The 115,343-nt window shown below is 69.9% G+C and carries 83 protein-coding genes and 7 pseudogenes (2 of these 90 running past the window's edge); 48 read left to right on the top strand and 42 right to left on the bottom strand.

Annotation, left to right across the window (positions count from 1 at the left end; translation table 11 throughout):
• Positions 1-66, bottom strand: partial view of a helix-turn-helix domain-containing protein gene (locus RV986_RS16765; protein ID WP_475918183.1) — the beginning only. 816 nt of this gene lie to the left of the window's left edge; the window shows 66 of its 882 coding nt (coding positions 1-66); it begins with the start codon at positions 64-66; its stop codon lies off the left edge, out of view.
• 175 nt (positions 67-241) lie between these two features.
• On the opposite strand from RV986_RS16765, the gene RV986_RS16760 reads away from it, so the two are divergent.
• Positions 242-634, top strand: coding sequence for an ATP-binding protein (locus RV986_RS16760; protein WP_475918182.1), 393 nt, complete (start codon positions 242-244; stop codon positions 632-634).
• Between the two features lie 23 nt (positions 635-657).
• On the opposite strand, the gene RV986_RS16755 is transcribed toward RV986_RS16760, so the two are convergent.
• Positions 658-1,281, bottom strand: a complete 624-nt coding sequence (locus RV986_RS16755) for a TetR/AcrR family transcriptional regulator (RefSeq protein ID WP_475918181.1) — start codon at positions 1,279-1,281, stop codon at positions 658-660.
• Between the two features lie 290 nt (positions 1,282-1,571).
• On the opposite strand from RV986_RS16755, the gene RV986_RS16750 reads away from it, so the two are divergent.
• From RV986_RS16750 to RV986_RS16730, 5 genes are all read left to right on the top strand, one after another.
• A complete protein-coding gene (locus RV986_RS16750; protein ID WP_475918180.1) occupies positions 1,572-2,549 on the top strand; it encodes a tetratricopeptide repeat protein in 978 nt (325 codons plus the stop codon).
• A 681-nt stretch (positions 2,550-3,230) separates the two neighbouring features.
• Positions 3,231-3,863, top strand: coding sequence for a DUF6230 family protein (locus tag RV986_RS16745; RefSeq protein ID WP_475918179.1), 633 nt, complete (start codon positions 3,231-3,233; stop codon positions 3,861-3,863).
• A gap of 121 nt (positions 3,864-3,984) precedes the next feature.
• Positions 3,985-4,605, top strand: a complete 621-nt coding sequence (locus tag RV986_RS16740; RefSeq protein ID WP_475918178.1) for a DUF6114 domain-containing protein — start codon at positions 3,985-3,987, stop codon at positions 4,603-4,605.
• A complete protein-coding gene (locus tag RV986_RS16735) occupies positions 4,595-5,941 on the top strand; it encodes a hypothetical protein (protein ID WP_475918177.1) in 1,347 nt (448 codons plus the stop codon). The genes RV986_RS16740 and RV986_RS16735 overlap by 11 nt, the downstream gene beginning before the upstream one ends.
• 298 nt (positions 5,942-6,239) lie before the next feature.
• Positions 6,240-6,362 carry a hypothetical protein gene (locus RV986_RS16730; RefSeq protein ID WP_475918176.1) on the top strand — a complete coding sequence of 41 codons (123 nt, stop codon included), beginning with the start codon at positions 6,240-6,242 and terminating at the stop codon, positions 6,360-6,362.
• A 67-nt stretch (positions 6,363-6,429) separates the two neighbouring features.
• On the opposite strand, the gene pyk is transcribed toward RV986_RS16730, so the two are convergent.
• The 3 genes from pyk to pta form a co-directional block, all read right to left on the bottom strand.
• A complete protein-coding gene (pyk, locus tag RV986_RS16725; protein WP_475918175.1) occupies positions 6,430-7,863 on the bottom strand; it encodes a pyruvate kinase in 1,434 nt (477 codons plus the stop codon).
• A 120-nt stretch (positions 7,864-7,983) separates the two neighbouring features.
• Positions 7,984-9,201, bottom strand: coding sequence for an acetate kinase (locus tag RV986_RS16720; protein WP_475918174.1), 1,218 nt, complete (start codon positions 9,199-9,201; stop codon positions 7,984-7,986).
• Positions 9,202-9,245: 44 nt separating this feature from the next.
• A complete protein-coding gene (gene pta / locus RV986_RS16715) occupies positions 9,246-11,324 on the bottom strand; it encodes a phosphate acetyltransferase (protein ID WP_475918173.1) in 2,079 nt (692 codons plus the stop codon).
• Between the two features lie 219 nt (positions 11,325-11,543).
• Here pta and RV986_RS16710 point away from each other — a divergent pair, with 219 nt between their 5' ends.
• A complete protein-coding gene (locus tag RV986_RS16710) occupies positions 11,544-12,569 on the top strand; it encodes an ATP-dependent 6-phosphofructokinase (protein WP_384917079.1) in 1,026 nt (341 codons plus the stop codon).
• 72 nt (positions 12,570-12,641) lie between these two features.
• Here RV986_RS16710 and RV986_RS16705 read toward each other — a convergent pair whose 3' ends face one another.
• The 10 genes from RV986_RS16705 to RV986_RS16660 all read right to left on the bottom strand — a co-directional run bounded on the left by RV986_RS16705 (position 12,642) and on the right by RV986_RS16660 (position 21,810).
• Positions 12,642-13,271 carry a helix-turn-helix domain-containing protein gene (locus RV986_RS16705; protein WP_475924300.1) on the bottom strand — a complete coding sequence of 210 codons (630 nt, stop codon included), beginning with the start codon at positions 13,269-13,271 and terminating at the stop codon, positions 12,642-12,644.
• Positions 13,272-13,475: 204 nt separating this feature from the next.
• Positions 13,476-13,655: a DUF6480 family protein gene (locus tag RV986_RS16700; protein WP_475918172.1), complete on the bottom strand. Its 180-nt coding sequence runs from the start codon at positions 13,653-13,655 to the stop codon at positions 13,476-13,478.
• Positions 13,656-13,671: 16 nt separating this feature from the next.
• A complete protein-coding gene (locus RV986_RS16695; RefSeq protein WP_475918171.1) occupies positions 13,672-14,499 on the bottom strand; it encodes an alpha/beta fold hydrolase in 828 nt (275 codons plus the stop codon).
• 92 nt (positions 14,500-14,591) lie between these two features.
• The gene (locus RV986_RS16690) at positions 14,592-15,443 is read right to left on the bottom strand and encodes a carbohydrate ABC transporter permease (protein ID WP_475918170.1); all 852 of its coding nucleotides are present in this window, start codon (positions 15,441-15,443) and stop codon (positions 14,592-14,594) included.
• Between the two features lies 1 nt (position 15,444).
• Positions 15,445-16,344 (bottom strand): carbohydrate ABC transporter permease, encoded by a 900-nt coding sequence (locus RV986_RS16685; RefSeq protein ID WP_475918169.1) that lies wholly within the window; start codon positions 16,342-16,344, stop codon positions 15,445-15,447.
• On the bottom strand, positions 16,341-17,711 hold the full coding sequence (locus tag RV986_RS16680; RefSeq protein ID WP_475924299.1) for an extracellular solute-binding protein: 1,371 nt from the start codon (positions 17,709-17,711) through the stop codon (positions 16,341-16,343). The genes RV986_RS16685 and RV986_RS16680 overlap by 4 nt, the downstream gene beginning before the upstream one ends.
• 74 nt (positions 17,712-17,785) lie before the next feature.
• Complete coding sequence (locus tag RV986_RS16675) at positions 17,786-17,908, bottom strand: hypothetical protein (RefSeq protein WP_475918168.1); 123 nt, start codon at positions 17,906-17,908, stop codon at positions 17,786-17,788.
• A 16-nt stretch (positions 17,909-17,924) separates the two neighbouring features.
• A complete protein-coding gene (locus tag RV986_RS16670) occupies positions 17,925-18,605 on the bottom strand; it encodes a response regulator (protein WP_475918167.1) in 681 nt (226 codons plus the stop codon).
• A complete protein-coding gene (locus RV986_RS16665) occupies positions 18,602-20,467 on the bottom strand; it encodes an ATP-binding protein (RefSeq protein WP_475918166.1) in 1,866 nt (621 codons plus the stop codon). Before RV986_RS16665 ends, RV986_RS16670 begins: the two co-directional genes overlap by 4 nt.
• A 143-nt stretch (positions 20,468-20,610) precedes the next feature.
• Positions 20,611-21,810 (bottom strand): RNA-guided endonuclease InsQ/TnpB family protein, encoded by a 1,200-nt coding sequence (locus RV986_RS16660; protein WP_475918165.1) that lies wholly within the window; start codon positions 21,808-21,810, stop codon positions 20,611-20,613.
• A 212-nt stretch (positions 21,811-22,022) separates the two neighbouring features.
• Between RV986_RS16660 and RV986_RS16655 the strand changes: the two genes are divergently transcribed.
• The gene (locus RV986_RS16655; RefSeq protein WP_475918164.1) at positions 22,023-23,444 is read left to right on the top strand and encodes a cation:dicarboxylate symporter family transporter; all 1,422 of its coding nucleotides are present in this window, start codon (positions 22,023-22,025) and stop codon (positions 23,442-23,444) included.
• A 196-nt stretch (positions 23,445-23,640) separates the two neighbouring features.
• Here RV986_RS16655 and RV986_RS16650 read toward each other — a convergent pair whose 3' ends face one another.
• Complete coding sequence (locus RV986_RS16650; protein ID WP_475918163.1) at positions 23,641-24,261, bottom strand: TetR/AcrR family transcriptional regulator; 621 nt, start codon at positions 24,259-24,261, stop codon at positions 23,641-23,643.
• Between the two features lie 216 nt (positions 24,262-24,477).
• Between RV986_RS16650 and RV986_RS16645 the strand changes: the two genes are divergently transcribed.
• The 5 genes from RV986_RS16645 (at position 24,478) to RV986_RS16625 (ending at position 30,538) form a co-directional block, all read left to right on the top strand.
• Positions 24,478-26,172, top strand: coding sequence for an MFS transporter (locus RV986_RS16645; RefSeq protein WP_475918162.1), 1,695 nt, complete (start codon positions 24,478-24,480; stop codon positions 26,170-26,172).
• A 182-nt stretch (positions 26,173-26,354) separates the two neighbouring features.
• Positions 26,355-27,125, top strand: a complete 771-nt coding sequence (locus RV986_RS16640; protein ID WP_475918161.1) for a DUF2127 domain-containing protein — start codon at positions 26,355-26,357, stop codon at positions 27,123-27,125.
• 202 nt (positions 27,126-27,327) lie between these two features.
• Positions 27,328-27,756 (top strand): MerR family transcriptional regulator, encoded by a 429-nt coding sequence (locus RV986_RS16635; RefSeq protein ID WP_475918160.1) that lies wholly within the window; start codon positions 27,328-27,330, stop codon positions 27,754-27,756.
• A gap of 14 nt (positions 27,757-27,770) precedes the next feature.
• Positions 27,771-28,085 carry a thioredoxin family protein gene (locus RV986_RS16630; RefSeq protein ID WP_475918159.1) on the top strand — a complete coding sequence of 105 codons (315 nt, stop codon included), beginning with the start codon at positions 27,771-27,773 and terminating at the stop codon, positions 28,083-28,085.
• A 218-nt stretch (positions 28,086-28,303) separates the two neighbouring features.
• Entirely contained in the window at positions 28,304-30,538 is a 2,235-nt protein-coding gene (locus tag RV986_RS16625) for a HelD family protein (protein WP_475918158.1), read from the top strand.
• A gap of 30 nt (positions 30,539-30,568) precedes the next feature.
• Here RV986_RS16625 and glgB read toward each other — a convergent pair whose 3' ends face one another.
• The 5 genes from glgB to RV986_RS16600 all read right to left on the bottom strand — a co-directional run bounded on the left by glgB (position 30,569) and on the right by RV986_RS16600 (position 39,933).
• Positions 30,569-33,025 carry a 1,4-alpha-glucan branching enzyme gene (glgB, locus tag RV986_RS16620; protein WP_475918157.1) on the bottom strand — a complete coding sequence of 819 codons (2,457 nt, stop codon included), beginning with the start codon at positions 33,023-33,025 and terminating at the stop codon, positions 30,569-30,571.
• Between the two features lie 36 nt (positions 33,026-33,061).
• Positions 33,062-34,543, bottom strand: a complete 1,482-nt coding sequence (locus RV986_RS16615) for a maltokinase N-terminal cap-like domain-containing protein (protein ID WP_475918156.1) — start codon at positions 34,541-34,543, stop codon at positions 33,062-33,064.
• Between the two features lie 150 nt (positions 34,544-34,693).
• Entirely contained in the window at positions 34,694-36,412 is a 1,719-nt protein-coding gene (treS, locus tag RV986_RS16610) for a maltose alpha-D-glucosyltransferase (RefSeq protein ID WP_475918155.1), read from the bottom strand.
• Positions 36,409-38,535 carry an alpha-1,4-glucan--maltose-1-phosphate maltosyltransferase gene (locus RV986_RS16605; protein WP_475918154.1) on the bottom strand — a complete coding sequence of 709 codons (2,127 nt, stop codon included), beginning with the start codon at positions 38,533-38,535 and terminating at the stop codon, positions 36,409-36,411. The genes treS and RV986_RS16605 overlap by 4 nt, the downstream gene beginning before the upstream one ends.
• Positions 38,536-38,730: 195 nt before the next feature.
• A complete protein-coding gene (locus RV986_RS16600) occupies positions 38,731-39,933 on the bottom strand; it encodes a S8 family peptidase (RefSeq protein ID WP_475918153.1) in 1,203 nt (400 codons plus the stop codon).
• A 490-nt stretch (positions 39,934-40,423) separates the two neighbouring features.
• On the opposite strand from RV986_RS16600, the gene glgP reads away from it, so the two are divergent.
• From glgP to RV986_RS16565, 7 genes and pseudogenes are all read left to right on the top strand, one after another.
• On the top strand, positions 40,424-43,090 hold the full coding sequence (gene glgP, locus RV986_RS16595; protein WP_475918152.1) for an alpha-glucan family phosphorylase: 2,667 nt from the start codon (positions 40,424-40,426) through the stop codon (positions 43,088-43,090).
• A gap of 520 nt (positions 43,091-43,610) precedes the next feature.
• A complete protein-coding gene (locus tag RV986_RS16590; RefSeq protein WP_475918151.1) occupies positions 43,611-47,123 on the top strand; it encodes a laminin G domain-containing protein in 3,513 nt (1,170 codons plus the stop codon).
• 99 nt (positions 47,124-47,222) lie between these two features.
• Positions 47,223-53,759, top strand: a complete 6,537-nt coding sequence (locus RV986_RS16585; protein WP_475918150.1) for an RHS repeat-associated core domain-containing protein — start codon at positions 47,223-47,225, stop codon at positions 53,757-53,759.
• A 37-nt stretch (positions 53,760-53,796) separates the two neighbouring features.
• Positions 53,797-54,003 (top strand): bacteriocin immunity protein, encoded by a 207-nt coding sequence (locus RV986_RS16580; protein ID WP_475924298.1) that lies wholly within the window; start codon positions 53,797-53,799, stop codon positions 54,001-54,003.
• A gap of 504 nt (positions 54,004-54,507) precedes the next feature.
• A pseudogene (locus RV986_RS16575) lies at positions 54,508-54,561 on the top strand (hypothetical protein); the annotation flags it as partial.
• A 579-nt stretch (positions 54,562-55,140) separates the two neighbouring features.
• Positions 55,141-55,878: pseudogene (locus tag RV986_RS16570) on the top strand (polymorphic toxin-type HINT domain-containing protein); the annotation flags it as partial.
• 7 nt (positions 55,879-55,885) lie between these two features.
• Positions 55,886-56,275: a hypothetical protein gene (locus RV986_RS16565; protein ID WP_475918149.1), complete on the top strand. Its 390-nt coding sequence runs from the start codon at positions 55,886-55,888 to the stop codon at positions 56,273-56,275.
• Positions 56,276-56,488: 213 nt separating this feature from the next.
• On the opposite strand, the pseudogene RV986_RS16560 reads toward RV986_RS16565, so the two are convergent.
• The 3 genes and pseudogenes from RV986_RS16560 to RV986_RS16550 all read right to left on the bottom strand — a co-directional run.
• Positions 56,489-57,368: pseudogene (locus RV986_RS16560) on the bottom strand (tyrosine-type recombinase/integrase); the annotation flags it as partial.
• A 258-nt stretch (positions 57,369-57,626) separates the two neighbouring features.
• Positions 57,627-57,821, bottom strand: a complete 195-nt coding sequence (locus RV986_RS16555; protein WP_475918148.1) for a DUF397 domain-containing protein — start codon at positions 57,819-57,821, stop codon at positions 57,627-57,629.
• Positions 57,822-57,832: 11 nt separating this feature from the next.
• A complete protein-coding gene (locus tag RV986_RS16550; RefSeq protein ID WP_475918147.1) occupies positions 57,833-58,684 on the bottom strand; it encodes a helix-turn-helix domain-containing protein in 852 nt (283 codons plus the stop codon).
• 226 nt (positions 58,685-58,910) lie between these two features.
• Here RV986_RS16550 and RV986_RS16545 point away from each other — a divergent pair, with 226 nt between their 5' ends.
• Positions 58,911-59,366: an ATP-binding protein gene (locus RV986_RS16545; protein ID WP_475918146.1), complete on the top strand. Its 456-nt coding sequence runs from the start codon at positions 58,911-58,913 to the stop codon at positions 59,364-59,366.
• A 618-nt stretch (positions 59,367-59,984) separates the two neighbouring features.
• On the opposite strand, the pseudogene RV986_RS16540 reads toward RV986_RS16545, so the two are convergent.
• Positions 59,985-60,197 (bottom strand): annotated as a pseudogene (locus RV986_RS16540) (site-specific integrase); the annotation flags it as partial.
• A 498-nt stretch (positions 60,198-60,695) separates the two neighbouring features.
• On the opposite strand from RV986_RS16540, the gene RV986_RS16535 reads away from it, so the two are divergent.
• Positions 60,696-60,839, top strand: coding sequence for a DUF397 domain-containing protein (locus RV986_RS16535; protein WP_475918145.1), 144 nt, complete (start codon positions 60,696-60,698; stop codon positions 60,837-60,839).
• 92 nt (positions 60,840-60,931) lie between these two features.
• On the opposite strand, the gene RV986_RS16530 is transcribed toward RV986_RS16535, so the two are convergent.
• The 7 genes from RV986_RS16530 to RV986_RS16500 form a co-directional block, all read right to left on the bottom strand.
• Positions 60,932-61,447 (bottom strand): DUF1990 family protein, encoded by a 516-nt coding sequence (locus RV986_RS16530; protein WP_475918144.1) that lies wholly within the window; start codon positions 61,445-61,447, stop codon positions 60,932-60,934.
• 87 nt (positions 61,448-61,534) lie between these two features.
• Complete coding sequence (locus RV986_RS16525; RefSeq protein WP_475918143.1) at positions 61,535-63,199, bottom strand: M4 family metallopeptidase; 1,665 nt, start codon at positions 63,197-63,199, stop codon at positions 61,535-61,537.
• Positions 63,200-63,497: 298 nt separating this feature from the next.
• Positions 63,498-65,540, bottom strand: coding sequence for a M4 family metallopeptidase (locus RV986_RS16520; protein ID WP_475918142.1), 2,043 nt, complete (start codon positions 65,538-65,540; stop codon positions 63,498-63,500).
• Positions 65,541-66,056: 516 nt separating this feature from the next.
• Positions 66,057-67,808 carry an ABC transporter ATP-binding protein gene (locus RV986_RS16515; RefSeq protein ID WP_475918141.1) on the bottom strand — a complete coding sequence of 584 codons (1,752 nt, stop codon included), beginning with the start codon at positions 67,806-67,808 and terminating at the stop codon, positions 66,057-66,059.
• On the bottom strand, positions 67,805-69,628 hold the full coding sequence (locus tag RV986_RS16510; RefSeq protein ID WP_475924297.1) for an ABC transporter transmembrane domain-containing protein: 1,824 nt from the start codon (positions 69,626-69,628) through the stop codon (positions 67,805-67,807). Before RV986_RS16510 ends, RV986_RS16515 begins: the two co-directional genes overlap by 4 nt.
• A gap of 25 nt (positions 69,629-69,653) precedes the next feature.
• Complete coding sequence (locus RV986_RS16505) at positions 69,654-71,543, bottom strand: ABC transporter ATP-binding protein (protein ID WP_475918140.1); 1,890 nt, start codon at positions 71,541-71,543, stop codon at positions 69,654-69,656.
• Entirely contained in the window at positions 71,540-73,360 is a 1,821-nt protein-coding gene (locus RV986_RS16500; RefSeq protein ID WP_475918139.1) for an ABC transporter ATP-binding protein, read from the bottom strand. The genes RV986_RS16505 and RV986_RS16500 overlap by 4 nt, the downstream gene beginning before the upstream one ends.
• A gap of 136 nt (positions 73,361-73,496) precedes the next feature.
• Between RV986_RS16500 and RV986_RS16495 the strand changes: the two are divergent.
• Together RV986_RS16495 and RV986_RS16490 are read left to right on the top strand one after the other, a co-directional pair.
• A pseudogene (locus tag RV986_RS16495) lies at positions 73,497-73,592 on the top strand (ABC transporter ATP-binding protein); the annotation flags it as partial.
• 115 nt (positions 73,593-73,707) lie between these two features.
• Positions 73,708-74,472 (top strand): YqjF family protein, encoded by a 765-nt coding sequence (locus RV986_RS16490; RefSeq protein WP_475918138.1) that lies wholly within the window; start codon positions 73,708-73,710, stop codon positions 74,470-74,472.
• Between the two features lie 25 nt (positions 74,473-74,497).
• On the opposite strand, the gene glgX is transcribed toward RV986_RS16490, so the two are convergent.
• The gene (glgX, locus tag RV986_RS16485; RefSeq protein WP_475918137.1) at positions 74,498-76,765 is read right to left on the bottom strand and encodes a glycogen debranching protein GlgX; all 2,268 of its coding nucleotides are present in this window, start codon (positions 76,763-76,765) and stop codon (positions 74,498-74,500) included.
• Positions 76,766-76,971: 206 nt separating this feature from the next.
• Here glgX and RV986_RS16480 point away from each other — a divergent pair, with 206 nt between their 5' ends.
• From RV986_RS16480 to RV986_RS16450, 7 genes are all read left to right on the top strand, one after another.
• Positions 76,972-78,189, top strand: a complete 1,218-nt coding sequence (locus RV986_RS16480) for a L,D-transpeptidase (RefSeq protein WP_475918136.1) — start codon at positions 76,972-76,974, stop codon at positions 78,187-78,189.
• A 192-nt stretch (positions 78,190-78,381) separates the two neighbouring features.
• Entirely contained in the window at positions 78,382-79,641 is a 1,260-nt protein-coding gene (locus RV986_RS16475) for a L,D-transpeptidase (protein ID WP_475918135.1), read from the top strand.
• A 114-nt stretch (positions 79,642-79,755) separates the two neighbouring features.
• A complete protein-coding gene (locus RV986_RS16470; protein WP_475918134.1) occupies positions 79,756-80,523 on the top strand; it encodes an enoyl-CoA hydratase/isomerase family protein in 768 nt (255 codons plus the stop codon).
• 346 nt (positions 80,524-80,869) lie between these two features.
• Positions 80,870-81,373, top strand: coding sequence for an ATP-binding protein (locus tag RV986_RS16465; RefSeq protein WP_475918133.1), 504 nt, complete (start codon positions 80,870-80,872; stop codon positions 81,371-81,373).
• A gap of 365 nt (positions 81,374-81,738) precedes the next feature.
• Positions 81,739-82,569, top strand: coding sequence for a polysaccharide deacetylase family protein (locus tag RV986_RS16460; protein WP_475918132.1), 831 nt, complete (start codon positions 81,739-81,741; stop codon positions 82,567-82,569).
• Complete coding sequence (locus RV986_RS16455; RefSeq protein WP_475918131.1) at positions 82,569-83,759, top strand: YncE family protein; 1,191 nt, start codon at positions 82,569-82,571, stop codon at positions 83,757-83,759. Before RV986_RS16460 ends, RV986_RS16455 begins: the two co-directional genes overlap by 1 nt.
• Before the next feature lie 120 nt (positions 83,760-83,879).
• Positions 83,880-84,485, top strand: coding sequence for an ADP-ribosyltransferase (locus tag RV986_RS16450; protein WP_475918130.1), 606 nt, complete (start codon positions 83,880-83,882; stop codon positions 84,483-84,485).
• Between the two features lie 3 nt (positions 84,486-84,488).
• Here the strand turns inward: RV986_RS16450 and RV986_RS16445 are convergent, their stop codons facing one another.
• Positions 84,489-85,124 (bottom strand): GNAT family N-acetyltransferase, encoded by a 636-nt coding sequence (locus tag RV986_RS16445; protein WP_475918129.1) that lies wholly within the window; start codon positions 85,122-85,124, stop codon positions 84,489-84,491.
• A gap of 58 nt (positions 85,125-85,182) precedes the next feature.
• Between RV986_RS16445 and RV986_RS16440 the strand changes: the two are divergent.
• The 3 genes and pseudogenes from RV986_RS16440 to RV986_RS16430 all read left to right on the top strand — a co-directional run bounded on the left by RV986_RS16440 (position 85,183) and on the right by RV986_RS16430 (position 87,184).
• A pseudogene (locus tag RV986_RS16440) lies at positions 85,183-86,033 on the top strand (MerR family transcriptional regulator).
• Between the two features lie 48 nt (positions 86,034-86,081).
• A complete protein-coding gene (locus tag RV986_RS16435) occupies positions 86,082-86,294 on the top strand; it encodes an EF-hand domain-containing protein (RefSeq protein ID WP_475918128.1) in 213 nt (70 codons plus the stop codon).
• A gap of 110 nt (positions 86,295-86,404) precedes the next feature.
• Positions 86,405-87,184 carry an NADPH-dependent F420 reductase gene (locus RV986_RS16430; RefSeq protein ID WP_475918127.1) on the top strand — a complete coding sequence of 260 codons (780 nt, stop codon included), beginning with the start codon at positions 86,405-86,407 and terminating at the stop codon, positions 87,182-87,184.
• An 11-nt stretch (positions 87,185-87,195) separates the two neighbouring features.
• On the opposite strand, the gene RV986_RS16425 is transcribed toward RV986_RS16430, so the two are convergent.
• Both RV986_RS16425 and RV986_RS16420 read right to left on the bottom strand, forming a co-directional pair.
• Complete coding sequence (locus RV986_RS16425; protein WP_475918126.1) at positions 87,196-87,735, bottom strand: MOSC domain-containing protein; 540 nt, start codon at positions 87,733-87,735, stop codon at positions 87,196-87,198.
• Between the two features lie 269 nt (positions 87,736-88,004).
• A pseudogene (locus RV986_RS16420) lies at positions 88,005-88,553 on the bottom strand (RNA-guided endonuclease TnpB family protein); the annotation flags it as partial.
• Between the two features lie 188 nt (positions 88,554-88,741).
• Here RV986_RS16420 and RV986_RS16415 point away from each other — a divergent pair.
• The 4 genes from RV986_RS16415 to RV986_RS16400 are packed head-to-tail and all read left to right on the top strand — an operon-like array spanning position 88,742 to position 93,907.
• Positions 88,742-91,003, top strand: coding sequence for a hypothetical protein (locus tag RV986_RS16415; RefSeq protein WP_475918125.1), 2,262 nt, complete (start codon positions 88,742-88,744; stop codon positions 91,001-91,003).
• The gene (locus tag RV986_RS16410) at positions 91,000-92,154 is read left to right on the top strand and encodes a hypothetical protein (RefSeq protein ID WP_475918124.1); all 1,155 of its coding nucleotides are present in this window, start codon (positions 91,000-91,002) and stop codon (positions 92,152-92,154) included. Before RV986_RS16415 ends, RV986_RS16410 begins: the two co-directional genes overlap by 4 nt.
• Positions 92,151-93,200, top strand: coding sequence for a hypothetical protein (locus RV986_RS16405; RefSeq protein WP_475918123.1), 1,050 nt, complete (start codon positions 92,151-92,153; stop codon positions 93,198-93,200). The genes RV986_RS16410 and RV986_RS16405 overlap by 4 nt, the downstream gene beginning before the upstream one ends.
• Positions 93,201-93,229: 29 nt before the next feature.
• Positions 93,230-93,907, top strand: coding sequence for a hypothetical protein (locus RV986_RS16400; RefSeq protein ID WP_475918122.1), 678 nt, complete (start codon positions 93,230-93,232; stop codon positions 93,905-93,907).
• A 20-nt stretch (positions 93,908-93,927) separates the two neighbouring features.
• Here RV986_RS16400 and RV986_RS16395 read toward each other — a convergent pair whose 3' ends face one another.
• On the bottom strand, positions 93,928-95,625 hold the full coding sequence (locus RV986_RS16395; protein ID WP_475918121.1) for a leucine-rich repeat domain-containing protein: 1,698 nt from the start codon (positions 95,623-95,625) through the stop codon (positions 93,928-93,930).
• A 903-nt stretch (positions 95,626-96,528) separates the two neighbouring features.
• Here RV986_RS16395 and RV986_RS16390 point away from each other — a divergent pair.
• The 4 genes from RV986_RS16390 to asnB all read left to right on the top strand — a co-directional run bounded on the left by RV986_RS16390 (position 96,529) and on the right by asnB (position 101,203).
• Positions 96,529-97,779: a beta-ketoacyl-[acyl-carrier-protein] synthase family protein gene (locus RV986_RS16390; RefSeq protein WP_475918120.1), complete on the top strand. Its 1,251-nt coding sequence runs from the start codon at positions 96,529-96,531 to the stop codon at positions 97,777-97,779.
• Complete coding sequence (locus RV986_RS16385) at positions 97,776-98,993, top strand: ketosynthase chain-length factor (protein WP_475918119.1); 1,218 nt, start codon at positions 97,776-97,778, stop codon at positions 98,991-98,993. The genes RV986_RS16390 and RV986_RS16385 overlap by 4 nt, the downstream gene beginning before the upstream one ends.
• Before the next feature lie 77 nt (positions 98,994-99,070).
• Positions 99,071-99,328: an acyl carrier protein gene (locus tag RV986_RS16380; protein ID WP_475918118.1), complete on the top strand. Its 258-nt coding sequence runs from the start codon at positions 99,071-99,073 to the stop codon at positions 99,326-99,328.
• A gap of 36 nt (positions 99,329-99,364) precedes the next feature.
• Positions 99,365-101,203 (top strand): asparagine synthase (glutamine-hydrolyzing), encoded by a 1,839-nt coding sequence (gene asnB / locus RV986_RS16375; protein WP_475918117.1) that lies wholly within the window; start codon positions 99,365-99,367, stop codon positions 101,201-101,203.
• Positions 101,204-101,284: 81 nt separating this feature from the next.
• Here asnB and rfbH read toward each other — a convergent pair whose 3' ends face one another.
• Positions 101,285-102,592, bottom strand: a complete 1,308-nt coding sequence (gene rfbH / locus RV986_RS16370; protein ID WP_475918116.1) for a lipopolysaccharide biosynthesis protein RfbH — start codon at positions 102,590-102,592, stop codon at positions 101,285-101,287.
• A gap of 160 nt (positions 102,593-102,752) precedes the next feature.
• Here rfbH and RV986_RS16365 point away from each other — a divergent pair, with 160 nt between their 5' ends.
• Entirely contained in the window at positions 102,753-103,787 is a 1,035-nt protein-coding gene (locus RV986_RS16365; RefSeq protein WP_475918115.1) for a ketoacyl-ACP synthase III family protein, read from the top strand.
• 24 nt (positions 103,788-103,811) lie between these two features.
• On the opposite strand, the gene RV986_RS16360 is transcribed toward RV986_RS16365, so the two are convergent.
• Positions 103,812-104,573, bottom strand: coding sequence for an SDR family NAD(P)-dependent oxidoreductase (locus RV986_RS16360; RefSeq protein ID WP_475918114.1), 762 nt, complete (start codon positions 104,571-104,573; stop codon positions 103,812-103,814).
• Between the two features lie 188 nt (positions 104,574-104,761).
• On the opposite strand from RV986_RS16360, the gene RV986_RS16355 reads away from it, so the two are divergent.
• From RV986_RS16355 to RV986_RS16345, 3 genes are all read left to right on the top strand, one after another.
• Positions 104,762-106,009 (top strand): nucleotide disphospho-sugar-binding domain-containing protein, encoded by a 1,248-nt coding sequence (locus tag RV986_RS16355; RefSeq protein WP_475918113.1) that lies wholly within the window; start codon positions 104,762-104,764, stop codon positions 106,007-106,009.
• A gap of 78 nt (positions 106,010-106,087) precedes the next feature.
• The gene (locus tag RV986_RS16350) at positions 106,088-107,227 is read left to right on the top strand and encodes an acyl-CoA dehydrogenase family protein (RefSeq protein WP_475918112.1); all 1,140 of its coding nucleotides are present in this window, start codon (positions 106,088-106,090) and stop codon (positions 107,225-107,227) included.
• Entirely contained in the window at positions 107,220-108,275 is a 1,056-nt protein-coding gene (locus tag RV986_RS16345; protein WP_475918111.1) for a methyltransferase, read from the top strand. The genes RV986_RS16350 and RV986_RS16345 overlap by 8 nt, the downstream gene beginning before the upstream one ends.
• A gap of 86 nt (positions 108,276-108,361) precedes the next feature.
• Here the strand turns inward: RV986_RS16345 and RV986_RS16340 are convergent, their stop codons facing one another.
• Together RV986_RS16340 and RV986_RS16335 are read right to left on the bottom strand one after the other, a co-directional pair.
• The gene (locus RV986_RS16340; protein ID WP_475918110.1) at positions 108,362-109,579 is read right to left on the bottom strand and encodes a nucleotide disphospho-sugar-binding domain-containing protein; all 1,218 of its coding nucleotides are present in this window, start codon (positions 109,577-109,579) and stop codon (positions 108,362-108,364) included.
• 146 nt (positions 109,580-109,725) lie between these two features.
• The gene (locus RV986_RS16335) at positions 109,726-110,706 is read right to left on the bottom strand and encodes an NAD-dependent epimerase/dehydratase family protein (protein ID WP_475918109.1); all 981 of its coding nucleotides are present in this window, start codon (positions 110,704-110,706) and stop codon (positions 109,726-109,728) included.
• 180 nt (positions 110,707-110,886) lie between these two features.
• On the opposite strand from RV986_RS16335, the gene RV986_RS16330 reads away from it, so the two are divergent.
• Both RV986_RS16330 and RV986_RS16325 read left to right on the top strand, forming a co-directional pair.
• Complete coding sequence (locus RV986_RS16330) at positions 110,887-111,165, top strand: hypothetical protein (RefSeq protein ID WP_475918108.1); 279 nt, start codon at positions 110,887-110,889, stop codon at positions 111,163-111,165.
• 75 nt (positions 111,166-111,240) lie between these two features.
• Positions 111,241-114,480 carry an AfsR/SARP family transcriptional regulator gene (locus RV986_RS16325; RefSeq protein WP_475918107.1) on the top strand — a complete coding sequence of 1,080 codons (3,240 nt, stop codon included), beginning with the start codon at positions 111,241-111,243 and terminating at the stop codon, positions 114,478-114,480.
• Positions 114,481-114,504: 24 nt separating this feature from the next.
• Here the strand turns inward: RV986_RS16325 and RV986_RS16320 are convergent, their stop codons facing one another.
• Positions 114,505-115,343 carry the 3' portion of a nucleotide disphospho-sugar-binding domain-containing protein gene (locus tag RV986_RS16320; RefSeq protein ID WP_475918106.1) on the bottom strand. It continues 358 nt past the right edge of the window, so the window shows 839 of its 1,197 coding nt (coding positions 359-1,197); the start codon falls outside the window, past its right edge — the gene reads right to left on this strand; the stop codon is at positions 114,505-114,507.

Genomic DNA, 115,343 nt, shown 5'->3' with positions numbered 1-115,343 from the left:
GCGGAGTCGCCGAAGCTCGGCCCCAAGTCGGCGTTGCCGCTCGCTGATCTGTGTTCGTAGCGCCAAGGGGACGCCTCCTTCTGAGAGTTGAGTGTCACCCGTTCGGGACATTAGGTTGCAATTCTGCCCTGTCTATCCCTACCGTCAGTATGGCAATCAACACGTAGCGTGCGCAGCCGGATTGAGGGAGCACGCCATGTGCCACGTGCCGTCGGCACCCTGTCCAGGGCGGAGGTCCCCCATGAACGAGGACGACTGGGAGTACAGCATCAACATCCCCCACAATCCCCTCGCGGTCGGTGTCGCGCGCGGTGCTGTGCGGCTGATGCTCCGGGCGCACGGGCTCGGGGAACTCCTCTGTACGGCCGGGCTGTTGGTCAGCGAACTGGTCACCAACGCGCATGTGCACGCCCCCGGTCCCGCCTGCCTCCGGGTGCGGCGGTCCGGGAAGTGGTTGCGGCTCTCGGTGTGGGACACCAGCGGTGAACCGCCTCGGATCCGCTTGTCGAGCGCGGGTGGTGAAGGCGGGCGCGGGCTGGGAATCGTGGAGGAACTGGCCGACCGGTGGGGTCACCACTCCCTGGGGCTGTCCCGCCCCGGCGGGAAGCTCGTCTGGTGTGAGCTGGGCGGTTGATCGCAGGTGGCGGGGAAGGAGGCTCAGGTGGGTGAGATCGCGGTCAGTCCGCTCAGCAGAAGCCGGGTGAAGTCGCGGGCCCAGTTCGCGTCGACGGGCATGGAGCTCACCAGGCTGCGATGCACGACCGCGCCCGCGATCACGTCGAAGATCAGGTCCGAACCGCGGGCCGCTGCCTCCGGGTCGTTCTCCACGGGCAGCTCCCCCCGGGCCTGGGCGCGAGCGCGCCCCTCCATGACGAGGTGCTTCTGGCGGTCGACGATCGACGAGCGGATACGGTCACGCAGAGCGGCGTCGTTGGTCGACTCGGCGACCACGGCCATCAGGGCGGTCTTGGTCTCCGGACGCTCCAGTAGGGCGGCGAACTGCAGGACCACACCCTCGACGTCGGCGGCGAGGCTTCCCCGGTCGGGCAGTTCCAGCTCGTCGAAGAGGACGGCCACCGCGTCCACCACGAGTTCGTTCTTGCCCGCCCAGCGGCGGTAGACGGTCGTCTTGGCGACGCCGGCGCGGGTGGCCACGTCCCCCAATGTCAGCTTCGACCAGCCCAGCTCCACCAGTGCCGCCCGTGTCGCCTCCAGGATCGCGACGTCCGCGGCGGCGCTGCGCGGGCGCCCCGTGCGGGGGGCGGAAGGGCGACTCTGCATGCCCGTGACCATATCCGGCGGTGGCGGTGGCCGAATCAGGCGAGTGTGTGAAGCCGTGAGGGAGATCACCGGGGGATGGCATACAAGGGGGGCCCGGGACAGTTACGCTACGAGTCGTAGCGAAAGCTCGTACACCGTGCCTGTACCCGCACTTGTGCCCGAGCGACCACCACAGGCGCCGGGTGGGGACCCGGCACCGACCACCAGGTAACGCGTAGGGCCGCGTCGTAAAACGGCCCGGCTTTCACCACGCTTTTCACACGTGCGCGCGGAAGGGAGAAGATGTACTCATGCAGCCACGGAACATGTCCATGAGCGGAGTCGTCGACCTCGCCGCGGTGAAGGCGGCCCAGGAGGCCAAGGCGAAGGCGGAGCAGGCGCGCGCCGAAGCCGCCAGGCAGGGCGGCGGAGGCGGGGCCGTGTCTCCCGCCAGCCTCGTCTTCGATGTCGACGAGGCGGGATTCGAGGGCGATGTCCTGCAGCGGTCCACCGAGGTACCCGTCGTCATCGACTTCTGGGCCGAGTGGTGCGAGCCCTGCAAGCAGCTGAGCCCGGTGCTCGAACGGCTGGCCGTCGAGTACAACGGGCGGTTCGTCCTTGCCAAGATCGATGTCGATGCCAATCAGATGCTGATGCAGCAGTTCGGGATCCAGGGGATCCCGGCTGTCTTCGCGGTGGTCGCCGGACAGGCGCTGCCGCTCTTCCAGGGGGCGGCCGGCGAGGCCCAGATCCGCGGGACCCTCGACCAGCTGGTGGAGGTCGCCGAGCAGCGCTTCGGCCTCACCGGCCTGACCGTCGACCCCGACGGCGAGCCCGGCGCCGCGCCGGTGGCCCCCGAGGTGCCGGCAGGCCCGCACGACGCGCTCCTGGAGGCCGCCGTACAGGCCCTGGACGCGGGCGACTTCGGCGGTGCGGTGCAGGCGTACAGGAACGTGCTGGGCGACGACCCGGGCAACACGGAGGCCAAGCTCGGCCTCGCCCAGGCCGAGTTGCTGCAGCGCGTCCAGGGCGCCGACCCGCTCCAGGTCCGCAAGGACGCCGCCGAGAAGCCCAAGGACGTACCGGCGCAGATCGCGGCGGCGGACCTCGACCTGGTGGGCGGGCATGTCGAAGACGCGTTCGGGCGGCTCATCGACACGGTGCAGCGCACGGCGGGCGACGACCGCGATGCCGCACGGGTGCGGCTGCTGGAGCTCTTCGACGTGGTCGGTGGCGACGACCCGCGTGTGGTCGCGGCGCGCCGGGCGCTGGCCAGGGCCCTGTTCTGAGCGGCGTCCCGAACGGCGCCCGGCCGTTGTCCTGAACGGGTTGTGACCGGTGTGCTGACCTGTTCCTAAACGCCGGGGCGTGTGATGCCCAGGTGAAAGATTCGCCAGGAGAGTGGCAGGTGGCCGCGCTTTACCAAAACTTGGTAAACGCGGCCGCTGTTACTGGGAGTAAGTCAGAGGTGTCGATCTGTCGGATTCTGTCCATGGATCAACTGTTTTGCCGTCGCTCTCGGCGCCACCCTGAGTTGTCGACCGATACCGGCGGGTCGTTGTTCGGTTATCCGGCCGTTACTAGCGAGTAACGAACCCCCTTGTGCGGGCGGCGAGAATGCACCACGATCGGCGACGCTCGGTCCATTGCCCCTACCCCGACAGCCAATCGGGTCAAGGGGTTTTCTGGGTCCCCACCGGGTAGGGGCGGCGGCAGTGGCGCCGGTCCTGGGACAGGGGGGTCTTCGCCGTTCGGCGGAGCCTGTCCAGCAGGTTGTGCGTGATGTGTGTCAGGCGCGACCAGTGGTTGTCGCTCGGGGGTGATCGCCGGTGATTTCGGGCGCGGTTCGCGCTCGATGGGTACGGGCGCTCTCCTTCCCGAGGACGTAGCACTTCTCCCATCCCTGCCCGGCTGAGCCGCCGACATGGGTCAGTCAGGGCCAGGAGATGTACGTCCGAGAAGGAGGAAATATGGAGTCCCAGGTGCGTGGCGGGACCAGATGGAAGCGGTTCGCGGTCGTGATGGTGCCCAGCGTGGCCGCCACGGCAGCGATAGGTGTCGCCCTCGCGCAGGGCGCTCTCGCCGCGTCGTTCAGCGTTTCCGGTCAGTCGTTCAAGGTCTCGGCCGACCGGCTCGACGGTATTGGCTTCTCGCAGTACGGGGCCATTGACTCGGGTTACACCCTCGACGGCCAGAAGACGGCTCACCCCGTCGCGGTCTCGGCGTTCAAGTCGGCGACGATCACGAACATGTGCCAGTCGGTGGTCACCCCGAACATCCCGCTGCTCGGGTCCGTCAGCCTGACGCTGAAGGCGGGCGGTGACGGTACGCCGGTCGAGGCCGACAACCTGTACATCGACGTCGAGGACCTGCAGGCCAATGCCACCTTCCGTGGCATCGACATCGGCGTTGCGGCCAAGGACGCCAGCAAGGGTCCCGGCATCAAGAGCGGTGACCAGGCGAACCCGTACGGCTTCGCGCAGCAGGCCGACTCGGCCACGCTGACCGATGTGAAGCAGACGGCGTGGGCGACCACCGCCGGCACGTTCAAGCTCAGCGGCCTGAAGATGTCGCTGTCCAAGGGCGTCAAGGAGTGCTACTAGGCACTCCAGGGGCGGGCGGGGGAGCCGGCAGCTGCCCCGCCCGCCCCGTCCCTTCCCCCAGTACGTGAACTTCTCAAGCGCGTACGTCTCACAGCAAAGCCGTTCCAGGGAGCCGTTTTCCATGAGCGCCGAGTCACCCGGGCAGAGCGAGCACTATCTCCAAGTCTTCCGGCGGAACTTCCGCTCCTGGAGGGGCGATCGCCCGTTCTGGGCGGGCCTGTACGTCCTGCTCGCGGGCTTCCCCATCGTGTACTTCCCGTACGCGCATCTCCAGATCGGCCATCTGACGATGGCCATGGGCACCCCCGGTGGCGCCGGTTCCCTGATCATCGGCGTGCTGCTCGGCGTACTGGGTGTCAGCCTCTGGTTCCAGAAGCATGTACGGACCTTCGCCGGAGTCGCGGCGATTCTGCTGGGGCTGGTGTCCATTCCGGTGGCCAACCTCGGCGGCTTCCTCGTCGGCTTCCTGCTCGCCATGATCGGCGGCGCGATGGCGGTCGCCTGGGTCCCGGGCGAGCCCGGTGAGGAGAAGGGCGCGCCGGCGCACAAGAGCGAGGGCGGTGCCCCGGGCGCCCTCGACACCCCGAACACCCCGCACGTGCCCCAGGCCCCGGATTCCACGGGCGGCCGGGACGGCGCGCACAGCGCGGGCCCCGCGGCCGCCGACGAGCCGGGCGAGCCGAAGGACCTGTCAGGAATGAGCCCCGCCCACGGGGCGAACGGGAGGCACAGTGCCGGCTGACGAGGTGATCCGCGGGACCGAGGTGGACGAGTCCCGGGTGAGAACCGGGCCGCGCCACGCGGCCCCGAGGAAGCCGCTGTTCACCAGGTTCCATGTGCCCGCCGGGAAGGCCGTCGCCATCGCGGCGATGCCCACCGCGGTCCTCATGGGGATGGGGTTCACGCCGACGCTCGCCCAGGCCGACGACCACTCCTCCTCCACGAGCCTGACGGTCGACGAGTACCAGGACTGCGTCGAGGCCGTGACCGGCAAGGACACGTCGGCCACCCCGACACCCTCCGCCTCCTCCTCGGCGAGCTCCGGCGAGTCCGCCGACCCGTCGTTGCCGACCCCTTCGGCCACCGTGTCGTCCTCGTCGACCGCGTCCCCGGACACGTCCTCTTCGTCGGATTCAGGTTCCGACGACGAGGCCGGGTCCACGCCGGCGCCGTCGGCGAGCAAGTCGGCGCAGAGCGGCAGCAGCGGCAGTGGGAGCAGCGGTGGCACGGCCACGGCGACCCCCTCGGCGTCCGCGAGCAGCGGTGGCGACCTGCTGGGTGCCATCGGCGACGCGATCACGGGCATCCTCACGGGCGGCGGTGACTCCACGGCGAGCGCCACGCCCACGCCGTCCGCCTCGGCGAGCGCGACCAAGGACACGACGGACACGAGCACGTCCGGCACGAGCACGTCCGGCAAGACCACGTCCAACACGGTCAAGGACACCACCGACAAGCTCACCGACACGGTCGAGAACACCGTGAAGGACACGACCACGACGGTGACCAAGGCGGCCGAGGACACCATGAAGGCGGTCACGGACGCGGCCGACGCGGCCACCTCGTCCCCGAGCCCTTCGGCGAGCTCCACCACGGACCCGTCGGACTGCCCGGTCGCCACGGACGAAGAGGGCGGCGTCGACAACCCGGTGACCCTGCCCGACGACCCCTGGTACCTGAACGCCAGTTCGCTGCTCCTCAAGGGCGCGGACTACCAGGGCATCGTGAAGGTGAAGACCGCCGACGGCACCGTCAAGAAGGTCCTGAAGTACGTGATCTCCGACGGCACGGAAATAGGCGACCTGCACCAGACGGTGAACGACAAGCTGACCGGCAAGACGTACCACGTGCAGGCGGCCAGCGGCTCGAAGTCCACCATCACCGACGGCAAGACGATCATGTACACGGAGAGCATCTCGGGCAACCTGCTCGGCCTGATCCCGGTCACGTTCACCCCGGACAACCCGCCGCCGCTGAACATACCGACGATCTACCTCACCAAGGTGAAGGTCGTGCAGGCCGGCCAGTTCGGTGGCACGCTGACCATACCCGGGCTGCACCAGTACACGACCGGCTGACGGCCGGTCGTACCCAGGACCCGTTCGGGAGCCGCGCACCGAGGAGTGTGGCCCGGCCCTTCGCTTCCGCGGAGGGCCGGGCCACACTGCTGAACGGACTTCGAACGGCGAGGAGCTCTCCCACCCGGTGTCGGGCGGCGGCGGTCCGGTCAGGGCTGGCCGCGGCCCAGCGGTTCGCCGCCCGCATCCAGGCGGACCCGGCACAACGAATGGCTGTTGCGCGATCTGTGGCTCAGGTCCTGGCTGCTGGAGAAGGGTGGGGCCACGGGCGGACGTCGCCTTGTTCGATCCCGGACCCGTGCTCGAACGAGCCCTGGACGCCATGCCGATGAGCCCGGAGGAGGCGGCCCGGCTCGCCCCGCGGTGGAGCGAGTTCGAGGCGTGTCAGCGGCTGGCCGGCGAGCTGCCGTGGTCGCCGTGACCACCCGACACCGAGGGCGCCCCCTGCCTGGCAGGAGGCGCCCTCAGCGGCGTACGGGAAGCGCGGGTCAGGCGGTGCGGCCGCTCTCGCCCAGGTGGTGGATCCGGACCATGTTGGTGGTGCCGGGGACGCCGGGGGGCGAGCCGGCGGTCATGACGACGATGTCGCCGTCGTCGAAGCGCCGGAGCTTCTGGAGCTCGTGGTCGACGAGGTCGACCATCTCGTCGGTGCTCTTCACGAACGGCACGACGTGCGACTCGACGCCCCAGCTCAGCGCGAGCTGGTTGCGGGTGCCCTCGTCGGTGGTGAAGGCCAGGATCGGCTGGGCCGCGCGGTAGCGGGAGAGGCGGCGGGCGGTGTCACCGGACTTGGTGAAGGCGACCAGGCCCTTGCCGCCGAGGAAGTCGGCGATCTCGCAGGCGGCGCGGGCGACCGAACCGCCCTGCGTGCGCGGCTTCTTGCCGGGGACCAGCGGCTGCAGACCCTTGGAGAGAAGCTCCTCCTCGGCCGCCACGACGATCTTCGACATCGTCTTGACCGTCTCGATCGGGTACGCGCCCACGCTCGACTCGGCGGAGAGCATGACCGCGTCGGCGCCGTCGAGGATCGCGTTGGCGACGTCGGACGCCTCGGCGCGGGTCGGACGGGAGTTGGTGATCATCGACTCCATCATCTGGGTCGCGACGATCACCGGCTTGGCGTTGCGGCGGCAGAGCTCCACGAGGCGCTTCTGGACGATCGGCACCTTCTCCAGCGGGTACTCGACGGCCAGGTCGCCGCGGGCCACCATGACGGCGTCGAACGCCGCGACGACGGCGTCCATGTTGGCGACCGCCTGCGGCTTCTCCACCTTGGCGATGACGGGGACGCGGCGGCCCTCCTCGTCCATCACCTTGTGCACGTCGTTCACGTCGCCCGCGTCACGCACGAAGGACAGGGCGACCATGTCGCAGCCCATCCGCAGCGCGAAGCGCAGGTCCTCGACGTCCTTCTCGGACAGCGCCGGCACGTTCACGGCCGTGCCGGGCAGGTTGATGCCCTTGTGGTCCGAGATCACACCGCCCTCGATGACGACCGTCTTGACCCGGGTGCCGTCGACCTCGACGACCTTCAGCTCGACGTTGCCGTCGTTGATCAGGATCGGGTCGCCCTTGGAGACGTCACCCGGCAGGCCCTTGTAGGTCGTACCGCAGATGTGCTTGTCACCGGGCACGTCCTCGACGGTGATGGTGAACTCGTCACCGCGCACCAGCTCGACGGGTCCCTCGGCGAAGGTCTCCAGACGGATCTTCGGGCCCTGCAGGTCGGCGAGGACACCGATGGCCTTGCCGGTCTCGGCGGCGGCGGCCCGGACCCGGTCGTAGCGGCCCTGGTGCTCGGCCTGCGTGCCGTGGCTGAAGTTGAAGCGGGCCACGTTCATGCCGGCTTCGATCAGCGCGACCAGCTGCTCGTGGGAGTCGACCGCGGGGCCGAGAGTACAGACGATTTTCGAACGGCGCATAGGGCGATCCTATCGGTTTGTTTCGCTACGGAATATTCCGTCTGGCGGAAGATACAAAGGGGCGCGCCGGCGCTCAGGTGAGGTGGCGCGTGCCGCCCGGACGAGGTGGCGCGGTGCCGCTCAGATGAGGTCGTGGGACGCGCCCACGAGTGCGTAGGTCTGCGTGGCGATCTCCAGTTCCTCGTCGGTCGGCACCACGGCGACCGCGACCCGCGCGCCCTCCGGGGAGACGAGCCGCGGCCCGTCCCCCCGCACGGCGTTCAGGCCGGCGTCGACCGCCAGGCCGAGTTCCTCCAGACCGGCGACCGCGGCCTCGCGCACCGGGGCGGCGTTCTCGCCCACTCCGGCGGTGAAGGCGAGCGCGTCCACCCGGCCCAGTACCGCGTAGTAGGCGCCGATGTACTTCTTCAGGCGGTGGATGTAGATGTCGAAGGCGAGCCGCGCCTGCTCGTCACCCTCGTCGACACGGCGACGGATCTCCCGCATGTCGTTGTCGCCGCACAGACCGATCAGGCCGCTCTTCTTGTTGAGCAAAGTGTCGATCTCGTCCGTGGACATCCCGCCAACGCGCATCAAATGGAAGATGACCGCGGGGTCCAGGTCGCCCGACCGGGTGCCCATGACCAGTCCCTCCAGCGGCGTGAGCCCCATGGAGGTGTCCACGCAGCGGCCGCCCCGTACGGCGGAGGCGGAGGCGCCGTTGCCGAGGTGCAGCACGATGACGTTCACGTCCTCGGGCGCCCTGCCCAGCAGCCTGGCCGTCTCCCGGGACACATACGCGTGCGAGGTGCCGTGGAACCCGTAGCGCCGGATGCGGTACTCGTCGGCGGTCCGCACGTCGATCGCGTAGCGCGCCGCCGACTCCGGCATCGTCGTGTGGAAGGCGGTGTCGAAGACGGCGACCTGGGGGAGGTCGGGGCGCAGTGCCCGTGCCGTACGGATACCGATCAGGTTTGCCGGGTTGTGCAGCGGGGCGACCGGGATCAGCCGCTCGATCTCGGTGAGGACGGTCTCGTCGACGACCGTCGGGTCGGTGAAGGACTGCCCGCCGTGCACGACCCGGTGGCCGATCGCGGCCAGCTCGGGGGAGTCCAGGCCGAGCCCGTCCTTGGCCAGCTCCTCCGCGACGGACTTGAGGGCGGCGCCGTGGTCGGCGATGGGACCGACCGTCTCGCGGGACTCGCCCGTGGTGAGCGCCGTGTGCTTCAGCCGGGAGGTGCCCTCGCCGATGCGCTCGACGAGGCCCAGCGCGAGACGGCTGCTGTCGCGCATGTCGAGCAGTTGGTACTTCACCGAGGAGGAGCCGGAGTTGAGGACGAGGACGCGGGTGGCGGTCACTGCGGGGTGCCTTCTGGGTGGAGGACGGTGGTCGTCGGTGGTGGTCATGCCTTGTCCGGAGTCTGGGCCTGGATCGCCGTGATCGCGACCGTGTTGACGATGTCCTGCACCAGCGCGCCGCGGGACAGGTCGTTGACGGGCTTGCGCAGGCCCTGCAGGACCGGGCCGACGGCGATCGCGCCGGCCGAGCGCTGAACGGCCTTGTAGGTGTTGTTGCCGGTGTTCAGGTCGGGGAAGATCAGCACGGACGCCTGGCCCGCGACCTCGGAGTCCGGCAGTTTGGTCGCCGCGACGGTCGGCTCGACCGCGGCGTCGTACTGGATCGGCCCCTCGATCTTCAGATCGTCGCGCCGCAGCCGCACCAGGTCGGTGGCCTCGCGCACCTTGTCGACGTCGGCGCCCGAACCGGACGTGCCCGTCGAGTACGACAGCATCGCGATCCGCGGCTCGACACCGAACTGTTCGGCGGTGGCGGCCGACTGGATGGCGATGTCGCAGAGCTGCTCGGCGTTCGGGTCGGGGTTCACCGCGCAGTCGCCGTAGACGAGGACCTTGTCGGCGAGGCACATGAAGAAGACGGACGAGACGATCTTCGAGTCGGGCTTGGTCTTGATGATCTCGAAGGCGGGCCGGATGGTCGCGGCGGTGGAGTGCACGGAGCCGGACACCATGCCGTCGGCGAGCCCCTCCTGCACCATCAGCGTCCCGAAGTAGTTCACGTCGGCGACGACGTCGTACGCCAGCTCGACGGTGACGCCCCGGTGGGCGCGCAGGGCGGCGTACTTCTCGGCGAAGCGCTCGCGCAGCTCGGAGGTGACCGGGTCGATCAGCTGGCAGCCGCCCAGGTCGATGCCGAGGTCGGCGGCCTTCTTGCGGATCTGGTCGAGGGGACCGAGCAGCGTCAGGTCGCACACGCCCCGGCGCAGCAGCACCTCGGCGGCGTGCAGGACGCGTGCCTCGGTGCCCTCGGGGAGGACGACGCGGCGCTTGTCGGAGCGGGCCTGTTCGAGGAGCTTGTGCTCGAACATCATCGGGGTCACGCGGTCGGTGCTCGGCGCGGAGACGCGCCGGAGCAGGTCGCCGGTGTCCACGTACCGCTCGAAGAGACCGAGGGCGGTCTCCGCCTTGCGGGGGGTATCGGCGTTCAACTTCCCCTCCAGGGAGAAGAGTTCGGCCGCGGTGGGGAAGGAGTTGCCGGGCACCGAGAGCACCGGGGTGCCGGGGGCGAGGCGGGCGGCGAGGGTGAGGACCTCGTCGCTGGGCCGCTCGTTCAGGGTGAGCAGCACGCCGGCTATCGGCGGGGTGCCCGCGCTGTGCGCGGCGAGCGAGCCGACCACCAGGTCGGCGCGGTCGCCCGGGGTGACGACGAGGCAGCCCGGGGTCAGGGCGTTCAGGAAGTTCGGCAGCATCGCGCCGCCGAAGACGAAGTCGAGCGCGTCCCTCGCGAGCCCCGCGTCGTCGCCGAGGAGCACCTTGGCGCCGAGGGCGTGGGTGATCTGCGCGACGGTGGGCGCGGAGAGCGCGGGCTCGTCGGGGAGGACGTAACAGGGCACGGGCAGCCGGTGGTCGATCCGCTCGCCGATCTCGGCGCGGTCGGCCGGGGCCACCCGGTTCACGACCATGGCGAGGACGTCGCAGCCGAGCCCGTCGTACGCGCGGTGGGCGTTGCGCGTCTCGGCGCGCACCGACTCGGCGCTCTGGCCGCGGCCGCCGACGACCGGGATCACGGAGGCGCCGAACTCGTTGGCCAGCCGGGCGTTCAGCGTCAGCTCGTCCGGGAACTGGGTGTCGGCGTAGTCGGTGCCGAGGACGAGGACGACGTCGTAGTCGCGCGCGACCAGGTGGAAGCGGTCCACGAGGGTGGAGATCAGCTCGTCCGCCCCCTGCTCGGCCTGGAGCGCGGACGCCTCGTGGTAGTCCATGCCGTAGACGGTCGCCGGGTCCTGGGTCAGCCGGTAGCGGGCGCGCAGCAGCTCGAAGAGCCGGTCAGGTCGGTCATGGACGAGCGGACGGAACACGCCCACCCGGTCGACCTGGCGAGTCAGGAGTTCCATGACCCCCAGCTCGACGACCTGGCGGCCGTCTCCGCGGTCGATCCCGGTCACGTAGACGCTGCGGGTCACGCGTACTCTCCATCTGTTGCGGCGCTGGGTGGTTTCTGGCTCGAAAAAGTGGCCCACTGGGTCGAGCGGAACCCTCTTGACAATACCCCTGAGGGTAGCTAGGGCGCCCGCCAGGACAAAGGTCCTGGTGAGGGAAGAGGGGCATCGGCGCCGCGCTCCGACCCGTGAAACAATCGGACCGGCTCACACGTACCAGCAGCGAGCAGGAGACACAGCACGATGCGTATCGGAGTTCTCACCGCAGGCGGCGACTGCCCGGGCCTGAACGCAGTGATCCGGTCGGTCGTGCACCGAGCGGTCACCAACTTCGGGGACGAGGTCATCGGCTTCGAGGACGGCTACGCGGGCCTGCTCGACGGCCGCTACCGCACCCTCGACCTGAACGCGGTCAGCGGCATCCTCGCCCGCGGCGGCACGATTCTCGGCTCCTCACGACTGCAGCGCGACCGCCTGCGCGAGGCGTGCGAGAACGCGCAGGACATGGCCCGCGAGTTCGGCATCGACGTGCTGATCCCGATCGGTGGCGAGGGCACGCTGACGGCCGCCCGGATGCTGTCCGACGCGGGGCTGCCGGTGGTCGGCGTCCCGAAGACGATCGACAACGACATCTCGTCGACGGACCGCACCTTCGGCTTCGACACGGCAGTGGGCGTGGCCACGGAGGCCATGGACCGTCTGAAGACCACGGCCGAGTCCCACCAGCGCGTGATGGTCGTCGAGGTCATGGGCCGGCACGCGGGCTGGATCGCCCTGGAGTCCGGCATGGCGGCCGGCGCCCACGGCATCTGCCTGCCCGAGCGCCCCTTCGACCCGTCCGACGTGATGGCGATGGTCGAGGAGCGCTTCGCCCGCGGCAAGAAGTTCGCGGTCATCTGCGTCGCCGAGGGCGCCCACCCGGTCGAGGGCACCATGGACTACGGCCACGGCGCCATCGACCAGTTCGGCCACGAGCGCTTCCAGGGCATCGGCACGGCGCTGGCGTACGAGCTGGAGCGGCGCCTGGGCAAGGAGGCCAAGCCGGTCATCCTCGGCCATGTGCAGCGGGGCGGCACGCCGACCGCGTACGACAGGGTGCTCGCCACCCGCTTCGGCTGGCACGCGGTGGAGGCCGCGCACCGGGGCGACTTCGGACGCATGACGGCACTGCGCGGGACGGATGTGCTGATGGTGCCGCTGGCGGAGGCGGTCACGGAGCTGAAGACGGTCCCGAAGGACCGGATGGACGAGGCGGAGTTGGTGTTCTAGGCCGTACGGGCTCGGCTCGTACGGGCTCGGCTCGTTCTGACTCGGATCCTACGGACTCGGCTCGTACGGGGCTCAGTACGTGGTTCTCTGGACCATCGACCAGAAGTGGTCGACGATCCGGTCGAGGAAGTCGCGGCCGGAGTCCTCGTCCTCGGTGGCGGTCGATCCGGTGCTCCAGCCGACCGTGCCGACCAGCTGCCCCTGGTACTCCCTGTACATCTCCTGGAGGACGTTCTCCAGGAGGCGCCGGTCCAGCGGGATCATCTTCCCGACCGGACGCACACACGCCTGCCAGCGCGTCGTCATGGCGCCGCGCAGCAGCTCGGCCAGCTTGCCGTCGCGCCCCGTGACGGTGATGAAGTCCCGCAGCGACAGTTCGAGGGCGTCGGCGAGGGCAACCGACTGACGGTCGTTGCCGCGCCACTCGTCGGCCTCCTCCATCCGCTGGTAGGCGAGGAGTTCGAGGCCGACGACACGGGCGACGTCCTCCTGGGCCAGACCGCGCGCGACACGGTGCTCCCGCAAGGTGCGCGGCGCGCCCACGAGGTCAACCGGCGAACACCACAACACGCCCGCGAGCGCGGTGAGTTCGGGCCCACTGGGGCTGGTCGTCCCTCTCTCCCAGGCGATGACGAGGTCGGGAGTGACATACGGCAGCCCGTACGAGGATCTCATCCCGTACGCGACGTGCTCGGGCCCCATGCCGAGCGCTGCCCTCAGTCTGCGGGCGGCCGAAGCGTCGAAGGGCGGAGTGGGCTGGTGGGCCTGCGGAGGGTGCACGCGCACAAAGTATGGGGTCGGGGCGATGGTGACTACGGTCCGTTCGGCCACAATTACGGATTGTAGGAACATACGGTACTGCCCCTGCGGCCCTTGTGGCGCTGTCCGCCGTGGTCCCCGACCGCTTCAGTAGCCGATGATGCGGGCCAGGAAGTACGCCGCCACGACGATCGACCCGAGGGTGATCATTCCGAGCCAGAACAGGGGGTGCTCCCAGATCCCGCCGTCCGGCCTTTCTTGATGTGTCTCAGCGATACAACCCTCGGCCGGAGGGGTTTCGCCCGGTGGTACCAATGGTTGCGACATGACTCAACTCTCCGTCTCAGGACTTCGCGAAGGCCAGGAGGTCGGCGTCGAAGACGTCCTTGAACGGGGCGACCATCGACAGGCCGTGGGGGGCGCCCTCGTACACCTTGAAGGTCGCGTCCTTGACGATCTTCGAGGACTTGTTGCCCGCGGCCACGATCGGCACGATCTGGTCGTCGTCGCCGTGCGCGATGAGGGTGGGGACGTCCAATCGCTTCAGGTCCTCGGTGAGGTCCGTCTCGGAGAACGCCTTGACGCAGTCGTAGGCGCCCTTGATCCCGACCTGCATCGACCACAGCCAGAAGGCGTCGCGGGTGCCCTGCGACACCTTGTTGCCGGGCCGGTTGGCTCCGTAGAACTGCTCGCTCAGGTCCTTGTAGAACTGCGAACGGTCGGTGGCGACCCCTTGGCGGATCCCGTCGAACACCTCCAGCGGAAGTCCTTCGGGGTTCGCCTCGGTCTTGAGCATGAGCGGCGGGATCGCCCCGAGGAGAACGGCCTTGGCGACGCGGCCGGAGCCGTGACGTCCGACGTACCGGGTCACTTCGCCCCCGCCGGTGGAGTGACCGACGAGGATGACGTCCCGCAGGTCCAGCGCCTCGATGAGTTCGGCGAGGTCGTCCGCGTAGGTGTCCAGGTCGTTCCCGTCCCACGGCTGAGCCGAACGCCCGTGTCCGCGGCGGTCGTGCACGACGGCGCGGAAGCCGTTGTCCGCCATGAGCTGGGCCTGGGGGTCCCAGGCGTCTCCGTTCAGTGGCCATCCGTGACTGAACACGACCGGCTGACCCGCACCCCAGTCCTTGTAGAAGATCGACGTGCCGTCCTTGACGGTGAAGAAAGCCATGCCGGGGACTCCTTTGGCTGCGTCGTGAAGGACCAACTCTCAAACGTATTAAAAGTACCGCAAAGGGAAATTTAGGTCACCCTCTCGCCCTCTCACCCCTTGACCGCCCCACCCAGCGCGAACCCCCCGCCCACCCGACGCGCCACCAGCACATACAGCAGAATCACCGGGGTCGAATAGATGACCGAGAAGGCGGCCAACTGGCCATAGACGACCGTCCCGCGATTCCCGAAGAAGTCGTTGATGCTCACCGACGCCGGCATCTGGTCCGGGGTGAGGAGCAACATGAACGGGACGAAGAAGTTGCCCCACATCATCACGAAGGAGAAAACGGTCACCACCGCCACCCCCGGGCCCATCAGCGGCAGCACGATCCGCAGCAGGGACTGGAGCGGCGACGCGCCGTCGGTCCAGGCCGCCTCCTCCAGTTCCTTCGGTACGCCGTCCATGAAGTTCTTCATCAGCCAGATCGCGAAGGGGAGCTGTGACGCGGCGAAGAAGAAGATCGTGCCCTGCACGGTGTCGATGAGATTCACGCGTACGAACAAGGCGTACACCGGCACCATGATCGCCGTGATCGGCAGACATGTGGCGAAGAGGATCGTCAGCAGGAACGGGCGGTTCAGGCGTGAGCGGAACCGGGAGAGCGGATAGGCCGCGAGCGTCGCGCACACCACCGTCAGCAGCGTGCCGCCCCCGCACAGGATCAGGCTGTTGAGCAGGGGAGTGAAGGTGATGTCGGGTTTCAGGACGGCGTCGAAGTTGGACAGCGTGAGGCCGTCCGGGACCTTCACCTTGAGGTCCGCGTGCGGGTCGAGTGCGGACAGGACGACCCAGGCCAGCGGGAGTACGAAGGCGGCGGCCACCGTCAGCAGCCCCGCGTCCGCGGCCAGACGTCGTCCCGTCCGGCGGGATCCGAGGCTGCCCCCGGTCAAAGGCGCCATCTCACACCTCCGTCCGCAGCAGCCGCATGTACACCACGGAGAACAGTGAGCCGACGACCAGGAGCAGCAACGCCACCGCCGTGCCGTAGCCGATCATGCTCTTCTGGAAGGCCTGCTCGTACATGAAGAGGGGGAGCGTCTGGCTCCTGTTGCCCGGGCCTCCCCTCGTCATCACCCATATCAGCCCGAACACCGACAGCGTCTGCAGCGTGTTGAGCATCAGGTTCGTGCCGATGGAGCGGCGGATCATCGGGAGGGTGATGTGCCACATCCGGCGCCAGCCACCCGCCCCGTCCATCTCCGCCGCCTCCGTGATCTCCTTCGGGATCTCGTTCAGCGCCGCCGAGTACACCAGCATGGAGAAGGCTGTTCCCCGCCAGACGTTCGCGAACGACACCGCCAGGATCGGCAGCGTGAACAGCCAGTTCTGGGTGGGGAGATGGAGCCGGTCCAGGATCGCGTTCAGCGTGCCCTCCCGCCGGAAGAACGCGTACAGCAGAAACCCCGCCACCACCTCCGGCAGCACCCACGCCGTGATCACGATCCCGCCCACCACCGTCCGTACCGGCTTCGACGCCCGTTGCATCAGCGACGCCAGTGCCAGCCCCAGCGTGTTCTGGCCGACCAGCGAGGACAGGATCGTGAACACCAGCGTCAGCCAGACCGCGTTCAGGAAGTCGTCGTCCTCGAACGCGGCGCGGAAGTTGTCGAAGCCCACGAACGACGAGTGCGCCTGGCCCGTCAGCTGGAGGTCGGTGAAGGCGATGTACGCGCAGTACGCGATCGGGCCCGCCAGGAAGAGGAGCAGGAGGACCACGGCCGGGGCGAGCGGGAGGACGCGGGTCAGCGAGCGGGCCGGGGAACGGGCCGGGACGCGGGGCGGGGAACGGTGGAGCCTCACTTCCTGGTCACCTGGTTGTCGGTGGCCGTCTTCAGCTCCTCGTCATAGCCGCTCGCCGCCTTGTCCACCGAGCTGTCGCCCGTCGTCACGCCCTCCATGGCCTCCTGGACGGCGGTCGAGACCTTGGGATAGGCCGGGTAGGCGGGCCGGTAGTGCGTGGTCGCGACCAGGTCCGTGAAGAACTTGATGCCGGGCTGCGCCTGTACGTACGCGGGGTCGGACGCCACGTCCTTGCGCACCGCGATGCCGGAGTTGGCGATGTACCACTTCTGCGCGTTCGCCTTCGTCTGCATCGTCTCGATGAACTTGAAGGCCAGATCGGGGTTGGACGCCTTGGAGGGGACCGACCAGGTCCAGCCGCCGGACATGCTGACCTTGCCGGGGGCCTGGCCGGTCTGCGTCGGCATGTAGGCGAGGCCGAGTTTCTGGGACCACTCGGGCCACTCGTGCCCCGCGCCCTTCAGCCAGTCCTGCGGGAGCCAGCTGCCGTCCAGGTTGATGCCCAGCTTGCCCTGGGGCAGGAGTTCGCCGCGGACGTTGGTGCTGATGTTCGGGTCCAGGGCGTCCGAGACGTCGGGGCCCAGCTTCTCCTTGTAGACGGTCTGCACGAAGGTGAGGGCGTCCTTGAAGGCCTGGCTGCCCGCGATCCACTTCTTCGACGCCGTGTCGTACAGGGGGTCCGACGTTCCGTCACCCGTCCCGTACAGCAGCATCTCGAAGCCCTGCATGGTGGCCGCCTCGCCCGCGGCCTTGCCCGTGTACACGTTGAGCGGGGTGACTCCCGGGACCTTCGCCTTGATGGTGCGGGCCGCCGTCAGTACGTCGTTCCACGTCTTCGGCTGCCAATCGGCCGGCAGGCCCGCCTTCTCGAAGATGCCCTTGTCGAACCAGAGGCCCCGGGTGTCCGTGCCGTCCGGGACGCCGTACGTCTTTCCGTCCTGCGCTCTCGCCGCCGACTTCGCCGTGTCGATGAACTGGTTCCAGTCGGGCCATCGGTTCAGGTAGGTGTCCAAGGGCTTCAAGTAGCCGCTGGTGATGTCCGAGTTGATGAGGAACGTGTCCTCGTAGACCAGGTCGGGGGCCGTCTTCGGCGACCTCAGCATCTGCTGGAGTTTTGTGTAGTACTCCGAGTCGGGAGCCTTGATCGGGACGAGCTCCACCTTCTTGCCGGGGTTCGCCTTCTCGAACTCCTTCTTCATCTCACCCAAGTAGGTGTCCATCACGCGGATCGAGTTGTCGGTGGACTGCTTGAAGGAGACCTTCACGGTGTCCGGATCGCTTCCGGAGCCCGAACCGCAGGCGCTGAGCGCGGTCGCGGTGAGCAGAGTGACGAGGAGAAGTGGGGCGGCGGTGGGGCGCACGGGCAGGACCTCCTGCTGGCCGACGTCGTTGGTGGCCGAGTTGTCTGCCCGGTGAACGTAAGAGGGTGGACTAGTCCAGGTCAATGACCTTGCACGACCTTGCGGTGGCCGTACCGGATGCCGTGTTCGGCCGGCTGAAGGCCCGTCGCCGCCTGGTCGAGGTCCTCGACCCCGCCCGCGCCGGTGCGGTCTTTCGTGCACACCGAGACGACCGCGCGGTCAGCTCCTGACCCACCGGTACTGCAGCTCCGGCCGTCCCACCTGCCCGTACTGCGGAGCCCGCGCCGCCCGTCCCGCCTCCACCAGGTGCTCCAGATAGCGCCGGGCCGTGATCCGGGAGATACCGACCGACTCCGCGACCCCGGCCGCCGTCAGGCCCTCGGCGCAGTCCCGCAGCGCCCGGGTGACCCGCTCCAGCGTCGGCGCGCTGAGGCCCTTGGGGAGCGCGGCCGGGCCCGGGGAGCGCAGCGTGGCCAGGGCGCGGTCCACCTCGTCCTGGCCGCTCGCCTCGCCCACCGCCGCGTGGAACTCGGCGTACCGGACGAGACGGTCGCGCAGGGTGGCGAAGGTGAAGGGCTTCAGGACGTACTGGACGACCCCGAGCGAGACCCCTTCCCGTACGACCGCGAGATCCCGCGCGGACGTCACCGCGATCACGTCCGCGTGATAGCCGGCGGCCCGGAGGGAGCGGGCGAGCTGCAGACCGTGCACATCCGGCAGGTGCAGGTCGAGCAGCAGCAGATCCACCGTCGTACGGTCCAGGGCGCGGCGCGCCTCCGCACCCGTGTGCGCCTTGCCGACCGCCGTGAAGCCCGGCACCCGTCCGACGTACATGACGTGCGCGTCGGCGGCGACCGGGTCGTCCTCGACGACGAGTACGCGGATGGGATCGGCGGTCATACGTCGCCTCCAGGCATGGCGTGCTGGGTGGACTTGGGCTCGGCGGCGGACCGTTCGGCGGCCCCTTCTGCGGTCCGTTCTGCGGTCCGTTCTGCGGTCCGTTCTGCGGTCCGTTCTGCGGTCCGTTCTGCGGTCCGTTCTGCGGTCCGTTCCGCGGTTCGTTCCGCGGTTCGTTCCGCGGTTCGTTCTGCGGTTCGTTCTGCGGTTCGTTCTGCGGGGCCCTCTGCGGTGGTGTCCGAAGCGGATCCGTCGGAGGCGGCCGAAGCCACCGTGGGCAACGGCAGCCGCACCTCGAACTCCGCCCCGCCCCCGGCCGCCTCCGCCACCGTCAGCGTGCCGTCGTGACGACTCACCGCCTGGCGTACGAGGGCCAGGCCCAGCCCGCGCCCCCCGGGCCCGGACGGTTTCGTGGACCAGCCGCGCTGGAAGACCGCCTCGGCGTGGGCCGGGTCCACCCCGGCGCCGGTGTCGGCGACCCGCAGCACCAGGCCGGAGCCGTCCGTGAAGGCCGTGACGGTCACCCGCGCCCCCACCGTCCCCTGCGCCGCGTCCATCGCGTTGTCGATCAGATTGCCCAGCACGGTCACCAGGTCACGGGCCGGAAGGCCGGTCGACAGCAGGTCGTCGTCGATGTCGCTCTCCTCCGACACCACCAGCTCCACGCCCCGCTCGTTCGCCTGGGCCGCCTTGCCCAGCAGCAGGGCGGCGAGCACCGGTTCGCTGACCGCCGAGATCACCTCGTCGGTGAGCGTCTGGGCGAGTTCCAGCTCGGCGGTGGCGAACTCGACGGCCTCCTCGGCGCGGCCCAGCTCGATCAGCGAGACCACCGTGTGCAGCCGGTTCGCGGCCTCGTGCGCTTGTGAGCGCAGTGCCTGGGTGAAGCCGCGCTCGGAGTCCAACTCGCCCGTCAGGGACTGGAGTTCGGTCACATCGCGCAGGGTGACCACCGTGCCGCGGCGCTCCCCGCCGGACACCGGGGAGGTGTTCACGACCAGGACGCGCGACGCCGTCAGATGCACCTCGTCCACCCGTGGCGCCGCCGACAGCAGCGCGCCCGTGAGCGGCGCGGGCAGCCCGAGCTCGGCCACGGAATGCCCGACGACCTCGTCCGTCACACCCAGCAGCTCCCGCCCGCCGTCGTTCATCAGCGCCACCCTGTACTGCCCGTCCAGCATCAGCAGCCCCTCGCGTACGGCGTGCAGAGCGGCCTGGTGGTAGTCGTGCATCCGGCTGAGCTCGGCCGCGTTCATGCCGTGCGTGGAGCGGCGCAGCCGGGCGTTGATGACGTACGTGCCGATGCCGCCCAGGGTCAGCGCGCCGCCGGCGACGCCGATCAGGGCCGTCACCTGGTCCTGCACACGCTTGGTGATCGCCTCGACCTTGATGCCCGCGCTGACCAGACCGACGATGTGGCCGTTGTACAGGATCGGGGTGACGGCGCGGACGGAGGCGCCCAGGCTGCCCGTGTAGGTCTCCGTGAAGGACCTGCCGTTCAGGGCGGGGCCGATGTGCCCGAGGAAGTGCTTGCCTATCAGCGACTCGTCGGGGTGGGTCCAGCGGATGCCCTGCGGGTTCATGATCGTCACGAAGTCCACGCCGGTGTCCCGCTGTACCTGGAGGGCGTACGGCTGGAGGTCCTTCGTGGGGTGCGTGGTGCGGACGGCGTCGCGGACGGAGGGCGCGTCGGCGATCGAACGGGCCACGGCCATGGCCTGGAGGCCCGCCGCGTCCTCGGCCTGGCTGCGGTCGCTGACGTACGTGAACAGCGCGTATCCGGCGACGAGCACCGCGATGAGCACGGCCTGCATGGCGAAGAGCTGGCCGGCCAGGCTGCGGGGGCGCGGGACGAGGGGAAGGCGCATGGGATCAGTGTGCCTCGCCCTTGCCTGGCACTCGGAGTCCCGTATTCCGTCGTCCGCCGCCGTCGGTGGTTCGAAGTTCGTATAAGCGTGAACTAATTGGCCTCTCCCCCCTTCAAGCAGGGGGAATCTCCGACTCTGCACCGCTAGGCGGTGCTCCTTCGGAGCATTCCTGCTTCAGCACCGACAGCCCGCCCGGAGGTTCTCCGCTGAGGTCTTACACCGGCTCCACAGGCCGACACCGCCAGCCCGGCGGCCAAAATATTCTTCGCCGCGTTCTCGTCGCGGTCGTGGACAGTCCCGCACGCGGCACAGGTCCATGCCCGGATGTTCAACGGCAGCTTCGCGACCAGATGGCCACAGGCCGAGCAGGTCTTGCTCGACGGGTACCAGCGGTCCACCGCGATGAGGTCGCGGCCGTACCACTGGGTCTTGTACTCGAGCATGGAGCGCAATTTGGTCCAGGATGCGTCGGAAATCGCACGGGCCAGTGTGCGGTTTTTCAGCATGTTCCGGACGGTGAGGTCCTCGATCACGATCGTTTGGTTCTCACGAACGAGACGTGTGGACAGTTTGTGCAGGAAGTCCCGGCGCCGGTCGGCGATCCGGGCATGGATGCCGGCGACCCGGGCACGCGCCTTATTGCGGTTGCTGGAACCCTCCGCCTTGCGGGACAGCTCTCGCTGGGCGCGGGAAAGCCTGGCCCGGTCCCTCTTCTCGAACTTCGGGTTGGTGACCTTTTCTCCGGTCGAAAGGGTCACCAGCGAGGTGACGCCGACATCGACGCCCACTGCCGCACTGACGGCCGGGAGCGCCTTCACTGAGGCGTCTTCGCAGAGCATGGAGACGAACCAGCGCCCCGCACCGTCCTGCGTCACCGTCACTGTCGAGGGCACCTGCCCCTCGGGCAGCGGCCTGGACCAGGCGATGTCCAGTGGCTCCTGCATCTTCGCCAAGGTCAGCCGGCCATCGCGGTAGGTGAAGGCCGAGCGGGTGTACTCCGCGGACTTGCGCGACTTCTTGAGGGACTTGAAGCGCGGGTAGGCGGAGCGCCTCTCGAAGAAGTTGGTGAAGGCGCCCTGCAAGTGCCGCAGCGTCTGCTGCAGCGGAACCGACGAGACTTCGGCCAGGAAGGCGTACTCCTCGGTCTTCTTCCAATCGGTCAGCAGCGCGGAGGTCTGGACGTAGTTGATCCGGCGGTGCTCGGTGAACCAGGCCGTGGTGCGGGCCTGCAGGGCCAGGTTGTAGACCTTGCGCACACAACCGAACGTCCGCGTCAGTTGAGCCGCCTGCGCGTCGTTCGGATAAAAGCGGTACTTGAACGCCCGCTTCACGGGACCCTCCATGCTCAGAAACTAGCATGCCAGTGTGTGAAGAGTGGCCGATCGCTGTTTCGATGTACTAAATGAACGGAAGGGTGACCGCCCTCACAGGGCGGGAGATAGTCACCGCATCCCCCGGGAGCACGCCTCCCGGCTCCGACCGGGAGTCAGACCCCGGGCGGATCCCCCGGAGTGAGCCGCACACCGGGTTCCGCCGGACGTGAGCCGCACGCCGGATGATGCCGATGACGTCGTCAAGGAGGGCAGCCGTGGCCAGCATCCAAACGGCACCTGCCGCACCCGCAGCCAAGCGGGACCGCACCCACTATCTCTACATCGCGGTGATCATCGCCGTTCTGCTCGGCATCGGCGTCGGGTTCGCCGCGCCGGACTTCGCCAAGGAGCTCAAGCCGATCGGTACGGGCTTCGTGAGCCTGATCAAGATGATGATCTCCCCGATCATCTTCTGCACGATCGTGCTCGGTGTCGGCTCCGTACGGAAGGCCGCCAAGGTCGGCAAGGTCGGCGGTCTCGCGCTCGGCTACTTCATCTGTATGTCCTTCGTGGCCCTGGCCATCGGCCTGGTCGTCGGCAACATCATCCACCCCGGCAGCGGGATGCACCTGACCGAGGCCGTCAAGGGCGTCGGACACACGCAGGCCGAGGCCGCCGCCGAGGGCCCCGTCGACTTCCTCCTCGGGATCATCCCGACCACCTTCGTCTCGGCCTTCACCGAGGGCCAGGTGCTCCAGACCCTGTTGATCGCCCTCCTCGTGGGCTTCGCACTGCAGGCCATGGGCCGCGCGGGGCAGCCGGTGCTGCGCGGGGTCGAGCACATCCAGAAGCTGGTCTTCCGCATCCTCGGCATGATCATGTGGGCCGCGCCCATCGGTGCCTTCGGGGCCATGGCGGCCGTCATCGGTGAGACCGGTATGGACGCGCTGAAGGCGCTGGGCACGATCATGCTCGGCTTCTACATCACCTGTGCGCTGTTCATCGTCATCGTGCTCGGCACCCTGACGAAGCTGGTGGCGAAGGTCAGTCTCTTCCAGCTGCTGAAGTACCTCGCCCGGGAGTTCCTGCTGATCGTCTCCACCTCGTCGTCCGAGTCCGCGCTGCCGCGGCTCATCGCCAAGATGGAGCACCTGGGCGTCAGCCGTCCGGTCGTCGGCATCACCGTGCCGACCGGCTACTCCTTCAACCTCGACGGCACGATGATCTACCTGACCATGGCCTCGCTGTTCATCGCCGACGCGATGGACCAGCCCATGAGCATCGGCCAGCAGATCGGGCTGCTGCTCTTCATGATGGTCGCCTCGAAGGGCGCGGCGGGTGTCTCCGGCTCCGGTATCGCCGTGCTGGCCAGCGGTCTGCAGTCGCACAAGCCGGCGCTGGTCGACGGTGTCGGTCTGATCATCGGCATCGACCGGTTCATGAGCGAGGCGCGTGCGGTCACCAACTTCGCGGGCAACGCGGTCGCCACGCTGCTCATCGGTACCTGGACGGGTGAGGTCGACAAGGAGCGGGTGAACCGGGTTCTCGCCGGTGAGCTGCCGTTCGACGAGAAGACGCTGCTGGACAACGACGAGGATGACGCCTCGGACGTCGGCGCCGAGGTGCCGGAGCAGGGTGGCGAGAAGGAGCTGGCCAAGGCGTAGGCGCTCCGCTGGAGGAGGGGCCGCGGGTCGTTCGGAGGCCGCGGGTGGATCGTGGCTGGTCGCGCCCGCGCGGCGGAGCCGCACGATGACACAGCCCCGCGCCCCTTGAGGGGCGCGTCGCCCCCCCGGGCTCATAAGTCCCCCCAAGCCGCCGGGCGGCCAGGTTCTCCCCCCGTGGACCTGGCCGCCCGGTGTATTACCGAAGTAGATGTTTGGTCACCAGTTCGGTGGCGCGAGAGGCGGGTACGCCCGCCGTGGTCAGCATGGTGATCACGGCGGAGCGGCCCGCCTCTTCCGGTGCCAGCAGGCCGTCGTTCACCGCCTCCATGAGCGCGAACAGCAACTGCTCGTGCACGTACGCCAGCGCCGGTGCCGGCAGCGGGGACTCGAACACCCCCTGGTCGAAGCCGCGCCGCAGCACCTCCGCACATGCCTCGCGCACGGGTGTGAGCCGCTCGCGGATGCCCTGGACCGTGACGCTGCGCTGGGCGAGCGCGACCAGCAGCCGGTAGCGGTCGGCGATCTTCCAGACCGCGAGTGTCGAGCGGATCAGCGATTCCGCCGGATCCTCGATGCCCTCCCGGCCCGCCGCGTGCGCCGCGGCCACCGTGTCCACCGCGTCGTCGGTCAACGTGCTGATCAGCGCCTCGCGGCTCGGGAAGTGCCCGTACACCGTGCGCCGTACGACGCCCGCGGCCCGCGCGATCTGGTCCATGGACGCGTCGGGGTCGCGCAACAGCTCGGCGAGCGCGACATCGAGGATCCGGCGGCGGTTCGCATCCGCGCGGCTGGCGTTACCCGTGGTCATGGCCCTCATTCTGCACGCCCTCGGGGCGATCCGGCGCTCCTGCGCAAGGGCTCCACCTCCTCCATTTGCACAGTGGTGTGCATCGGCCGTACATTGCACACTGTCGTGCAATTGCACGTCGCTGTGCAAGTGATGGTGTCCGTAGTGGTGCACGAGCGGTGCACGAGTGGTGCACGTGATGGTGTCCGTAGTGGTGCAAGCCGAGCGAGGAAGGTGGGCGTACACATGCGTCTCGTCATGAACGAACCGGTCGAGAGGATGGACCGGCCCTATGCCCGGCGCTGGTGGGCGCTGCTGGTGCTGTGCCTGAGTCTGCTGATCATCGTGATGGCGAACACCGCCCTCACGGTCGCGGCCCCCGACATGACCCGGGATCTGGGCCTGTCGAGCGCCGACCTGCAGTGGGTCATCGACGGGTACACCGTCCCGTACGCCGCGCTGATGCTGCTGCTCGGCGCGATCGGCGACAAGTACAGCCGCCGCGGCGCGCTCGTGCTCGGGCTCGTCGTCTTCGGCGGCGGCGCGGTCGCGGGCTCCCTCGTGGGCAGTTCCACGGGGGTCATCGCGGCCCGTGCCGTGATGGGCGTCGGCGCCGCCCTGATCATGCCCGCGACGCTCTCCCTGCTCGCCGCGACCTTCCCACGTGCCGAGCGGGCGAAGGCCATCACCCTGTGGACCGCCACCGCCGGACTCGCCATCGCGGCGGGGCCGCTGGTCGCCGGTGCGTTGCTGGAGCACCACGGCTGGTCGTCCACGTTCCTGATCAACGTGCCCATCGCCGTGCTCGCGATCGTCGGCGCCCTCGTCCTCGTACCGCCGTCCAGGGCCGCGCACCAGCACCGCATCGACCACGTGGGCGGGCTGCTCTCCGTGGTCTGGACAGGCGCACTGATCTACATGATCATCGAGGGCCCGCACTTCGGCTGGGGCGTCAAGGCCGTGACCGCCGCGGTCGTCGCGGGCGTCGGCCTCGCCGCCTTCGTGGTGTGGGAGCTGCGCCACCCGCGCCCGGTCATCGACGTGCGCCGCTTCGCGAACCGCCGGTTCGCGGGCTCGAACCTCGCCGTCGCCCTCTTCTTCCTGGCCGTCTTCGGCGCCTTCTACTACCTCACCCAGCACCTCCAGTTCGTCCTCGGCTACGACGCGCTCGACACCGGAATACGGATGCTGCCGCTGGCCGGCGCCGTCTTCGTCGGCTCCGCGCTCACCGGGTACCTCACCCCGCGCATCGGTATGAAGATCACGGTCACCGCGGGCATGGTCGGCGGCACGGCGTCGCTCGCGCTGCTCACCAGGGTGGACGCGGCATCCTCGTACGGCGATCTCGTGCTGCCCCTCACCATCCTGGGCCTCGCCATCGGGCTCGCACTGGCGCCCTGCACGGACGCCATCATGGGTGCCTTCCCCGAGGCCGAACTCGGTGTCGGCGGCGCGGTCAACGACACCTCGCTGGAACTCGGCGGCTCGCTCGGCATCGCCCTCCTCGGTTCCGTGCTGGCGGGCTCGTACTCCTCGCACCTCTCGGACGCCACCGCGGGCAGCGAGCTCCCGGCGGGCGCCCTGTCCACGGCGCAGGACTCGGTCGGCGCGGGCTACGCCGTGGCCCAGGGCATCGGCGACAAGGCCCGGCAGCTCGGCGAGCAGGCCACGCAGGCGGCGCACGCCGGGAGCACCGAGAAGGCCGGGCAGCTGAAGACGCAGGCCGACCAGCTCGCCCAGGGGGCACGGCAGATGGCCGACGCGGTCGGCTCCTCCTTCTCGGACGCGGTCGCGCACACCAGCCTGATCGGTGCGGTGATCCTGGGAGTGGGGACCGTGCTGGTCGCCGTCCTGCTGCCGCGGAGGGGCGGTGCCACCCTGGCGGAGGCCCCGGAGCCGGTCGCGGAGGCACCGGAGCTCACCGGCGCCACGACGGGCTGACCGCACCCCCGGAACCGCACCCCCGGAACCGCACCCCCGGAACCGCAGCCCCGGAACCGCAGCCCCGGAACCGCAGCCCCGGAACCGCAGCCCCTCGGGGTCCCGTCTCGTAGGACATGCACCACCGTGCCGTGCCGGACCGACCCGGCACGGTACGGCACGTTCTGCGGAGGACACCGAGAATGAAGATCGACTGGGACCGGCGGACGTGCGCGCGTCGCGGCCATGTGACCTACGCGCCCGACGAGCCGGAACTGCGTGCGCGGCTCCGCGCCGGGACGAGCCTCGGCGAGGCCTGGCGCTGTCTGCGCTGCGGCGACTTCGCACTGGGCGAACCGCACGGGTCCGGTCCCGCGGAGCAGGCACCGCTGGTACCGCGCGGCAAGGTACTGCGCGACCTGTTCATCCTGCGCTTCCTGGCGATCGAACGGGCCGTGCGCGGGGTGTTCATCGTGCTGGTCGCGGCCGCGGTGTGGAAGTTCAGCAACAGCCGGCACTCGGTGCGCCGGCTCTTCGACGAGTACCTCGATGTCCTCCGGCCCGTCTTCGAGCACTTCCACTACGACCTCGACCACTCACCGGTCGTCGGCAGCATCCAGAAGTCCTTCGGCTACAAGCACTCCACGCTGGTCCTGGTGGCCGTGCTGCTGCTGGCGTACGCGCTGATCGAACTCGTCGAGGCGGGCGGCCTCTGGTACGCGAAGCGCTGGGCGGAGTATCTGACGGTGGTCGCCACCGCGGCCTTCCTGCCCCTGGAGATCTACGAACTCACCGAACAGGTCAGCTATCTGAAGATCGCCACCCTCGTTCTCAACATCCTCGCCGTCCTCTACATCGCCCTCACCAAACGCCTCTTCGGGCTGCGCGGCGGGCGCAGGGCGTTCGAGGAGGAGCGGGAGAGCGCGTCGCTGCTGGAGGTGGAGGAGTCGGCGGGCGTGGCGGTCCACGCCTGACGGCATCGAATGTCCGTGGCCGCGGCGCCTTCGCCAGGGAATTCTCGGCATTGCGGTCCGCGACGAGAGGGAACGTTCCGGCGGCCAATAGTCGGGCAATCGGCCGTTTTCCGAAATAGCGGTTTCCGTCAATGACACCTGTCTCGGAGCTGCCTGCCCTGCTGTTTGCCTTGACGTCGGCGTCAAGGCATACCGTCGAGACATGCGAATCGGCGAGCTGGCGGCGCGGGCCGGCACCACCACGCGGACTCTGCGGTACTACGAGTCGCGGGGGCTGCTGCCCGCGCGGCGCACTCACAACGGCTACCGCACCTACGACGAGGACGACCTGAAGCTGCTGCGGCAGATCAGGACGCTGCAGGACTTCGGGTTCGACCTGGAGGAGACGCGGCCGTTCGTGGAGTGTCTGCGGGCGGGGCACCCGGAGGGGGACTCCTGTCCGGCCTCGCTCGCGGTCTACCGGCGCAAGCTGGGCGAACTCGACGCCCTGATCGGCGAGTTGAGCGCCGTACGGGCCGAGGTCGGGGCTCAGCTGGCGCGGGCCGAGCTGGCGCGCGACGAGCTGGCGGCCGAGGCGGAGGTTCCGGGCGGCCCGGAACCCGTATGCGAACTGGGAGGGCGGACACGGTGACCAAGGTGGCAGGCGTGGCTTCGGTGACGGACGCGGACTTCGAGACGGAGGTGATCGGCGCGGAGCTGCCCGTACTGGTGGAGTTCACGGCGGACTGGTGCCCGCCGTGCCGGCAGATGGGGCCGGTGCTGAGCGCCCTCGCGGCGGAGGAGGGCGAGCGGCTCAAGGTCGTCCAGCTGGACGTCGACACGAACCCGGTGACGACGAATGCCTACCGGGTGCTGTCGATGCCCACGTTCATGGTGTTCCGCGGTGGTGAGCCGGTGAAGTCGATGGTGGGCGCCCGGCCCAAGCGACGGCTGCTGGAGGAGCTGTCCGACGTGCTCTGACACGGCCCTGATGCGGTCCGGTCCTGATAGGGCGGCGCACACAAGAAATCCCCCGAGCAATTGCGCTCGGGGGATTTCTTTGCGTATATTGAATGGTTCGCGACTTCAGGAGGTTTCGGTCGCGAAGCAGTTCGTTGGCACAGTATATCCGGGCGGGAGCTGAATTGTCAAACAGGGGCTCAAACACAGAGGGCACTACAGGATTTACCGACGATGAATTGCGGCACGAGCAGGAATTCGTCGACGGTTTGTACGCACGCGTCGACGTGCTGCGCGGCGACACCGAGACCTCCGTCGACGACGCGCTCGCCCAGGGCAACACGCCGATGCAGGCCAGGCTCGAACGGGATGTGCTCGTCGCCGAGCGCTCGGGCCTGCTCGCCGCGCTGAACGCCGTCGACGGCTCGCTCTGCTTCGGCCGGATCGACCTCACCTCCGGCGTCAGCCACCACATCGGCCGCATCGGCATCCGCGCCGACGACACCGAGCACACCCCCATCCTCATCGACTGGCGGGCCCCGGTCGCCCGCCCCTTCTACCTCGCCACCGGCCACACCCCGATGGACCTGCGCCGCCGCCGGCACATCACCACCGACGGCCGCCGGGTGACCCATCTGCACGACGAGATCCTCGACCTCGGCGACCACGAGCGCACCGGCCACGAGGACCCGACCGGCGACGCCGTCCTGCTGGCCGCGCTCAACTCGGCACGCACCGGCCGTATGAGCGACATCGTGCAGACCATCCAGGCCGAGCAGGACCAGATCATCCGCGCCCCGTACCGCGGTGTGCTGGTGGTGGAGGGCGGCCCCGGCACCGGCAAGACGGCCGTGGCGCTGCACCGGGCCGCCTATCTGCTCTACGAGTACCGCGAACTGCTCGCCAGGCGCGCCGTGCTGATCGTCGGCCCGAACCCGGCCTTCCTCGGATACATCGGCGAGGTACTGCCCTCCCTCGGTGAGACGGGTGTGCTGCTCGCCACGGTCGGCGAACTCTTCCCCGGCGTGAAGGCGACCGCCGTCGACGCCCCGCCCGCCGCGGCGGTGAAGGGCCGCGCCGACATGGCCGAGGTGCTCGGGGCCGTGGTCCGCGACCGCCAGGCGCTCCCCGATCCCGTCATCGCGATCGAGCACGACCGGGACATCCTGATGCTCGACGCCGGGCTCGTGCGGGTCGCCCGCGAACGCACCCGCGAGGCGAAACTGCCGCACAACGTGGCCCGTGAGTACTTCGAGGGCCACATTCTCAACGCGCTCACCGACATGCTGGCCGAGCGCATCGGCACCGACCCCTTCGACGGCTCGAACCTGCTCGACGCGAGTGACATCACCCAGATCCGCGACGACCTGGCCGAGAACGCCGAGGTCTGGTCGGCCATCGATCAGCTGTGGCCGCGGCTGACCCCGCAGCGTCTGGTCGCCGACTTCCTCGCCGACCCGGAGGGGTACGTCGCCGACGAGGACGCGGCCGCGATCCGCCGCCCGGTCACCGGGGCCTGGACCACCGCCGACGTCCCCCTCCTCGACGAGGCCGCCGAACTGCTCGGCGAGGACGACCGCGTCGCCCGGGCCCTCGCCGACCAGGAGCGCCGCTCCCAGGTGGCGTACGCGCAGGGCGTGCTGGACGTGTCCTACGCCTCCCGTACGTACGAGTTCGAGGACAAGGACGAGGAGGACTCCGAGGTCCTGTCCGCGCACAACATCATCGACGCCGAGCGGATGGCCGAGCGGCACGAGGAGGAGGACCACCGCAGCGCCGCCGAACGAGCGGCCGACGACCGGACCTGGGCGTTCGGCCACATCATCGTCGACGAGGCACAGGAACTGTCGCCGATGGCCTGGCGACTGCTGATGCGGCGCAGCCCGACCCGATCGATGACCCTGGTCGGCGACCCCGCCCAGACGGCGGAGGCGGCGGGTGTCGGCTCGTGGAGCGAGATCCTCTCCCCCTACGTGGAGGACCGCTGGGAGCACACACGACTCGCCGTCAACTACCGCACCCCGTCCGAGATCATGGACGTCGCGGCGGGTGTGCTGCGCGGCGAGCATCCGGACTTCGAGCCGCCGCGTTCGGTGCGGTCGACGGGTGTACGGCCCTGGGCGCGCGCCGCCGGGGACGACCTGCCCGGCGCCGTCGCGAAGGCCGTCGCCGAGCTGACCCCCGCCGAGGGGCGGCTCGCGGTGATCGCGCCCCGCGAGTTGCACGCCTCGCTCGCGGCGCGGCTGGACGGGGTGACGGCGGGCGAGGAACCCGACCTGACCCGCACGGTCGTCCTCCTCGACCCCCGTCAGTCCAAGGGGCTGGAGTTCGACTCCGTCCTGGTGGTCGAGCCGGCGCGGTACGGGACGAGCGACCTGTACGTGGCGCTGACGCGCGCCACGCAGGCGCTGGGGATCGTGTACACGGAGGAGTTGCCGGAGGCGCTGCGCCCCCAGCCCCCCGCTTCGGCCTGAACGGCCTCGTCGTCCGTCCGCGGTGGTGGTTCAGGCGGGGCGGAGCCAGAGGGTGGTGAGTGGGGGGAGGGTGAGGCGGAGGCTGGTGGGGCGGCCGTGGGCGGGGTGGGGTTCGGGTTTGAGGGGGTGGGGGTTGTGGATGTTGCTGCCGCCGTAGCGGGTGTGGTCGGTGTTGAGGGTTTCGTGCCAGGCGGGGATGTCTTCGGGGATGCCGAGGCGGTAGTCGTGGCGGACGGCGGGGGAGAAGTGGCAGACGGCGAGCAGTGGTGTGCCGTCGGCGTCGTGGCGGAGGAAGGCGAGGACGTTGTCGTCGGCGGCGTCGGAGGCGATCCAGGTGAAGCCGGCGGGGTCGGTGTCGCGTTGCCAGAGGGCGGGTTCGTGGCGGTAGGCGGTGTTGAGGTCGCGGACGAGGTCGCGTATGCCGCGGTGGTCGGGTTCGGCGGGGTAGGCGGGGTCGAGGAGCCACCAGTCGGGGCCGTGGGTTTCGGACCATTCGGCGCCCTGGGCGAATTCCTGGCCCATGAAGAGGAGTTGTTTGCCGGGGTGGGCCCACATGAAGCCGAGGTAGGCGCGCAGGGTGGCGCGTTGCTGCCACCAGTCGCCGGGCATTTTGGAGACGAGTGAGCGTTTGCCGTGGACGACTTCGTCGTGGGAGATGGGCAGGACGTAGTTCTCGCTGTAGGCGTACACCATGGAGAACGTCATCTCGTGGTGGTGGTATTTGCGGTGCACCGGCTCGTGCTGCACATATCCGAGCGAGTCGTGCATCCAGCCCATGTTCCACTTCAGCCCGAACCCCAGCCCGCCGAACCCGCCGGGGCCGATGTGGTGGGTGGCGCGTGTGACGCCGTCCCAGGCGGTGGATTCCTCGGCGATGGTGACGACGCCGGGGATGCGGCGGTAGACGGTGGCGTTCATTTCCTGGAGGAAGGCGACGGCGTCGAGGTTTTCCCGGCCGCCGTGTTCGTTGGGGGTCCACTGTCCGGGTTCTCGTGAGTAGTCGAGGTAGAGCATGGAGGCGACGGCGTCGACGCGGAGTCCGTCGATGTGGAATTCCTCGCACCAGTAGACGGCGTTGGCGACGAGGAAGTTGCGTACTTCGCGTCGGCCGAAGTCGAATTCGAGGGTGCCCCAGTCGGGGTGGGCGGCGCGTTGGGGGTCGGCGTGTTCGTAGAGGGGGCGTCCGTCGAATTCGGCCAGGGCCCACTCGTCGCGGGGGAAGTGGGCGGGGACCCAGTCCATGAGGACGCCGATTTTGGCTTGGTGGAGGGCGTCGACGAGGTGTTTGAAGTCGTCGGGGGTGCCGAGTCGTGCGGTGGGGGCGTAGAAGCCGGTGACCTGGTATCCCCAGGAGCCGCCGAAGGGGTGTTCGGCGACCGGCATCAGTTCGACGTGGGTGAAGCCGAGGTCCGAGACGTAGGCGGGGAGCTGCTCGGCCAGTTGGCGGTAGGTGAGGCCGGGCCGCCAGGACGCCAGGTGCACCTCGTACACGGACATGGGTGCCTCGTGCGCCGGACGGACCCCCCTGCCCGCCATCCACTCCCCGTCCCGCCAGGTGTGGTGCGAGGCGTGCACGATGGACGACGTGCGGGGCGGGACCTCGGTGCGCCGGGCCATCGGGTCCGCCCGCAGGGTGCGGGAGCCGTCGGGCCGGGTGATGTCGAACTTGTAGAGTTCGCCCTCGCCGATCGCGGGCACGAACAGCTCCCACACCCCGGAGGAGCCGAGCGACCGCATGGGATACGCCGTGCCGTCCCAGAAGTTGAAGGTGCCGGCGACGCGGACGCCGCGCGCGTTCGGCGCCCAGACCGTGAAGCGGGTGCCGGCCACGCCCTGGTGGGTCATCGGCTCCGCGCCCAGGGCCCGCCACAGCTCCTCGTGGCGGCCCTCGCCCAGCAGATGCAGGTCGAGTTCACCGAGCGCGGGCAGGAAACGGTACGCGTCCTCGGTGTCCTGGACCGTCCCCTCGTACGCCACGAGCAGTCGGTACGAGGCCGGGACCGCGCGCAGCGGTACCAGCCCCGAGAAGAATCCGTCCCCGTCGTCGTGCAGCTCGGCCCGCAGCTCGTCCGTCACGACGGTCACCCCGAGCGCGTACGGCCTGAAGGCACGGAAGGCCACCCCGCCCGGCACCGGATGGGCGCCCAGCACTCCGTGGGGATCGTGGTGCGTGCCGGAGAGCAGCCGCTCCCGGTCCGCTGGTTCGACACCCGCGAACACGGGAGGCCTCTCCACGGCGGCGGACTCGGCGACCCCGGGCGCCGCTCCCCGCGTCTCGGCGGCCTTCGTGACCTGCACGGCCTTCGCGATCTCCACGGCCTTCCTGCCCCCGCTCCTCGCACGCTTGCGCGCCGCGGACTTCTTGGCCGCCGCTTTCTTGCCGGCGGCTTTCCTGGCCGCCGCGTCGGCCGCCGTCTTCCTGGCGGCAGCCGGCTTCTTGGCACCGTTCTTCTTCGGACTGTCGTCGGACGGGGGGCGGGGCGTCACGGGCAGGGCCTCCTCGGCGGGGTGAGATGGGGAGCGTCAGGCGGATGCGGCGAGTCGGCGTACCGCCGCCATCGGCACCGGCAGCCAGTCGGGCCGGTGCCGGGCTTCGTAGAGGACTTCGTAGACCGCCTTGTCCGTCTCGTAGGCGCGCAGGAGTACGGGATCGGTGCGCGGGTCGCGGCCCGAGACCTCCGCGTATCCGGCGCAGTACGAGGCCCGGCAGGTGTCGGCCCAGTCGGGCTCCGGCTGGAGGGGGGTTCCCCCGGCCCGGGCGGAGCCGAGAGCCCGGGGGCGCGCGCGGGCCGCGTAGTCGAAGGAGCGGAGCATCCCCGCTATGTCCCGTACGGGTGGCTGGGGCATGCGGCGCTCGGCGAGCGGTTTCGACGGCTCGCCCTCGAAGTCTATGAGCGACCACTCTCCGGAGGGCGAGCGCAGACACTGGCCGAGGTGCAGATCCCCGTGTATGCGCTGGGCGGTCCAGCTCTGTCCCTCGGCGGCGAGCTCGGCCAGCGCCTCGAAGGCGGTCCGCAGACCCGGAGCGTACGGGCGCAGGGCCGGGACCGCCTGCCCTGCCGCCTCCAGCCGGTGGACCATTCCCTCCACCAGCTGCGCCATCTGTACGCGCCCCAGTGTGACCGTGGGCAGCGCGCGGGCGAGCGCCGTGTGCACCTCGGCGGTGGCCCGGCCCAGCGCCCGCGCCTCACCGGCGAAGTCCTGGCCGCCGAGACCCTGGCCGCCGAGACCCTGGCCGTCGAGGTCCTCGCCCTTGGCCGGTTCGCGCAGCGCGAGCTCCCAGCCGTCGGTCGCGTCCCGCACGAAGGGCTGCAGCACTCCGAGGACGTACGTCTCCTCACCGAGGTCCGCGACCATCCACGCGGCGGGCGCCGGTACCCGCGGACAGCCCTCCCGGGACAGCGCCAGCGGCAGTTCCAGGTCGGGATTGATCCCGGGCACGGTGCGGCGCAACAGCTTGAGGATGAACGTATCTCCGTAGACGAGGGACGAGTTGGACTGTTCCGAGGTCACCAGCCGGGGCACCAGGTCGCCCGTGATCTCCTGGCGGCGGTCCCGCTCGAAGCGGAGTTCGCCGATGCGGGCCCGGGTGCGCAGGGCTTCCAGGAGTACGTCGCCGGAGCGCGGGTCGTGCAGTGCCTCGTACACGGTGTGTCCGGCGAGCGGCCCGGTCTCCACGTGTCCGATCAGCGCGGGCGCGAGCCGGGGCGGGAGCGCCTCGCGGACGCCGATCAGCAGCTGGTAGCAGTCGCCGGGGAGGGTGCCGGCCCCCTGGGCGGCGGTGACCGGCTGGTGGGCCCGTACCAGCAGGTGGAGCAGGCCCAGCTGCCCGGTCGACGGCAGTAGTTCGTTGGCCGTCACCAGGGAGAATCCCGTCACCGGACGCCCCTTGCCCGCGAACCAGCGCTGCCGTGGCAGCCATTCCCGCAGCAGCGGATCGAGCGACGCGAGCAGCTCGGAGCGTGCGACGGGGGCCGTTGCGGAGTGGGTTGCGGCTTCCGACATGGCGTCGAGATCCTTTCCCCAGGGACCGGGAGACCCGGGGATCGGAGATCCTGGGCCCCAGGGACCCACGGACCCGGAGACCGGGGGAGTCGGGGTGTTACTGATGCGTGCCCAGGGCGGGACGGTGGAAACCGCCCCGCCTCCCGGGTTCTAGACGGCGTCCTTGCGGAGCCGGAACCAGTAGAAGCCGTGGCCCGCGAGGGTGAGCAGGTAGGGCAGTTCGCCGATGGCGGGGAAGCGTACTCCGCCGATCAGTTCGACCGGGTGGCGGCCGTTGAAGGCCCGCAGGTCCAGTTCGGTGGGCTGGGCGAAGCGGGAGAAGTTGTGGACGCAGAGCACGAGGTCGTCTCCTTCGTCCTCGGTCGAGGGGGCCTCGCGCAGGAAGGCGATGACGGCCGGGTTGGAGGACTGCAGTTCGGTGTAGGAGCCGAGGCCGAAGGCCTTGTTCTGTTTGCGGATCTCGATCATGCGGCGGGTCCAGTGGAGCAGGGACGAGGGCGAGGACATGGAGGCCTCGACGTTCGTGACCTGGTAGCCGTAGACGGGGTCCATGATCGTGGGCAGGAACAGGCGGCCGGGGTCGGAGGAGGAGAAGCCGGCGTTGCGGTCGGGTGTCCATTGCATCGGGGTGCGGACCGCGTCCCGGTCGCCGAGCCAGATGTTGTCGCCCATGCCGATCTCGTCGCCGTAGTAGAGGATCGGCGATCCGGGCAGCGACAGGAGCAGGGCGGTGAACAGTTCGATCTGGTTGCGGTCGTTGTCGAGGAGCGGGGCCAGCCGCCTCCTGATCCCGATGTTGGCGCGCATGCGGGGGTCTTTGGCGTACTCCGCGTACATGTAGTCGCGTTCCTCGTCGGTGACCATTTCGAGGGTGAGCTCGTCGTGGTTGCGCAGGAAGATGCCCCATTGGCAGCCGGAGGGGATCGCGGGGGTCTTGGAGAGGATTTCCGAGACGGGGTAGCGGGATTCGCGTCGTACGGCCATGAAGATGCGGGGCATGACGGGGAAGTGGAAGGCCATGTGGCACTCGTCGCCGCCGGAGGGGAAGTCGCCGAAGTAGTCGACGACGTCCTCGGGCCACTGGTTCGCCTCCGCCAGCAGCACCGTGTCCGGGTAGTGCGTGTCGATCTCCTTACGCACCCGCTTCAGGAACTCATGGGTTGCCGGAAGGTTTTCGCAGTTCGTTCCCTCGACCTGGTACAGATACGGCACCGCGTCCAGCCGGAAACCGTCGATGCCCAGATCCAGCCAGAACCGCAGCGCGGAGATGATCTCCTCCTGCACGGCCGGGTTCTCGTAGTTGAGGTCCGGCTGGTGGGAGAAGAAGCGGTGCCAGAAGTACTGTTTGCGGACCGGGTCGAAGGTCCAGTTGGAGGCCTCGGTGTCGACGAAGATGATCCGGGCGTCCTCGTACTGTTTGTCGTCGTCGGCCCAGACGTAGTAGTCGCCGTAGGGTCCGTCGGGATTCGACCGGGATTCCTGGAACCACGGGTGCTGGTCGCTGGTGTGGTTCATGACGAAGTCGATGATGACGCGCATGCCGCGCTGGTGGGCGGCGTCGACGAATTCGACGAAGTCGGCGAGGTCACCGAATTCGGGCAGGACGGCGGTGTAGTCGGAGACGTCGTAGCCGCCGTCCCGCAGGGGGGATTTGAAGAACGGCGGCAGCCACAGGCAGTCGATGCCCAGCCATTGCAGGTAGTCGAGTTTCGCGGTGAGGCCCTTGAGGTCGCCGATGCCGTCGCCGTTGCTGTCCTGGAAGGAGCGGACCAGGACTTCGTAGAAGACGGCGCGTTTGAACCAGTCGGGGTCGCGGTCCCTGGCCGGGGTGTCCTCGAAAGTGTCCGGGACGGGCTCGTTGACGATCATGTGGTGGGTGACCCTCCGATCTGCGGTGAGGACGGTCGCAGGACGGTGAGTATGTGCGCGGGGCTATGCCCTGGCTCAAGACGCACATAATTGGCCCTGCCCCAGTTGTAGGTCTCGCCGGTGAGCTCGTCGCGCACCGGCACGGACTCGTGCCAGTCCAGGCCGAGTTGCGGCATGTCCAACGAGACCGTCGCCTCCTGGGTGTGGTGCGGGTCGAGGTTGACCACCACCACAACCGTGTTCGATCCGCGTGCGTCGGTGACCGACTTCGAGTAGGCGATCACCGCCTCCTTGTCCGTGTGGTGGAAGTGGAGGTTGCGCAACTGCCGCAGCGCCGGACTACGCCGCCTGATGGTGTTGAGCGCACCCAGCAATGGCGCGATGCTATGTCCGTCGCGCTCCGCCGACTCCCAATCACGCGGACGCAGTTGGTACTTCTCGGAGTTCAGGTACTCTTCGCTGCCCGCGCGCAGCGGGGTGTTCTCGCAGAGCTCGAATCCGCTGTAGACACCCCACGTCGGCGACAGCGTCGCGGCGAGCACCGCGCGCAGCTCGAAGGCGGGCCGCCCACCGTGCTGCAGGAACTCGTGCAGGATGTCCGGGGTGTTGACGAAGAAATTGGGCCGCATGGACGCGGCGGCCTCACCGGTCAGCTCGGTGAGGTAGTCGGTCAGCTCTTCCTTGGTGTTGCGCCAGGTGAAGTACGTGTACGACTGCTGGAAGCCGACCGCGCCGAGCGTACGCATCATGGCGGGCCGGGTGAACGCCTCGGCCAGGAAGATGACGTCCGGATCGGTGCGGTTGATGTCCGCGATCACCTGCTCCCAGAAGACCACCGGCTTGGTGTGCGGGTTGTCGACCCGGAAGATCCGTACGCCGTGGCTCATCCAGTACCGCAGCACCCGCAGCGTCTCCTGGACCAGTCCCGGCATGTCCTGGTCGAAGGCGATCGGGTAGATGTCCTGGTACTTCTTCGGCGGGTTCTCCGCGTACGCGATCGTCCCGTCCGTCCGGTGGTGGAACCACTCCGGATGCTTCTCCACCCACGGATGGTCCGGCGAGCACTGGAGCGCGAAGTCGAGGGCGACTTCGAGGCGCAGGTCCGCTGCCCGGCGTATGAACGCGTCGAAGTCGTCGATCGTGCCGAGGTCCGGGTGGATCGCGTCGTGGCCGCCCTCCGGGGAACCGATCGCCCACGGCACACCGACGTCGTACGGGCCCGCCGACAGACTGTTGTCGGGGCCCTTGCGGTAGGTGGTCCCGATGGGATGGATCGGCGGCAGATAGACCACGTCGAAGCCCATGTCCGCGATGGCGGGCAGACGTTCGGCGGCGCTGCGGAACGTGCCGTGCACCGGCGGATCGAGCTGCCCGCTCTCCGATCGCGGGAAGAACTCGTACCAGGAGCCGTACAGCGCCCGCTCGCGCTCCACGAGCAGGGGCAACGGCTCCGAGGAACTGACGAGTTCACGCAGGGCGTGGCGGGCGAGGATCCTGTCCACCTCGGGGGTGCGGGCGGCGGCGAGCCGGGCCGCGGCGGGGCGGCCGGCATCGCGCAGCGCTTCCGCGGCGGCGAGGACGGCATCCCTCCTGCCCTTGCTCTTCGGCACCCCGGTGGCCGCCCGCTCGTACAGCCGCGCGCCCTCCTCCAGGACCAGTTCCGTGTCGATGCCCGCCGGGATCTTGATCCCCGCGTGGTGGCGCCAGGTGGAGACCGGATCGCTCCAGGCCTCCACCGTGTACGTCCAGTGGCCGGTCGTCCCGGCGGAGACCGTGGCGCCCCAGCGGTCGGTGCCGGGGGCGAGTTCACGCATCGGGGTCCAGGGGCCGGGGCGGCCCTGCGGATCCAGCAGCACGACGTTCGCTGCGACCGCGTCGTGGCCCTCGCGGAAGACGGTGGCCGAGATCTCGAAGGCCTCGCCGACGACCGCCTTGGCCGGGCGGCGGCCTTGCAGGACGACGGGCCGTACGTCGGTGACGGGGATGCGTCCGACGGCTGTGCCGCTTCCGCCGGCCTGCGCGGAGGGTTTCTCCGGGGCGCGGGGACCGGTGTCGGCCTTGCGTATCGGGGGTGCGTCCGAAGTGGTCGTCGGGGGTGGCGACGTGTGGTGCGTGGCGGGCATGACCGCTCCTGTCCGCGTCAACGTGGGTGGGCGGATGAGGGGGTGGGGAGGTGGGGCCTGAGGGGCGTACCGGGGGAGCCTTCCCACCCTATTCGGGTGGGCAATCCGGCAGGTTGCCAACTCATGACGCGTAAGTCTGCAGGCGGAATCGGCCTCGTCCACCGGGGGCGAGGCCGATGCCTGTCCGGCTGTTCTCTAGGGATGGCCGACCTGCAGCAGTTTGTTCGGCGATCCGGCCCCCGCGCCGCCGACCTTCCCGGACACCGCCTGCCGGACGAGAGCTTCGCCCGCTTGGGCCGGGGTCGCCCCGCGGTGGTCGGCGAGATGGAGCGCCGCCGCGCCCGCGACGTGCGGGCTCGCCATCGACGTACCGGAGAAGGTCGCCTTCCCGGTGTCGCTCCGGTACGACGCCGAGGTGATCGCCACGCCGGGCGCGAACAGGTCGAGTGCGCCGCCGTAGTCGGAGAAGCCCGCCCGGGCGTCCGCCCTGTCGCTCGCGCCGACGGTGAGCGCCTCCTTGACGCGGGCGGGGGAGTGCTGCCCGGCCGGGAGCCCGGCGTTTCCCGCCGCGACCGCGTAGGTCACTCCCGAGGCGATGGAGTTGCGTACGGCCGCGTCCAACTGGGCGTTCGCGGGGCCGCCGAGGCTCAGATTGGCCACCGCGGGCTTGTGCGCGTGCCGGGTCACCCAGTCGATGCCGGCGATGACCTGGGCGGTGGTGCCGGCGCCGGCGTTGTCGAGGACGCGCACGGCGACGACCCTGGCCTTCTTCGCGACGCCGTACGTCGTCCCGGCGATGGTGCCGGCGACATGGGTGCCGTGCCCGTTGCCGTCGCTCGCGATCCTGTCGTTCCCCACGAAGTCCCAGCCGTAGGCGGCCCGCCCCCCGAAGTCCTTGTGCGTGATCCGTATCCCGGTGTCGATGACGTACGCCGTCACGCCCGCGCCCGCCGATCGCGGCGCGGTGTAGCCCTTGTCGAGGGGCAGACCGGGCTGGTCGATCCGGTCCAGCCCCCAGGGCGGCGGATTCTTCGCCAGGCGGTCGAGGGTCACCCGGGTGTCCTGGACGACGGAGGCCACGCGGGAGTCGGCCGCGAGGCGCCGAGCCTGTTTCTCGTTCACGTTCACCGAGTAACCGTTGAGCGCCGTGCCATACGTGTGGCTTATTCTCGCCCCGTACTTCTGGGCGATGCCCTTCCCCTCCGTGGAGGGGGCCTTCGTTCCCCCCTTGAGCGTCACGATGTAGCTTCCGCTGACGGAACCGGGGTCTCCGGCGCCGAGTATCTGCCCCTCCGGGGCGGCGTGTGCGGGCAGGGTGACGGCCGAAAGCACCGCGGCTGTCGTGACCGCGGTGAGGCCTCCTGCCCAGCGCAGACGCCGCTGTCTCGTCTGTGCCATGACGTGAGTTCCCCTCCTCAGGTCGGCGTACGCCGTCCGGGGTCGACCGGTGTGCGACCGGGGTCGCCCGTACGCCACTTGGCAGCCTCTCGTGTGGTGTGAAGCGCCACAAGGCCGCCCATGCGGGTGGAATCGGCCAAACCGGCCGGGTGCCACGCGAAAGCCTTTTCTCCGCCCCCGCCGCCCAGTCAGGGGCGCGGGGAACTGCGCGAGCAACCCCCACCAGCCCGCAGCCGAGCAAACCGGGGCGGGCGGGGATGCCGGGGCGGGGCCCCGGCCTGCCCGTGGTCGGTCGACCCACCCGCCCCATCCCACCCACCGTCGCCCCGGACCGGAGTTCATCGATGCGCCGTGTTGCGGAGGCACCCTCGCCGCTACCGTCGTGGGTGACGAAGGGCGCACAAGGACGTGCGTCCCTCAGCCGCGTGCCTCAGCGCGTACTTCCCCCGCATACGCCCTTCCGCATACGTCCTTCGTGAAGGTGGAACTCGTGAAGGCAATCCGCAGATTCACCGTGCGACCCGTACTGCCCGAAGCCCTTCACCCGCTCAGCGACCTCGCGCGCAACCTGCGCTGGTCCTGGCATGCAGAGACCCGCGACCTCTTCCAGTCCGTCGACCCCGAGCGCTGGACCGCGGCGGACGGCGACCCCGTCCGCCTCCTCGGCAGCGTCCCGCCGCGCCGCCTCGCGGAGCTCTCGGAGGATCGCCGCTTCCTGCGCCGCCTCGCCGCCGTCGCCGACGACCTGCGCGACTACGTGACCGGCGAGCGCTGGTATCAGACCCAGACCCGGATCCCCGAACTCCCCGCCGCCATCGCCTACTTCTCGCCCGAGTTCGGCATCACCGCGGCTCTGCCGCAGTACTCCGGCGGCCTCGGCATCCTCGCCGGCGACCACCTCAAGGCCGCCAGCGACCTGGGCGTGCCCCTCATCGGCGTAGGACTCCTCTACCGGCACGGCTACTTCCGCCAGTCCCTCTCCCGGGACGGCTGGCAGCAGGAGCACTATCCCGTCCTCGACCCCCATGAACTGCCTCTCGTACCCCTGAGCGAATCCGACGGCACCCCGGCCCAGGTCACCCTCGCCCTCCCCGGCGGCCGAGCCCTGCGCGCCCGTATCTGGCTGGCCCAGGTCGGCCGTGTCCCCCTTCTCATGCTCGACTCCGACGTCGAGGAGAACGACCTCGGCGAACGCGGTGTGACCGACCGGCTGTACGGCGGCGGCAGCGAGCACCGGTTGCTGCAGGAGATGCTGCTCGGCATCGGCGGAGTGCGCGCCGTGCGGACGTACTGCCGGCTGACCGGTCACGCCGAGCCCGAGGTGTTCCACACCAACGAGGGCCACGCGGGCTTCCTCGGTCTGGAACGGATCGCCGAACTCGCCGACGGGGGCGGTGCAGGGGACGGCGAAGGGGGCGGTGACGGCGGCGGAGGGCTGGATTTCGAGGCCGCCCTCGAAGCCGTCCGAGCCGGTACCGTCTTCACCACCCACACCCCGGTCCCGGCCGGAATCGACCGCTTCGACCGCGAACTGGTGGCCCACCACTTCGGCCCCGACGCCGAACTCCCGCGCATCGACGTCGAGCGGATTCTCGGCCTCGGCATGGAGACCTACCCGGGCGGCGACCCGAACGTCTTCAACATGGCCGTGATGGGACTCAGGCTCGGCCAGCGCGCCAACGGGGTGTCGCTGCTGCACGGGCATGTCAGCCGGGAGATGTTCTCCGGCCTGTGGCCCGGCTTCGACCCGGACGAGGTCCCGATCACCTCGGTCACCAACGGCGTGCACGCGCCGACCTGGGTGGCGCCGGAGGTCTTCCGGCTCGGCGCCCGCCAGATCGGCGCGCAGCGCACCGAGGACGCGCTGACGGTCGGCGGCTCGGAGCGCTGGGACGCGGTGGCGGACATCGCCGACCAGGAGATCTGGGACCTGCGGCGCGTACTGCGGGAGCAGTTGGTGCTGGAGGTGCGCGAACGTCTGCGCGCCTCCTGGCGCCAGCGCGGTGCCGGGACGGCCGAGCTCGGCTGGATCGACGGGGTGCTGGATCCGGACGTGCTGACGATCGGCTTCGCGCGCCGCGTCCCGTCGTACAAGCGCCTGACCCTGATGCTGCGTGACCGTGACCGTCTGATGGACCTTCTCCTGCATGCCGAGCGCCCGGTCCAGATCGTGGTCGCGGGCAAGGCGCACCCCGCGGACGACGGCGGCAAACGCCTGATCCAGGAGCTGGTCCGGTTCGCGGACGACCCGCGGGTACGCCACCGGATCGTGTTCCTCCCGGACTACGGGATGGCGATGGCGCAGAAGCTGTACCCCGGGTGCGACATCTGGCTGAACAACCCCCTGCGCCCCTTGGAGGCCTGCGGCACGTCGGGCATGAAGGCGGCGCTCAACGGCTGTCTCAATCTCTCCGTCCTGGACGGCTGGTGGGACGAGTGGTTCCAGCCCGACTTCGGCTGGGCGATCCCGACCGCGGACGGCACGGCCACGGACGACGACCGCCGCGACGACCTGGAGGCCGCGGCCCTCTACGAACTCCTCGAACAGCGGGTGGCGCCCCGTTTCTACGAGCGGGGCCGGGCCGGGCTGCCCGACCGCTGGATCGAGATGGTCCGCCAGACGCTGACCCATCTCGGCCCGAAGGTGCTGGCGGGCCGGATGGTGCGCGAATACGTCGAGCGCCTGTACGCCCCCGCGGCCCGGGCCCACCGCTCGCTCTCCTCGGAGGCGGCCCGCGAACTGGCCTCCTGGAAGTCCCGCGTCCGGGCGGCCTGGCCCCAGGTCACGGTCGACCATGTGGAGGCGTCCGCCGCCACGGCCGGCGCCGAACTCGGCAGCACCCTCTCCCTGCGCGTGCGCGTCGCACTGGCCGACCTCGCCCCGGACGACGTCGAGGTGCAGGCGGTCTCCGGGCGCGTCGACTCGCAGGACCGGATCGCGGACGCGAGCTGCGTTCCGCTGAAACCGGCGGGCGGTCCGGACCTGGAAGGACGGTGGATGTACGAGGGCCCGCTCTCCCTCGACCGCACCGGCCCCTTCGGGTACACGGTCCGCATCCTGCCCACCCACCGGCTGCTCGCGTCCGGCGCGGAGCTGGGCCTGGTGGCGGTGCCCTCGGAGGACGTGGGGGAGGGCGCCGGGGTCCTGATGCGCTGACGGGGCCTGCGGCACCGGGCTGGACGATGGACGAAGGCGACGACCTTGGCGGCCTGCTCGAAGGCGAGAGTGGGCCGCTTTCGGTTTTCGTTCGGTTACTTTTTTTATTCCCTTAGTATTGGTGTTCAGTTTTCCCTGAATTCATCTATTCTCGGGACGTACTTCCGGCCATTCTTGGATCTTGATTCGGCGAGGCGCCCGTTTTTATCACCGTTAACACCATAAGCTCACTCGGGGTGACTTTGCTCACTCTTGACGTTGTGAGTTCTTGTGCGTTTGTGTCCCACCGGGTCTATGTCGTTCCTGTGACATCGGGGTGGGGATCTTGGGTAGGAAAACGGGGATTGGGCACGCATGGGTTCGGCACAGACGTCTGAGCCGTGCTGTGTCCGCAGCAGCCGCATGGTGTGTCCTGGGTTCAGTGCCCGTGGTGCTGGCGGCGGCTGCTTCACCGGCAGAGGCGGCGCCGCCGAAAGAGGCCTTGACGGCCTCCGAGCGGGCGGCTGCTTCGGGTGAGCCTGTGGAGGACATCGCGCAACGCACCGAGTACTCACAGACGTTCGCGAACCCGGACGGGACGTTCACGCTGACCCAGTCGACGACTCCGCAGCGTGCCCGTACCGCTGACGGCGGCTGGCAGGACGTTGACGCCACTTTGACGCGGAAGGCCGACGGAAGTGTCGCACCCAAGGCCGCGGTCGTGGACCTGGAGTTCTCCAGTGGCGGAGATGGCGGCGACATGATCCGGCTCGGCCGGGACGGGCGGTCGTTCACGCTCGGCTGGCCGGGGCACCTGCCCGCTCCGACCCTGGACGGGGCGACCGCCACGTATGCGGAAGTCCTTCCGGGCGTGGACTTACAACTGACGGCGACCGCCGAGGGGTATCGCCAGGTCCTCGTGGTCAAGTCCGCCGAGGCCGCCGGCAGTGACACGCTGGAGCAGCTGCGCTTCACCGCCACTGGTCAGGGACTTGAGGTGGTGCCCGGAGCCGGCGGCGGTCTGCGCGCCGTCGACGAGGACGGCAACGCCGTGTTCAATGGCCCGGCCGGCCAGATGTGGGACTCCGCCGGAGACCAGGACAGCGGTACGCAGACGCAGTCGCTGCGTTCCGCCGGCGCTGAAGAGGGGCCACGGGCCGCAGGTCAGGAGAACCCCGCGCAGCCCGGCCAGGGGGACGCCAGCGCGGTTCTCCCCGTTCATGTCGAGAACGGTGCCGTCACGGTGAAGCCCGATCTCGGTCTGCTGAGGGGCTCGAAGACGGTCTACCCCGTCTTCATCGATCCGCCGGTCGGACTGGGACGCTCGGAGCGGACGAAGATCTCCTCGGACGGTGACCGGTTCTGGCAGTTCGACGGAAGCATGGGCGTGGGCCGGTGCGGCAGCGCGGACGGCTATTACTGCGGCGACAACTACGCAGACCGGATGCTCTTCGAGTTCGGTCCGGGAAAGCTGAGCGGCAAGTACGTCCTGGACGCCACATTCCGCGCGTACGAGACCTGGTCGTTCAACTGCGACGCCAAGTGGCTGAACCTGGTGCGGACGAACAACATCTCCGAAGCCACGCGCTGGCCCGGACCGAAGACGATCGACCACATGGGTGACCGGCTCGTCTCGGCGGGCCGCGGCGACCTGTGCAGCCCCGCGCAGCCCGATCGCTGGATCGAGTTCCACGACGATCCCGCACAACCGGAAGAGAACCTGACCTCGACCGTGCGCGCCTTCGCGGACGGCAAGTTCTCCCGCCTGACCCTCATGTTGTGGGCGAAGGACGAGGACGACCCGCGGGCGTGGAAGCGGTTCGACGACAATGCCGAACTGCAGGTCACGTACGCTCACCGGCCCGGAGTACCGACGGACGTGGGCCTGATTCCCGGTGACGGCAGCACCGCGTACTGCGAGAAGTCGTCCACCGGCCCACTGATCGTCACCCGTGTCGACCCGATGGTGCAGGCCAGGGTGCAGACCAAGGTCCAGCCGGCCGGCGGCGAGAACCAGCCCGCTCTGCAGGCCGAGTTCGTCGTGGAGAACAAGCACAGCGACGGTACGTGGGCCACGGCCTGGTCCGACTTCCGTCCACGCGATGCGGGCTGGGCGCCGGACGGCGAGCTGGAGAAGATGCGCACCAACGACCGGGGGGACGGAGGGGTGTACCGCTACCGTGCGCGCACCCAGTCCCACTGGTCCTACGACGGAAAGACCGGCGACCTTTACTCGTCGTACTCCTCCTGGTGCTACTTCAACGTGGACTCCACGGCCCCGAAGGTTCCGCAGATCGTCAGTAATGGCCCGTACAAGCCGTGCCTGACCAACGACTGCCCGGGGCTGGGCGGTCCTGGCACATCGGGTTCATTCACCTTCAAGCCCAGCACCGCCGACACCGACATCACCGGCTACCAATGGCAGCTGATCGCCGGCTCCAAGGGCACGGCGACCCGGGTCTCCGGCGCGAGCCCCACGGTGTCGGTCACGCCCCAGATGGCCGGTACGCAGGTGCTGTCGGTGAGCGCGATCGACGTGCGCAACCGTATGGGGCCCCCGGCGGAATTCATCTTCAAGGTGGCCCCGCCGCCCGGAGCGTCGGGCCGCTGGCACATCGACGACGCCATCCGTGACGAGACCCTCCGCACTGCCCAGGACACGGCGACGGTCGGTACCCGCCACCCCGCCGCACTCACCAACGCCGGCGCCGGATGGTCGATCATGGCCCGCCAGGGTGATGCCGATCAGTCCTTGTGGCTGAACGACACCACGAACCCTGCCCAGCAGACCGGATACGCCGCGACCGCGTCCCCCGCTGTGATCACGAAGGACTCCTTCACGGTGTCGGCCTGGGCGTTTCTCACGGACACCTCGGAGACACGGGTCGTGCTCTCACAGTCCTCGGCCACGCTGGGACAGGCCCTTTCGCTGTCCTACTCGCCCGGTGACCAGAGGTGGGGATTCAGCCGGTCGGCCACGGACACGAGCACCAGCCCGGTGTGGATCCGTTCGGCATCCGACCAGCCGGCCACGCCGAACGTGTGGACCCATCTGGTTGGCGTGTTCAAGACCGAGGGCGACGACGGGCTGCCGGACACGGATCCGAAGAACGACACCATCCAGCTGTTCGTCAACGGCCGCCCGCAGGGCCAGCCGATCAACCTGTACGCGAAGTCGTCCGCCTATCAGCCGTGGACGGCCAGCGGCGGGCTCAACTTCGGGCGATCACCGGGCGGTCAGTACTTCCACGGCCGTATCGACGAAGTCGCGGTCTGGCAGTACGCCCTGACCCAGGAGGACATCGTCCAGGACGCGCGCTCACTCAACGCGGACGGCCTGCCGGCGAACGAACTGGTGGCCCAGTGGGACGCCACGTCCGCGACGGGTACCGAGATCGTCGAACGAACCGCTTATCCCCGGCCGGCCATGAAGCTGTCGGGCACGGGCGCCGTCCTGAACGAGGACGACAACGGGCTCACCCTCGACGGCACGACAGGCTATGCGTTCGCGACCGGCCCGGTGATCGACGAGAGCGGATCGTTCACGGTCTCGGCAAGCGTGCAACTCGACTCCACAAAGCTTGCGGACAAGCCCGTCGGCTATCAGGCGCAGGTGGCGGGCCAGCGTGCCGGCGGCGAGTCGTCCTGGGCTCTGTGGGTGGTCAAGCCTCCGGACGGCAAATACCAGTGGAAGTTCACCCGTACCGCCGTCGGATCCGACGGAAAGATCACGCGGAGCGCCGAGGTGCCTGGCGGGGACCACGCCGAGACCGACACCTGGGTCCATCTCACCGGGGTCTTCGACGCCCAGGCGGACACGGGTTCCGGCCGGCTTCACCTCTACGTGGGTCAGGACCCGCAGTCGGACGGTGACGCGGCCGACTTCACCGGGCCCCAGCAGGGCAGTGGGGAACTCGCCATGGGACGCGGGGCCGCCAACGGTTCCACCGGCAACTACCTGCTCGGCAACCTCGGGGATCTGAGGGTGTGGACCGGCGCCATGACGTTGGACCAGGTGCGCTCTCAGGTCATGGTCGACCCCGACACCGCCTGACCTCCGCTTCCAGAACTTCGAACTCACCGACCCGTACGGGCCCTCGAAGCCTTTGCCGTAGCGCGCGGCGGTCATCGTCGCGCGCAGGGAGAGAACGTGATGAACCTGTTCAGGACCGCGAGACCCGCGCGTCGCAGTGTCATGAGCCGCTCAGGGCGGTGGGCCCACAGGGTAGCCACCGTCACGAGTCTCGCTCTGCTGTCCGGCCTCCTCACCCCGGTAGCGTTCGCGGTCGACGCCGACCCTCTGGGCGCTCCGGAACTTCCGGCACCCCAAGGGCAGAAGGTGCAGCCCTTCACGGCGAAGGCGGACAAGAAGGCCGCTGCCACGGTCGCGCGCGCGGAAGCCGCGGACCGGTCCGCGGCCGCCCGCGCCCGCACGGACCAGCAGCGCACGGTCACCTGGCCGATCGCGGGGCGGGCGACGGTGACGCTGCCTGCGACGGGCACCTCCCGGGCGACTCCCGGCTCGCTGCCCATCACGCTCTCCAAGCCCCGTAAGGGCCATGCCCCGCACGCCGTCACGGTCGAGGTCATGGACCAGAAGGCCGCAGCGGGCCTCGGTGTGCGGGGGGTCGTCCTGGAACTGAGGGCGGCCAAGGGCGGTGGGTCAGCCCAACTCTCCCTGGACTACGCGGCGTTCGCATCCGCCTACGGCGGTGACTGGGCCGGACGCCTGCAACTGCAGCGCCTCCCGTCCTGCGCGCTGACGAAACAGGCGGCAGCGAAGTGCCGTACGCGTGACACGGTCGACTTCACCAACGACCGCTCCGCACAGCGGCTTTCCGCCCCTGTCGCACTGTCCACCGACGGCACCCCGACCGTGCTGGCACTGGCAGCCGGCACCAAGTCGGGCGGCGGCGACTACAAGGCCACCCCGCTGTCCGCGTCCTCGACCTGGGAGGCGGGCGGTTCCTCGGGCACCTTCACCTGGTCGTACCCGCTGCGGGTACCGCCCGCGGCGGCAGGCCCCACGCCCGGCCTGTCGATCTCGTACGACTCCGGCAGCATCGACGGACAGACGTCCACGACGAACAACCAGGGCACCGTCATCGGCACGGGCTTCGACCTGACGTCCTCGTACATCGAGCGCAAGTACGGCTCGTGCGACGACGACGGTCAGACGGACAAGTTCGACCTGTGCTGGAAGTACGACAACGCCTCACTGGTCCTGAACGGCAAGGCCACGGAACTCGTCAAGGACGACACCAGCGGGACGTGGCGGCTCAAGGACGACGACGCGTCGACGGTCACGCACTCCACGGGTGCCGACAACGGCGATGACAACGGCGAGTACTGGACCGTCACCACCGGGGACGGCGCCAAGTACGTCTTCGGCCAGAACAAACTCGACGGCGCCGGGACCGACGACCGCACCAACTCCGTATGGACCGTACCGGTCTTCGGCGACGACTCCGGTGAGCCCGGCTACAGCGACGGCACCAGCTTCGCCGACCGTGACCAGACGCAGGCCTGGCGCTGGAACCTCGACTACGTCGAGGACACCCACACCAACGCCATGACCTACTGGTACGCGGCCGAGACCAACAACTACGACAAGCTGGGTGACGACACCACCGGTACCGGCTACACGCGGGGCGGCTACCTCAAGGAGATCCGCTACGGCCAGCGCGCCGACGCCCTGTTCTCCGCCTCTCCGGCCGCCTCCGACAAGGTGGTCTTCAGCTACGACGAGCGTTGCCTGGCCTCCGGAACCGGCTGCGACGAACTGACCGAGGACACCCGCGACAACTGGCCGGACGTCCCCTTCGACGCGGTGTGCAAGGACGGCGACAAGTGCACCGGCAACGTGGGACCGTCCTTCTTCACCCGCAAGCGGATGACCGGCATCACCACGTATGCCTGGAACGCCGCCGCCTCCACTCCCGCGTTCGATCCCGTTGACTCCTGGTCGCTCAAACAGATGTACCTCGACCCGGGTGACACGGGTGACTCGAGCGACCAGTCCCTGTGGCTGGACGAGATCAGGCACACCGGCAAGCACGGCACCGAACTCTCCCTGGACCCCGTGAAGTTCAGCCACGACTTCCGGAAGAACCGTGTCGACGGAGCGAGCGACGACATTCTTCCGCTCTACCGGCCGCGTCTGAGGTCGGTCACCTCCGAGACCGGCGCGCAGACCGTCGTCACCTACGCCGATGCCGACTGTGTCGCGGGCCAGTCCAAGCCCAAGTTGGACGAGAACACCAGGAACTGCTTCCCGGTGTACTGGTCGCCGAACGGCGGGAAGGACCCGATACTCGACTGGTTCCAGAAGTACCCGGTCACGTCCGTGTACACGTCGGATCCGCAGGGCGGCGGGGAGTCGGTGCAGGACTCCTACCAGTACTCGGGCGGGGGAGCCTGGCACTACAACGAGGACCCGCTGACGCCCGAGAAGGAACGGACCTGGTCCGTCTGGCGCGGCTTCGGCAAGGTCACCCGCATCACCGGCGCCCCCAACGGCACGCAGTCGAAGACTGTCACGGTCCATCTGCGCGGCATGGACGGCGACCGCGTCCTCGGCGCGGACGGCAAGACCCCCGACAAGGACCGGCGCAGGAGCGTCAAGGTGACCGGCGTCAAGGCCGGTGAGGTGACGGACTCGGACCAGTACGCGGGCTTCGCGCGCGAGTCCGTCACCTACAACGGTGCGGACGAGGTCTCCGGCACGGTCAGCGACCCGTGGTCGAAGAAGACGGCAACGCAGCACAAGTCCTACGCGGACACCGAGGCGTACTACGTGCGCACAGGTGCCACGCACACGCGTACCAACATCACCAGCAAGCTCACCCCTTACGACCGGGTGCGCACGGTGAAGACCACCTTCGACGACTACGGCATGGCGGAGACGGTCGAGGACCAGGGCGACGACGCGGTGAGCGGCGACGAGACCTGCACCCGCACCTGGTACGCCCGCAACGCCGACAAGGGCATCAGCTCCCTCGCCTCACGCGTACGCCTGGTTGCCAAGCCCTGCGCCACGGTCGATTCCGCGCTCGACCTCCCGGCCGACTCCACCCGCCCGGGTGACGTGATGGCGGACGCGGCCACCGTGTACGACGACACGACGGCCACCGCCTGGTCGTCCTCGCAGAAGCCGACCAGGGGCGATGCGGTGTGGACGGGCCGGGCCAAGGGCTACGGCAGCGACGACGCCCCGGCCTGGCAGAAGCTGACCACCGGCGGGTACGACAGCCTCGGCCGCCCTCGGCAGGTCTGGGACACCAACGGCCGGCTCGTCACCGACACCAGCTACGTCCCGGTTGCCGCAGGACCGCTGACCTCGACGAGTGTCAGCAATTTCCTGGGACACAAGACGACGACTCTCGTCGACTTCGCCACCGGTTCTCCGACGAAGATCACCGACCCCAACAACAAGATCACGGAGAAGACGTACGACAGTCTCGGCCGCACCACGCAGGTGTGGCTGCCCAACGCGCTGCGCGCCCTGAACGCCAAGCCCAACTACGTCTACGGCTACCACGTCACCAGCAGCGGTATGTCGTGGGTTTCCACCGCAGCGATCAAGGGCGACGGCTCCGGCTACAACACGACTTACGAGTTCTTCGACTCCCTGCTGCGCTCCCGCCAGGTCCAGACCCTGAGCCCCCGCGGCGGCCGCCTGATCTCTCTCACCCTCTACGACTCCCGCGGTCTCGCCGTCGGCAGCCGGAGCGACATCTGGGACGCGGCGTCCGCACCGTCCGGCGAGGCGGCGCAGACCGACGGCGGCCAGGCCCCGATCGAGACCAACACCACCTACGACGGAGCGGGCCGCGTCAGCAAGACGGTCACCAGCGGCCGGGACGTCTCCCTCACCGAGGCCCCTGTTGTCCGGCGACTGACGGTGGGCACCACGTACACCGGTGACACGGTGGCCGCAACGGCTCCGGCCGGCGGACAGGCGACGGCCGTGGTCACCGACGCCCTCGGCCGGACCACCGAGCGCCGCGAGTACGGCGGCGCGCAGCCGACGGGCACCAACTACACCACGACGGCGTACACCTACACCCCGGTCGGCCAGCAGAAGACGATCACCGGCCCGGACAAGGCCTTGTGGTCGTACACGTACGACCTCCTCGGCCGCCAGGTCGAAGCCACTGATCCCGACAAGGGCACGACGAAGACTCAGTACGACAGCCTGGACCGGATCGACTGGACCACCGACGCCGAGAACAGGAAGCTGCTCTACGGCTACGACGACCTCAACCGCAAGACCGGCCTGTGGCGGACCGACAAGACGGACGCCAACAAGCTGGCGGCCTGGGGCTACGACGCGGTGGCCAAGGGGCAGCAGGACACCGCGACACGTTACGACGGCAGCCTGACCAATGCGTACACCCAGAAGGTCGACACCTTCGACAACCTGTACCACGTCAAGGCCGGTCGGCTGCAACTCCCCGACAGCGAACCGCTGGTCGCAGCAGGAGTCGCCAAGTCCCTGTCCTTCAGCAGCTCCTACAACCTCGACGGCACCCTCGCGGGAGCAACCGAGCCCGCCGGCGGCGGCCTGGCGACCGAATCGGTTTCGTACGGCTACAACGCCACCGGGCAGGTCCTGAACTCGAAGGGCACCACCAACTACCTACTGGACGCCTCGATTTCGCCGCAGGGCGACCTGACCCAGCTCAGACTGGGCACGGATCCCACCAGTTCGGCGAAGAAGGCGTACGTCAACTTCACCTACGAGCCGGGCTTCCGCCGTCTGACGCGCGCCTTCGTCACGGACGACGTGCACTCGTACATGCCGCAGGACCTGAACTTCACGCAGGACGACGCGGGCAATGTCACGTCCATCTTCGACGGAGCGACCCAGGGCGGCACGACGAAGGCCGACTACCAGTGCTTCGCCTATGACGGCTACAGCCGCCTGACCGATGCCTGGACCCCGAAGACGGCGGACTGCGCGGTCTCCGGACGCACGGTGTCCAACATCGACGGCGCGGCCCCGTACTGGACGTCGTTCACGTACACCGACGGTGGCCAGCGCAAGACGGAGACGCAGCACGCGTCCTCGGGTGACAAGACCACCACGTACGCCTACGACGACACGACGGACAACAAGCCGCACACGCTGGACAAGACCACGGGAGCCCGAGCCGCGGCCTACGTCTACGACAAGACCGGCAACACGACCTCCCGCCCGGGTCCGACGGCCCAGCAGTCGCTGGTGTGGAACTCCGAGGGCGATCTGAGCAAACTCACGGAGAGCACGAAGGAGACCACGTACCTCTACGGCGCGGACGGTGACCTGCTGATCCGCAGGGCCAAGGGCGACGGTGACACGATCCTCTACCTGGGTGGTACGGAGGTCCGCCTGACGGTCAAGGGCACGACGAAGACCCTGTCCGGCACGCGGTACTACTCCGCAGACGGTCAGACGGTCGCCGTCCGAACCGCGGTGTCGGGCACGTCCGGCACGAAGCTCAGCTACCTGGCCGCCGACCACCACGGCACGTCGAGTATCGCCCTGGCGGCGGGCACGTACGCGGTCACCAAGCGCTACAGCACGCCGTTCGGCGCCACCCGTGGCACGAAGGCGACCACCTGGCCCGACGACAAGGCATTCCTGGGCAAGCCGGCCGACGAATCCACGGGCCTGACCCACGTCGGCGCCCGCGAATACGATTCGGGAACCGGCCAGTTCATCAGCGTCGACCCGGTCCTTTCGGTCAACCAGCATCAGTCGCTCAACGGCTACAGCTATGCCGGCAACACGCCGATCACCCAGTCCGACCCCACTGGTCTGTGTTTCGCTGATGCCTGCGGCGTCGGCACCCCCAAGGGCGACGGATCAGGCGAGATCATCACCGACGGGCCGATCGACCCGGGCAACACGAGCGCTGGCAGTTGTCACAAGGGATCGTGCGGTCCAATCCACTCCAACTCAAGCGGCACCTCTCACACGGGCAGTTCCGGTCACACCAGCAGTGGCGGGGACGGTAATTGCTGGCCGATATACACCTGCCAAGGTGCGCCGGAATACGAGCTCAATGTGGGGAATTCCGGTCCAGAGCTTTCGCAGGCTGAGCAGGCGGCAGCAGACGCTTCTTGTGGTGTTGTTCCTGTCGTTGGAACGGCATGCGACCTTCGAGATGCAAGGAGAGCGGCCGACGGAGGTGATTGGGCCGGAGTCGCGGCCTCAGTCGTGGCCATCCTCCCATTCATGGATTGGGTGAAGGGGCCACGCATGTTGGAGGCGGTTAAGACCGCCACCAAGCTTCGAAACTCCCCTGGAGTCGTAATTGGAGGATCGCGGCTTCCCAGCATTAGTGGTAAGTGGCTCAAGGGTAACGCTGGGAATGCAGGGAGAATTCCCGGACAGGTAGCCAATGCGCTTCAAGGAAGAGATTTCAAGAGCTTCGATGAATTCAGGGAGGCGTTTTGGAGTGAGGTTTCTAAGAATCCTTCGCTGGCAAAACAATTCAACCCTGGAAATCAAGCTTCTATGGCAAATGGCAGGGCTCCCCGTGTGGCAAATTCGCAGCGAGTTGGCGGCCAGGACAGGTATGTGCTGCATCATGTCACTCCCATCCAGCGAGGCGGGGGCGTATACGATCTTGATAACATCATCGTGGTGACGCCTCAGTATCATCGTGATGTGCTGGACCGCGGTTACCATATGGGTAATTGAGCGGAGGGCGCCCGAGAGGAGAGTGGTCCCTGTGTCGATGTCGCGCGAGGAGCTGATCCGGCTCGTGGAGAGGATCATGGCTGCCGAGGGTGCTTCGGAAGAAGAGGATGATCAGATGCTGCGCCTCTTGGAGAGGAATGTTGCGCACCCGAGGGTTAGCGACTTGATATTCTATTCCGACCCTCCGCTTTCTGCTGAACGGGTTGTGGATGCGGCTCTGGCTTATAAGCCTTTCGCTCTCTGACCTCCGGTCGGGCTCGGTGCCTTCTGCGGGAATTGTCAGGTAGGCACCGAGCTTGCGCCCCTGCCCTCGTTGGTGAGAATCAGGCTCTGGACTGACTGGCACACAGGTGCGGATCAGCAACGGGAGCGGGGGAGGCCGAGCTGTACGAGGCGTTTGCCCACACAAACGATGCACGCCGGCGCACGGATTCCGCGCTGTGGCGAGACCCTGTCGGGTACTCGGTACTACGCGGCCAACGGCCAGACCATCGCGTGCCGTACTGCGGTTCGGGCACCACGGGCACCACGGGCACGAAGCTCAGCTTTCTCGCGGCGGACCATCACGGCACGTCGAACGTCGCCTGGGGTGCGGGGTACGTACGCGATCACGAACCGCTACAGCACGCCGTTCGGCGGTTCCCGGTTACTAAGGCGACTGCCTGGCCCGCCGACAAGGCCTTCCTGGGCAAGCCGGCCGACGAGTCGACGGCCGTGACTCACGTCGGCGCGCGAGTACGACCCGTCGATCGGCCAGTTCATCAGCGTCGACCCGATCCTGTCACTCGACCAGCACCAGTCCCTCAACGGCTACAGCTACTCGGGCAACAGTCCCGTCACCCAGTCCGACCCCACGGGGCTGAATTACCCCGCTGACCAGGGAAGCAGCGGCGGCGCGAACGGCAGCGGGTGCTATTTCGTCCTCCAGAACCCGTGCGGCGGCGTCACCACCAAGCCTGGCGGTAGCGGTGGTGCGGGCGGTAGCGGTTGCTACTACGTGCTCACCGACGCGTGTGGCTCGTCCGGTGGGGGTGGTGGTGGTACGGCCCACACGAACAGCACCGGTGAGACCGGCAACGGCCGGCCCACACCTTCGCCCAGCCCCCAGGCCGCACCCACGCTCGGCCCGTACGACACGGCGGTGAATGACCCGGGGCTGACGGCGGTGAAGTTCGTCGTCTCGGTCGTCCTGCCGGACGTGGACGCGTGGAGCGGATGCGCGCACAATCCCGGGGTCAGCATGGACTGCGGGTCGGCGCTGGCCGACCTTCCGTGGCTGAAGGCGTTCAAGCTGCTGAAGCTCGGCAAGCTGAAGAAGGGCGAGGAGGCGGTCGAGGAAGCTGCTGACGCGGGGAAGAAGGCGGACGGGGTCGGGGTTCCCTGCAAGTGCTTCCTCGCCGGCACCGACGTCCTCATGGCCGACGGGACGACCAAGGACATCGAGGACGTCGAGGACGTCGGCATCGGTGACAAGGTCCAGGCCACCGACCCCGAAACCGGCGAGGCGGGCCCGCGTGAGGTCACCCGCCTCATCGTCACCAACGGCGACAAGTACTTCAACGAGCTCTCCATCGCCACGGAAGACGGCGTAGAACACCTGACGGCAACCCACGAACACCCCTTCTGGTCACCGTCCGAGAACGGATGGGTCAAAGCTGGTGCCCTCAAGCCCGGCATGACCCTGCTGACCGACGACGGCGACACCGTCGTCGTCACGGCGAACCGGGCCTACACCGAGCACGCGACCACGTACAACCTCACTGTTGACGACCTGCATACGTACTATGTGCTGGCGGGCAAGACGCCGGTCCTCGTTCACATTTCTGACGGTTGCCCGATGTTCTCGGCGCGTAACGAGAGGGCTGGCGATCTCGGTGATAAATACACCGAGGGGCAATCGACGCGGGATCCGGCATCGCAGTGGTATCACGAGGAATTGAGCAACGAGAACCTTCTGGACGGGATCAACAACGCCGCTGAAGGAGAAGGGATTCTTGTCTCGCGTGGCGGGACGATTCTTGGAGGTCACCATCGCTGGGACGAACTCCAAACAAGAATCAAAGACGGGCGTATCGACCCAGACACGCCAATCCGTATCGACGTCCTCGGCGGGGAGTAGCGCTCTGATGTCTATGATCCATTCGGCTGATCCAGACTTCCGGGTCTGTCAGATCAGTTTCAATACGCTGCTTGAGATCCAGTCGGAAGCGGAGGATCGAGGCTGGGCGACTCGATGGTCCTCGGTGGACGCGGTTCGCAGCCAGGTGAAAGAGGAAGCTGTTGTCCTCCAGTCGCTGATGCGTGAAGAACGAGGAGGCGCTCTGCGGGCATACCGATGCCTCGTACTGTTCTCGACAGTAGATGGCAGGGAGGCGGGCGGAATTGCTACGCTCGACCTTGCTCCGGAGAGATTCGAATCGCTGGCTCGGATCGATCGAGACCCGGACGTTCGGAAGGTTCTTGTCCGGATGTTCTCGCTTGCGAGCGGCGGGATTTCGATGATCTCGAAGAAATAGCGAGATCTGCCAATAATCGACAGATCGGTTGCAGATTGAGTCGGCAAACTCCCCGTCTCTCCAGATGAAACGCTGAACTCTGACACGAGGCGTGGCTGTCCAGCGGGGGAAGAATCCCGCGTCGATAGCAGTCCAGATAACCCCAGAGGCCCCACCGGAATGATGCTCCGGTGGGGCCTCTGGGGTGTTTGACGGCAGTAGTTGACGGCAACGTCAGCGGACGGGTGCGGCGCAGAGGGGCGGTTCGTCGCCTCCAGCGGGTCGATTGACAGTCTCCCCGGGGCCGCGGAGGGCGTTGCCGAGGGGGTCGATGGCGTCGCGCTGGAGGCGGAGCCGGACGTGGGCGTAGACGGTGGCGGTGACGCCGATGTGGGCGTGGCCGAGGAGCTCCTTGATTACGACGAGTTCCACCCCTTGCTCCAGGAGGAGGGTCGCCGCCGAGTGGCGGAGATCGTGGAACCGGATGCGGCGGAGCCTGGCCCGGTGAAGCAGGGCGGTGAAGTGCCGGGTGAGGGTGGCTCCATCGATCGGGGCACCGTTGGACCGGGTGAACACGTAGCCGCTGTCCTGCCAGCTTTTGCCTGCCGCTTCGCGTTCCTGGCGCTGCCGACGGCGATGCTGTTCCAGGGAGCGCAGGCACGGCGTCGGCAGGGCGATGCGCCGTTCGGAACTCTGGGTCTTGGTCGGGAGGGCGGTCGGGCCGCCGGAGTTGGTGCGCTGGAGAGTGCGGCGGATGCCGGCGGTTCCGCCGGCCAGGTCGAGGTTTTCCCAGCGCAGGCCGAGGAGTTCGCCCTTGCGCAGCCCGCTGTGCAGAGCGAGTTCGAACAGTGCGTTCAGCCGATGGGTGCTGGTCGCGGCGAGGAACGCGCGGGCCTCTTCGGCGGTGAGCGGTTCGAAGCGGCGCGACCGTGGTGCGCCGGTGCGGACGTGGCGCGCCACGTGGCGGGGGATCTCCTCTTCTCGTATGTTCCAGTGCGGACTTGAGTACGGACTGGATGTACGCCAGTGTCAGCGGAGAGAGCCGCTTGGCGTAGCACGTTCCGATGGCGCAGCAGCGGGGCTCATCACGGGCGGCATCGATGCCGCGCGCGCATTCAGCTCGGCCCGGCTGCCCCGCGATCTTCTTCACCCGAGCACGAGTACGAGCGTCAGCGGCGCGTTGGAGTCCTGCGTGGCCACAGCGTCGACTCGACCTCCACCGACTCATTTGCGCCGGTCCTGCTTGCTCGCCAGGCCCACCGTGGTCGCCATGGTGGTCGCGTGTGCTGGGCGGGGGCAGGCCATCGCGAGCGAAGTGGCCACGGCTTCCAGTCAGCCTTCGGGCCGTCCCGCGCCGCCGCGCGAGGGTCGTTCACGTGCTGTCGCGGGGGGCTGTCGGGCGGGTGACTGCCAGGAGGGAGCCGAGGCTGGGTGTTCGTATGGTGAGTGTGATGGTGGGGTCGTCGGATTCGCGGAGGCGGATCGTTCCGTCGGGGGCGGTGGCGAGTTCGAGGCAGTTGTTTCCCTCGCTGCTGTAGGTCGACTTCTGCCAGTGGAGGGTGGGCACTTCGGGGCCTTTCAGAGGGCGTTGATGATCTCTTGGATCAGGTCGCGGGAGGCGGACTCCTTGAGGGCCACCGCTTCGAAGTGGGTCATGAACGTGCGGTAGTTGTCCAATTGGAGATCCGCATGGAGGAATACGGACCCATGTTCGGCGTCGAGCTGCACGGTGTCCAGGTGGGGGACGGGGCCTTCTGCGTACAGCACGGTCTGTCCGGCGCCGGGGAAGATACCGGCTTCGTAGGGGATGACGAGGACCGTCACGTGGTCGCGCTCGCTCATCTCGGCGATGTGCTTCAACTGTTCGCGTGTCACGTTCCGGCCGCCGAAGCGCATCCGCAGGGCGGCCTCGTGGATGATCGCCGTGTAGGGGGTCGGGTGGTCCGAGAAGAGGATGCCCTGCCGCTTGATGCGGTGCGTGACGCGGTACTCGATTTCCGGCGGGTGCAGCCTGGGGATGGACTGCCTGAAGATCAGGCGCGCGTAGTCGACGGTCTGGAAGAGGCCCGGGATGTGGGCGACTTGTGCGGTGCGGATCGCTGTCGCGTGGTGTTCCAGCTCGGCGAGGTCCAGTAGCCCGGAGGGCAGGGCCTCGCGGTACTCGTCCCACCAACTGCGCCCTCTCCCTGCCGTCATGGCTGAGAGTGCCTCGATGTACGGCTCGTCCGAGCAGCCGTAGTTGTGGGCGAACATTCGGACCCGGTCCGCGCTGACGCCGAAGCGTCCGGCTTCGATGGAGCTGATGCGCGCGGCGTTGACGCTGAGCAGTTCTCCCGCCTCGCGGGCTGTGAGGCCTGCTCGCTCTCTGAGTTTGCGCAGCTCAGCGCCGATGCGCTGTTGTCGTACGGTCGCTGTCGGCCTTGGTGGCATTCCGCCGTCCTCTCACTCGTCAGGGTAGTTGTTTGACGGAAGCGGTAGTAACCCTACTCCGCTTCATCTAGTTTCAGTGTCACGCCGACTACCCACCGTGGCACCGGGATTTTTGGAAGTGCACCGCCCTGTCCGCGCACAGCAGCGCAGTGGCGGCAGAGCCACCGCCGTCCCTGTCGCCCGACTCGCCCATCCAACCTTCGTACCCCGATGAGGAGTTACGGGCATGGCCGAACTCGCCCTGAAAGACCTCGCTGAATCTCCGCTCGACGCCGACTGGGAGTACGCCCTTCGGATTCCCCACTCGCCCCTCGGACCGGGCATCGTCCGTGCGCATGTGCGGGCTGTGCTCAGTCGGTATCGCGTGCGCGACGTCGTCCTGGACAACGCCGAACTCGTCGCTTCCGAGCTCGTCACCAACTCCCTCGCCTGTACGCGGGATCCCGTCGCCGTGCGGCTGGTGCGTGTCGGTGGGCGGTTGCGGCTGAGCGTGTGGGACAGCAGTCCGTGCCCGCCGCGGGAGGGCCCGGGGTGCGGGCCGGGGCCCGATGCCGAGAACGGGCGCGGACTCTGGCTCTTGCGGGCGTACGCCGACGAGTGGGGGCACTGCCTCCTCATCAACGGGCGCCGTACGAGCGATGGCAAGGAAGTCTGGGCGGAGTGGCGCCCTCCACTCGTGTGAATGGAAGCCGAGCATGCGGAAGGGGACATGCTCGACGGCACATCCGACATGCTCGGCATGGTGAATGCCCACCCCGGAGGCATCGGGCGAACCAGGTTCACGAGCCCTGGGACCTCGGCCCCCCGGCGCGGGCCCTGCTGCGCGGTGTCCTACGTGACCGCCGCCTCCCTGGCCGTCACCTGGCTGCCGGGCCGTGTGTTCCCCGGCAGCCGATCCGCTGGTTCCTCGGCAGACCCGTACCCCGGTGACATCGTGCTCTCGCCCCGAGCGGCACCATGTGGGCCGTGTGTGCCGCAGGCGGATATCTCGGCCTGATCTGGGCTGCGGTTCGAGGCGCTCTCGGATCGGGTGCCGCTCTGGTTGGAAGGAACTGGCCGAGGCGAGAATCGCGAGTCGCACCGGGCAAATCTGGAGCCCCGCCAGGCATCACCTGATGCTGTTGGCGAATCCGTTTGGTGATGTCGGTCCCACCCCATGGGTGCCGGAAACCGTGAACACTTACTCGTTTAAGTGTTCACGGTTCCGAGGAGGGTGTCCGTAGCAGCGGATTCTCCAACAGCGTCAGGCATCACCTGGTGGGGCTTCAGCGTGGTCTGACGGCAGTAGTTGACGGCAACGTCAGCGGACGGGCGCTGCGCAAAGCGGCGGGTAGCCGCCGTCGTCGGGCTGGCCGGTGGTCTCGGCGGGGCTGCGGAGGGAGTGGCCGAGGAGATCGATGGCGTCCCGTTGGAGGCGGAGTCGGACGTGGGCGTAGACGCCGGCGGTGACGCCGATGTGGGCGTGGCCGAGGAGTTCCTTGATGACGACGAGTTCGACGCCCTGTGAGCGGAGACATGCTCGCGGCCGGCTCGGGCGTCGGCGGCATGTGCTGGCTGCCGGTGCGTCAGGGCCGGTTGGACAAGGGGGAACGGATCGCTGCCCAGAGCATGGACGCGGTAGAGCCGAAGATCACCGGGGCCGCGCCGGTCTGCTACGCGGTGTGGGGCGGTCCGGCGGTGGAGGCCGCTGCCGCAGCCGCCCGGAACAACCCGCCCGGAACAACCGCCCGGACGAGGCCAAGGAGTACCGCAAGGCGGCGCGGGTGGCGGCAACCGCCGTTGGCTCGGCGCACCGAAACGTCTCCAGGCACTGGTCCGTCTTCGGCCCGTCACCGCCGCTATGAAGGCACTCGAAGACTCCATGGGCGTCGGGGACACCCGCGCGGTGGTGCGCAAGGCAGACCAAGAGGAGGCGTTGTCACCGAAGGCGTGGAAGCGCCTGGGCAAGCCCAGCACCGACGACGGAGGCGTCCCGCACCTTCATCGGCCGACTCGTGGAGGAGTACACACCATGAACAGCACGCGTGATCAGCGTTCCGCTCGCTGCTGTAAGTCGTCGTACAGCAACGCGGAGGGCGGTTCGTGTGTCGAGGTCGCCGATGGCTTCCCCGGTGTCGTGCCGGTACGGGACAGCAAGAACCCCGGGGCCCGGTGATCACGGTGTACGTCGGGGCGTGGCTTGCGTTCCTCCAAGGGTTCGCCGGGTAGCCGACGGCCGACCGTCAGCTCCCGACGCCGACTGGTGTGCTACGGCTCCAGCCCCGCGCACAACCGGCGCAGCACCACCCCGCACCGCCGTGCGTACGCGTGCTGGAGCCCGCGGGTCGCCGGGCCGCTCGCCCGGGTGTACCACTTGGCCGCGCGGCTGAAGGCGGTGATGGTCAGCCAGACCGTGCCGTCGCCGGTGCGGTCGACCACGAAGGCCTCCTCACCGCACTCGGGGTGGCCGGGCAGGGTGCCGTAGGCCCAGCCGGCCCGGCGGTACTCCTCGACCGTCCAGACCACCCGGCAGGGTGCCTTGAGGGGGCCGAGCCCGACGGTGACGTCGACTCCGGGGGCCGCCTTGTCGGCGGTGGCGGATATGCCCACCCCGACCGCCCGGTGCAGCCCCCAGGTCATGACCGCGTCGGACGCCGCACGGAAGACCGCCTCGCCCTCACCCACGCGGGTGCGTATGTGCAGGGGGCGGAACCCCGGCGGGCAGCGGCCGTCGCGCGTCGCGCCCACGTCGTCGTATGTGAAGGGATTGCCCCGGGAGACCATGGAGAACAGCGTAGGGCGGTACCCGGAAGTGCCTTCTCTCCGGGTACCGCCCAAGCGCTTTGCCGAGCCCCGAGGGCCCTGCGGGTGCTAGCTCACGTTGACCGCGGTCCAGGCCGCCGCCACCGTCGCGTACTCCGTGCTGGTGGAGCCGTACAGCGAGGACGCCGCCGAGAGCGTGGCCGTGCGCGCGGCCTTGTAGTTCGTCGTCGACGTCATGTACGTCGTCAGCGCCTTGTACCAGATCTGCAGGGCCTTGGCGCGGCCGATGCCGGTGACCGTCGAGCCGTTGTACGTCGGGGAGTTGTAGGCGACCCCGTTGATCGTCTTCGCGCCGCTGCCCTCGGACAGCAGGTAGAAGAAGTGGTTGGCGACACCCGACGAGTAGTGCACGTCGAGACCGCCGACGCTGGAGGACCAGTAGTTGGCGGAGCCGCCGTCCTTGCTGGGCTGGTCCATGTAGCGCAGCGGGGTGCCGTTGCCGTTGATGTTGATCTTCTCGCCGATGAGGTAGTCGCCCACGTCGGAGGAGTTCGCCGCGTAGAACTCGACGCCCGTGCCGAAGATGTCGGAGGTCGCCTCGTTCAGGCCGCCGGACTCGCCCGAGTAGTTCAGACCGGCCGTGTTGGCGGTGACGCCGTGGCTCATCTCGTGGCCGGCCACGTCGATCGAGGTGAGCGGGTGGGTGTTGCCCGACCCGTCGCCGTAGGTCATGCAGAAGCAGCTGTCGTCCCAGAACGCGTTGACGTACGCGTTGCCGTAGTGGACGCGTGAGTAGGCGGCGACGCCGTTGTTCTTGATGCCGCTGCGGCCGAAGGTGTTCTTGTAGAAGTCCCACGTCACCTGCGCGCCGTACGCGGCGTCGGCGGCCGCGGTCTGGTCGGTGGTGGAGCTGGAGGCCGCGCCGGTGCCCCAGGTGTCGTCCGCGTCGGTGAACAGGGTGCCCGCGGAGGTGGTGGTGGTGTGCGACTTGTTGTACGTCTTGTGGCTGCCGCGGGTGCCGTCGGTCAGCTGGTACGTCGAGCCCGACAGGGTGGTGTTGAGGGTGACCGTGCCCGAGTAGAGGGTCTTGCCGGTGCCGGTCTCGATGCCCTGGTACTCGTAGAGCTTCTTGCCGGTGGCAGCGTCGGTGATGACGTGCAGCTCGTTGGGGGTGCCGTCGTCCTGGAGACCGCCGACGACCGTCTCGTACGCCAGGGTGGGCTTGCCGGAGGCGGCCCAGATCACCTTGCGGGGGGCGCGGTCGGCCGTGGTCTTCTCCGAGCCGGCCGACTTCGCGGCGGTCAGCGCCTGCTTCTCGGCCTTCGCGGTGGTGACCTGCGGCTTCAGCGAGGCCACCTTGATGGCCGTCGTCACGGCCTTGGTGACGCCCTCGGTCTTGCCGGCCTTGGACTCGTGCACGACCAGGTCGCCGCCGAGGACCGGAAGTCCGTTGTACGTGCGCTCGTACCGGGTGTGCACCGTGCCGTCCGCGTCCTGGGTGACGTCCCTGACGACCAGCTTCTCCTGGGCGCCGAGGCCTATCTGCCGGGCGGTCTCCGTCGTGGCCGCGTCGGCCTTCTGGATGAGACCGGTGCGCGCGGCGGCGGACAGCTGGACCTGGGCGCCGGGAAGCTTCGCCTTGGCCGCGGTGGCGGCGGGCTCGGCCTGGGCGGAGGCACCGGTGGTCAGACCGGTGGCGAGCAGTGCTCCGGCCGCGACAGCGGTGGCGATGGCCAGAGTGGTGCGCTTGTGACGCGCGTAGAGGGGGGTCACGCAATCTCCTCTTGTGGGGGCGACCGGACGGCGTGGGGTGGCCGTACGGAAGGTGCGAAGTTGCGGTGCGGGTGAGCCGTGCGGTGGAAGAGTGACATCCAAGACGCGTACATGTCATGAGGGGGGTTAAATCTTGGCCGAAAAGCGTCTGATGGATGAAGATCGTCGCTCGCTCCGCGGATTTCGATCTTGGTCAAGCGGCAACAAAAGCAGGGTCATGGCACGGCAAAGAGGGCGCCGCCCCGGGGAGTCGGACCCCGGGGCGGCGCCCTGTCCTTGTGGCGCGTTCACTCGCGGTCTACAGGAACGTCAGCTTCCAGCTGTTGATGAAGCCGGTGTCCTGCGCCGCCTTGTCCTGGACCCTCAACTTCCAGGTGCCGTTGGCGACTTCGGAGGACGCGTCGACGGTGTAGGTCTCCTGGACGTTGTCCGCCGAGTCGGAGGAACTGAAGGCCTTCAGGGGGTACACCGTGCCGTCCGGGGCCAGCAGATCCACGACCAGGTCTCCGCGCCAGGTGTGGGTGATGTCCACGTCGACCAGAAGGTTCGACGGGGCGTTGCCGGTGCGCCCGGTGACCGCGACCGACGACGTCACGGCCGCGCCGTTGTCCGGAATCGATACGTCGGCCGTGTTCTCGAACGACGTACCGGTGCCGCCGCCACCGCCGGGACGCGCGCCGACCTTCACGCCCGCCCAGGCGTTCTGCACCGCCGTGTACTCGGCGCTCGTCGTGCCGTACAGCTCGCCCGCCGCCGCGAGCGTGCCGGTGCGGGCCGCCGCGTAGTTGGTGGTCGAGGTGAACTTCGTGGTGAGCGCCCGGTACCAGATCTGCAGGGCCTTGTCGCGGCCGATGCCGGTGACCGGGAGGCCGTCGGCGGTCGGTGAGTTGTAGCTGACGCCGTTGATGACCTTGGCGCCGCTGCCCTCGCTCAGCAGGTAGAAGAAGTGGTTGGCGACACCGGACGAGTAGTGCACGTCGAGACCGCCGACGCTGGAGGACCAGTTGTCCGCCGAGCCGCCGTCCTTGCTGGGCTTGTCCATGTAGCGCAGCGGGGTGCCGTCGCCGTTGATGTCGATCTCCTCGCCGATGAGGTAGTCGCCCACGTCGGAGGAGTTGTTGGCGTAGAACTCGACGCCGGTGCCGAAGATGTCGGAGGTCGCCTCGTTCAGACCGCCGGACTCGCCGCTGTAGTTGAGGCCCGCGGTGTTGGAGGTGACACCGTGGCTCATCTCGTGGCCGGCCACGTCGATGGAGGTCAGCGGGTCCGCGTTGCCGGCCCCGTCGCCGTACGTCATGCAGAAGCAGCTGTCGTCCCAGAACGCGTTGACGTACGCGTTGCCGTAGTGGACCCGGGAATACGCGCCGACACCGTTGTTCTTGATGCCGCTGCGGCCGAAGGAGTTCTTGTAGAAGTCCCAGGTCTCGGCGGCGCCGTAGTGCGCGTCGGCGCCCGCGGTCGCGGTGTTCGAGGTGGTGCCGTTGCCCCAGGTGTCGGTGGTCTGCGAGAACAGGGTGCCGGTGCCGGACGTACCGCGGTTCAGGTTGTACGTCTTGTGGGCGCCGCGCGCGCTGTCGTTCAGCGTGAAGTTGGAGCCCGACTGCGTCGTCGTCAGCGTCACCTGGCCGCTGTACTGGGTGTTGCCGATACCGGTCTCGATGCCCTGGTACTCGTAGAGCTTCTTGCCGGTGGCCGCGTCGGTGATGACGTGCAGCTGGTTCGGGGTGCCGTCGTCCTGGAAGCCGCCGACGACCGTCTCGTACGCCAGGGTCGGCTTGCCGGAGGCGGCCCAGATCACCTTCCGGGGCGCCCGGTCCGCGTCGGTCTTCTTCGAACCGTCGGCCTTGGCGAGGGACAGGGCCTGCTTCTCCGCCTTCGACGCGGCGATGGCGGGCGTGAGCGAGGCGACCTTGAGGGTGGCCTGCGTCGCCTTGACGACCCGCTCGGTCCGGCCGGCCTTGGTGGTGTCGACCACCAGGTCGCCGCCGAGGACCGGGAGGCCCTCGTACGTCCGCTCGTAGCGGGTGTGGACCGTGCCGTCGGCGTCCTTGATGACGTCACGGGCGACGAGCTTCTCCTTGGCCCCGAGGCCGAGGTCCTTGGCGGTGGCCGCCTTGGCGGCGTCGGCGTCGCGTATCAGCTCGGCGCGCTGCGAGGGGGTGAGCTGGACGGCGAGGGAGCCGCGGTCGATCTTGCCCAGGGAGGGCTTCTGGGGGGCCGCGCTCGCGGCGCCCGACTGGACGGCCGCGGCCAGCAGGGCGGAGACGCCGACGAGGGCGACGGCCGCGACACGGCGCTGGGTGGTGTGGGAGGTGCGTCTGTGGGAGGAACTGCTGCTCAACGCTGACTCCTTCTGCGTGGCCACGGCTCGCGCGGCCAGTGGGGATCCGGGCGGGGTGGGTACCCGTCCGGGCAGAACAGGGCGGAACGCGGAACCAGGTGCGTGGGGGGTCGACGGCCGCGACACGGCGCGATGCTGTGGGGTTGCTGTGAAGGGGCCGTGGGAAGAGTGGCAGGAGATATCGCTTCCTGTCAGGACCGCGTCATCAACTTGGCCGGAATTCGTCCGTTGTCCGGGTGGTCATGTTCGGTATACGAACCGGTTTGCCGCCGTACACATGACGCGGATGCGTGCCGTTGCCTGCGGATCCATGGGGATCCATGGGGGCGCGGCCCGTGAGCGGGGGTGGGGGATTGGCTTGTTCGTGCGGCAGCGGGCGCGTGGGGCCTGCCCGAAGTTGTTCGGCTGCGGGCCGGTGGGGGCCGGTCGCACAGTTCCCCGCGCCCCTGAGGACCGCGCGCCTGGCCCGCGGTCCTTCAGCCCGTCCGGCGTTCGAGGACGAGGACGAGGAAACGGTCAGGTGGTGGGTGGCTCGGCGTGCCAGGAATGCCAGAGGGCCGCATAGGCACCGCCGGCCGCCACCAACTCCTCATGCGTGCCGAGTTCCGTCAGCAGCCCCTCCTCCATCACGGCCACCCGATCCGCGTCGTGCGCGGTGTGCAGCCGGTGCGCGATGGCGATGACGGTGCGCCCTTCGAGCACGGCGGCCAGCGCCCGCTCGGTGTGGCGCGCGGTCGCCGGATCGAGCAGCGCGGTCGCCTCGTCGAGGATGAGGGTGTGCGGGTCGGCCAGCACCACCCGCGCCAGGGCGAGTTGCTGCGCCCGCGCCCCGTCCGTCGGCCGGCCGCGGGGTCCCAGCTCGGTGTCCAGCCCGTCCGGCAGCTCCCGGACCCAGTCGGCGGCCCCGACGGCGGCCAGGGCCGCCCACAACGCGCCGTCACCGGCGGCCGGTTCGGCGATCAGCAGATTGTCGCGGACGGTCCCGAGGAACACATGGTGCTCCTGGGTGACGAGGACGACCTGCCGGCGGAGTTGCTCCGGATCCAGGTCGGCGATCGGCACGCGCCCCACCGTCACCGACCCGGACCGCGGCGCGTCGATCCCCGCGAGCAGCCGGCTCAGGGTGGTCTTCCCGGCACCGGAGGGCCCGACCACCGCCAGCCGTTCCCCCGGCCGCACCGTCAGATCGACCCCCCGCAGCACCTCGCCGCCACGGTCGTAGGAGTAGCGGACGCCCGTCACGTCGATCCGGTCGTCCACCGGCACCGGAGAGCCGGACGCAACCGCCCGCGGGGCCCGCCGCAGCCCCTCCACCCGGGCGAACGAGGCACTGCTGCTCTGCAGTTGCTCGACCTGCATCAGGATCTGGTCCAGCGGCTCGCCGAGCTGGCGCAGATACAGCGTCGCGGCGACCACCGCCCCCAGGCTCGTCCCGCCCCGCGCGTGCAGGAGGCCCCCCACCAGCAGCACGGCGACCACGGGAACGACGTACGACACCTCCACGGCCGGGAAGAACACGCTGCGCAGGAACAGGGTCCTCATCCGCTTGCGGCGGGACGTCTCCAGGGCCTGACGGCTCGCGGTGATCCGGCGCCGCTGCAGCCCGAACGCCTCCACCGTGCGGGCGCCGGACGCGGTGGCCGCGAGGATCTCGGCGACCTCCGAGGTGGCGGCGCCCTCGGCGAGATAGGCGGTGCGCGCGCGGCGCAGATACCAGCGCAGGGTGACCCAGATACCGGCCAGGCCGAGCACCGCGCAGCCGCCGAGCAGCGGGTCGATGACGAAGACGGCGCCGATGATGAACAGCGCCTGCGCGGAGGAGATGAGCAGCTCGGGGCCCGCGTCGCGCAGGGTGTTGCCCACCAGGGTGACGTCGGCGGTGCCGCGCGCGGTCAGATCACCCGTGCCCGCCCGCTCCACGACCGAGGCGGGCAGCGACAGGGCCCGCCGCACGAACTCCTCCCGCACCCGGGCCAGGGTCCGTTCCCCGAAGCGGTGGCCCACATACCGGGCCCACCGCGCCAGCAGCAGCTGCGCCAGCGAGCACACCAGGATGACGAACGCCAGCCGGTCCACGACGTCCACACCGCCCCCGGCCCGCACCTCGTCGATGATCCGGCCCAGCAGCCAGGGCCCGACCAGACCGGCCGCGGCGGCCAGCGCGTTGAGGCCGAGCACGGCGGCGAAGGCCCGCCCGTCCGCGCGGATCAGCCGCATCGACGCGCGGCGCACCTCGGCGGGCTCGGCCACCGGCAGGTGGGTGCTCATCGCACGGCCTCCTCTGCGCCGAGGCCGTCGAGGCCGTCGACGCCTTGGGTGACATCGGTGGTGTCGGCGATATCGGTGGTGTCGGTGACATCGGTGGTGTCAGGAGCTTCCGGACCGTCCAGGGCGTCCGCGGCACGGGCGACCAGCGCCCGGTATCCCGGCTCCCCGTCCAGCAGCCCGCGATGGCTGCCGCTCGCCGCGACCTTGCCGTCGACCAGGTAGTGCACGGTGTCCACCTGGTCCAGCATCAGCGGTGAGGTGCTGGTGACGACGGTCGTACGGCCGGAGCGCGCGGCGCGCAGCCGGGCCGCCACGGCCGCCTCGGTATGCGCGTCGAGCGCCGAGGTGGGTTCGAGGGCGAGCAGTACCTCGGGGTCGGCGAGCAGCGCCCGCACCAGGCGTACGCGCTGGCGCTGGCCGCCGGAGAGGCTGCGGCCCTGCGCGTCGACGGCCGAGTCCAGCCCGTCGGGCAGACCGGCGACGATGTCGTCAGCCACCGCCGCGCGTACCGCCCGGGCGATCGTCTCCTCGTCGTGCTCCCGGCGGCCGGAGACCAGCTCGCGCAGGGTGCCCGCGAACAGATCGGCCTCGTTGTCCGCGACCAGGATCCGCTCGCGCACCTGGGCCAGGGCGAACTCGTCGAGTCGTGCACCGCCCCAGGTCACCGCCGACTCCGCGTACCGGCCGAGGCGGTCGACCACGGCCTCGGACTCCGCGGGAACGGCTCCGACCAGCGCGGTCAGCCGCCCCGGCAGCACCCGTACCCCGGAGTCCGGATCGTGCAGCACCGCCGGGGAGGCGGGTGCGTCCCGTGCGTCGGGGCGGTCGGCGGCGGGCTCCAGGGTCAGGAACCGTGCGACGCGCCGGGCGGCGACGACGGCCCGGCTGAGCTGGTAGCCGCTCTGGATGAAGAAGAACACCGGCAGCACGAGGACCGCGGCATAGCCGTACACGGACACCAGCTGGCCGATGGTGATCTCCCCCTGGGCGGCCAGCCGGGCCGCGAGCCAGGTCACGACGGCGAGGAAGAGGGTCGGCAGGCCCATGCCCAGCGCCTGGATCCAGCTGGTCGTCGCCCCGACCCGGTATCCCTGGGCCCGCAGCTCCTGCGAATCACGGCGGAAGGCGTCCGCGAACAGCCCCTTGCCGCCCAGTCCGTTGAGGACGCGCAGGCCGCCCGCGAGGTCGCCGATCCGCGCGGTCAGCACGCCCTGCCGTTCGCGGTACTCGGTCTCCGCGCCCTGCAGCCGCGCCATCAGCGGGCCGACGAGCCCGACGATCAGCGGCACCCCGAGGAGGATCACCACCGAGAGCTGGACGGAGACGGACAACAGCAGCGCGGCCACCACGCCGTAGGTGGCGATCGCCGCGATGCCGGGGCCGACCACGGTCAGGGACTGGCTGATCGTCTGGACGTCGCCGACGCCGATCGTGACGACCTCCCCCGCGCCGACCTGGCGGGCCAGCGTGGCCCCCAGCCGGGCCGACTGCCCCACCACGACCTTGACCGTACGGAAGTTGGCGTCCATCCGGAGCTTGGTCATGATGCGGTGCCGCACGATGCCCAGCCAGGCGTTGAACACCCCGAGGCCCAGCACGGCGGCGGTCCAGCCGACCAGCGCGCCCTGGTCGCCCGGCTCCAGGCCGTCGTCGATCGCCCGGGACAGCAGATACGGCGGCAACGCCAGGAGCGCCATCCACAAGGTGGCGATCAGCGCGCCGGCCAGGGACCGCCCCGGCTGCCGGGTGACCAGCCACCACAGATACCGCCAGCCGCCCCGGCAGTCCGGCGTCCCCGGTTCCTCGTACGCGTCGATCAACCTCATGCCTTTCACTCGCCGCCGGCTATACGAGGCTGTCGCGCCACGCCCGGTGCAGGTCCGCGAATCTGCCGGTGGACTCGACGAGTTCGGCCGGGCTGCCGTCCTCGACGACCCGGCCGTGTTCCATCACCAGCACCCGGTCGGCGATCTCCACCGTGGACAGCCGGTGGGCGATGACCACCGCCGTCCGGCCGCGCAGAACCGTCGACATGGCGCGCTGCACGGCCCGTTCCCCCGGGATGTCGAGGGAACTGGTCGCCTCGTCGAGGATGAGGACGGCCGGGTCGGCCAGCAACGCCCGGGCGAAGCCGACGAGCTGGCGCTGACCTGCGGAGATACGGCCGCCCCGTTTGCGTACGTCCGTGTCGTAGCCCTCGGGCAGCGCGCCGATGAAGTCATGGGCGCCGATCGCCTTGGCGGCCTGCTCGATCTCCTCGCGGCTCGCGTCGGAGCGGCCGATGGCGATGTTCTCGGCGACCGTGCCGGAGAACAGGAAGGCCTCCTGGGTCACCATCACCACCCCGCGCCGCAGCTCGGGCACGGACAGCTCGCGCAGGTCGACGCCGTCCAGCAGGACCCGGCCGTCGGTGGGGTCGTAGAAGCGGGCCAGCAGCTTGGCGAGGGTCGACTTGCCCGCGCCCGTCGAACCGACGACGGCCACCGTCTGCCCCGCGGGGAGCGTGAGCGAGAAGGTGGGCAGCACCTCGCCGCCGGTGCGGTACGCGAAGCGGACGTCCTCGAAGACGACCTCGCGGCCCGGCTGCGTGGAGGCGAGCGCGGGCAGCGGCCGGGGGGTGGCCGGCTCCGGCACGGACGGCGTCTGGGCCAGCAGGCCCGCGATCTTCTCCAGCGAGGCCGCCGCGGACTGGTACGCGTTGAGGAACATGCCCAGCCGGTCGATCGGGTCGTACAGGCGGCGCAGATACAGCACCGAGGCGGCCAGCACACCCAGCGCCAGCGAACCCCCGGCCACCCGGTACGCGCCCCACAGCACGATCCCCGCGACCGCCGTGTTGGCGACCAGCCGGGAGCCGACGACATAGCGGGCCATCTCCAGCAGGGCGTCGCCGTTCGTGTGCTCGTGGTGCTTGTTGAGCACCCGGAACTCGGCGTCGTTGGCCTCCTCGCGGCGGAAGGCGCGCACCGGCCGGATCCCGTTCATCGTCTCCGCGAACTTCACGATGACGGCGGCGATCGCGGTCGAGCGGAGGCGGTAGATACGGCCCGCGCGGCGCCGGTACTGCCGTACCAGGAGGTAGAGCGGCACGAAGGAGGCCACCGCCACCGCGCCCAGGCCCGGGTCCAGCCAGAGCAGCATCGCCGAGATGTAGACGAAGGACAGGATCACCGTGATGAGTTCCTGCAGACCCTCGCTGAGCAGTTCGCGCAGTGACTCGACGTCCGTCGTGGAGCGGGAGATCAGCCGGCCCGAGGTGTAGCGCTCGTGGAAGTCGATGCTGAGCGCCTGCGCATGGCGGAAGATCCGGCCGCGCAGGTCGAGCAGCACGTCCTGGTTGACCCGGGCGGACGCCTGGGTGAAGGCGTACTGGAGTCCGCCGGCGGCCAGCGCGCACAGCAGGTACCCGGCCCCGACCGCGATCAGCGGGCCGTGGTCGTTCGCGCGGAACGCCGGTACGGCGCTGTCGATGGCGTACGCGACGAGCAGCGGGCCCGCCTGGATCGCGGCCTGCTGGAGCAGGAGCAGCACCATCGTCACCACCACGCGGGCCTTGAGCGGGGTGAGGAGGGAGCGCAGCAGCGTGGCGGTGGCGCCCGGGGGAGTGGGCAGGGCGTCGCGGTCGAAGGGGTCCTGGTGCTTGGGGGACCTCCGTGCCGAACGGTCCTGGCCGGGTTCCCCGTCCGGCCCCCCGTCCGGTTCCTTGTCCGGCGCGGTCGTCGTGGGCGCCGTCATCGGTCGTCCTCCTCGTCACCTGACATCAGATGGGCGTACTCGGCGTTCGTACGCAGCAGTTCGTGGTGGGTGCCGACCGCGGTGATACGGCCGCCGGAGAGCAGGGCGACGCGGTCGGCGAGCAGGACCGTGGACGGGCGGTGCGCCACGATCAGGGCGGTCGTCCCGTCCAGTACCCGGCGCAGCGCGGCCTCCACCGCGGCCTCCGTGTGGACGTCCAGGGCGGACAGCGGGTCGTCGAGGACGAGGAACCCGGGGCGGCCGACGACGGCCCGCGCGAGCGCCAGGCGCTGCCGCTGACCGCCGGACAGGCTCAGGCCCTGCTCGCCGACCTGGGTCGCGGTGCCCTGCGGGAGCGCGTGCGCGAAGTCGGCCTGTGCGACGGCGAGGGCGCGGTCCAGCTCCGGATCCCCCGCGTCGGCCGGGGCGCCCATGAGCACGTTCTCCCCGACGCCGGCCGAGAAGAGGGTGGGCTCCTCGAAGGCCACGGCCACGCGCGCGCGAAGCTCCTCGCGCGGCATCGCCGTGATGTCCTCGCCGTCCAGGGTGATCCGGCCGGACGTCACCTCGTGCAGCCGTGGGACGAGGGCGGTGAGCGTGGTCTTCCCGGTACCGGTCGCGCCGACCAGGGCCATCGATTCACCCGGACGGATGTGCAGATCGATGCGTTCGAGGACGGGGGGCGCGTCCTCGGGGGCGTCGGGGTAGCGGAACCGGACGCCGTGGAAACGGAGTCCGCCGTCGCGCTTCCCGGCCGTGACCGCGGCGGTGGCAGCGACCGCGGACCCGGGAGTGACCGCGGTCGTGTCGGCGGACTCCGGTTTCTCGTCCATCACCTCGAAGTACCGCTCCGTCGCGGTCGCCGCCTCCTGGCTCATCGCGAGGAGGAAGCCGATGGACTCGACGGGCCAGCGCAGCGCGAGCGCCGTGGACAGGAACGCCACCAGCGTGCCGGCGGAGAGGCGGCCGTCGGCGACCTGCACCGTGCCGAGGACCAGGGCGGCGCCGATGGCGAGTTCGGGCAGGGTGACGATGACCGTCAGGATGGAGGCGAGGAGGCGGGCCTTGGCCAGCTCCGTGCCGCGCAGGGTGCGGGACAGCTCACGGAAGGCGCGGGCCTGGCTGCGATGGCGCCCGAAGCCCTTGATGATGCGGATGCCGAGCACGCTCTCCTCGACGACCGTCGTCAGATCGCCCACCTGGTCCTGGGCCCGCCGCGCCACCTGCGAGTAGTGCCGCTCGAAGAGCCAGCAGACGGCCATCAGGGGCAGGGCGGGAGCGAGCAGCACCAGGCCGAGCGTCCACTCCTGGGCCAGCATGATGATGACGCCCACCAGGATCGCCACGGAGTTGACCAGCAGGAACGTCAGCGGGAAGGCGAGGAACTGGCGTACCAGCATCAGGTCGGTGGTGCCCCGGGAGAGCAGCTGACCGGAGGCCCAGCGGTCGTGGAAGGCGACCGGGAGGCGTTGCAGATGCCGGTACAGATCCGCCCGCATGTCCGCCTCGACCCCCGACAGCGGCCGCGCCACCAGCAACCGCCGCAGCCCGAACAGCACCGCCTCCGCGACCCCGAGCAGCAGCAGATACAGCGCGCCGAGCCAGATGCCCGCCGGGTCGTGGTCGGCCACCGGACCGTCCACCATCCACTTGAGGACGAGCGGGAAGACCAGCCCCGTACAGGAGGCGAGGACCGCGACGAAGGCAGCGCCGAACAGCCGCGTGCGCACCGGCCGCACGTAGGGCCACAGGCGCAGCAGGCTGCGTACGGTCGATCGATCGGCTCGGTTCATGGTCCCTGCATCTGGTGTGGACATCACCGGCGAGCCTACGGTTCGGCACTGACAGAGCCCACCGAGTTTTGGCCGGACCCGTGGCGTCGTACCGGCGCATCGACCGATCGGCCGATGCCGCATCGAGCGCGATGGACGATGTGCCCGCTCGCGTCCCGCCGGGATCCTCGGCCCGAACGGCGCCGGCAGGACCACCACCGTCGAGTGCGTGGAGGATCTGCGCGTCCCGGACGCGGGCCGGGTCCGGGTCACCGGACCGGGCGGCGGCGGTCGCGGTGGCGTACGACCGCGGCATCCTGGGCTAGGCCTGGGCTAGGCCTGGGTCGGGGCCCGCCCGGAGGCGCGGTCCGTGCGCGTGGAATGCTGGCGGGGTGTCGACCACACCGCGCACACCCGAGCCCGTCACCCCGGACGCGCCCGCGGCCCTGCGGTGGCCGCTGCTCACCCAGCAGTGGCTCGATCTGGCCTTCGTCCACTGGGCGGTCGACCCGGACGACGTCGCCGGGCTGCTGCCGGCGGGAACCGTCCCCGACGTGCTCGACGGGGTCACCTATGTCGGTCTGGTCGCCTTCCGGATGCACCGGGTCGGCTGGCTCCGGTCGCCGGGAGTGCCGTATCTGGGGACGTTCCCGGAGACGAACGTGCGTCTGTACTCCGTGGACGGGCACGGTCGGCGCGGGGTGGTCTTCCGGTCGATGGACGCGGCCCGGCTGGTGCCGGTGCTGATGGGACGGGCCGGTTTCCGGCTGCCCTACCTGTGGTCCCGCATGGCCGTCCGCACCGACGGCGACCTCGTCACCTACACCAGCTCACGGCGCTGGCCCGGGCCGCGCGGCGCGTACAGCCGGATCGTCGTGCGCAAGGGTGAGCGCGTCACCCGGCCCACGGAGCTGGAGCACTTCCTGACCGCTCGCTGGGGCATGCACAACACCTTTTTCGGCGACACCGGCTACCTCCCCAACCACCACCCGCGCTGGCCACTGCACCGCGCACAGCTGCTCACCTGCGAGGAGAACCTCCTCGCGGCCGCCGGCCTCCCCGTGCCGCCGGGCGCCCCGGTGAGCGTGCTGTACTCCCCGGGCGTCCCGGTCCGCCTCGGCCGCCCCACCCGCCCGGCCGGCATCCCGACCCCCTGAGGCGGCGGGGGCGAGAGCCACGTGCTCAGGCCACCACTCGTAGCAACAGCACCGCCCGAGCCGGCACCGTGACCGTTCCCCCGGCCCGATGCTCGACCCCCGGCACCTGCCCCTGCTCCTCCACCGAGGTGTCGACCACGACCTCGTACCGCGAGGCCCACGGCGGCCCCGGCAACACGAAACTCACCGGCCGGTCCCCGGCATGCAGCACCGCGAGGAAGCTGTCGTCCACGACCGGCACCCCCCGGGCGTCCCGCCCGGGAATGTCCCGCCCGGAGAGGTACATGCCCAGCGTGGCCGCCGGCGCGTACCAGTCCCGCTCCGTCATCTCCGCCCCGCGTGGGGTGAACCACGCCAGGTCCCGCAACCCGTCCACGGAATGCGCCCGCCCGGAGAAGAACGCCCGCCGCCGCAGCACGGGGTGCCGATGCCGCAACGCGATCAGACGGGAGGTCAGGTCGTACAGCGCCCGCCAGCCCGGTTCCTCCAACAGGCTCCAGTCGACCCAGCTGATCTCGTTGTCCTGGCAGTACGCGTTGTTGCTGCCCCGCTGCGTCCGCCCGAACTCGTCCCCGGCGACCAGCATCGGCACCCCGGTGGACAGCAGCAGGGTCGTCAGCAGGTTCCGCAACTGGCGCCGCCGCAAGGCCCGTACGCGCTCGTCGTCCGTCTCCCCCTCCGCCCCGCAGTTCCAGGCCCGGTTGTCGTCCGTGCCGTCCCGGTTCCCCTCTCCGTTGGCCTCGTTGTGCTTGCGCTCGTAGGAGACCAGGTCGCGCAGCGTGAAGCCGTCGTGGGCGGTCACGAAGTTCACCGAGGCGTAGGGGCGCCGACCGCCCCAGGCGTACAGGTCGCTCGATCCCGAGAGGCGGTAGCCCAGGTCCCGTACGTCCGGCAGCGCGCCCCGCCAGAAGTCCCGCACCGCGTTGCGGTAGCGGTCGTTCCACTCCGTCCACAGGGGTGGGAAGGCGCCCACCTGGTAGCCGCCGGACCCGACGTCCCACGGCTCGGCGATCAGCTTCACCCGCCGCAGCACCGGATCCTGCGCGATGACGGCCAGGAACGGCGACAGCATGTCGACGTCGTGCATCGAACGGGCCAGCGCGGCCGCCAGGTCGAAGCGGAAGCCGTCCACGCCCATCTCCGTCACCCAGTACCGCAGCGAGTCGGTGATCAGACGCAGGACGTGCGGCTGCACCACGTGGAGCGTGTTGCCGCAGCCCGTGTAGTCCGCGTACCGGCGGGCGTCCGACTGGAGCCGGTAGTACCCCCGGTTGTCGATGCCGCGCAGCGACAGCATCGGGCCCAGCTCGCCGGCCTCCGCCGTGTGGTTGTAGACCACGTCGAGGATGACCTCGATGCCGGCGGCGTGCAGCGCGCGCACCATCCTCTTGAACTCGCCGACCTGCTGTCCCGTCGTCCCGGAGGCGGCATAGCCCGCGTGCGGGGCGAAGTAGCCGATGGAGTTGTAGCCCCAGTAGTTCTTCATCCCGCGCCGCAGGAGATGGTCCTCGTGCGCGAACTGATGGACGGGCAGGAGTTCCACGGCCGTGACGCCGAGCCCGACCAGGTGCTCGATCGCCGCCGGATGGGCCAGCCCGGCGTACGTGCCGCGCAGTTCCTCCGGGATCCCGGGGTGCAGCCGGGTGAAGCCGCGCACATGCAGCTCGTAGATCACCGAGTCCGCCCACGGGGTCTTCGGGCGGTGGTCGTCCGCCCAGTCGTCGTCATCGTGGACGACGACGCCCTTGGGGACGTACGGCGCCGAGTCCCGGTCGTCGCGCACGGTGTCCGCGACCTGCTGCTGGGGCCAGTCCCGGACGTGTCCGTACACCTCGGGCGGCAGACTGAAGTCGCCGTCCACGGCACGGGCGTACGGGTCGAGGAGCAGCTTCGCCGGGTTCCAGCGGGCGCCGGTCCACGGATCCCAGCGGCCGTGCACCCGAAAGCCGTAGCGGCGGCCGGGCAGCACACCGGGGACGAAACCGTGCCAGATCTCATGGGTCAGTTCGGTGAGCGGGACGCGGGTCTCGTGCACCTCGCCGTCCCGTTCGTCGAAGAGACAGAGGTCGACGGCCTCCGCTCCGCCCGCCCACAGGGCGAAGTTGGTGCCCGTGGCACCGTCGGGGCCCACGCGAAAGCGCGCCCCGAGCGGGGTCGGGGCGCCCGGCCAGACGGACACGGCGGGCGCCGGCGTCCGCTGGGCGCCGTTCAGCGCGGGGGCCGGCTGCGCGGGCACCCGGTCGCCCGCCGCCCGTCCCTCCGGCACTGCCTCCTGCTCGGCTGCGCTCGACACCGTTCAGCCTCCTGCGGCTCGGGGGAACGGCCCGAAAAGGAGCGTGCGGTGTCCCGACTCCTCTTCCCGGCCCGTTCGCCTACGGGACGCCACAGCCGGTGCGGCTCACGGGCGCGGCTCCCCGTCGCGTCGTCCTCCCCACTGTTCTGCCCAGCGCTTGGCTCGCACTCACGTTTCCCTGGAGGCGCACAGTCGTTGGGTCCTCTGTGAAGCACGTACAGACACGCGCGCGGCGCGCAGGGGCCGCGCTGGCCGCCGTACTGACCTGGGCCGGCCTGCTGGCCGGAGCCGCCGGCTGCACCGGGGACGGGGTGGAGGAAGTGCTCGGCAAACCCCCTGCCGCCGAGGACGTCATCCGGGTGTCTCCCGACGACAACAGCAAGGGAGTACGCCCGCAGGAGCCGCTGCGGGTACGGGTGCCCAGTGGCCGGCTGGAGTCCGTGCAGGTCGTCAAGGACCAGGACGCACAGGAGTCCGCGGTGCCCGGACGCGTCTCCGCCGACGGCCTGAGCTGGCGGCCCGACGACCCGCGGCTCGTGCTGGGCGCCAAGTACACCGTGGATGTCGTGGCCCTCGACGGACGCGGACGGCGCTCGGCGCGGCACACGACGTTCACGACGTACGTCCCCGCGGAGCGGTTCATCGGATATGTGACGCCGGAGAACCGCTCCACCGTCGGCACCGGAATGATCGTCTCGCTCACCTTCAACCGGGAGATCGAGAACCGGGCCGCCGTGGAGCGCGCGATCCACATCGAGGCCAGTCCCGCGGTGGAGGTCCGCCCGCACTGGTTCGGCAAGGACCGCCTCGACTTCCGGCCCCGGACGTACTGGAAGCCGGGCACCAGGGTGACGGTCGGGCTGCGGCTGCGCGATGTCGAGGGAGCACGGGGCGTGTACGGACTCCAGTACAAGACCTACTCCTTCACGGTCGGCCGCAGCCAGGTCTCGCTGGTCGACGCCGCCGCGCACACCATGGAGGTACGCCGCGACGGCGACCTGTTCGCCACCGTGCCGATCACCGCGGGCGCCCCGAAGACGACGACGTACAACGGGAAAATGGTCGTCATGGAGATGCTGGAGGTGACCCGGATGAACAGCCGCACGGTCGGCTTCGGCGGCGAGTACGACATCCCGGACGTGCCGCACGCGATGCGGCTCAGCGACTCCGGGACCTTCCTGCACGGCAACTACTGGGCGTCGGACGTCTTCGGCAGCACCAATGTCAGCCACGGCTGCGTCGGTCTGAAGGACGTGAAGGGCGGCAGTTCCGACACCCCCGCGGGCTGGTTCTTCGACCGCAGTCTCATCGGCGACGTCGTCGAGGTCGTCAACAGCAACGACAAGGAAGTCGCTCCCGACAACGGGCTCGGCGGATGGAACATGGGCTGGAAGGAGTGGAAGGCGGGCGGCGCCGTGAAGTAGCCCGGCTCAGGGGTCCGCACGCGCCGTACGGGAGGGGACTCCAGCGCGCCCCACACACGGTCGAACTTGGGACTGAACAGTGACAATCCCGGGGAGCCATCGCTTTGAGCCGTGTGATTAATTAGCGCGATACGCGCGGGGACGCGCTGGGGTGCGGGCCTGGGACAGAGGCCGTGCGAGGGGAGAACAGACTTGAACGGGCGACCGATATCGGGGGCGTCGGTTGGAACGCGGGCACGGGGGAGCAAGGCGAGCACGGGAGTCCTGGCACTGTTGCTGGGCGTGCTGCTGCTCGCCGTGACCGCGTGCGGCGGGGGAGGGGACTCGGACTCCGGGTCCGGGAACGGCAAGGACAAGAGCACCGGCAGTTCCGGCAAGGCGGACACCAAGGTCTCGCAGGCCGTGGTGACCATAGCCCCCAAGGACGGCACCGACGGCGTGGCCACCAGCGGGGCCCTCAAGGTCACCGCGGCCAAGGGCAAGCTGACCGAGGTCGAGGTCGAGGACACCAAGGGCAACGCGGTCGACGGCGAGATAACCGGCGGGGGCGCCACCTGGACGCCCGCGACGCACCTCGCCGCCGCCACCAAGTACAAGGTGCACGCGGTGGCCAAGGACTCCGACGGCCGTGAGGCGGCCGAGGAGTCCGCCTTCACCACCCTGACCCCGAAGAACACCTTCGTCGGCTACTTCACGCCCGAGGACGGTTCCAAGGTCGGCGTCGGAATGCCCTTCTCGATCCGCTTCACCCGGGGCATCACGCACCCGGACGACGTCGAGAAGGCCATCAGGATCAAGACCGAGCCGGCCGTCGACGTCCAGGGCCACTGGTTCGGCAACGACCGCCTCGACTTCCGTCCCGAGCAGTACTGGAAGGCCGGTACGAAGGTGACGGTCGACCTCAACCTCGACGGTGTCGAGGGCAGGTCCGGCGTCTACGGCAAGCAGGTCAAGACCGTGTCCTTCACGATCGGCCGCAGCCAGGTCTCCACCGTCGACGCCAAGAGCCACAAGATGGTCGTCAAGCGTGACGGCAAGGTCTACAAGACCATCGCGATCACCACGGGCAAGCCGGGCTACGACACCTGGAACGGCCAGATGGTCATCAGCGAGCAGCTCCGGGTGACCCGTATGAACGGTGAGACGGTCGGCTACGGCGGCGAGTACGACATCAAGGACGTGCCCGACGCCCAGCGCCTGACCGACTCCGGCACCTTCATCCACGGCAACTACTGGGGCGGCGACGCCTTCGGCAACTACAACGCCAGCCACGGCTGTGTGGGTCTGCGCGATGTGCGCGGCGGCGGCGACCGCAGCGCGCCGGCCGCCTGGTTCTTCGACCACTCCATCGTCGGCGACGTGGTGATCGTGAAGAACTCCCACGACAAGACGGTCGCTCCGGACAACGGCCTCAACGGCTGGAACATGTCCTGGGCCTCCTGGACCGCCTGATCGTTTCGCCCTGACGGGCCCGGAACGCTCGCCCTGACGGGCCCGGTGTGCCCGGTCACTCCTGTGACCGAGCACACCGGGCCCGTTGTCGTTAGCGCGCGTTAACCTGCCTGCATGACTGTGCATCTCGAAGTGGCCGAAGGCGTCGGAACGCTGCGTCTGGACCGCCCTCCCATGAACGCGCTGGACATCGCCACGCAGGACCGGCTCAAGGAGCTCGCCGAGGAGATCACGCGCCGCGCGGACGTGCGCGCGGTGGTGATCCACGGCGGCGAGAAGGTGTTCGCGGCGGGCGCGGACATCAAGGAGATGCAGGCCATGGACCACGCGGCGATGATCGTACGGTCCCGGGCCCTGCAGGAATCCTTCAGCGCCGTGGCCCGCATCCCCAAGCCCGTCGTCGCCGCCGTCACCGGGTACGCGCTGGGCGGGGGCTGCGAGTTGGCGCTCTGCGCGGACTTCCGTATCGCCGCGGAGAACGCGAAGCTGGGCCAGCCGGAGATCCTGCTCGGCCTGATCCCCGGCGCCGGCGGCACCCAGCGCCTGTCCCGGCTGATCGGTCCCTCCAAGGCGAAGGACCTGATCTTCACCGGCCGGATGGTGAAGGCGGACGAGGCGCTGGCGCTGGGCCTGGTGGACCGGGTGGTGGCCGACGACGCGGTGTACGCCGAGGCCTGCGCGTGGGCCGCGAAGCTGGCGCAGGGTCCCGCACTCGCGCTGCGTGCCGCCAAGGAGTCGATCGACGCGGGGCTGGAGACCGACCTCGAAACGGGTCTGGCGATTGAACGGAACTGGTTCGCGGGGCTGTTCGCGACGGAGGACCGGGAGCGCGGGATGCGCAGCTTCGTGGAGGAGGGGCCGGGGAAGGCGAAGTTTCTCTGATCCCCGGCGGCGGCCTCGTTGACGCGATTTTCCCGCGAGCGCCTCGTCGACGCAGCGAAAATCACGCTCCAAGTTCCGCTGATCCACTTGCAGTTGACGCGGTGTCTTACCCGCCGTCCCCCGAAGGGCTGGTTTATGCCAGCCTTAAAGCAACCTTAAGGCTGACTTGTGCGGGGTGGTTGGCGATTGCCGCCAAGTGGGGCATACCGCCAGGTCAGATGGGCTCCGGCGACCCCTGAACTGCCGCAGGCATATGCCGATCGAATGGCGCGGAATGGAGGGTTCCGGGGGGCGTATTCCTCCGGAACCGCCCCGAAGGGCGCTCTGGACGGCCATGATGGGGGGCATGGCGGGGCTGGAGGGTATCGAACAGCCGCGGCGGCACGGAAGTGCGACCGCGGCGCGCTGGTCGCCTGCGGTCGAGGACGAACGGGCGCTCAAGGCGCTCGAGTTGTTCGGCAATCCGACGGAGGCAGAGGTTCCGCTGCCGTCCCGCCCCGAGTCCGCGGCCACCGCGCGGCGGCTCACCCAGGTCATCGTCCTGCGTCACTGGGGGCTCTCGCCGAAGATGACCGAGGACGCCGTGTTATTGGTGTCCGAGCTCGTCGGCAATGCCGTACGGCACACCGGTGCCCGCGTCTTCGGACTTCGGATGCGGCGCCGCCGGGGCTGGATCCGTGTCGAGGTCCGTGACCCCTCCCGTGGCCTTCCCTGTCTGATGCCGGTCCAGGAAATGGATCTGAGCGGCCGCGGTCTCTTCCTCGTGGACAAGCTCTCCGACCGCTGGGGCGTCGACCTCCTGCCCCGCGGCAAGACGACCTGGTTCGAGATGCGCGTCACCGACCGCTGACCGGCCGCGGCCCCGGTTCCGGCCCCCGACGCACGGAAACCCCGGCCGCGGTGCGACCGGGGTCCCCTGCGCGCCGCGGGACGAATTGGGGTGTGAACCGCGGCGCCGACGACGACCATGGCCCGGGTCAATGGGTGGAAGTCGCACCGCAGACTATGACAGACGCCGGTGACCACCCCAAAGGCGGTTAGGGGTACGGTCCGCGACCCGCGCCCCGCCCATCGGGCAAATCGTCCGTTTTCTTACCCTGACAACCTTAAATGGTGCGAGTGATCACGCCCGCCCGTCCCCCTCAGCAGCCCATCGAAGCGAACAACGGAGCGAACACCGGAGCAGGCGCCGGAGCAGGCGCCGCACGAGACTCCGTGCGAGACGTCGCGCGTACGGCGCCGGATCGGCGTGCGGCGCTGCGGTCGGGCGCCGCGCTCGCCGCCGGGACCCTGACCGCCGGGACACTCGCCGCCGGGTGCTCCGCGACCGGCGCCGTCGCGCACCCGGCCGCTGCCTCCCGCCCGCCCGGCACACTTCGCGCGGGGCCCTCCGCGAAGCCCTCCGGCAGGCCCCTCGCCGCGCCCGCCCCCCGCAGCTTCCCGCGGCAGCCCGCCGAGATCACCCACGGCCCCCGCGACCGCCCCCGGGTCGCCCTCACCTTTCACGGCCAGGGCGACCCGGCCCTAGCCAAGTCGCTGCTCGGCGAGGCCGAGAAGGGCGGCGCCCGGGTCACCGTGCTCGCGGTGGGCAGCTGGCTGGACGAGCACCCGGACGTGGCCCGCCGCATCCTCGACGGCGGCCACGACCTCGGCAACCACACCCTGCGCCACCTCGACGTCAACGCGATGTCCGAGGCGGCGGCGGAGGCGGAGATCCGGGGCTGCGCGGAGCGCCTCAGACGGCTCACCGGCTCGATCGGCACCTGGTTCAGGCCCTCCCGCACCCCGCGTGCCTCCCCCCTGGTGGAGAGCGTGGCCCGCCGTGTGGGCTACCCGCACGTCCTGTCGTACGACGTCGACTCGCTCGACCACACCTCGCCGGGCGCCCCCGCCGTCATCCGCCAGGTCATCGGCGGGATCCGCAACGGGTCCGTGGTGAGCCTGCACTTCGGGTACGCGGACACGGTCGCCGCACTCCCCGCCGTCCTGGAAGAACTCGGCCGGCGCGGGCTGCGCGCGGTCACCACCACGGAGCTGCTGAGCTGATGCACCGCAACCGGAACCTCACCAGGCGCACCCTGCTCGCGGGCGCCGTACTCGTCGTGCTCGCCGTCCTCCCGGGGTGCGGCGGCGGCTCCGAGGAGCAGGCGAACACGGCCCGCGACACCCAGGCCGCGGTCAAGCCGGCCCAGCCGAAGCGGGCCCAGGGCCTGGCCGGCATGCCGCCCGTGCTCGACCCGAAGGACGTCTACGCCGCCGACCGCCCGAACAGGCTCTCCCGGGTCGTCAAGGACTTCCCGTCCCGCGTCTACGTCCCCAACACCCTGTCCAACACCGTCTCCGTCATCGACCCGAAGACGTACGAGGTCATCAAGACGATCCCGGTCGGCGCCCAGCCCCAGCACGTCGTCCCGTCCTGGGACATGAAGACGCTCTGGGTCAACAACGACAAGGGCAACACCCTCACCCCCATCGACCCGAGGACCGGCAGGGCGGGCCGGTCCGTCGGCGTGCACGACCCGTACAACCTGTACTTCACGCCCAACGGCAAGTACGCGATCGTCATGGCCTCGCTCGACCGTGAGCTGGTCTTCCGCGACGCGCACACCATGAAGCGGGTCAAGACCGAAGCGGTCGGCTGCTACGGCGTCAACCATGCCGACTTCTCCCTCGACGGCCGCTACTTCATCGTCTCCTGCGAGTTCAACGGTGAGGTGCTGAAGGTCGACACCGAGAAGATGGAGGTGGTCGCACACGAGAAGCTGCCCCTCCAGGGCGCGATGCCGCAGGACGTCAAGGTCTCCCCCGACGGCAAGAGGTTCTACATCGCCGACATGATGGCGGGCGGTGTGTGGATCCTCGACGGGGACCGCTTCACCGTGCCGAAGCTGCTGCCCACCGGCGAGGGCGCGCACGGCTTGTACGTCAGCCGCGACTCGCGCGAGATGTACATCTCCAACCGGGGCGAGGGCAGTGTCTCCGTCTTCGACTTCACCAAGAACAGGCTGACCAAGAAGTGGCACCTGCCGGGCGGCGGCAGCCCCGACATGGGCGGCGTCTCGGCCGACGGCAAGATCCTGTGGCTGTCGGGCCGTTACGACGCGGAGGTGTACGCCATCGACACCCGCACCGGCGTCCTGCTCGCCCGCGTCCCGGTCGGCAGCGGCCCGCACGGCCTGGCGGTCTACCCGCAGCCGGGCCGCTACTCGCTCGGCCACACCGGCATCTTCCGCTGACGCACGGACAGTCGATCCAAGAACGGGTGGTCCAAGGACAGTTGACCCGGAGGCGGTGACACGCCGCCGTACGAGTGAAGATCCCCGGCCCGTCGCCGCAGAACCGAGATCGTGCACCCCATGATCACAACTCGCCTGCGGCGTCGGGCCGTCGTCGTCGTCTCTCTCACGGCCGTGCTCGCCACCTCGGCCGCGACACCCCCCGAGACCCCCGCCGTCCCGCTCGCCAGGGCCGCCGCACCGAACTGTCCCCGGTTCGACGATCCGGTCAAGGCCGCCGCCGACCACCGCGTGGACGTCGGCCGCATCACCCCGGACCCGGTCTGGCGCAAGACCTGCGGCACGCTCTACCGCAGTGACAGCCGGGGCCCCGCCACCGTCTTCGAGCAGGGCTTCTCCCCCAAGGACGTCATCAACGGGCAGTACGACATCGAGCAGTACGTCCTGGTCAACCAGCCCTCGCCGTATGTGTCGACCACGTACGACCACGACCTGTACAAGACCTGGTACAAGTCCGGCTACAACTACTACATCGACGCACCCGGCGGCGTGGACGTCAACAAGACGATCGGCGACACCCACAAGTGGGCCGACCAGGTCGAGGTCGCCTTCCCCGGCGGTGTCGCGCGCCAGTACGTCATCGGCGTCTGCCCGGTCGACAAGAAGACCAAGACCGAGATCATGAGCGACTGCGAGAGCAACCCGTACTACCAGCCCTGGCACTGAGGCTCAGCCCGCGGTGAGCAGCGCCTCCGCGCCCACCGGACGATAACCGGCCGCCTGGAACGCCCGCAGACTGCGGGCGTTCCCCGGGGCCACCTGCGCCCAGACCGGCTCGTCGGCGAGATGCCGCGCCGCCGTGGCGAGAGCCCGCCCGAGCCCCCGGTGCCGTACCTCCTCGGCCACCTCCACCGCGGCCTCCAGCCGGCCCGCCACCCCGTGCCCGAGGATCAGCACCCCGCCCTCGGCCGTCCACACGCGGACGCGGTCCCGGTGTCCGCGGGCCCGGACGACCCGGGGATGGTCCGGTTCGTCGATCTCCGTCAGGTCCACCGCGGGCCGCCCCGGCAGCGGCGTGCCGACGGTGAGCAGGTCGACGGTGTCGTTCGACCGCCCCGTGCGCTCCAGGAACGCGGCGAGGAAGCGGGGGTTGAGGGACGCGGAGAGAGGGTCGCAGTCGACGCGCGCCAGGGTCTCGCGCACCCACCCCTCGTCCTCGTCGGTGAAGACGACGGAGTGCGCGGTGAAGGCGAGGACACCGGCGTCGCGGGGGGAGCGCTGCGGTACGACGGTGGTGGAGCCGTCGGCGGGCGGGAACACCCCCCGCGCGGCCGCGTCCAGAATGTCCCGCAGCTCGTCGCCCATCCCCTCACCCCTCCCGCCGCTTGAGTCTCCACCCACTGGAAGGCCCAGACTCGCAGACATGATCGACGACGGCACCGGACTTCTCACCATCGGCGAGCTGGCCCGGGCCACCGGCCCGGCCGTGCGCATCATTTGTTGTCGAACGCTCGCCCAGTACTCCACCCTTCGGGGTGTAGGGCCGGGACATCTCCGCCGTAGTGGCCCGGAGCGGCGCTGCGCCAGGGTTAGGGTCGCCTTGTCGGACAACGGAGTTGTCCGACCTGCCGCCGGACGGGCGGAAAGTGACGCCTGTGGAGGCCCGTGTAAGACCAGCTCCCGCAAGGGAGAGGGCGGGGGCCTATGAAGCAGGAACCCGTGGTGGCACCGTGTAGCGGTGCGGACCGGAATTGTCTGCGTTCACGCAGGCGAGGGCGTCAATGGTCGGACGAGGGTGCTTTGCCCACGGCGGTGGACCGCATCCGCTCGCGGACGCGGAACACCGCCGCCGACCTGCCGGACGAGCCGACGCCCGAGCGGGTGGACACCTGGGTGGAGTCGGCCGAGCTGTTGCAGGATCCGGAGTTCCGGACGCAGATGCGGAGGGTGGCCGAGTTCAACGCGGCCGACCAGGACCGCGCCGCGGTCGCCGGGCGATCCGTGTGGTTCCCCATGCGCCTGCTCCAGTTGGGGACTGAGGCCCGGGCCCGGGGAATCGCCCCCGAGTCGCCGGAGGCGGAGGCGATCCTGCGGGAGGTGCTGGGGGACGGCGACCTGGCCGTCGTACTCGAACGCATGGAGTCGGCGTCCAATGATCGGCTCGCCCGGTACCGGGAGTTGCTGTCCCTGGTGAAGGGCGCGGGGACCCCGTCCGCGCACCGTGCGGAGTTCGGCTGGGTGGTCGCTGCACTGAGGGCCGGCGCGGACCGTTAATCTGACCACCGTAAACACGGCGTTAATGCACTACGGAGGGGCGGATCGGTGGCGGACATCGAGGAAGCACGCAAGCAGTTCCAGCGGATCGATACGGACGGTGACGGTTTCATCACCGCGGCCGAGTTCAAGAGCGCCCTCGCTCAGGGCGGCGACTGGAACGTCACCGATTCGGTGGCGGACGCCATCATCGCCACCCGCGACCTCAACGGGGACAAGGTCCTCTCGTTCGACGAGTTCTGGACCCACCTGAACAAGTGAGCCGGACAGGGGGCGCCCACCGGTGATCCGGCGGGCGCCCCTTCGTCATGGGGCGCCGCCGCGCCTCGTACTACATCGACCAGGGAGTGGGCCGGACCGGATGAGGCCGGATGGGGATGAGGTACGAACGGCGGTCACCCGGTTGCCGTACGTGCCGGAATAGGCGCCCTTGTCCCGTGGTTGACGCTCGCCGTCAGTGGCGTCAAGCACGGAAGGGCCCCTCACCCATGAAGATCGGCATCATCGGCGCGGGCAACATCGGCGGCAACCTGACCCGGCGGCTCACCACGCTCGGCCACGACGTCTCCGTCGCGAACTCGCGCGGCCCGCACACCCTCACCGCGCTGGCCGAGGAGACCGGGGCGACCCCCGTCACGGTCGGGGAAGCGGCGCGCGGCGCCGAGGTCGTGGTCGTCACGATCCCCCTGAAGGCGGTCCCGAATTTGCCGGACGGGCTCCTGGACGGAGCCGCCGAGGGCGTCGCCGTCATCGACACCGGCAACTACTACCCCCGGCAGCGCGACGGCAGGATCGCCGCGATCGAGGACGAGGGGCTGACCGAGAGCGGCTGGACGGCCCGGCAGATCGGCCACCCCGTCATCAAGGCCTTCAACGGCACGTACGCCCAGGACCTCCTGGACCGCCCGCGCCCGGCCGGCGCCCCCGACCGCCTGGCGCTGCCGGTGGCCGGCGACGACGAGACGGCGAAGCGGGTCGTACGCGAGCTGATCGACGAACTCGGCTTCGACACGGTCGACGCCGGCCGTCTCGACGACTCCTGGCGCCAGCAGCCGGGCAGCCCGGTGTACGGCCTGCAGGCGGGGCGCGACGCGGTGACGAAGGCCCTCGCGGAGGCGTCCCCGGAGCGCCCGGCGGAGTTCCGCGGCTGAGACCGGGCGCGCTAGACGATCTCCAGGGGCCGGTGCGGCCCGTCCGGCAACACGACCTCGACCGGGTCCCCGGGCCGCACCACACCGCCTTCCCGTACGACACTCATGACCCCGGACTTGTGGAAGGCACCGCCCTCGCCCCTCCCCACCACCTGCTTGAGCAGCCCCTTCTGGAAGGTGTCGATCTGCGCACAGGGATTGCGCAGCCCGGTGATCTCGACGACGGCCTCGTCCCCGATGCGCAGCAGCGTGCCGACCGGCAGCCCCAGCAGATCGACCCCTCGGGTGGTGACGTTCTCCCCGAGCTCGCCGGGAGCGACGGTGAACCCGACCTCCCGCAGTTCGTCGAAGAGTTCCTCGTGCATGAGGTGCACCTGGCGCAGATTCACCTGCGACGGATCCTTCTCCATCCGGAACCGGTGCTTCACGGTCACCCCCGCGTGCACATCACCCTCCACCCCGAGCCCGGCGAGCAGATTGATGCTCTCCCGGTTCGGCTTGGTGAAGGAATACGTCGCGTTACTGCTGACCGCCGTGACCGTCCCACCCATGCGACCGTGCTCCCCTCTCACCCGCGACTTCCCCCCGAACTGCAGGTCGGAGCGTACGTCTCGGAGGTCCGACCGGGAACTCCCGGAAACTCGTGGGTCAGCCGGTCGGTTCGGAAGCCGGACGTTACCGGTCGCGCCGGGCGGGCGGCCAGGAGGTTTTCGCCCGCTCCGGCGCGCGGCGGACGGTCAGCCCGCGTCGGCCCACTCCCTTGACTTGCTCCTCGGGCTGAAGCCCGAGGATTCTGGCCTTCTCGTCCGTTGCTGTGCCGCTATGCGGCACGGGGTTCGGTCGGGAGTCCGTGGCTTCCTGTTTCTTCGCGCTGTGCCGGGACAAGTCCTGGTCTTACCGGCGCTCCGCAGGCTGTCACCGCCAGTCCGGCGGCCGTTTTGACGTTGATCGCGGCGTTGTGGTCCCGGTCGTGGAGGGTGCCGCAGGCGGTGCAGGTCCATTCCCGGACGTTCAGGGGCTTGGGACCGTCTTTGACACCGCAGGCCGAGCAGGTCTGGGAGGTCGGCTCGAACCGGCCGATCCTGACCAGAGTCCGCCCGTACCGGGCCGCCTTGTACTCCAGCATGTGCACGAACGCCGACCATCCGGCGTCGTGGACACTCCTGGCCAGCCTGGTGCGTGCGAGTCCTTGGACCGCCAGGTCCTCCACGCCGATCGCTTGGTTGTCGCGGATCAGCCGAGTGGAGAGCTGGTGGTGGAACTCCCGACGGGCGTCGGCCACCTTCGCGTGGGCGCGGGCGACCTTGAGGCGGGCCTTCTCCCGGTTCCTGGATCCCTTCTGCTTGCGGGACAGCTCCCGCTGGCTGCGAAGGCTCGACGCCGGCCCGCCGCACATCCGTAGTGGCGAGCTGCCCGAAACCTCGCGATGTGGCTCAGGGTTTCGGTACGTTGGCAGTCAGTGACGGACGCCCGTGGGGAGGCGGCGTTCGTGGGCGGACAGGCGTGCCTGCCAGGGGTACGGGGGATGTGCGTGAGGCGCGAGGGGGCAGCTGAACGATGAGCGACAACGGGGAACGCCTTGATGCGGTGCTGCGCAGACGGCGTGAGCATCTGCCGGTCGTCGACGAGCAGATCGACCGATGGCGGAGGATCCAGTCGGCGGTCGGGGAACTGTGCGAGGCGGTGGCCGGGATACAGGCCCTGGAACCCGACGGTGCGGCCGCCGGTCTCCTCGGGACGCTGGACCTGGCGGGGACGACGCGGGCCGCGGGCGAGTGCCTCACGGCGCTCGCCACGGTACGCGGCAGGGTGAACCGGGACACCGTCAACATCGGCGTGAGCGGACGTGCCAGAAACGGCAAGAGCACGCTGCTGCAGTCCCTGTCGGGGCTGGACGACCGGCAGATACCCAGTGGCCGGGGACAGCCGGTGACGGCGGTGCGCAGCAGGATCTACCACTCCCGCACCGACCGCGGGGCCCGGCTCACCATGCACACGGAGCGGTCCTTCCTGGACGAGGTCATCGCGCCCTACCACGCCGAGTTGCGGCTCGAACCCGCGCCGCGCGATCTGCCGGCCTTCGCCGGCCATCCCTATCCACGGGCGGCCGACGGGCCGGCCCGGGCGGCGGAGGACCACCCCACGCTGGGACCGATGATGGCCCGGCTGCGCGAGGCACAGCAGGCGCTGGCCTCCTACCGGGGATTCCTCACGGGCGAGGCGCGCACCGTGGACCTGGCGGACATCCGGGACTGGGTCGCGTACCCGCCGGCCGACGCGGAGCCGGACCGGCGCCCCTATCTGGCGGTCCGGGACGCGATGATCACCTGCGCCTTCCCGATCGAGGACGTGAGCGCGCTCGGGCTGATGGATCTGCCCGGACTGGGCGAACTGACGCCGAGTGCGGAGGAGCACCACCTCGCCGGTCTGCGCAATGACGTCGACTTCGTGATCGTCGTCAAACGGCCCACGGACACCAACGCCATGTGGGCCAAGGAGGACGGCCACGCGCTGCAACTGATCGGCACCGCCTGCGGAGTGGCCGACGTACGGGACTTCACCCTGATCCTGGTCAACACGGGCGAGTGCCTGGAGGAGAACGTCAAGGCACTGCACGACGATCTGCGGGACCGGCTCAACGATTCCGCGGGGGGCCGCGGCTACTGGGTGGTTCTCGCCGACGGCGCCGATCGGGGCGCCGTCCGCGACCAGGTGCTGGAACCGGTCCTGGAACACCTCGCGACGGCACTGCCCCGGATGGACGAGGTGGTCATCGCGGACGCGGTCGCCGTCTGCCGTGAACGGCGGGAGCGGATCGAAGCGGACCTGGACCGACTCTCGTCGATGCTGCGCACGCTGTCCGTGCCCACCCTGACGGAGCAGATGATCACGCGCGCCGAAGCCCTTCGCGCGGAGACCGCGACCGCGCTCCAGACATGGGTGGACACGCTCCGCGGGCGCGCCGAGAACGACTACGAGGACACGGAGTTCTTCGAGCGGGTCGCCGAAGTGCACAAGGACGTCCGCGAGTGGGTGCTGAGCGGCTTCGGCGAAGGCCCGCAGGCCTGGCAGGAACGGGCACTGAACCGGTTCCGGGTGGATCGCGCCGCCCTGCCCTTCGCGTCCGCGGAGCTCAACCGGATACGGGTGGACATGGCCCGCCGGTTCGCGGCGGTCGACGATCTGCTGCTGCAACGCCGGGACGAGTACTGGGCCGGTCTGTTCGCCGCGCTCGGCCCCCGGCTCGCCCTGCTGACGGACGGCCGGGGCGCACCCCAGGACACGCTCGCGGCCCTCGCCGAGGTCCTGCGGGAGGCCCCGGATCCCTGCCCGGCGCTGGCCGAGACCCTCGACTTCGCCCTGGACGTCCGGCTGGACTACCGCACGCGGGTGCTGCCCCGGCTGCGCCGCGCACTCGACGTCCTGTTCCCGGAGGACGACGACCCGGCCCGCACCACCCTGCTCGCGGTCCCGCGGACACCCGACGGCGCCGCCGAACTGTTCGGCAGGGTCACCCAACTGGCCAGGCAGGCCGCGTACGACGCGCAGGCCGTGCTCGCCCAGGAACCGGGAGCGACGGCCCAGGTGCTGTTCGCCTACGGCGAGCAGTTCGAGGACGCGTTCGTGCGTGCGGACTCCTCCGAAGCGGAGTTCCGCCGGGTGGTGGCCGCCTTCCAGGACCGGCTGTGGCCGGGAGAGGGCGAGGGACCGCAGGCCGCGACGGACCGGCTGCGCCGCGTACGGCGGCTCGCCACGGAACTGCGGACCCTGATCACCGAAGAACGTCCGCGCACCGCGGCGGAGAGGACAGGGCGTTGACGCTGTCATTCAAGGCGTCGATGGTGGGCCCGAGCAGGGTCGGCAAGACCACCCTGCTGACCGCCATCCTCGCCGAGACCGAGACCATGCTGTCCGGCACCGACATCAACCTCGTCCTGGACGAGGAGACCGAGATGCGGGTCCGCAAGAACCGGAAGGATCTGCGACGGGCCGTCGAGGCACGCGAGTTCGACTCCGCGTCACTGGGCGGCAGCCAGTCGATGGTCCTCTACGACGTGGGCCTCCAGGCGGCGGGCGACAGCATGCCCGGCATCCCCTTCAGCATTCTCGACTACCCCGGGGCCTGGCTGGATCCGGTGGAGCGCAGCAGGAGGCCCGACGCCAAGGAGAACTGGCCGGAGTGCGAGGCGCACATCACGGAGAGCCTCATGCTGCTGGTACCGGTCGAGGCCGCCGTCCTGATGGAGGCGGCCACCCCGGCCCAGCGCCGGGCCGTGGCCGACCTGCTCGGCTTCGAGGACGTCGAGGCGATGGCCCGCAAATGGGCCCGCGCGCGCAATCTGCCCGAGCACCGCGACGAACCGGCCGTGCTGGTGCTCGCCCCGCTGAAGTGCGAGAAGTACTTCGACGACAACGGCGGAAAGGGCCGCGAGGCGGCACGGCTGCGGCACCTGGTGCGGGAGAAGTACCAGTCGATGCTCGACGTGGTCCACGAGGAGTCGAAGAACCGGACGGTCCGGGTGATCTACGCCCCCATCGACACGTACGGCTGTGTCGATCTGATGGAGGGCGAATGGATCGACAAGACCGACGAGGACGGTGAAGCCACCCTGGACTTCCAGGGCCACTACCGGTTCCGGGAGATACCGCCCCAGGTGAAGGTGAAAGCCGCGGCCACCGTGATGCAGGAGCTGTGCCGGTGTGTCGTGTCCGGCCAGGACCGGGCGGAAGGACAGCGGGCGGCGGTGGCCCGGACGGCGTACGACGCGGCCCTGGAACGCAAGGCGGAGCGGAAGGGGTTCTGGGGCGCGCTGGACTACTACGTCTCCGGTGAGGCCCGTACCAACTGGATGACCAGGCTGGACAGTCAGCGGACCCTGACGGACGCCGAACGGCGCCGGGCGCAGCTGGCCGGCGCGCTGCACAGGATCGCGGCGGCCGGGGCCGATCCCCGGGTGGAGGAGTGGTGAGCCGCCGGATGCGCTCCTATCTGATGACCCGGGGCACCCTGCGGCGGATGGACTACGCCTTCCTCGACGAGTCCCCGCCCGAACGGTGGTGGGAGCCGATCGGCAGGTGGCTCTTCCTGGAGGCGGAGGAACTCGTCCTGGCCCGCCGGGCCGCCGGGACGACGGGACTGCTGCTGAGCGGGATCCCCTCGGGGCGGTGCGATGTGATCGGCACCCGGATCCGGTACACCGTCGTCGTGGACGACGTGCACGAGGACCCGGCACTCGCCGCCTGGCTGGTCAGGTGCGGACTGGAGGACGCGGAGCGGGAACGGCTGGGCCGGGCACTGGACGCGCACTTCGACGCGGAGTACGTGGACGCGCGGCTGACGGCGGCCATGGACGGGGGTGGAGGCGGAGGCGGAGGCCGGGGAGGGGACAGGGGAAACAGGACGGAAGCGGAGTCTTCCGAGGAAGTCCCCGAGCAGGTCTCCGAGCAGGTCCCCGAGCAGGTCTCCGAGCAGGTCTCCGAGCACGTCTCCGGGAAGGCCTCCAAGGACATCTCTGAGGCCGTTTCTGAGGGGGGCTCCCCACGGGACGTCGAGCAGCGCCTGTTCAGCGCGTTGCGCGAGGGAGCAACGGGGGCGGGCGACGAGGGTTCGGTGGGGGACAGGGCGGGCGCGAAGGCGCGGCGCGGCTCCTGGGCGGGCAGTGTCCAGGACCCCGAGGCGCGCGGGGAGTTCCGGGCGTGGGCCCGCCGACTGCTGCGGGACGCCCGGCCCGGAATCGCCTTCACCACCCATGCCCTCGGCTCCGCCGCCGGTGCGCGACGGGTGGCCGAAGTGCTGCCGGACGAGGTGGCCGTACTGCTGCACGACGGCGAAGTGACAGGCATCCACAAGCTGACGGATGCGCCCGGGGAGGCGGTGAGCGGGGGAAAAGCCTCCGCCCCGGGGGTCCACCGGGGCAACCGCGACCGGCGGCGGACGACGGCACTGGCCGCCCTGGCCATCACACTGGGGCTGGCGATGGCGCTGGGCATCTGGCTGCTGGCCGGGATGAACTGAGCGGAGGTGGGCGGGCGTCGGTCGCGGCGGTGCGCGGCACGTTCGCACTCGACATCACGGTGGGCCCCCGCGGCATGCGCAAGGATCACGTGTGTGACCTGGTGATCGTCCCTCCTTTGGTGACGGGCACGATGACCCGGCTCAAGTCCGGCGACACCGTCCGCGCCAAGGGGTACTTCGTCCAGACCGAAAGGCAGGCCACCTTCAGCCCCCCGTATGTGAAGGGCCGGCTGACCCTCGTCCTGAGAACCGGCACGGAGATGAAGCGCGACTTCGACACGCACTACTGGGGGACACCGGCCAAGGTGGCCCACCTGTTCTTGGAAGGGCTGGGCCTCGGACAGTCCGACGATCTGCTGCGCCGGCTCATCAAGATCCTCGTCGGCGCCGAGGAAGACCTGGACGAGACCCGGCGGATCTGCGCCCGCCTCGCACAGGGCGACCGTCCCGAGGACCTGTTGCGGCACGCAGAGGAGCTGTGGAACCAGGCCCGGCTGCTGCTCCTGCTCGGCAAGGAGGAAGAGGACGCGGTCGCGTGCGCCGTCGAGGGCGCGGAGCGGGTCCGCGGTTGCGGACTGGAACCCGGCCCCGACATGACCGAATCGGGCTTCGCGCTCGCGGACGTACTCGACGTGTACCGGCGACCCGAGGCCGCCCGGCGGGTCCGGGACGCGCTCGACACGGCCGAGCCGGCGGAAGGCCGCTGAACCCGGGCACCGCACCCTCCTCACCCGGACCGGGAGGCCTGGGTGTCCAGGTCGCGCAGGTCCGGCCGGATGTCTTCGCGCGGGTCCGGCCGGACGTCGGGGAACACGGTACGCAGGCGGTCCCGTGTCGCCTTGTCGAGCTCGGTGTACCGGAGGTCGACGGCTTCGAGCCGCCGAAGCCGGAAGAAGGACTCGGGGAGGGTGGCGAGTTCGTTGAAGGACAGGTCGAGCCGCCGCAGTCCCGGCATACGGGTGAACGCGTCGTCGGGCAGGGCGGTGAAGGCGGTACGGATCACCTGACCTCCGGCGGTCTTCTCGCCCCAGCCGCCGATCTCCAGGTGTTCCAGGGTGGTGATGGCCCAGATGCCGGAGAGGAGATCGCGGCTGGGTTCGGGCTGGAAGGTCCAGGACGTGCTGCCGTGCAGCCGCAGTACCCGAAGGCGGGGCAGCCTCGCCAGGTCGGGCAGGCGCGGGAGCAGGGCGGACAGGGAGCCGCGCAGGTCCAGTTCCTCCAGGCCGGTCAGGGCCAGGAGGTCGTCGGGGAGCGTCTCCAGGAACATGTGGGAGAGGTTGAGGGAGCGCAGGGCGGGCAGCCGGGTCACGGGCCGGGGGAAGGCGACCAGGGAGTCGTACGCGCCCGGTTGCAGGTACGACACGTCCAGTTCACGCAGGGTGCTCAGCCGGGCGACGGCGTCCGGGACCGGACAGGTCAGTCGGGCGGCGCGGAGCACTTCGAGCCGGGGCAGGTCGCCCAGTTGATCCGGCAGCGCCGTGAAGTCGTTGCCGGAGATGTCCAGGACACGCAGGTCGCGCAGTCGGCCGATGGCCTCCGGCAGTGCGGTCAGCCCGGTCCTGGCGAGGTTCAGCTCTTCCAGGGCCGTCAGCTCGCCGGTCCACTCGGCGAGGCGGCCGATGGAGTCGTTGCCGGCGAGCGACAGGACGCGCAGGTTCCGGAACGCCCGCAGCTGCCCGGGGAGTCGGCGGAGCCTGCGGTGGGACAGGTCGAGTTCGGTGATCTCCGCCGCACGCGGCAGCAGCGCGTCGAGCTCTTCCAGTACCACCAGGTGGCTGGGGCGGATCCCGGGGCGCAGGACCGGCTGTCCGTCGCGCAGCGCGGCGCCGATCGTACGGGCGTCGGCGGTCTCGTCCTTGCCGAGGAGTCCGGGCAGGACGAGATCGTCCAGCTCGTCGTCGGTGAAGTCGACGGGGTGGCTGGTGCGGTGGGGGTCGGCGATCAGCAGGGCTTCGGGCTGACTGGCGAAGTGCAGGTTGAAGTACAGAGTGCTGATGACGGCCCGGGCACGGGTGCGCCCGCCGACGGTCAGGAACCCGCCGTCGTCGCCGTAGCTGCCCTGGACGGTGCCGGAGGCCGTCAGGTCGCCCCGGACGACCACGTCGGGGCAGCCGGACAGCAGTACGTTGCGGGCCCGCACATCGCCGGTGACCAGCAGGAAGTTGCCGCTCGCCGAGTCCCACCAGTCCAGGTCGCCGCCGACCGTCAGATCCCCGTCCACGATCGTGTTGTACGGCACCCAGTCGCCGTCCGGCTCCGCCTCCAGGCTCCCCGGGACTTCCAGCCCGCCCTCGTAGAGACGTATCTCCTGCTCGTCGGCGAAGTCCTGGTACGGATGGCTGACCTCGGCCGAGACGCCGAACCGCTCCTCCGCCTCCTCCACGGTGATGACGCGATAGCCGGCCGGCGAAGTCATGGTGGTCATGGCCAGATGGTAGGAGCCGCCACTGACAGCCCCGCCCCGGCGCCGACATGGGCTGTGCCGACTGTGCCGACTGTGCCGACTGTGCCGACTGTGCCGGTGAACGCCGGAGCGGGTCAGTGGGCGACGGTCCGGCCGCTGGTGTCGATCCGCGTCCGGGGACCACCGCAGGAACTGCCCTCGACGTCGAGGATCACCTCGGCGGTTCCGTCCCGGAACGGCCGCACGCTGATGAACCGTTGGACCACACCATCGCGGCCCCGGCCAGGGGGGTGAGCGCAAGGCGGCGATATCGGTGTCGATGTGGAAGGCGGCGGTCGCTGCCGGCCGGTACCCGGAGCATTCCGTTCCCTCGTTCGTCCGCCACGGAGAGGCAGCGCCCCGCGGTTCGAGCCGGCGGGCGCGGGCACGCGCCGACCCCGCACACGGCTCGGCACCCTGCGTGCGGATCCTCTCCCGGAAGCCGGTGTGGGAACGCTGGGACGCCATGACCGGCCCGGCGCAGTGTGAGGCCTGGCACGAAGCGGGTGCCCGGCACCTGGATCTGCCGGACTCGCTCGACGACGACGCGTGCTCCTCCCTGCGGATCCCCTACTTCAGCGGGCCGCTCAGCGTCCGGGACCACGCCGGAGGTCGCTCTGCTGGGGGAGTGGCTCGACCTGGGTGCCACCCGCTTCCGGGACGCACCCACGTCGACAGCCCCAAGGACCCCCACGCGCGGCGGCGTTCCCGGCTCGAACAGTCGCGGGGACACCCTGGTTTCGTGGCTGCGGAACCCTTCGGCTGTTCCTCCAAGCAAGCTCGAACGCCCCGAACGAGACTGTGATCTCCCGGTTCGGACGTAAGGGGCCGGCTGGCGCGGAGTGGGGAGAGGCTGTGTCAGGACGACACGATGCTCGACGCGTCGTGGTGACAGGGATCGGCGTGATCGCGCCCGGGGGAATCGGCACGAAGCAGTTCTGGGAACTGCTCTGTGCGGGGCGCACGGCGACGCGCACCATTTCCCTGTTCGACGCAAGCGAATTCCGTTCGCGCGTGGCGGCGGAATGCGACTTCGATCCCGTTGCCTCGGGGCTGAGCCAGCGAGAGATCCGTAGATGGGACCGCACCACGCAGTTCGCGGTCGTCGCGGCCAAGGAGGCGCTGGACGACAGTGGTGTGCTCGGCGAAATGGACCCGTACCGCACGGGCGTCATGGTCGGCACGGCCTGCGGGATGACGCAGAGCCTGGACCGTGAGTACGCGATCGTGAGCGACAACGGCAAGAAGTGGCACGTCGACGAGGCGCACGGATCGCCTTACCTCTACGACTACTTCGCGCCGTCGTCCATGGCCGTCGAACTCGCCTGGCTCGCGGAGGCGCAGGGTCCCGTCGGCGTCGTCTCGACGGGCTGCACCTCGGGCATCGACGTCCTCGGCCACGCCGCCGACCTGATCATCGACGGTGCGGCGGACGTGATGATCAGTGGTGCCTCCGACGCGGCCATCTCGCCGATCACCGTGGCATGCTTCGACGCGATCCGGGCGACCACCCCGCGCAACGACGATCCCGCGACCGCGTCGCGCCCGTTCGACAGGACCCGCAACGGGTTCGCGCTCGGAGAGGGCTCCGCGATCCTCGTACTGGAGGAGTACCGGCACGCACGCCGCCGGGGCGCACGCATCTACGCCGAGATCGCGGGACATGCGGCCCGCGCGAACGCCTTCAGCATGACCGGACTGCGGCCGGACGGCAGGGAACTGGCGGAGGCCGTCACCGTTGCCCTCGACCGCGCCGAGGCGAACCCGGCCGACGTCGGGTACGTCAATGCCCATGGCTCGTCGACGAAACAGAACGACCTGCACGAGACCATGGCGTACAAGCGCAGTCTCGGCGAGCACGCGTACCGCACCCCCATCAGTTCGATCAAGTCCATGATCGGGCACTCCCTCGGAGCGATCTGCGCGCTGGAGGTGGCCGCCTCCGTTCTGGCCATCGAACACTCGGTGATCCCGCCGACGGCCAACCTGCACGAGCCTGACCCGGAATGCGATCTCGACTACGTCCCGCTGGTGGCCCGCGAACAGGCGTCCGACGTGGTGCTCAGCGTGGCCAGCGGATTCGGCGGCTTCCAGAGCGCGATCGTGCTGACCGCACCGGATTGGACCGCGAGATGAACACGCCCGTGATCACCGGACTGGGAACGGTCTCGCCGAACGGGCTGGGCACCGAGGCCTACTGGGCGGCGGCCCTGCGCGGCGAGAGCGGCCTCGGCCCGATCTCCCGCTTCGAACCGGACGGGTATCCGGGCCGAACGGGTGGCGAGGTCAAGGACTTCGAGCCGAAGGAGCATCTGCCGAGCCGACTGCTTCCGCAGACGGACCACATGACCCGACTCGCGCTCGTCGCCGCCGAGGAGTCCCTGTCCGACGCGGGCATCGACCCCGGCGAGCTCCCGGACTTCGCGATGGGTGTGGTGACGGCCGCGTCCGCGGGCGGAATGGAGTTCGGACAGCGGGAGATGGAAGCGCTCTGGAGCAAGGGGGGCGCCTACGTGAGCTCGTACCAGGCATTCGCCTGGTTCTATCCGGTGAACACCGGCCAGATCTCGATCCGGCACGGCCTGCGCGGCGCGAGCTCGGCTGTCGTCACCGAACAGGCAGGCGGACTCGATGCCGTCGACAAAGCCCGGCGACACATCCGGCAGGGCACCCCGCAGATGCTCGCGGGCGGTGTCGACAGCGCCCTGTGCCCCTGGGGGTGGCTGTGCATGTCCCGCTCCGGGCGGGTGTCCACGGTCGAGGATCCCACCCGTGCGTATGTGCCGTTCGACATCGAGGCATCCGGCTACGTCCCGGGGGAGGGCGGCGCGCTGCTGGTCCTGGAGGACGCGGAGGCTGCCCTCCGGCGCGGCGCGGACAAGCCGTACGGAGCCGTGGCCGGCTATGCGTCGACCTTCGATCCCCGCCCCGGCACCGGCCAGGAGCCCGGCCTGAGGCGCGCCCTGGTGAAGGCCCTGGAGGAGGCGCGGCTCACGGCGGCGGACATCGACGTCGTGTACGCCGATGCCTGTGGTGTCCCGGAACTGGACCGGCTGGAGGCCGAGGTGCTGGCCGGCGTGTTCGGGCCCCGGGGCGTGCCCGTGACCGCACCGAAGACGATGACGGGACGGCTGCTGGCCGGAGGGGCGTCGCTCGACCTTGCGACCGCCCTGCTGTCCCTGCGCGACCAGGTCGTCCCTCCCACGGTGAACATCAGCAGGCCGGCCCACAGCGAGATCATCGACCTGGTCATGGACCGGCCGAGGGAAACCTCGCTCACCAACGCCCTTGTCCTCGCCCGCGGTTACGGCGGCTTCAACTCCGCCATGGTCGTCCGGCGCGAGGTCTGACCGCGGTGGCCCGCTGCACGGGGCCGCCGCAACCGGTGCACACGTATCCGGAACAACTCACGAGAGGAAAACGGAACATGGCTGTCTTCGGCGTCAAGGAACTGGTGGACGTCCTGCGCGAGAGCGCCGGCGAGGACGAGGACGTCAGCCTCGAAGGAGACATCCTCGATGTCGACTTCCAGTCGCTCGGCTACGACTCGCTCGCCCTCTTCAACACGGTCCGGTGGATCGAGCGTGATCTCGGCATCACCCTGTCCGACGAGGCCATCGACGCCGAGGGAACGCCGCGCGCGCTGCTGGACGAGATCAACAAGGCGTCCTCGCAGTCGGTCTGAGACCCATGCCGGAGAACTCGGGAAAGGGCACAGCAGATGTGTGGCATCGTCGGGTGGGTCGACTACGAGCGTGATCCCTCCACCGACCCGCCCGTCGCACGGGCGATGACGGACGTGCTGGCGTGCCGGGGCCCCGACGACGAGGGGATCTTCTCGGCACGTCGGGTCATGCTCGGCCACCGCAGGCTGTCCGTCATCGACCGGGCGGGCGGAGCCCAGCCCATGACGTACGACGCGGGTGGCAGCACGGTGGTCGCGCTGACCTTCTGCGGGGAGGTCTACAACTTCCGGGAGCTGCGGGCGGAACTGTCCGCCAAGGGGCACGTCTTCCGTACCCGGAGCGACACCGAGGTCGTCCTGCGGGCCTATCTGGAATGGGGCGAGGCACTGGTCGACCGGCTCAACGGCATGTACGCCTTCGGCATCTGGGACGCCAGGACCGAGGAACTGCTCCTCGTGCGCGACCGCATGGGCGTCAAGCCGCTCTACTACCACGAGACCGAACACGGCATCGTCTTCGGGTCCGAACCCAAGGCGCTCTTCGCCAACCCGGCCGTCCCGCGCGTCGTGGACGCCGAAGGGCTGTGCGAGGCCCTGGACATGGTGAAGACTCCGGAGCACGCGGTCTTCTCCACGCTGCGGGAGGTACGGCCGGGCCAACTGCTGCGGGTGCGCAGACAGGGCACGCTGCGGCGCCGCTACTGGACCCTGGAGGCGACCGAGCACACGGACGACCTGCAGACCACCATCGGTACCGTCCGCGGTCTGCTGGAGGACATCGTCTCGCGCCAGCTCATCTCCGACGTCCCGCTGTGCACCCTGCTGTCGGGCGGGCTCGACTCCTCCGCGGTGACCGCGTTGGCGGCGGCGCACAGCGATTCCGCGGTGCGGTCGTTCTCCGTGGACTTCGCCTCGACCGGACGGGAGTTCGCACCGGACGCGGTGCGCTCGTCCCCGGACGCGCCGTTCGCCCAAGAGCTCGCCGCGTACGTCGGTGCCGAGCACACCGAGGTGCTGCTGGACAGCGCGGACCTGGTCGCCCCGGAGGTCCGGGCCGCGGTCCTGCGGGCGACCGATCTTCCTCCGGCGTTCTGGGGCGACATGTGGCCCTCCCTGTATCTGCTGTTCCAGGCCGTCCGGAAGCGTTCGACGGTGGCGCTGTCCGGCGAGTCCGCGGACGAACTGTTCGGCGGCTACCTCTGGTTCCGCAACCCGCGCGCGATCGCCGCCGACACCTTTCCCTGGCTGACCTCCGGATCGGCCCGCTATTTCGGCGGTCTCGGTCTGCTCGACCCGGGTCTGCTGGAGAAGCTGGACATCCCCGGCTACCGCGCGGCCCGCTACCGGGAGGGCCTGGCCGAGGTCCCGGTCCTGCCCGGCGAGGACGCCACCGAGCGCCGGATGCGGGAGATCACGTATCTCAACCTCACCCGGTTCGTACAGACGCTCCTCGACCGCAAGGACAGGATGAGCATGGCCGTCGGACTTGAGGTCCGGGTGCCGTTCTGCGACCACCGGCTGGTGGAGTACGTCTTCAACGTCCCGTGGGCGATGAAGACCTTCGACGGCAGGGAGAAGAGCCTGCTGCGCGCCGCGACCGCCGATCTCCTGCCGGCGTCGATTCTCCAGCGGGAGAAGACGCCGTATCCCGCCACCCAGGACCCCCACTACGAGCGGGCCCTGCGCGGCGAGCTGGCCGAGGTGCTGAGCGACCCGGGTGCTCCGGTACGGCCGTTGCTGGACCTCGACCGGGCGCGCAGGACCCTGGACCGTGCGCAGGGCGACATCAGTCGGCCCTACGCACGCGGCGGGATCGAGATGGCCCTGTGGCTCAACGCCTGGCTCGGCGCGTACGACGTCACCCTCGACATCTGATCTCCGTGCCACAGCGCCGTGTGGGCCCGCCCCTTCGTAAGGGACGGGCCCACACGGCGTCTGCACGCGGGAGATGCGCGGTCAGCGCGCCCCGCGGGCGAACTCCCGCAGTGATGCGGCCACGTAGTCGATCATCTCGCCCGTCAGCCCCGGATAGACACCCACCCAGAAGGTCCGCTCAAGGATGACGTCGCTGTTGGTGAGGTCGCCGACCACCCGGAACTGCCGGTCGAGATAGCCCGGGTGGCGTGTCAGGTTGCCCGCGAACAGCAGCCGCGTGCCGATCTTGCGGTCGCCGAGGAAACTCAGCAGCTCATAGCGGTCGTACCCGGCGTCGTCGGTCAGCGTGATCGCGAACCCGAACCAGCTGGGATCGCTGCCCGGCGTGGCGATGGGCAGCAAGAAGCCCGGCGTGCCCTCCAGGCCGTCGTGCAGCCGCTGCCAGTTGCGCCGCCGCGCCGCGCCGAACTCCTCCAGCCGGGTGAGCTGGGTGACACCCAGAGCGGCCTGGATGTCGGTGCCCTTCAGGTTGTAACCGACGTGGGAGAAGGTGTACTTGTGGTCGTACTGCGGCGGCAGGTCGCCGAGCTGATACCGGAACCGCTTGTGGCAGGTGTCGTCCTCGCCCGGTTCGCACCAGCAGTCCCGGCCCCAGTCGCGCATCGACTCGATGATCCTGGCCAGCACCAGGTTGTCGGTGAGTACGCAACCGCCCTCCCCCGTGGTGATGTGGTGCGCCGGATAGAAGCTCGTCGTGGCGAGGTCGCCGAAGGTGCCGGTGAATCTGCCCCGGTACAGGGACCCCACGGCATCGCAGTTGTCCTCGATGAGGAACAGGTCGTGCTCTTCGGCCAGCCGGGCGATCTCGTCCACCTCGTACGGGTTGCCGAGTGCGTGGGCGATCATGATGGCCCTGGTCCTCGGTCCGATCGCCGCCGCGACCCGTTCTGCCGTGGCGTTGTAGGTGCCCAGCTCGACGTCGACGAAGACCGGTGTCATGCCGTTCTGAAAGATCGGGTTGACCGTGGTGGGAAAGCCCGCGGCGACGGTGACCACCTCGTCGCCCGGCTTCATCCTGCGGTCCCCGAGCTGGGGCGAGGTGAGGGACGACAGGGCCAACAGGTTCGCCGAGGAGCCGGAGTTGGTCAGGTGGGCCTTGCGCAGACCCAGAGCCCTGGCGAACTGTCGCTCGAACCTGCGGGAACTGACGCCCGCCGCGATGCGCATGTCCAGCGCCGCTTCCACCAGCGCCACCCGGTCCTCGGCTGTGAGCACTGCTCCGGACGGCAGCACCGGGGTGACCCCCGGTAGGAACTCCGTTTCCCCGGCGGTCTCCTGGTGGTATTTCGCCACCGATTCAAGAATGAGCCGTTTGGCCTCGCGGGCCATCGTCCACCTCCACGTCGCGGTTGGGGCCACCCTCACCGATGTGCTTCGATCCCGGTTCAAGCCGCGGTGGAAGGGGACGGCTGCTTCTCGACGGGTGCTCAAAGCGACGGTGCCAGGGTGGCCGGTACGTCACCCCACACCCGAACCGGGAGAGGTCTCCATGCGTTGGGAAAACCTGTACGTGTCCGGCGTCGCAGCCTGGCTGCCGCCCCTCGTGGCCGCGGAGGACGCGGTGTCCGCCGGTCTGCTGGACCCGGAGCGGTGCAAGCTGCGCGGGATAGAGTCGGTCACGGTGGCGTCCGACGCCGAGGAGGACGCTCCGCCGCGCATGGCGGTGCGCGCGGCCCGCGAGGCGCTCGGCCGCGGGAACGTCGCCCCCGACGATGTGGTTCTGGTACTGCACAGCTCGCTGTGGTTCCAGGGCATCGACCTGTGGCCCGCGGCCAGTTACGTCGCCCACGAGGCCGTCGGACGCCAGGTGCCCGCCTTCGGCCTGGCACAGCGCTGCAACGGCGCCATGGGAGCCATCGAGCTGGCGGCGTCGTACCTCCGAGCCGGCATCGGCGGCGGACACGCCGCGCTCCTCACCACCGGTGACCGCTTCTCCGGCCCGCGCATCGACCGCTGGAACAGCGTCGATGTGACGATGTACGGCGATGGCGCCGCCGCACTCGTGCTGTCCACACGTGACGGCTTCGCCCGGGTGCTGTCCACGGCCACGGGCGTGGACAACTCGCTGGAGATACTGGCCCGGGGCGACGAGGCGTTCCTCCCGCACCCGGTCGAGCCGTCTCCCGTGGCCGACCTGGGCACGCGGACGGACCGCGGCGCGGAGCTCGCGGCCATGCCGGACCTCACCCACCGCTACATCGACCTGCTGGTGGCGGCGAAGACGCAGGCTCTTCAGGACGCCGACACGGCCATCGACGACATCGCCCATGCCATCATCCCGGTCTCCCGGCGTGGTACCGGCCACGAACTGCACGACCTGCTCGGTCTGCCGGACGAGCGCACGTCATGGGCGTACGGGCGCACCACCGGCCACGTCGGTGCGGGCGATCAGTTCGCGGGGCTCGCCCACCTCACCGAGAACGCACTCGTCTCGCCCGGCGACCGGGTCCTGCTGTTCGGCGGCGGAGCGGGCTACACCTGCACCGCCGCCGTGGTGGAGATCCTCCGGATGCCCGCGCACTGAACCGGGGCGCCGACGGGCCGTGAGTCAGCGACCGCCGGCCACGGTGAGTACCTGGCCCGAGACGTTGCCGTTCGCCGCGGAGCCCAGGAACGTCACCGCGGCCGCGATCTCCTCGGGACGGCTCAGCCGGCCCGTCGGCGTCATCCTGCGCTCCTCCTCCCGCACCTCCGCGGGCAGCACGGTGCGCACCCCCTCCGTCAGGGTCAGACCGGGGCTGACCACATTGACCAGTACGCCGTCGCGGCCCGCGTCCCACGCCATGCTGCGCATCAGCCCGTGCAGCGCCATCTTCGCGGCGCCGTAGATCTCCTGGCGCGGCTTGCCGTCCACCGCGACATGAGAGGACACGAAGACGATGCGGCCCCAACCCTGCTTGCGCATATGGGCAAGGGCCAGCTGCGTCGTGCGCACGGTCCCGGCGACGTTTCCGCGCAGCAGCGGTTCCCACTCGTCCGGCGACAGGTCCTCGAACCTCTCGTCCGAGCTCCGGCGGCGCGGGCGCACCAGGGCGTTGGCCACCAGGACGTCGATTCCGCCCCAACGGGCACACACCTCGTCCACGACGGCCTTCGGCGAGCCCGGCTCGTCCAGCGCGTAGCGCAGATGGCAGGCGCGGTCGTCGGCCTCGCCCAGCTCGGCCGCGGCGAGTGCGGCCGCCTCCCCGTCCGACCGGTAGGTGAGCGCGACCCGCGCGCCCTCGGCGGAGTACGCCCGAGCCACCGCAAGCCCGATCCCCTTGCTCCCACCGGTCACCAGTACGGTCCGGTCGCGCAGTCCCATGTCCATCCGCAGTCCCTCCTGAGTGGTTGCACCCCGCCGGCCACGCGCGCACGGCGGCGTACGCAGCATGGCGACCGTGTCTCGAACCTGGTTCGAAGAAGAGCGGGCCCTCGACGCTTCCTCGGCCGGACGTCGAAACCGTGCGGGGAGCATCGCGGCAGCCGACTCCGAACCCTCACTCCGAGGTGATGATCTTGCGCGTACTGCTCACGACGTGGGCATGGCCGTCACATCTGTTCCCCATGGTGCCGCTCGGCTGGGCCCTGCAGGCCGCTGGTCACGAGGTCAGGGTCGCCGTCGGCCCCGGTCTCGCCGACGCCGTGAGCCGGGCGGGCCTGTGCCCGGTGACCGTCCGCGACGACGCCGATCTCGTCGGCATGTCCACGGCGCCCGCCCTGAACTCCTGGCACCACCAGCAGCGTTGGACGTCCGACTGGTACGACCGGCCCGAGTTGCTCAGCCGCGAACAGCGCGAGATGTACGCCGCCCTCGGGCACAAGCAGACCGCCATGGCCTCGGCGATGGTGGACGGCGTGGTGGACTTCGCGTGTGCCTGGCGGCCCGACCTCGTCGTGCACGACGCCGTCACCTTCGCCGGACTCGTGGCCGGCGCCGTACTCGGTGTACCGACCGCCGCCACCCTGTGGGGCAACATCGCGATCCCACGGCACCAGCGAGATCCGATCACCGGGGAGCTCGCACCGGACTTCGTGGCGCTCTTCGAGCGGTTCGGCGTGGCGCCCAAGCCCGAACCGGACGTATGGATCGACCCGTGCCCGCCCCGGATGGGCCTTCTCTCGCCCGAGCCCCGGCTCACCACGCGCTTCGTGCCCTACAACGGCCCCGGCGGCTGCCCGGACTGGCTGCGCGCTCCGGCCGGACGCCGACGCGTCTGTGTCACCTGGGGCATTACGACCGGACGGATTCAGGCGGACGGTGACCCCGACGTCTTCGACCAGGTCGTCGAGGCGGTGTCCGGCCTGGATGCCGAGGTCGTGTTCGCGCTCTCGGCCGGCCGGCGCGATCGCCCGGGCCTCGACACCGTGGGCGTACGCGTCGTCGAGAACCTCCCGCTCCATCTGCTGCTGCCGTCCTGTGCGGCGGTGGTCCACCAGGGCGGCGGCGGGACCACGATGACCTCCGTCTGGTCCGGAACCCCACAGCTGATCATCTCGCCGCGCCCGGAGCAGATGATGACCGGCGACCGTCTGGAGCAACTGGGCGCCGCACGCCATCTCGTACGGACCGAACTGGCTACGGATCCGGCGGCCGGCGCCAAGGCGCTGCGCACCGCGCTGCTGGACCTGCTCGACGACGACGCCTACGCCCACGGCGCGGCCGAACTGCGCGGCGAACTGCTCACCCGGCCGACACCGGCCGATCTCGTACCGCGGCTTGAGGAGCTGGCGGCGACCGGCACCCTCGACATGCCGGGCCGGTAGCTCGGTCGACCGTCGCCACCAGCACGACCGGGAGGAACGCCAAGTGACTGTCGCCGACCCGCCCGCGAGGAGACTCAGATGACTGTCATCGCACACACTGTCACCACGGACATCGGCGCCGCACCGCGCACGGCCGAACTCCGCACCGTCGCGGCACGCTGCGCCGAGCGGACCGAGAAGGAGCGTCGGCTGCCCGTCGAGGTCGTCGAGACACTGCGGGCCGCGGGCTTCGCACGCCATCTCGTGCCCGCCCGATGGGGCGGCGCAGAAGGTTCATTCACCGCGCTGCTCGGTGCCGTCGCCGAGATCGGCGAAAGCTGTGCCTCGACCGCCTGGAACTCGGCGGTGCACGCCATCCTCGGCCGGATGGTCTCCCACCTGCCGGAGAAGGGGCTGCGGGAGATCTGGGCCCAGGGCCCCGACGATCTCTTCGCCGGGTCCATCGCACCGGCCGGCGAGGTGAGGGCCGTCCTCGGCGGCCACCGGCTCAGCGGACAGTGGCCCTTCGCGAGCGGCGTCGACCACGCCTCCTGGACCCTCCTCGGCGCCATGGCTCCCGGCCCGGAGTACCGGTTCTTCATGGTTCCCCGCGTGGACTACCGCGTCCTGGACACCTGGACCAATGTCGGTCTGAGCGGCACGGGAAGCCATGCCGTCGCCCTCGACGACGTCTTCGTACCGGATCATTTCTCCTTCGCCCAGGCCGAGTTGATGGCGGGAGCCGCGGCGGCGGAGGCGACCTGTCTGCGGGTCCCGTTCAAACTCGTCAATGGCCTGACCTTCGTCGCGCCCGTGCTCGGCGCGGCACGCGGCGCGCTGCGCTCGTCGGTGGCACGGATGGCGGTCAGGACGGAGATCACCGGCGGGGCGGCGCGGGCCAATCCGGCGGTCCACACGGCGCTGGCCCGCGCCGGTGCCGAGATCGACGCCGCGCAGCTGCTGCTGGAACGCGCGGCGGCGGTCGCCGACAGCGGGGCGGCCGGTGCGCTCGAACGCGCCCGGGCGCCGAGGGATTTCGCGTTCGCGGCGGAGCTGCTCGGTGCCGCTGTCGACCGGCTCTTCCGGATCGGGGGCGCACGGTCGCAGACCGCGTCCGACCCGGTCCAGCGCGCCTGGCGGGACGTGAACTGCGCGGCGGGCCACGCGGTCCTCCAGTTCGGGTCCGTCGCCGGTGTCTTCACCACCCACCTCATGGACGGAGTGCCCAAGGATGTCTGAGCCGACCCCCGTGGAACTGCTGACGCCCGCCGGCGGAGTCGGGCTGGCCGCTCGGGAGAAACTGATGCTGCTGGCCAACGGACAGCGGTTCACCGCGGTCATCCACACGCTCGCCGAACTCGACGTCGCCGGGCAGCTGACCGCGGGGCCGCGGCCGGTGCGGGAGATCGCCGAGGCGGTCGGATGCCAGGCCACACAGCTCTACCGCCTCCTGCGGTTCGCCGTGCTCATCGGGCTGTTCCAGGAGACCGAGCCGGAGGTTTTCGCCCTGACCGAACTGGCCGAGGGGTTGCGCGCCGACCTTCCGGACAACGTCCGGGACGCGGTACTGCTCGACGGCTCGGAGCGGTTCAACCGCGCGTTCACCGGCGTCGGGCACAGCGTGCGCACGGGGAAGCCGGGCTTCGACCATGTGCACGGCGTCTCGTTCTGGGAGTACCTGGAGCAGGACGAGAAGGCGCTGCACACCTTCGACGCGGCGATGACCGGGATCAGCCGCCGCCTCGGCCGGATCTACCTGGAGCGCCACGACTTCGGCCGTCCGTCCCGGATCGCCGACATCGGCGGTGGGCGTGGCTCCTTCCTGGCGTCGCTGCTGGAGAGGTATCCGGAGGCCACCGGTGTGCTCTTCGACCGGCCGTCGGTGGTGGCCGAGGCGGACGGTCTGCTCCGGGAGCGTTCGGTCGCCGACCGGGTCGACGTCGTGGGCGGTGACTTCTTCACCGACGAGCTGCCCACCGGCTGCGACACCTACCTGCTCAAGACGGTCCTGCACGACTGGCCCGACGACGCGGCGGAGTCCATTCTGCGCCGGGTCCGTGCGGCCGTCGGCGACTCCGGGGCGCGGCTGCTGATCCTCGAACAGGTGGTGGCACCGATGAACGCCTGGGATCCGGCCAAGTTCCTGGACATCGACATGATGGTGATCATGGGCGGCCGGGAGCGCAATCTCCAGGAGTGGCGGCGTCTGCTGGCGGCCACGGGTTTCCAGCTCACCAACGAGCCCAAAACGGGTGAGTGGACCGTACTGGAATGTGTGGCCGGATAGCTGGAACGCGGGATCGCCCGGGCCCGACGGACGGGCCCGGGCGATGCGGGACAACGCTCCCGGCACACTCGGGCAGGGCGGACGGCTCAGCGGGCCGCGGCCGCCTCCTCCAGCAGGGGAAGCACATCGGTCGGAGCCGGCAGGGCATCCATGGCCGCGCGGACGGCGGAGGTCCGAGCGCGGCCGGCCTCGGACAGCAGGGTGCGCAGTGCCTCCTCGATCCCCTCCACATCACTGCTGTCCGCCGGATCGAGCATGACGCCCGCGCCGGCCGCGTCCACCCTCTCGGCGAACGCGGCCAGCACCGGCGCGAGCGGGAACATGAGCTGGGGCACTCCGGCGGCCAGGGCGGTCAGGCCGGTGCCGGTACCACCGTGGTGGATCAACGCGTCACAGCCGGGCAGCAGAAGCGTGAACGGCACGGACTCTGCCACGCGGGTGTCCGGAGGCAGCTCGCCGAGCAGATCACGGTGGGCGGCGCCGACGGCGAGGACGACCTCCGCGTCCAGCGCCGAGAGCACCTTGAGCGTACGTTCGAAGGCCTCCGGCATCCGTTCCGGGCGGACCTGTGCGGCGGTCACGCCCCAGGTGAGGCAGACCCGCGGCTTGCGACGGGGCTCGCGCAACCACTCCGGCTCCACGCCACCGCTTCCGTTGTACGGCACGAAACGGACGGAGGTGCGCTCCACGGCCGAGGGCCACTGCAGCTGCGGAGGGCAGGGGTCGATCCATCCCGTGGGCCCTGCCGGGGGCCGTACACCGAACCGCTCGAACAGGGCGGCATAGCCGGGCAGCGGGTCGCCCACCATGCCTTCCAGTTCGTTGCGGGTGATCATCGGTGAGCCGAACATGTGACTGAACGTGGGGACTCCGAGCACGGTGCCCACGACGGTCGCCGCGTAGCACACGGTGTCGTGCACGATCACGTCCGGCCGCCATTCCCCGGCGAAGGCGAGCAGATCCTCGACCAGCGCGTCGGCGACCACGAACTGCTTCTCCGCCAGCGCGGTGTACACCGCGGCGACCTCGTCCCCCAGCGTCTCGGGCGAACGCGCCCAGTCCCGCGGCCACGGCGCCGTCTCGCCCAGCCAGGCACCGAGCCCCCGGGTACGCCGGGCCATCTCCTCCCCCGAGACGTCCCGCCCCACCGGGGCCGCCGTGAGCCCGGCCCCGGTGATCGCCCCGGTGCAGGAGGGCGGGGCGGCCATCCGCACCTCGTGCCCGGCCGCCCGTGCGGCCCAGGCCAGCGGAACCATCGGGAACAGGTGGGAAGATCCCGTCCAGGTGGCGAACAGTACGCGCATGTCTCCTCTTTCCCGTCAGCGTTGGAAGCGCAACTGGCACGTGAGGTGCGCAATTGGCCCGTGTGATGCGCGATTGGCTCGCGCGAGGGGCAGCCGCACAGATCCATGGGCACCCGGATCCTCCGCCGGCGGCCGCCCGGCCCGGCTCAGCGCCCTCTCGCCCCGTCGAGCGCCCGCCACATGTCGGACACCGCATCCTCCGGACGGCGGCGCGGCGACCAGCCGAGAAGCTCGCGGGCGAGTCGGATGTCCACCGCCAGCCGCTCCGGCCGTACGCCCCCGGCGTCGGGGACCGGCTCTTCGACGACGTGGGCGGGCACCCCGCTCACCTTGATCAGCAGATCGACCAGCGAGCGCACGGCGACGGCCTTGCCGCTGCCGATGTTGAGTACCCGTGCGCCTACGCCGGAGCGAGCCGCGGTGAGCACCGCGCCGGCCGCGTCCCGGGCGTCGATGAAGTCGCGCTCGGCACGCAACGGCCTGAGCCTGATCTCCGCGGGCCGCCCGCTGTCGAAGGCCAGGCTGAGCTGCTGGGCCACCCGGCCCAGCAGGCTCGCGGGTGGCGAGCCGGGCCCGGCGACGTTCGCCATGCGCAGCACGAGCGCGTCGATGTCGCCACCCCGCGCCGCGTCCAGCACCAGCTCTGTGCCCTTCAGCTTGGTCCGTCCGTACGCAGTGGTGGGGCGGGTCGGCGTCTGTTCGTCGACCCACCCGTGCGTCGTCGGCGCGTACTCGTTCACCGAGCCGAGGTGGATCAGCCGGACCGGCCGCGGCGCGCGGCGCAGCGCGTCGACCAACCGCCGTACCAGCTCGGTATTGGCGGTGGCCATCTCCTGTTCGGTGGCCCCCCATACCGCACCGGCGGCGTTCACCACCAGCGTGGGCCGGCCCTGGGTGAGTGCCTGTGAGAGCTCGCCGGGCGGGGTCCGGCACAGATCGAGCGCGAGCGGCCGCACCCCGCGCCGGGGTGGCCCCGCGTGCCGTGCCACGGAAACCAGGTCGCCACCTCCGCCCACGAGCGCGCCACACACATGCCTTCCGACGAAACCCGTTCCGCCCAGCACGACCACTCTGGCGTGATCCGAATCGCCGGGCGTGACGTACCGCTCTTCGGCGCCACCGAACATGGGACCTCCGCAACCCGCTGTCTGTGCGCCCGGGTCCGTTCCACCGTGCGGCGGCCGGCCGTCGGCGCGCGGACCATGCTCCGTGCCGCGCCTCAAGTCTGTGTCCACGCTCGGTGGTCCTGGACCGCTCGGCGTCGGCTCAACGGAGAATCGAGCGGGGCCGTCCAGGGTCGTCGCACTATGGACGTTCGTGAACTCGCGGTGCCGCGTGCCTGGCGGATCACACCGCGCCGGCTTTCCGACCGACACCGGTCCTTCTTCGAGCTGCAGCGGCGCAGTCAGGTGGACATCAACGCGCTCGACCCGGAACCCGGCATCCCGTGGGGCTTGTCCGGGAAGCCGCTCATGTCGGACAAGGACGCCTCCGCGATGAGCCTCGCCGAGGCCGCCGCGGCGGGCCTGCTGCCGACGTACGAGGAGTGCCTCGCCGTGGACGCCGACCTGCGCACGGCCGTCTGAACTTCTGTGTGCGAACCGGCCGAATGCCCACCGGAAGCCCGCCGCGCGTCGGCCGGCCTGCACAATCATCCTGTGATGAGCAGCGTATGCGTCGACATCCTGGGCGAACTCGAAGTCCGGACGGAGGACGGCACCGCGCTCGGCGTGCCGGGCACACGTCTGCGCGCACTCATCGTGCTGCTCGCCCTGGCCGGCGGCAGGCCGGTCCCCAGCGACCGGCTGATCGACGAGCTCTGGGACGAGGACGACCGGCCCGCAGGCGCGCCGAACGCACTGCAGGTACTGGTATCGCGCCTGCGCCGGACGCTGCCCGAGGGCCTCGTCGAGTCCCGGCCGCGTGCCTACCGCCTCGCCGTCCCGCCGCAGGCCCTCGACGCCCGGCGGTTCGAGGACCTGGCGGCACGCGGCCGGACCCTGCTCGGCGAAGACGACGCCACGGCCTCGGCCACCCTGCGGGCTGCCCTCGACCTGTGGCGCGGGCAGGCCCTGGAGGACTTCGGGGAGGCCGCATTCGCCCGCCTGCACCGCAACCGGCTGGCCGAGCTGAGGCTGGCCGTCACCGAGGACCGCATCGATGCCGACCTCGCCACGGGAGCCGGCGCCGACCTGGTGCCCGAGCTGGAGACCCTCGTGGCCGTCCATCCGCTCAGGGAGCGCATGCGCGGCCAGCTCATGCGGGCCCTGTCCGCGGCGGGGCGGCAGGCCGACGCCCTCTCCGCCTACGAGGACGCCCGCCGCCTGCTCGCACAGGAGCTGGGCGTCGATCCGGGGCAGGATCTGGTCAGGGCACACCTTGCGGTACTGCGCGGCGAAACCGGGCCGGCCCGGCGGCGCAGCACGGCTCCCCCGGCCCGCGCGCGGACGAATCTGCGGGCCCAGGTCACCCACTTCGTCGGCCGGGAGCAGGAAGTGGCCGAGATCGGCGGACTGTTCGCCCAGTGCCGACTGCTCACCCTCGTGGGACCGGGCGGTGCGGGCAAGACACGGCTCGCCGCGGAGTCGGCGGCCCGGCTGCTGGGGGACATGCCCGACGGGGCCTGGCTGGTCGAACTGGCCTCCGTGACCGACCCCTCGGACGTACCCCAGACCGTCGTCACCGCGCTGGGGCTACGCGCCGGAGGGCTGATCGCCGGTCCCGGCACCGGGGCGAGCGGCCCCGTCGAGCGGCTGACCCAGGCTTTGCGGGACAAGCGGCTGCTGGTGTTGATGGACAACTGCGAGCAGGTCATCGACAGTGTCGCCGCACTGGTGGACAGCCTGCTGGCCCGGTGCCCCCAGGTGCGGATCCTGGCAACCAGCAGGGAACCGCTCGGCATCATCGGGGAGCAGCTGATCCAGGTGCTTCCGCTGCCCCTGCCGGACCGGGCGGCGCCGGCCGAACTCGTGCTGGAGAGCCCGGTGATCCGGCTCTTCGGCGAGCGAGCCGTGGCGAGCCGCCCGTCGTTCCGCGTCACCCGCGAGAACGTCGCGGTGGCACTCGACATCTGCCGGGCTCTGGACGGCCTGCCGCTGGCGATCGAACTGGCCGCGACCCGGCTGCGTTCGATGTCGCTGGAGCAGATCCGCTCCCGCCTCGACGATCGGTTCGCCCTGCTGACCGCGGGCAGCAGGACGGCACTGCCCCGCCAGAGGACGCTGCACGCCGTCGTCGACTGGAGCTGGGACCTGCTCAGCGTGGGCGAGCGCGAACTGGCCGCGCGGTTCTCGGTGTTCCGCAGCGGCGCGTTCGTCGGCGCGGTGGAACGGGTCGCCGCCGACGGCCACGACGCCCGTACGGCCCTGGTCTCCGGCCATGAGGTGTTCGACCTGCTCGCCGGGCTGGTCGACAAGTCGTTCCTGACCGTCACCGAGGTGGACGGCGAACCGCGCTACCGCATGCTGGAGACCGTACGGGCGTTCGCCCTGGCCAAACTTGAGGCGATGGGTGGGCAGGAGCGGACGCTGCGCCGCCACGCCGAGTACTTCCTCGCCGTCGCGGAGGACGCCGAACCGCAGCTGCGGCGGCATGACCAACTCGCCTGGCTGAGGCGGTTGGCCTGTGAGCACGACGAGTTCTCGGCCGCTCTGAGCTGGGCGACGCAACACCACGACGGCGAAATCGCCACGCGGCTGGTCGCCGCGCTCGGCTGGTACTGGTTCCTGCACGGCTATCGGCAGGAAGGGGCGCAGTGGACCGAGCGCGCCCTGGCGCTGGATCCCGCGGGGGCACCCCCCTCGGCGCGTGCCCTCGCCCTGGTCACCGCCGTGCCCCAACTGGTCGGCGACGGCTGGGAGTCCGACAGCCTGCGAGCCCGCATCGCCGAGGCCCGTGAGCTGATCGGCGGCATAGAGCGAGCGGGTACGCCCTTCGCACATCCGGCGCTCGGCCTGTTCGAGCCCATCGCGAGCATGCTGAGCGGTGACGGTTCCATCCTGGAGTCGGTGCGGCGCCGTTCCCAGGACACCGATCCCTGGGTGCGCGCCCTCGCCCACCTGCACCGCGGGCAGATCGAGATGACGCTCGGCGAGCCCGAACGGGCGGCAGCCGACTACGAGATCGCAGCGACCCTGTTCCGCGGCATAGGCGAGCGCTGGGGCACCGCTCAGGTGCTGGTCGCATCGGCCGAGTCGCAGAGTGCGCGTGGCGAGCGACGGAGGGCGATCGGCGCGCTGGAGGAGGCACTCCGGCTCATCGCGGAGCTCGGTGACCGGGAGGACCAGCCGCTGCTGATGGTCCGACTGGCCACCGAACGGGCGCACGAGGGCGACCTGGTGCGCGCCGAGGCCGAGCTGCGCGGGGCACTGGAGCTGGCGGACGAACTCGGGGCGCGGGAGCAACGCGCCTACGCCCACCAGGCCTTGAGCGATGTCGCGCGCTGGTCGGGGAAGACGGACCGGGCACGACGCCTGCTCGAACAGGCGCTCGCCGAGTTCGAGGAGACGGGGCAGCGCCCCGGCCAGGTGCGCCCCCTGCTGCTCGCCTCCCTCGGCTCGGTGGAGTCGGCCGAAGGCCGGCCGCGGATCGCACGGCAGCGGTTCGCGGCGGCGGTCGCGGCGCTGCCGCCGGGCCCGGAGCCCGGCATCGCCGCCCGGCTGGCCGAACTCCTCGCAGAGGTGGAACTGGCCGAGGGTTCCCCCGAGCGGGCCGCGCGCGCCCTGGGCACGGCGGCCGTTCTGCGCACCGTGTCCCAGGACGCGGGTCCCGACGCGACCCGCATCGCGGAGGCCGCCCGCCGTCTGCTGGGAGAGGACGCGTACGTCGCCGCGCACCGTCGTGGCACGGGGACGGGCCGACGTGCCGCGCTCGCGTTTCTCGTGTCGGCCGCCGACGACTGAACGCTTCCGGCGGGGCGCTGTCGGTCAGCGGCTCGCCGCCGCCGGGTGTGGTACGCGGTCGGCGGCCAGGGACTCGAGGTGTGGGACGAGGGCCGCCGGTGTCGGCTGGCCGGCCATGTCCCGGCGTACCTCATCCGTGCGGATGCGCGGACCGGGGTCGTCGAGGAGGGTCCGCAGCGCCGTGGTGATCGCTGTCGGGTCGGGCCGGGTGTCCGCCGTCAGGTTCAGGCCGACGCCTGTCGCTGCCACCCGCTCCCCGCACATCGCCAGGGCGGGGTTGAACTGCGGCAGCACCAGCTGGGGAAGGCCGTGGGCGATCGCGGTGAGCGCCGTGCCGGAGCCGCCGTGGTGGACCACGGCCGCGCAGCCGTCCAGGAAGAGGTTGAGCGGCGTCGGATCCACCAGCCGTACGGAGCCGGGCAGTTCGCCGACCTCCTCGCGCAGTCGCGGATCGAGGGGAACGACTGCCTCGACCCGGTCGAGACCGGCCACCGCCGAAGCGAGCGTACGAAGGAGGGAGAGGCCGCCGAGGTGCGCGGGCATGCTCCCGAGGGACACACAGATGCGGCGCCACCCACCGGGGCCCCGGCGCGCCCAGTCCGGCACCGATCCGGCACCGTTGAAGGGCACGTGCCGCACTCCCAGAGCCGGTGCCGCCTCGGGGAACTGCAGGCCCGGAGGGCACGGGTCGATCACCAGAGCCGGATCGCCGAGCCCACCGGAGACACCGACACGCGCACAGGTCTCGGCCAGCGCCCGCCGGGCCGGACCGGCTGCCTCGGTCGACATGGTCTCCGGGCCCCAACGGTGCACCACGACAGGCACACCGAGTACTCCGCCGAGAATGCGCGCGCTGAACTCCA

The sequence above is a fragment of the Streptomyces sp. RLA012 genome (genome assembly GCF_056270325.1).
Note: the sequence above shows the minus strand (reverse complement) of the source record. Positions and strands in the feature narration are given on the sequence as shown.

Coding starts and splice junctions, on each gene's coding strand:
- RV986_RS16330 (WP_475918108.1), top strand. CDS start 110,887: ATGGACGTTCGTGAACTCGCGGTGCCGCGTGCCTGGCGGATCACACCG.
- RV986_RS16430 (WP_475918127.1), top strand. CDS start 86,405: ATGGGGATGAGGTACGAACGGCGGTCACCCGGTTGCCGTACGTGCCGG.
- RV986_RS16600 (WP_475918153.1), bottom strand. CDS start 39,933: ATGGCACAGACGAGACAGCGGCGTCTGCGCTGGGCAGGAGGCCTCACC.
- RV986_RS16550 (WP_475918147.1), bottom strand. CDS start 58,684: ATGCCACCAAGGCCGACAGCGACCGTACGACAACAGCGCATCGGCGCT.
- RV986_RS16690 (WP_475918170.1), bottom strand. CDS start 15,443: ATGGCGCCTTTGACCGGGGGCAGCCTCGGATCCCGCCGGACGGGACGA.
- RV986_RS16760 (WP_475918182.1), top strand. CDS start 242: ATGAACGAGGACGACTGGGAGTACAGCATCAACATCCCCCACAATCCC.
- RV986_RS16470 (WP_475918134.1), top strand. CDS start 79,756: ATGACTGTGCATCTCGAAGTGGCCGAAGGCGTCGGAACGCTGCGTCTG.
- RV986_RS16395 (WP_475918121.1), bottom strand. CDS start 95,625: ATGACCACCATGACTTCGCCGGCCGGCTATCGCGTCATCACCGTGGAG.
- RV986_RS16695 (WP_475918171.1), bottom strand. CDS start 14,499: ATGGCTTTCTTCACCGTCAAGGACGGCACGTCGATCTTCTACAAGGAC.
- RV986_RS16580 (WP_475924298.1), top strand. CDS start 53,797: ATGTCGCGCGAGGAGCTGATCCGGCTCGTGGAGAGGATCATGGCTGCC.
- RV986_RS16705 (WP_475924300.1), bottom strand. CDS start 13,271: ATGGGGCCCGAGCACGTCGCGTACGGGATGAGATCCTCGTACGGGCTG.
- RV986_RS16545 (WP_475918146.1), top strand. CDS start 58,911: ATGGCCGAACTCGCCCTGAAAGACCTCGCTGAATCTCCGCTCGACGCC.
- RV986_RS16670 (WP_475918167.1), bottom strand. CDS start 18,605: ATGACCGCCGATCCCATCCGCGTACTCGTCGTCGAGGACGACCCGGTC.
- RV986_RS16700 (WP_475918172.1), bottom strand. CDS start 13,655: ATGTCGCAACCATTGGTACCACCGGGCGAAACCCCTCCGGCCGAGGGT.
- RV986_RS16650 (WP_475918163.1), bottom strand. CDS start 24,261: ATGAGGGCCATGACCACGGGTAACGCCAGCCGCGCGGATGCGAACCGC.
- RV986_RS16530 (WP_475918144.1), bottom strand. CDS start 61,447: ATGGTCTCCCGGGGCAATCCCTTCACATACGACGACGTGGGCGCGACG.
- RV986_RS16635 (WP_475918160.1), top strand. CDS start 27,328: ATGCGAATCGGCGAGCTGGCGGCGCGGGCCGGCACCACCACGCGGACT.
- RV986_RS16360 (WP_475918114.1), bottom strand. CDS start 104,573: ATGGACATGGGACTGCGCGACCGGACCGTACTGGTGACCGGTGGGAGC.
- RV986_RS16455 (WP_475918131.1), top strand. CDS start 82,569: ATGCACCGCAACCGGAACCTCACCAGGCGCACCCTGCTCGCGGGCGCC.
- asnB (WP_475918117.1), top strand. CDS start 99,365: ATGTGTGGCATCGTCGGGTGGGTCGACTACGAGCGTGATCCCTCCACC.
- RV986_RS16585 (WP_475918150.1), top strand. CDS start 47,223: ATGAACCTGTTCAGGACCGCGAGACCCGCGCGTCGCAGTGTCATGAGC.
- RV986_RS16450 (WP_475918130.1), top strand. CDS start 83,880: ATGATCACAACTCGCCTGCGGCGTCGGGCCGTCGTCGTCGTCTCTCTC.
- RV986_RS16425 (WP_475918126.1), bottom strand. CDS start 87,735: ATGGGTGGGACGGTCACGGCGGTCAGCAGTAACGCGACGTATTCCTTC.
- RV986_RS16535 (WP_475918145.1), top strand. CDS start 60,696: ATGAACAGCACGCGTGATCAGCGTTCCGCTCGCTGCTGTAAGTCGTCG.
- RV986_RS16345 (WP_475918111.1), top strand. CDS start 107,220: ATGTCTGAGCCGACCCCCGTGGAACTGCTGACGCCCGCCGGCGGAGTC.
- RV986_RS16745 (WP_475918179.1), top strand. CDS start 3,231: ATGGAGTCCCAGGTGCGTGGCGGGACCAGATGGAAGCGGTTCGCGGTC.
- RV986_RS16385 (WP_475918119.1), top strand. CDS start 97,776: ATGAACACGCCCGTGATCACCGGACTGGGAACGGTCTCGCCGAACGGG.
- RV986_RS16655 (WP_475918164.1), top strand. CDS start 22,023: ATGATGCCGATGACGTCGTCAAGGAGGGCAGCCGTGGCCAGCATCCAA.
- pyk (WP_475918175.1), bottom strand. CDS start 7,863: ATGCGCCGTTCGAAAATCGTCTGTACTCTCGGCCCCGCGGTCGACTCC.
- RV986_RS16755 (WP_475918181.1), bottom strand. CDS start 1,281: ATGCAGAGTCGCCCTTCCGCCCCCCGCACGGGGCGCCCGCGCAGCGCC.
- RV986_RS16645 (WP_475918162.1), top strand. CDS start 24,478: ATGCGTCTCGTCATGAACGAACCGGTCGAGAGGATGGACCGGCCCTAT.
- RV986_RS16665 (WP_475918166.1), bottom strand. CDS start 20,467: ATGCGCCTTCCCCTCGTCCCGCGCCCCCGCAGCCTGGCCGGCCAGCTC.
- RV986_RS16465 (WP_475918133.1), top strand. CDS start 80,870: ATGGCGGGGCTGGAGGGTATCGAACAGCCGCGGCGGCACGGAAGTGCG.
- RV986_RS16505 (WP_475918140.1), bottom strand. CDS start 71,543: ATGACGGCGCCCACGACGACCGCGCCGGACAAGGAACCGGACGGGGGG.
- RV986_RS16335 (WP_475918109.1), bottom strand. CDS start 110,706: ATGTTCGGTGGCGCCGAAGAGCGGTACGTCACGCCCGGCGATTCGGAT.
- RV986_RS16640 (WP_475918161.1), top strand. CDS start 26,355: ATGAAGATCGACTGGGACCGGCGGACGTGCGCGCGTCGCGGCCATGTG.
- RV986_RS16415 (WP_475918125.1), top strand. CDS start 88,742: ATGAGCGACAACGGGGAACGCCTTGATGCGGTGCTGCGCAGACGGCGT.
- RV986_RS16340 (WP_475918110.1), bottom strand. CDS start 109,579: ATGCGCGTACTGTTCGCCACCTGGACGGGATCTTCCCACCTGTTCCCG.
- RV986_RS16660 (WP_475918165.1), bottom strand. CDS start 21,810: ATGGAGGGTCCCGTGAAGCGGGCGTTCAAGTACCGCTTTTATCCGAAC.
- RV986_RS16325 (WP_475918107.1), top strand. CDS start 111,241: ATGAGCAGCGTATGCGTCGACATCCTGGGCGAACTCGAAGTCCGGACG.
- RV986_RS16445 (WP_475918129.1), bottom strand. CDS start 85,124: ATGGGCGACGAGCTGCGGGACATTCTGGACGCGGCCGCGCGGGGGGTG.
- RV986_RS16500 (WP_475918139.1), bottom strand. CDS start 73,360: ATGTCCACACCAGATGCAGGGACCATGAACCGAGCCGATCGATCGACC.
- RV986_RS16605 (WP_475918154.1), bottom strand. CDS start 38,535: ATGCCCGCCACGCACCACACGTCGCCACCCCCGACGACCACTTCGGAC.
- RV986_RS16365 (WP_475918115.1), top strand. CDS start 102,753: ATGCGTTGGGAAAACCTGTACGTGTCCGGCGTCGCAGCCTGGCTGCCG.
- RV986_RS16515 (WP_475918141.1), bottom strand. CDS start 67,808: ATGAGCACCCACCTGCCGGTGGCCGAGCCCGCCGAGGTGCGCCGCGCG.
- RV986_RS16350 (WP_475918112.1), top strand. CDS start 106,088: ATGACTGTCATCGCACACACTGTCACCACGGACATCGGCGCCGCACCG.
- RV986_RS16740 (WP_475918178.1), top strand. CDS start 3,985: ATGAGCGCCGAGTCACCCGGGCAGAGCGAGCACTATCTCCAAGTCTTC.
- RV986_RS16615 (WP_475918156.1), bottom strand. CDS start 34,543: ATGTCGGAAGCCGCAACCCACTCCGCAACGGCCCCCGTCGCACGCTCC.
- RV986_RS16750 (WP_475918180.1), top strand. CDS start 1,572: ATGCAGCCACGGAACATGTCCATGAGCGGAGTCGTCGACCTCGCCGCG.
- treS (WP_475918155.1), bottom strand. CDS start 36,412: ATGATCGTCAACGAGCCCGTCCCGGACACTTTCGAGGACACCCCGGCC.
- RV986_RS16565 (WP_475918149.1), top strand. CDS start 55,886: ATGTCTATGATCCATTCGGCTGATCCAGACTTCCGGGTCTGTCAGATC.
- RV986_RS16710 (WP_384917079.1), top strand. CDS start 11,544: ATGCGTATCGGAGTTCTCACCGCAGGCGGCGACTGCCCGGGCCTGAAC.
- rfbH (WP_475918116.1), bottom strand. CDS start 102,592: ATGGCCCGCGAGGCCAAACGGCTCATTCTTGAATCGGTGGCGAAATAC.
- RV986_RS16380 (WP_475918118.1), top strand. CDS start 99,071: ATGGCTGTCTTCGGCGTCAAGGAACTGGTGGACGTCCTGCGCGAGAGC.